We start from the raw sequence: 111,058 nt of genomic DNA on the forward strand, positions 1-111,058 counted from the left end.
CCCATCGACAATGGGCATACGGTCTGGATCGTCCGCCACGCGCTGCGCACGCTGATCAAGCAGGGCGATCCGCGGGCGCTGGCCTTGATCGGGGTGCGGCATGGCGCCGCCGTCGCGGTGCGCCGCTTTGCGGTCGAACCGCAGGCGGTGCGGCTTGGCGATACGCTGTCGATCGGCGCCGAACTGCGCTCGACCGCGCGCGAGGCGCAGCGGCTGGTGGTCGATTACCGCATCCATTATGCTCGCGCCGGCGGGAAGGCCGGCGCGAAGGTCTTCAAGCTCAGAACGTTCGACCTTGCCGCCGGTGCCGACGCGGCGCTGGCGATCCGGCAGGTCATTCGCGATTTCAGCACCCGCCGCCACTATCCGGGCCGGCACGACGTCGAACTGATCGTCAATGGCGAGACGATGGCCCGCGCGGCTTTCGATATCCTGCCGCCGGACTGAGCCCGCCGGTTCGGCCGGGGCGGGTCAGCGCCGTCCGCGCTGCCGGTTCGCGCGCGCGAGCAGCGCCATCGCGGCGAAGCCGCCGAGGCTGGCGAAGCCGAGCGCCTCGACCAGCCCGTAGCCCGAACCGAGGACGGCGCAGGCAAGGACGGCCGCGATCGCCAGCATTGCCCATCCGGCGCGTTTGAGCAGCCGGCTTTGCCCTGCCGGCAACGCGCGCCCGAACAGCGCCGATTGATGCCGCGCGATGCCGGCGCACAGGCAGGCGAGGCTGGCCGCGGTCAAGAGGAGGAGCGCGAGGTGGATCATGCCGGGGCAGCGTCCCGGCGGCGGCGGCGCGGGGTTTGGTCCGCGGCGCGCCGGACGATCCGGCGATGCGCGGTCCAGAAGCCTGCGGCGAGGACGAGCATCGCGAGGTCGAAGCCGGCGAATATCCATTCCCCCGCCGCGACGCTGGCGAACAGGCCGCGGTCGGTGGTCAGCGCGTTGACGACGGGGACGGCAGCGAACAGCGCTGTGGTCGCCGCCGTCGTTTCGGCCCAGGCGCGTTGCGGCGGGCGCACCGCGGCCCAGACGAAAACCGCGAGCCAGGCGAGGAAAAGGCTGTCGATCTCGCGGTCGGCGCGGCCGGCAAGCGCGACGGGAAGCAGGCGGTTGGCAAGGAAATAGACGGCGATGCCGAGCGGCAGTCCGACGATCGCGCCGATGTTGAGTTTCTCGACCAGCCGGAACCCGAAATGCGGCTTGTCGGGATCGGCCAGCCGGGCGCGCCGCTTGACCGTCCACAATATCAGCCCCGACGCGACCATCACGCAGCCGGCAAGGCCCGACAGCAGGTAAAGCCAGCGCAGCACCGGCTGTGCATAGCGGCCGGCATGGAGGCCGATCATCACCCCTTCGGTGGTCGTCGCGGCGCCCGACGGGTCATGCCGGCCGACCACCCGCCCGGTGACGCCGTCGAAAGTCAGCGAACGCGGCCGCGCCGACAGGCTGTTATCGACGCCGCTCGATACGATCACCTGCGCGCTGCGGTCGCCGGGGTTGAGGATGCGCACGCCGCCCGCCGCGGTGCCCCACTGCCGTTCGGCCGCCGCGACCATCGGTCCGACCGGCGCGAGGGGGGCGGGGCCGCTCTTTTCGGGCGGATCGGGATAGGGGAAGGCGGCGGCGTAGAATTTGTCGGTGTCGGCATAATTGGCCGCGATCCCCCACGGCATATAGTGCGTCGCCAGCGACACGAGGCCGGTATAGGTGATCATCAGGATGAAGGGCAGGAACAGCACGCTCGACGCATTATGGACGTCGAGCCAGCTCCGCTGCCCCTTGCCCAGCCGCAGCATGAAATAGTCGGCGATGATCTTCTTGTGCGTGACGATGCCCGAAAGGATCGCCACCAGCATCGCCATCGCGGCGATCCCGACCAGCCACCGTGCCCAAAACCAGTTGATGTAATGCAGGTCGTAATGGAAGCGGTACAGGAAATAGCCGCCGCGCGTATCGCGCGCCGTCACTTCGCGGCCCTGCCGGTCGAGCCGCGCCTCGGTCGGCGCGTCGGCGGGGGCGTCGGGGCCGTTCGCCCAATAGAGTTGCAGGCCCGGCGCGCGCTGGCCGGCGCGATAGATCGACCATTCGGTCGCACCCGGCGCCTTGCGCGCGAGCCAGTCCGCCGCCGCGGCATAGCTTTTGTCGCTGTCGACCGCGATGCTGCCGATCTCGGGCGTCATCCACTGGGTGGTCTCTTCCTGGAAATAGGCCGAGGTGCCGGTGACGAAAATGGCATAGAGCAGCCAGCCGAGGACCAGCCCCGTCCAGGTGTGGAGCCACGCCATCGATTGCCGCAATCCGCCCTTCACAGCCGCCCGCCCCACAGGATGAGCAGCCAGTCGGCGAGTGCGAGTGCGGTGCCCGCACCGACCATGACCAGCCACAGTTTCGCGGTCGAGCGCACCGCAAAGCACAGCATCGCGATCAGCGCGAACGCCGCGAAGGAGATAAGGGTCGCGCCGACCGACGCCTGCGCCGGGCCGCCGGGCAGGATCCGCGCGAGCCAAACCGTGAGCAGCGCGGTCAGCGCATAGTTCAGCGGCACCGCGGCCAATATCCGCAGCGTCACGTCGCGCCGATTTGTCGCCCGCAATTTTTCCGCCGCCTTCGCCATCGCGGCCCCTGTCGCAATCTTGCGACTAATTAGCAATAGCGTAAATCAGGGCGAGGGGGTGAAGGCCTGAATCTCGCCGTCTTTCAGGAAAGCGTCGTGGCATCGCCCGATCGCCGCCCAGTCGGGCTCGACGCCCAGCCCGGGCGTTTCGGCGGGCACGACGCCGCCGCGGCGGACGAGCCAGGGGTCTCCGAGGATCAGGTCGTCGGCGATCGAGTCGATCAGCGCCTGTCCCGGCCGGTCGAGCCCGGGCAGGCTGATCCCGAGATGGACCATCGCCGCCCAGCCGATGCCCGATTCGGCGTGCGAGCGCAGCCACAGGCGGCGGCCGAGCGCGCCGCACACCTCGGCAAGCCGCCGCACCGCCGAAATCCCGCCGCAGGCGTCGAGCGTCGGCACGATCCCGCGGATGCCGGGATAGGCGCGCATGAGGTCGATATCGGCGGCGTGCGTCGACACGTTGAGGCGATATTCGCGGCCGATCCGTTCCATGTCGGCGAGCGAAGCGACGGGTTCCTCCAGATTTTCGAGAAACGACGCTGTTGCAGCGGCGAATTTGCGGGCGTCATCGAAGCTGAGGCCCATATTGGCGTCGACCGCGATCCGTGCGCGTCCCGCAAGCGCGTCGTGGAGCGCACGGACCATCTCGATTTCGAGGTCGATCGGGTGGACGCCGATCTTGACCTCGAAAATCGGCGCGCCGCTTTCGTCGATGGCGCGGCGGGCGCGGTCGACCATCGCGGTGACCGCCCTGGCGGGATCGGGCTCGGCATAGGAATAGGCGACGAAAGGCGCCCGCGGCCGGCACGCACCGCCGAGCAGGCGATAGAGCGGCAGGCCGCTGTGCTTGGCGAGGAGATCCCAGAGCGCGATCTCGAGCCCGCCCCAGACCGCGAGCCGCATCTTCAGCGAGGGCGTGCCGAGGTCGAGGTGGCGCGGCAGGCAGTGGCGGCGCAGCAGTGCGTGGTCGAGCGCGTCGAGCCCGATCAGCGCCGGCGCGAACTCGCGGGCGATGATGTCGGCGGGAAAGGCATAGCTCGCCTCGCCATATCCGGTCTCGCCCGTCGTCGTTTCGACGGCGATGATCGTCCGCGTCGACGCGGCGATCGCGCCGCAGGTCATCACCGGGGTCGAGCGATAGGGGATGTTGACCGGGATCGCCCGGATGTCCCTGATCCGGCAGCTCATCCTAATTTTTGAGGTAGCGGTCGAAATGGCGGACGAGCTTGTCGATGAAATAGCTCTCCTGCTTCGCGCCATAGCCGTGGATTTCGTCGGGCAGCAGGACGAATTCATGATTGATGCGGGCGCGAATCAGCGCGTCGGTCATCTTGTTGGCATTTTGCCACGGGCACATGTCGCTCGACCCCGTGGCGATCATCAGATCGCCCTGCAGCCCGGGTGCGTCGGCGAACAGCGAGGCATCCTCATAGGCGGCGGCGTTGTCGGGACCGGGAGGCCCGCCGAAATAGGGTTCGTAGATGAAATAGTCATAGGGTTCGAACCCCGGCGCCGACGCGACGCCGGCGCGATAGACGTCGGGATGGTCGAGCATGCAGGCGACGGTGTGATAGCCTCCCCATGAATGACCCCAGATGCCGACGCGGCCGATGTCCATCCACGGACGGTCGGCGGCCAAGGCCTTTAGCGCCGCGGCATGATCGTTGCCGACGTGGCGCCGCCATTCGCGGTAAGAGGTTTGCTGGAAGGCCTTCGACCGTTCGGGGGTGCCGCGCGCGTCGAGCACGACGACGACATAGCCGAGCTGGGTCAGCGCCGGGTTGACCGCATAGATGGGCGAGCCGGCGGGGGCGTAGAAATAATGCGGCGTGTTGACGATCTGCGGCCCGCCATAAATCCATTCGATCACCGGATAGCGGACGTCCGGATCGAAGTTCGCGGGTTTGAAGACGACACCCCAGATATCGGTCTCGCCATCGGCCGCCTTGACCGAAAATTGCTCGGGCGGCGTCCAGCCGAGCTTTTCGAGACCCGAAATGTCGGCGGGATCGAAGCGGTGGAGCAGCGTGCCATCGCTGCGGCGGACCTCGCTCTGCGGTGCCATGTCGGGCAGCGAACGCGTCGCGACGAAGCTGCCGAAATCGGGCGCGAGCTGAATTTCGTGCACGCCGGCTTCGGGGGTCAACCGTTGGACCGCGCCGCCGTTCAGCGGCACGCGGCAGAAATGTACGTCATAAGGCCGCGCCGGATCGTGGTGCGCCGTGAAATAGACGTGCCCGCCCTGCGCATCGACGCCGAGGACATCGAGCACCGGCCAGTCGCCGTCGGTCAGCCGCCGCTGCAAGCCGCCGTCCATGTCGTAATGATAGAGATGGTTCCAGCCGTCGGCCTCCGATTCCCAGAGGAAGCCGCCGCGATCGGGGAGCAGGGTGCAACCCGGGCGTCCCCAGACGATCTGGTGCTGGATGCGAATATAGCTGTCGCCGCGCTCTTGGTGGATCAGCCGGGCGGCGCCGGTGACGCCGTCGGCTTCATAAAGCGCGGCTTCGTGCGCATCGCGCGAGAAAAGCATGAAATAGAGGCGGCGCGCATCGGGCGTCCAGCCGAGGAACAGCAGCATCTGGTCCTCGGTCGGCACGTCGATGCGGATCGCCTTGCGCTGGAGGACATCGACCAGATAGGGCTCGATGACCGGGATCGGGTCGCCGGTGCGCGCAACGCGCACCTCTTCGACTTCGTCATAGCGTTTCAGCAGGTGCGTGCGCGTTTGCACCGGAACTTGGCGCTGGTCGAATTTGGTGGCGAACAGCCGCAGGCTGTCGGGCGACCAGGGATTGACGGTGCGGTGGACCAGCGAGCCGCCCGCCGCATGGCCGATGCGCAGCGACTCGATATCCCAGCCATGATAGCGCTCGCCGTCGCCGGTCAGCATCTCGGTGCGGCCGTCGCCGGTGTAATGCAGCGCCAGATCATGATCCTTGAGGCCGATCAGCATCTTGCCGTCGGGCGAGGGCATTTCGGGCACCGCCAGCACCTCGGCATGATAGGAGGGGCGGAAAAATTCGCGCGGGCCGGCGAGTTGCTGCGGCGTGCGGCCGAACAATTGCTCCATCAAATTCGGTGCCGGCTCGGCAGCGATCGCATGATCTTCGCGGTTCAGCCGGTATGTCGTCCCCTCGAACTGGAAAAGGATCGCCTCGCCGGCGTCGGTGAAGCTCGTAAAGGGGAGGCCGGCATAGGGGAGCGGGCGGCCGAGCAGCGCCGACAGCGCGTCGCGGACGCGCGCGACGTCGAACATGTCGTCGACCTTGCCCGACCGGGGATCGAACCGCTTGATCGCCACATTATGCGGCGCATCCACCACATAGCAGAAGCGCCCGTCGGGCAGCCAGTTCACCGCGACGCGGCCGCCCTTGACGAGCGACCCCATGTCGAGAAACGCCTCGAACCGCTTCGTCTGTTCCGCGTCGTTCCGCGATATATCCGGCATCTTGCTTCCTCATTTGCCCGGCATTGCGCCTGCTGCTCCCGCGCCGAAGATCGCCGTCCGGCGCGTCTCCAGCACCGCGAACCATACATCACTGTATTGACCTGTCAACGGACTCGCGACGCCGGGCCGCAAGGCCGGGGATAGCGGACAGGCAAATCCTGCGGCCGCTCCGAAGCAAGGCAAGCGTTCGGCAGCATCGAAAACTGTGGCTGGCAGGAAGGGAAGATGGATGCCCCGTGAGGATTCGAACCTCAATAGACGGAATCAGAATCCGTAGTCTTACCATTAGACGACGGGGCAATGAGGCGGGCGCAATATGATTGCGTGGGCCGCCTGTCAAGGCCGCTGCGCCGGGGCGTGGCCTGTCGGCAAACAGTGCGCTTGCCCTGCCGTATTTCGCCGCTAGCATCGCGCTCGATAACAAGAGACGGGGCCGCGCCCGCGCGGACACCCTCGAAGGAGTGGGCTGATGCGTCATGTCGCGATCGTCGGGTCGGGTCCCGCGGGCTATTACACCGCCGAAACCTTGCAAAAGGCCGACGATATCGCGGTCGATGTGATCGACCGGCTGCCGGTGCCCTATGGCCTGATCCGCACCGGCGTCGCGCCCGATCACCAGTCGATCAAGGCGGTCTCGCGGCGTTACGAAGGCGTTGCGCTCACCGACAATGTCCGTTTCGTCGGCCATGTCGCGGTCGGCAGCGACGTGACGATCGACGAGCTGGTCGGCCTGTACGACGCCGTCGTGCTGGCGACGGGGGCGCCGAACGATCGCTCGCTCGACATCCCCGGCGCCGACCTGCCCGGCGTCATCGGCAGTGCGGCGTTTGTCGGCTGGTACAACGGCCATCCCGACTTCGCCGGCCTGAACCCGCCGCTCGGCGCCGCCGGGGTCGCGGTGATCGGCAACGGCAATGTCGCGCTCGACGTCGCGCGCATCCTCGCCAAGGTGCCGGCCGAATTCGCCGGCAGCGATATCGTCGCGCACGCACGCGCGGCGCTGTCGGAAAGCGCGGTGCGCCATATCCATATCCTCGGCCGCCGCGGGCCGCACCAGATCGCGATGACGCCGAAGGAGCTGGGCGAACTGGGCCACCTCGACCGCGCCAGCCCGCGCGTCGACCCCGCCGACCTGCCGCCCGAGGGCGACGACGCGCTGCTCGAGCCCGGGATGCGCAAGTCGGTTACCCATCTCCGCAGCTTTGCCGCCAATCCGGTCGCGAAGCCGGTGACGATCGATTTCGATTTCTTCGCCATGCCCGTCGCGATCGAGGGAGACGGCAAGGTGCAGCGCGTCATCGTCGAGCGTACGACGCTCGACGGCGAGCTGCGCAGCCACGGCACCGGCGAAACCTATGCGATCGATGCGGGGCTGGTGATCAGCTGCATCGGTTACCAGACGCCGCCGATCCCCGGCGTACCCTATGAGCATGGCCGCGGCCGCTTCGCCAACGACGACGGGCGCATCCTCCCCGGCCTTTATTGCGTCGGCTGGGCACGGCGCGGCCCGTCGGGGACGATCGGCACGAACAAGCCCGACGGGGCGCGGATCGGCGAAATGGTACTGGGTGATATCGGGCGCGGCGCGGCCAAGGCGGGGCGCCCGGGGCTCGATGCGCTGCTCGCCAGCCGCGGCGTGACGCCGGTGACCTTCCGCGACTGGCGGCGGATCGAGGAAGCCGAGATCAAGGCGGCGCTCGACGGCAATCCGCGCGAGAAATTCGTCACCATCGAAGCGATGCTCGAAGCCATCGGGCGGTGACGCCCGGCGAAGGGCGCGCTTTGAACGACCCGATCCGTACCGCGCTCCGCTGGCTGCTTGCGCTGGCCTATGGCGCGGCGGGCTATCTCCATCTCGCCCGTCCGGCGCCTTTCCTCGCGATCACCCCGCCGTGGGTGCCCGAGCCGGGGTTCGTCGTCGCGGCGACCGGCGCGGCCGAAATCGCCGGCGCCATCGGGTTGATGATCCCGCGGGTGCGCAAGGCCGCCGGGTGGGGCCTCGCGCTCTATGCGCTGTGCGTGTGGCCGGCGAATTTCCACCATGCCTTTGCGCAGATCGCGATCGGCGGCGAAACGCTCGGCTGGTGGTATCATGGCCCGCGGCTGGCCGCGCAGCCGCTGATCATCTGGTGGGCGCTGTGGGCCAGCGGCGCGGTGGACTGGCCGTTTGGCAAAGGAAATAAATAACGTCGCCCCCGCGCAGGCGGGGGCCGCCGGCGGTTTACACGGCGATGCAGGAATAGGCCTCCAGCGGCCCCCGCCTGCGCGGGGGCGACGGGCATGTCATTTCGCGACCGGCGTTTCGACCGGCGGCTGGCCCTTCTGGCTGGCCGCATAGGCTTCGACCGCCTTCAGCACGCGCAGCATGTTGCCGCTTGCGATCTTTTCGAGATCGGCCTGGCTGTAGCCGCGCCGCGCGAGTTCGGTGAGCAGCGCGGGGTAGCCCGTCACATCCTCCATGCCCGTCGGGGTGATTTCGATCCCGTCATAGTCGCTGCCGAGCCCGATATGGTCGACCCCGATCGTCTTGCGGATATGGTCGATATGGTCGGCGGCTTTCGCGATCGGCGTCGGGGGCACCGGATTGGCGTCGTCCCACGCCTTCAGCGCCGCTTCGGCGCTCGCGGGATTGCCGAGATATTGCGCGTCGATGCGCGCCTTTTCGGCGGTGCGGGCGAGATCGCGGGCGCGCACGGCCGGGTCGAGGAAGAGCGGATAGAAGACGACCATGATCACGCCGCCGTTCGCCTTGACCGCGGGCAGTACGCTGTCGGGTACGTTGCGCGGATGGTCGTTGACCGCACGCACGCCCGAATGGCTGAACATCACCGGCGCCTTTGCGGTTTCGAGCGCGTCCTTCATCGTCGCTTCGCTGACGTGGCTGAGGTCGACGATCATCCCGATGCGGTTCATCTCGCGCACCACCTGACGCCCGAAATCGGTGAGCCCGTCATGCTTCGGCGCGTCGGTCGCGCTGTCGCCCCACGGCGTCGTCTTGCCATGGGTCAGCGTCATGTAACGCGCGCCGAGGTCGTACATCTGGCGCAGCACGGCGAGTGAGGAGCCGATCGACTGGCCACCCTCCATGCCGAGCATGCCGCCGATCTTGCCCGCCTTCATCGCCTTTTCGAGCCCTGCCGCATCGGGCACGAGCACAAGGTCGTTCGGGTAGCGCGCGACCAGCCGCTTCATCACGTCGATCTGTTCGAGCGTCTGCTGCACCGCTTCGGCTTCGTCGTCGTTCGACGGGACATAGACCGACCAGAATTGCGCGCCGACGCGGCCCTTGCGCAGCCGCGCCAGGTCGGTGTGCATCGCGAGTTCGGGCGGCGTCGCATCGGGGCGTGCGGTGTCTGTCGTGTCCTGGAAATCGAAGTCGTTGATCACATTGCCGACGCGCAGGCGCAGCGCCCACGGCACGTCGTTGTGACCGTCGAAGACCGGCGCGCGCTTGAGCGCCGCCTCGGCGACCGCCTCGGGCGATTGTTGCGCGTTGGCAGGAGAGGACAGGAGGGCGAGAGCGGCGAGGCCGGCGAGCAGGGTGGGCTTGTTCATGGCGCGCAACCTTAGGGGTTCGCGCATGAAAATCGAGCCCGAGATTTGCTCGCGGCGAGCGATAGATGGACGGCGCCCCCTTGACCCCGCGCCGCTCTCCGCTCAGCCTGCGTGTCATGACGGCCTTCGACGACTGGCGCGCCCGCTCGCCCTATTATGACGAAACCCATGAGGCGCTGGCGCAGAGCGTCCGCCGCTTCGTCGCGCGCGAGATCGCACCGCACATCGACCGCTGGGAGGCCGAGGGCGAATTGCCGCGCGACCTGCACCGTAAGGCCGCCGAGGCGGGCATCCTCGGGCTGCGTTATCCCGAAGAATATGGCGGGCATTCGGAAGGCTTCGACAATTTCCACAGCCTTGTGGTTACCGAGGAACTCGCCGCGGTCGGCGCGGGCGGGCTCGGCGCGTCGCTGATGACGCACGGTATCGGGCTGCCGCCGATCCTCGCGCTGGGATCCGAAGAGCTGAAACAGCGCATCGCGCCGCCAGTGCTGGCGGGCGACAAGATCATCGCGCTCGGTATCACCGAAGCGGGCGGCGGCAGCGACGTTGCGAATCTCAAGACGACAGCAGTGCGGGATGGCGACGATTTTGTCGTCAACGGCGGCAAGATGTTCATCACCAGCGGCATGCGCGCCGACTGGTTGACCTGCGCGGTGCGCACCGGCGGGCCGGGCGCCGCGGGCATCTCGCTGCTGCTGATCGACATGGCGAGCCCCGGCATCGAGCGGACGCGGCTCGACAAGATGGGCTGGCGGTGCAGCGACACCGCCGCGATCCATTTCGACGACGTCCGCGTCCCCGCGACCAACCTGATCGGGCCGGAGAATGGCGGCTTTATCGGCATCATGCGCAACTTCAATTCGGAGCGGCTGGGCATGGCGATGGGGTGCTGCGCCTATGCCCGCGTCGCGCTGGCCGAGGCCGCGGCGTGGGCCGGGCAGCGCGAGACCTTCGGCAAGCCGCTGGTCGGCCACCAGTCGATCCGCATCAAGCTTGCCGACATGGAACGCCAGATCGAGGCGACGCAGGCGTGGGTCGACCTTTGCGCCTGGCAGGTCAAAGAGGGCAGGGATCGTCCCGCCGACTTCGCGATGCTGAAGGTGCAGGCGACGCGCATGCTCGAAGCCGTCGCGCGCGAAGCCGCACAGGTGCTGGGCGGTGCGTCGTACATCACCGGCAGCAAGGTCGAACGTATCTACCGCGAGGTCCGCGTCAACGCGATCGGCGGCGGCAGCGAGGAAATCATGCTCGACTTGGCGGGCCGGCAGTTGTTTGGAGGAAAGAGATGAACGAGCTTGTCCGAAGCTGGCCCGCCGAGGCCGAAACCCTGCTCGACGACCTCGTCGATCTCCGCCGCGCCATTCATCGCGAGCCCGAGCTGGGCTTGCAGAACCCGAAGACGCTGGCGAAGATCAAGGCGGCGCTTGCCGGCCTGCCGCTCGAATTTCGTGAGGGGCCGTCGACGACCGGGCTCGTCGCGATCCTGCGCGGCCCCGCGAACGGCCGCACCGTGCTGCTGCGCGGCGACATGGATGCGTTGCCGCTGCTCGAGGACACCGGGCTCGACTTTTCCTCCGAGATCAGCGGCGCGATGCATGCGTGCGGGCACGACACGCATGTCGCGATGCTCGTCGGGGCGGCGAAGCTGCTGTGCGCAGCACGCGACCGGCTGCCCGGCACGGTGATGTTCATGTTCCAGCCGGGCGAGGAAGGCCATCATGGCGCGCGCTTCATGCTGGAGGACGGCATCATCGATCCGCTGCCCGACGCGGCCTTTGCGCTCCACATCATGCCCAATGCGCCGCACGGCATCTTCGCCGGGCGTGCCGGGCCGCTGCTCGCCTCGTCCGATGTCCTGGCGATCACCGTCAAGGGCGCGGGCGGCCATGCTTCGATGCCGCACGATGCGGTCGATCCGATCCCGGTCGCTTGTTCCATTGTCACCGCGATCCAGACGATGGTGACGCGCCGCATTTCGGTCTTCGACCCGGCGGTGATCACCATCGCGAAAATCGCGGCGGGGACGACGAACAATATCATCCCCGAAAGTGCCGAGATGCTCGGCACGATCCGCACCCTGTCGCCCGAGCGCCGGGCGATGGTCGCGCGCGAGCTGAAGCGCCTCGCGCCCGCGATCGCCGAAGCGCATGGCTGCACCGCCGAAGTGCGGATCGACGAAGGCTTCCCCGTCACCGTCTGCGACGCCCGCGCGGTCGCCTTCGGCCAGTCGGTGGTCGAACAGACTTTCGGCGAGGAAGCCTGGCTCACCATGGACAATCCGGTGATGGGCGCCGAGGATTTTTCTTATGTCCTCGAAAAGGTTCCCGGCGCGATGTTCTGGCTCGGGGCGAGCGAGGCGGGGAGCGACTGGCGGCAATGCTGCGGGCTGCACAGCAACCATATGGTGCTCGACGAAAGCGTGATGGCGCGCGGCGCGGCGCTGCACGCGGCGCTGGCCGAGCGGTTTCTGAACGAAGGATTCGGCGCCTAGCTCAATTGCCGGTTGCGACGAGCCAGGCGTTGAGCGTCTGCAACGCTGGATCGGGCGTGCAGCCGCCGGCGCGCCGCAGTACGCACGAAGGCGCATCAGTCTCGCCCGGCGCCGCGCAGGCCTCGAGCCGATAGGCCGGCGGCAGTTCGCGGACATGGGCCGGGCCGGTGACCACGACATCGAAGGCACCGGGATGAGCCGCCGCCTCCGCCTGCGTTGCCACCCGGTACATCGGCGTGTCGCGGCGATAGAGGGCATAGCTGCCCGCGACCGTCGCGCGCGGGCGATAGAGGGCGAGCCCGCACGTCCGCTCGGGACGCCCGGCGCGCTCCAGCGCGTCGGCCAAGCCGGCCTCCATCGACCAGTTGGGGCGGAAATTCCCTATCGCCAGCGCCGCCGATCCGCCAGCCCACAGCGTCAGTGCTCCCGCGGTCGCCAGCGCCAGGCGACGGCGGGAGACGTGGCGCAGCAGGTCGGCGGTGCCGATCGCGGCAAGGATGACCAGCAACGCCGCGCTCGGCAGCACGAAGCGATATTCCTTGTGCCCGATCAGCGAGTGGACGAGCAGATGGACCACCGCCATCCAGAACAACACCGGATAGCGCCGCGCTCCGCGCGCCGCGAGCAGCAGCAGCGGCGCCAGCGCGACATGCCAATACAGGCCGAACAGCCCCAGATAACCGGTGATCGGCGAGGTGCCATAGGCCGCGGCGCGGTTTTCGACGATATTGATCCGTACCGCCTCGACCGCCCAGCGAAAGGGGGTGGCGCCCATGATCAGGTTCGCCGCTGCGTCGATCGCCAGCGCCACCAGCCCGCCGCCGACAAGCGGCAACCACGCTCGGCGCCAGTCGCGTTTGGCGGCAAAGATAGCGAGCACCAGCAGCGCGGGTGCATAATGGATGCGCGCGACGAAGCTCAGCCCCATCAACAGCCCGGCGAACGCAAAGCGGCGCGGCCCCGGCGGCGTCCGCCCCGCGACGAGCAGCCACACCGCTCCCATCATCGGTGCAAGCGCGATCGGCTCCGACAGCGCGCGCGGCGCGAAATAGACCAGCTCGAACCAGATGGCGGTGACCAGCCCGGCGACCAGCCCGTGCAGCCGCGACAGCCTGAGGCCGAGCGCCGTCGCCGCGCCGACCACGACCAGCGAAAGCGCCGCGAGCGTCAGACGTACGATGGTCAGGTGCAATGTCGTGTCCGGCGACAACGCGCGGCCCGCCATCGTCGGCAGTGACAGCAGTTCGGGGATCAGCCAGCTGCGGATGCCGTCGCGATAATCCCAAGTCTGGATCCACGGCCCGGCGGCGAGGTGCCAGGCGGGTTCCAGATACTGCCAGATCTCATCGAACCAATTGACCATGAAGGGCAGCGCCGCGACCGCGCGCAGCACCGCCGCCAACAGAAGCACGCCCCAGAAAATCTGCCGCTCGCCCATGCGGGCGATCAAGGAACGAGCACCGTATCGACCGCTTGCGGCAACAGGTCCGGATAATCGAGCGTATAGTGCAGCCCGCGGCTTTCCTTGCGGTGCAGCGCGCTGCGGACGATCAGTTCGGCGCACTGGAGCAGGTTGCGCAGCTCGATGAGGTCGGTGGTGACGCGGAAATGGCCGTAATAGTCGCCGACCTCGTCGGTCAGCATCTTGATCCGGTGCTGCGCGCGTTCGAGCCTTTTGGTGGTGCGGACGATGCCGACATAGTTCCACATGAAGCGGCGGATCTCGGTCCAGTTCTGCTTGATCACGACTTCTTCGTCCGAATCGGTGACGCGGCTTTCGTCCCACGGGCGGATCGCCGGCGGCGTGTCGAGTTCGTCCCAGCGCGCGACAATGTCCTTCGCCGCCGCTTCGCCGAAGACGAAGCATTCGAGCAGGCTGTTCGATGCGAGGCGGTTCGCGCCATGGAGCCCGCTTTCGGTGCATTCGCCCGCGGCATAGAGCCCGGGAAGATCGGTGCGCCCGTCGAGGTCGATCAAGATGCCGCCGCAGGTATAATGCTGCGCGGGCACCACCGGGATCGGCTGTTTCGTCATGTCGATGCCGAGCGTCAGCAGCTTTTCATAGATGTTCGGGAAATGGCCCGCGACGAAATCGGGGTCCTTGTCGCTGATGTCGAGATGGACATAGTCGAGCCCGAAGCGCTTGATCTGGTCGTCGTTGGCGCGCGCGACGACATCGCGCGGCGCCAGTTCGGCGCGCGCGTCATAGTCGGGCATATAGCGATGGCCGGTCACCGGATGCTTCAAGATGCCGCCTTCGCCGCGCACCGCCTCGGTAATCAGGAAATTCTTGACGTCGAGATTATAGAGGCAGGTCGGGTGGAACTGCATCATTTCCATGTTGCTGACCCGCGCGCCGGCGCGCCACGCCATCGCGATGCCGTCGCCGGTCGCTCCTCTTGGGGCAGTGGAGAATTGATAGACGCGCCCCGCGCCGCCGCTGGCGAGGATGGTCGCGCGGCCGACATGCGCACGCACCTTGCCGGTCTTTTCGTCGAGCGCATAGACGCCCCAGACGCGGCCCGAGCCCGAATAGCGTTCCTCGTGGCGGCCGGTGATCAGGTCGATGCACGCCTGCCCGGGGAGCAGCGTGATGTTCGGATGCGCCTCTGCGGTCTTCAAGAGCGCCGCCTGCACCGCCCAGCCGGTCGCGTCGTCGACATGGACGATGCGGCGGTGCGAATGGCCGCCTTCGCGCGTCAGGTGGAGCGCTTCGGCTTCCTTGTTGAACGGCACGCCCATCTCGATGAGCCGCTCGATCGCGTGCGGGGCATTCTCGACGACGAACTCGACCGTCTGCCGCCGGTTCAATCCGGCGCCGGCGACCATCGTGTCCTCGATATGATTTTCGAACGTGTCGCCCGCGTCGAGCACCGCGGCGATTCCGCCCTGCGCCCAGGCAGTCGATCCGCCGGTGAGTTCGCCCTTGGCGAGGACGAGGACGCGGCAATGATCGGCGAGCCCAATCGCGGCGGTCAGCCCGGCGGCGCCCGAGCCGACGATGATGACGTCGTGAGAGTTATTATCTGACATCAAAATTCCGTTCGCATCGAGCGAAGTCGAGATGCCCCTCGGCTCGGTTCTATCCTGATGGGTGTCTCGACTTCGCTCGACACGAACGGGAAGAGAAGATCACCCATTCGCTGCCCGCGTCAGGTTGAGGAACACATCTTCGAGGTCGGCTTCGCGCGTCGAGACGTCGACGATGCCGTGCCCCATCGCGTTGACCGCGGCGAGCACTTCGCCGGCGTTGGCGCGGTCCTTGTTGTAGCTGATCGCGAGCCCGCGCTCGCCCTCGCGCTCGACCTTGTCGAACGCGGGGTGGCTCGGCAGGTCGGTGACATCGGCATCGAGCGTCACGACGACGATCTTCTCGCGCGCCATGTCGACCAGCTCGCGCGTCGGCTTGTTCGCGATCAGCCGGCCGTGGTTGATGATGGCGATGCGGTCGCAGAGCTCTTCGGCTTCCTCCAGATAGTGCGTCGTCAGCACGACGGTGACGCCGCGGTCGTTGAGCGACTGGACATAGGACCAGAGCTGCTGGCGCAGTTCGATATCGACCCCCGCGGTGGGTTCGTCGAGCACGATGATCGGCGGCGAATGCACCATCGCCTTGGCGACGAGCAGGCGGCGCTTCATGCCGCCCGACAGCGTGCGCGCATAGGCATCGCGCTTGTCCGACAGGTGCACTGCGGCGAGCAGTTCGTCCGAAATACGCTTGTCCTTGGGCACGCCGTACAGCCCGGCCTGGTTCTCGAGCGTCTCGAACGGCGTGAAGAAGGGGTCGAAGACGATTTCCTGCGGAACGATGCCGATCGAATATTTGGCGTTGCGCGGATCGGCGTCGATGTCGAAGCCCCAGATGCTCGCGCTCCCGCTGGTCTTGTTGACGAGCCCGGCGAGGATGTTGATCAGCGTCGACTTGCCCGCGCCGTTCGGCCCGAGCAGCCCGAAGATTTGCCCGCGCGGGACGTCGAAGCTGACGTTGTCGAGCGCCCGCTTGCCGCCGGCATAGGTTTTGGAGACGGCGTCGATGCGGATCGCGGCTTCACTCATGCGCGTTTCCATAGCTGCGCTCTCGCGGCGGGGAAAGGCTTCATCGCGCTCCCGATTTTCTGGTCAGCGCCGCGTTAACGCTAAATTGGAAGGTCGCTGGTAGAAGCCGGGATGTGAGGACCAGACACACCATCCGCCCGCTGCCTGCGCAGCGCGGCCTAGCCGCCTTTGCGCTTTTGCTCGCGCCCGCCGCTTCGCCGGCGCTGGCGCAGAACAATGCGCAGACCGAGGCCGAAGCCATCGTGCTGCGGCCGCTTTCCTTCTTCAAGGTCAACGACCTCGACTTCGGCGATATCATCGCATCGGGGAGCGCCGGAACCGTGCGCCTCTATCCCGACGGATCGCGGACGAAGACCGGCGGCGTGACGCTGGCGGGCAACGGCGGCGAACCCGCGCGCTTCGCCGGGCTGGGCACGCCGCAGCGGCAGGTCAATATTTCGCTGGGATCGAACACGATCTGGATCACCGGCCCGGGCACGCGGATGCGGGTGCGCGATTTCGAGATCGGCAGCACGCCGACGGCGATCCTGTCGACCTCGCCGACGCGCTTCCGGATCGACAGTGTGCTCGGCAATTATAATTTCCCGGTCGGCGCAACGCTGGAGGTCGGCGCCAATCAGGCGCCCGGCGACTATAGCGGCAGTTTCACGATCACCCTGAATTATCTTTGACGTTCAACGTCTGCTTGTGGGGAGGACGGCACCGGGGACCACTTGCGCCTGAAAAGGCGCTCGCCGGTGCCGTCATTTGCAGCGGCGGAACGGGAAGCGGGCCGGGCCTTTACCTTCTTTTCACGGCGGGCCATTATCGCGGGGCTTGAGGGACCACTCGCATCGCTGGAACCTCTATATGCCCCTCGCCCGTGAAATGCAGCGACTGCGCGACGAGCATGCGGCGCTGGTCACGCTGGCGCGCATCCTGACCGGCATGATCCGTGCGCCGCAGCCGCCGCGGATGACCGAACTGGCCGCGGCGCGCGGCCTGCTCCGCGACACGCTGCTCCGCCATCTCAAATGCGAGGACTGGATCCTCTACCCGCGACTCAAGGCCAGCGGCGATCCCGAACTGGTCCGGATCACGCGCGAGTTCGAACTCGAAATGGGCGATCTTGCCGACGACTTTACCGCCTATGACAATGAATGGACGCCCCAGCGGGTCGCTGCGGGCTGGCCGGATTTTTGCCGCGAGACGGCGATCATGCTGGACATATTGGCGATGCGGATCGAGCGTGAGGAGCGCGACCTCTATCCGCTCGCCGAAAACCTCGGTCCGTCGCGCGCGGCGATGGGGATTGCGGCGGTCGGTGCTTGATTTGCGGGGCGGCCTCGCCTAGCCGCCCGGGCAAGCATTGGAGATTTTCAAGATGACCGACACCCCGCCCGATCGCCTGTCGACCAACCCGCGCTCGCCCCATTTCGACATGGAGGTGCTGCAGCGCGGTATCGGCATCCGCTTCAAGGGCAAGGAGCGCACCGACGTCGAGGAATATTCGATTTCCGAAGGCTGGATCCGCGTCGCGGCGGGCAAGTCGAAGGACCGCTTCGGGCAGGCGATGACGATCAAATTGTCGGGCGAGGTCGAGGCGTGGTTCGAGGATACGGCGGCCGAAGACGGCGAAGCCGCGGCCGACTGAGCGGCGCCTGCGGGCGTCAGTCGAACACCGACCAGCCCGCCGCATAGGCGAAATGTTCGAGCGCGAGCGCGCCGACGAGCGACGTTCCCGCCTCGTTGAGTCCCGGCGACCACACCGCGATCGATCCCTGTCCCGGCGCGATGCAGAGGATGCCGCCGCCGACCCCGCTCTTGCCCGGCAGGCCGACGCGAAAGGCAAATTCGCCGCTATTGTCGTAATGGCCGCACAGCATCATGATCGCGTTGATGCGGCGCGCGCGGTGCGGGTCGATCAGTTGCTCGCCGGTCAGCGGGTCGCGCCCTTCCATCGCGAGGAACAGTCCGGCCTTGGCGAGCTGGCGGCAACTCATCGCGATCGCGCACTGGCGGAAATAGACCCCGGTCACCGCCTCGACCGGATGGCGCAGATTGTCGAACGCCTGCATGAAATAGCCGAGGCTGCGGTTGCGGGCGCCGGTTTCGGATTCGGAAGCGGCCACGTCGCGGTCGATATCGACGCCGTCGTCGCCGGCGCGGGCGCGGATGAAATCGAGTATCTCGTCGATCACCGCGTCACCGGCCCGGCCGTCGATCAGCCGGTCGGTCGTCGCGATCGCGCCGGCGTTGATCAGCGGATTGCGCGGAATGCCCTGTTCGCTTTCGAGCTGGACGATCGAGTTGAATGCCGACCCCGACGGCTCACGCCCGACGCTGTCCCATAGCGAACTGCCGACGCGGCGGAGCGCGAGCGCCAGCGTGAAGACCTTCGACACCGACTGGATCGAAAAGGCGATGTCGGCGTCGCCGGCCGCATGCACCGTCCCGTCGGGAAGCGCGAGCGCGAAGCCGAAGCGGTTCGGATCGACCTTGGCCAGCGCCGGGATATAGTCGGCGACCCGGCCCTGGCCGCGGTGCGGCAGGGCGACCTGATAGGCTTCGGCGACGCAGCGGGCGAGATCGGGAGTCATGCGCTTTTCCTAGCAACTTCACACGCAATTGCATGTATTTTCATTTTTTCGGAAATATTATATATATACGAAACTAATTCACCGACTCGGGAGATTTGTCATGGCCGAACATCGCGCAAAGGGGCTGTCGAGCGCCATCTGCTATCGCGACAGCAAGGCGGCGTTCCGCTGGCTCGAGGCGGCGTTCGGGTTCGAACCTTTGTTCGTGCTGCTCGATGCCGACGGCAATCTCGCGCACAGCGAGATGGAATATGGCAATTCGACGATCATGATCGGCAACGAATGGTCCGACGATCACCGCAGCCCCGCGAACCTCGGCGGCAAGAATACGCAGACGGTGCATGTCCAGCTTGCCCGCGGCGAGGATATCGACGCGCATTGCGAAGCGGCGCGCGCGGCGGGCGCTGAGATCATCGCCGAACCCGAAACGCAATTCTATGGCGACCGCAGCTATCGGGCAAAGGATCCCGAGGGGCATATCTGGACCTTCGGCGTGACGGTCGAGGAAAAGAGCGCCGACCAGTGGGACGCCGAGGGCGGCTTCACGACGAAGACGCGGCTCGACGATTGAGCGCCGCGGTCGATCGCACGCTTGCCGCGCTTGCCGACCCCGTGCGGCGCCGCGCGGTCGAACTGCTCGGCCAGCGGCCGCGCAGCGCGGGCGAGCTGGCGAGTGACCTCGGGCTCGCGCCGCCCGCGATGAGCCGGCATTTGCGCGCGCTGAAGCAGGGCGGGCTGGTCGAGGACGGACATCCGCATTTCGACGCACGCGTGCGCATCTACAGTCTCAAGCACGGCGCGACCGACGGGCTCAAGCAATGGCTCGCCGAGACCGAGGCGCTGTGGACGCACCAGCTCGCGGCGTTCAAGGCCCATGTCGAGGGCGGCGAATGAACGGCGCGGCGGTGATCGTTGCGCTGCGCGTCGCGGCGACCCCGCAAGCCGCTTTCGCCGCCTTCACGCGCGACATCGGGTGTTGGTGGAAAAGCCATCCGTTGTTCCAGCTTTCGCGCAAGGGCGACGGCGTGCTGCGCTTCGATCCCGCCGGGCCGGGCGGCCGCCTCGTCACGCGCTTCGCCGATGGCGAGGAGTGGGAGATCGGACCGGTGCGCCACTGGCTGCCGGGCGAAAGGCTCGCTTTCGGCTGGCGCCTGCCGAGCTTCGCCGCCGGTCAAGGAACCGAGGTCGACGTCCGCTTCGAGGCGGTCGGCGCGGAGACGCGCGTGACGGTCGAGCATCGTGGCTGGGACGCGATCCCACAGCAGCATGTCGCGCGCCACGGCTTCGAACTGATGCTGTTCCAGCGGCGGCTGGGCGAGCATTGGCGAGCGTTGCTGAAGGCGATGGACGAGCGACTCTGAGCGAGGGCTGGTTTGGGGTGGGAAGCGGACGTTTCCAACTTTTGCCATCCCCGCGAAAGCGGGGACCCAGAGTAGTGTAAACCCGCCCTGGGTTCCCGCTTTCGCGGGAATGACACAATTGAGGAATTCCAAACGACTTACGTCCGCTACCGGCCGTTAGCGGACGGTTCCTACTCATCTTCGTGGCGACGGCCGCAATCGCTCGATAACCGACGATCAGAGAGGCATTGCGCGCATACCGCACACGCCCCAAGTTGACGGCATGTCTCTCCCCGCCCCCTTTGCCGAATGGTTCGCCGCGCGCGGGTGGCGGCTGCGGCGGCATCAGGCCGACATGCTTGCGGCGGCGGGGCGCGGCGAGCATGCGCTGCTCGTCGCCGCGACCGGCGCGGGCAAGACGCTGTCGGGCTTCCTGCCGACGCTCGTCGACCTTGTGGAAAACCCCTCCGACCGCTTGCACACGCTTTATGTGTCGCCGCTGAAAGCGCTGGCGGCGGACGTCGAGCGCAACTTGCTCGGCCCGATCGCGGAGATGGGGCTCGATATCAGCGTCGAGAGCCGCAGCGGCGATACCTCGTCCGACAAGAAGGCGCGGCAGCGGAGCCGGCCGCCGAACATCCTGCTGACCACCCCCGAATCGCTGTCGCTGCTGCTGTCCTATCCCGACAGTTTCGCGATGTTCGCCGAACTCAAGACGGTGGTGATCGACGAAATCCACGCCTTCGCCCCCGGCAAGCGCGGCGACCTGCTCAGCCTGTCGCTCGCCCGGTTGCAGCAGATCGCGCCCGCGCTGCGCCGTGTCGGCCTGTCGGCGACGATCGCCGACCCGCCGCAATATGCCGCCTGGCTGGCGCCCGACAGCCGCGGCGATGCGGTGACGATCGTCGAGGGCGAAGCGGGGGCCGAGCCCGATATCGCGATCCTGCTGCCCGAAGGGGCGGTGCCCTGGGCGGGGCATTCGGGGCGCTATGCGGTCCATCAGGTGATGGAAGTGATCGCGGCGAACCGCACGACGATCATCTTCTGCAACACCCGCGGGCTCGCCGAGCTGATCTTTCAGGAGCTGTGGAAGGTCAACGACCTCAGCCTGCCGATCGCGATCCACCACGGCAGCCTCGACCGCGAGGCGCGCCAGCGCGCCGAAGCGGCGATGGCCGAAGGGCGGCTGCGCGCGCTCGTCGCGACCGCCAGCCTCGACCTCGGGCTCGACTGGGGCGACGTCGACTGTGTGATCCAGATGGGCGCGCCGAAGGGCTCGTCGCGGCTGCTCCAGCGCATCGGCCGCGCCAACCACCGGCTCGACGAGCCGAGCCGCGCGCTGATCGTGCCGGGCAATCGCTTCGAATATCTCGAAGCGCGTGCGGCGTTGGACGCCGTCGAGGCGGGCGAACGCGACGCCGACCGTTTCCGCCCCGGCGCGCTCGACGTGCTTGCGCAGCATGTGATGGCGCTCGCTTGTGCGGTACCGTTCCGCGAGGACGAACTGCTCGCCGAGGTGCGGAGCGCCGCGCCGTACCATTGGCTCGATGCCGATCTGTTCGCGCGCCTGCTCGGCTTCGTGCGCGACGGCGGCTATGCGCTGAAAAGCTACGACCGCTTCCGCCGCCTCGCGCCCGACGGACAGGGTGGTTGGCGGATCGCGCACCCGCGGCTCGCCGCGCAGCACCGGCTCAATGCGGGGATCATCGTCGAGGCGCCGATGGCCGAGGTGCGCTTCAGGAACGGCCGGCGGCTCGGCAAGGTCGAGGAATATTTCGCCAGCACTTTGTCGCCGGGTGACACCTTTGCCTTTGCCGGGCTCAGCCTCGAGGTCGAGTCGATCCGCGACACCGACCTGATCGTCCGCGCGACAACGCGGCCGGCGCGGATCCCGAGCTATATGGGCGCGCGCATGGCAATCTCGACGCGGCTCGCCGACCGGGTGCGTGGCTTCCTCGCCGATCCGGCGAGCTGGCAGCGCTTTCCCGAGGATGTGCGCTTCTGGCTGGAGATGCAGGCGCTGCGCTCGGTCCTGCCGCGTCCCGGCGAACTGCTCGTCGAGACCTTCCCGCACGAGGGCGCGCATTATATGGTCGCCTATCCGTTCGAGGGGTGGAACGCGCACCAGTCGCTCGGCATGCTGATCACCAAACGGATGGAGCGCGCGGGGTTGCAGCCATTGGGCTTTGTCGCCTCCGACTATGCGCTCGCCATCTGGTCGCTGCGGCCGGTGACCGACCCCGCGACGCTGTTCGACGCGGCGATCCTCGAGGGCGAGTTCGTCGAATGGGTCGAGCGGTCGCACCTGCTGAAGCGGGCGTTTCGCGAGGTCGCGGTGATCGGCGGGCTGATCGAGCGTCAGCATCCGGGCAAACGCAAGACCGGCAAGCAGGTGACCTTTTCGACCGACCTGATCTTCGACGTGCTGCGCAAATATGAGCCCGACCACCTGCTGCTCGAAGCCGCCTGGGCCGACGCGCGCGAGCGGCTGACCGACGTGGCGCGGCTCGGCGACCTGCTCGATCGCGCGGCGGGAACGATGGTGCACCGCGCGCTCGAACGGATCAGCCCGCTCGCCATTCCCGTACTGGTGCTGATCGGGCGCGAAAATGTCGCGGCTGCCGACATCGACGATGCGCTGTTGGGCGAGTTGGCCGATGCGCTGGCGGATGAAGCGATGCGGCCGGATTAGGCTGGTATGGGGTGGATTCCTGACCGTCCTCTATTTCCGTTCGTGTCGAGCGAAGTCGAGACACCCGTCGGCCTTGCGCCCAGCCTGAGGGGCATCTCGACTTCGCTCGATGCGAACGGGTGGGGTTGGTCTAAACAGCATCAACCGGCCGAAACCGAACGCCTTCCCAGCGTTGCCAACCTCAGTCGGCGTTGAGCAGCGCCAGCTTGACGCGCGCGGTGCCGCTGCGGTGCATGCCGATCTGGCGCGCCGCGGCGTGGCTGACGTCGATCACGCGGCCGCGCGAAAAGGGGCCGCGGTCGTTGATGCGGACGATGACGCTGTCGCCGTTTACGGTGTTGGTGACGCGCACCATGCTGCCGAAAGGAAGCGTGCGGTGCGCCGCGGTGAGTCCGTCGGGGTCGAAACGTTCGCCGCTCGCGGTGCGGTTGCCGGCGAGTTCGTCGCCATAATAGCTCGCCATGCCGCCGTCGATTTCGGTATCCTGATCGACAGCGGCGATCGGGTCGTCCAAGACTTCGGCTTCCTGCGCCGCGGCCGAGACCGTCAGCAGAAGCGGGATCAGCACGGCTGAAAAGGCCCGCATGACATCCTCCCCTTTTGGTGGAGAGGCCCAGAGCAGCGGCGGCGTGCGAAGACAAGCCGCCGCGCGTTGGATCGCACCCTATTTGCGGCCGGATGTGCTGTTAGACGTCCAGATTCGCGACCGACAGAGCATTGGTCTGGATGAAATCGCGCCGCGGTTCGACCTCGTCGCCCATCAGCCGCTCGAAGATTTCGTGCGCGACATCGGCCTGTTCGGCCTCGACGCGGAGCAGCGAGCGGTTTGACGGATCGAGCGTGGTTTCCCAGAGCTGTTCGGCATTCATCTCGCCCAGCCCCTTGTAGCGGCTGATCGCGAGGCCCTTGCGGCTGTGCGCGAAAATCGCGTCGAGCAGTTCGGACGGGCGCGTCACCGGATTGGCCTTGGCGTTCGGCGCGGCCGGTGCGTCATCCTCTTCGCCTTCGGTCGTTTCGACCTCGACGACCGCGCCGGTCGCCTTCACCAGTCGGCCGGGGCGGGCATAGCTGTCGGCCTGTTCGGCGGCGAGCTTGTGCATCCGGCGCGCTTCCTGGCTGGCGAGGAAGCCTGCGTCGATCGCGTGATGATCGCTGACCCCGCGCCAGCGGCGTTCGAGCGTGTAGCCGCCGCCTTCGACCGCTTCGACGGTCCACACCGCCTCGGCACCGCCGGTGAGCGCGCGCTCGGCGGCGTTGAGCCAGGTCGCGCTCGTTGCCGCGGCGCTGTGGCGGCCCGCGGTGTCGAGTTCGGGATCGAGCGCGCCGGTGAGCGCGAGCGCCTCGACGAGCCCGTGATTGAGGTTGCGCGGCACATAGCGCATCAGCGCGCGGAGACGCCGGCCATGGTCGATCAGCCCGCGCAGGTCGGCACCCGAGCGCGCCCCGCCCGGCGTTTCGAGCAGCAACGCATCGATCCCCGCATCGACGAGGTAATTTTCGAGTGCGGTATCGTCCTTCAAATAGACTTCGCTGCGCCCCTTCGCGACCTTGTAGAGCGGCGGCTGGGCGATGTAGAGGTGGCCGCCCTCGATAATCTCGGGCATCTGGCGGTAGAAGAAGGTGAGCAGCAAGGTGCGGATATGCGCGCCGTCGACGTCGGCGTCGGTCATGATCACGATCTTGTGATAGCGCAGTTTTTCGAGGTTGAACTCGTCGCGGATGCCGGTGCCGAGCGCCTGGATGAGCGTCCCGACTTCCTTCGACGAGATGATGCGGTCGAAGCGCGCGCGCTCGACGTTCAGAATCTTGCCCTTCAAGGGCAGGATCGCCTGCACATGGCGGTCGCGGCCCTGCTTCGCCGAGCCGCCTGCCGAGTCACCCTCGACGAGGAAGAGTTCGCATTTCGAGGGATCGCGTTCCTGACAGTCGGCGAGCTTGCCGGGCAGGCTTGCGATATCCATCGCGCCCTTGCGCCGCGTCAGCTCGCGCGCCTTTTTCGCGGCCTCGCGCGCCGCGGCGGCGTCGATCACCTTCTGGATCACCGCCTTGGCATAGGCGGGATTTTCCTCGAGCCATTCGGTCATCCGGTCGGCCATCAGGCTTTCGAGCGGCTGGCGGACTTCGCTGCTGACCAGCTTGTCCTTGGTCTGCGAGCTGAACTTCGGATCGGGCAACTTGACCGACACGATCGCGGTCAGGCCTTCGCGCATATCCTCGCCGGTCAGCGACACCTTCTCCTTCTTGAGGATGCCCGACTTGTCGCCATAGCCGTTCAGCGTGCGCGTCAGCGCGGCGCGGAAGGCGGCGAGGTGGGTGCCGCCGTCGCGTTGCGGGATGTTGTTCGTAAAGCAGAGGACATTTTCATAATAGCTGTCGTTCCACTCGAGCGCGACGTCGATGCCGATGCCGTCGCGTTCGCTGCTGATCGCGATCGGGTCAGGCAGCAGCGCATTCTTGTTGCGGTCGAGATATTTGACGAACGCCGCGATGCCGCCTTCGTAGAAGAGGTCGTGGCTCTGATGCTCGGCATGCCGCGCGTCGACGAGCTTGATGCGGACGCCCGAGTTCAGGAAGGCGAGTTCGCGATAGCGATGCTCGAGCTTTTCGAAATCGAATTCGGTGACATTCTTGAACGTGTCGGTCGACGCCATGAAGGTGACGCGCGTGCCCTTCTTGCCGGCGGGGGCGGGGCCGTTGACCTTGAGCGGCGCGACCGAATCGCCATGTTCGAAACGCATCCAATGCTCTTCGCCATCGCGCCAGATGGTGAGTTCGAGCCATTCGCTGAGCGCGTTGACGACGCTGACGCCGACGCCGTGCAGGCCGCCCGACACCTTGTATGCATTGTCGTCGCTGGTATTCTCGAACTTCCCGCCGGCGTGGAGCTGGGTCATGATGACCTCGGCGGCCGAAATGCCTTCCTCGGCGTGGATGCCGGTAGGGATACCGCGGCCGTTATCTTCGACGCTGACCGATCCGTCGCTGTTGAGCGTGATCAGGACAAGGTCGCAGTGGCCCGCGAGCGCTTCGTCGATCGCATTGTCGCTGACCTCGAACACCATGTGATGCAGCCCCGACCCGTCGTCGGTGTCGCCGATATACATGCCCGGGCGTTTGCGCACCGCGTCGAGGCCCTTCAGAACCTTGATCGAATCGGCGCCATAGGCGTTGGTATTGGGCTGGTTGGCGGGCGCGGTCGGGGCGATATTTTCAGGGGTGTCCGTCATATCGATTATATAGGGTCGGAAGCGGTAAAACCCAAGCGAAAATGCCGCTCTCGGCCTGTCCCGATGGGGCGTTGCGCCGCCGCGCCGCGACAGCTAGTTTCGGACCATGAAACATCGTCTTGTCGCCTCGCTCTCCATCCTCGCGCTCGCCGCCTGTTCGCAGCCCGCGCCGCCCGCCGACAATGCCCCTGCCGTCGCGGGCGAGCCGCTGGCCACCCGCGCGGTGATGATCGGCACCGAGGGGCCGAGCCTGCCCGCCTGTTCGAGCATCAGCCGCGTCAAGGACGGCGGCACCGACGTCTATTGGGCGCCGGGCGAAACGCGCGCGGTCAAGGCAAAGCTTGCGGGCGGCGCCAGCGTGTCGCTGTGCGAGGCGGCCGACAACGACGCGTGGTTCGGCGTGGTGTTCGCGGCGCCGGGCACCGACCCGGACATGTGCGGGGTCGGGAAATCGGTGCCGAACGCGCGCGAATATCAGGGCCCGTGCCGCTGGGGCTGGATCAGGGGCGGGACGGTGCGGCTGGGGGGTTAAAGCCACAAAAGCCGGTATGCGGGCGTTCGGTCTGTATCCTTTGTGGTCTCGGAGATTGGGATGACGAATGACTGGAGCCGGCCGGAAGCGGACGTAAGTCGTTTGGAATTCCTCAATTGTGTCATTCCCGCGAAAGCGGGAACCCAGGGCGGGTTTACACTACTCTGGGTCCCCGCTTTCGCGGGGATGACAAAAGTTGGAAACGTCCGCTCACCACCCCAAAGCCGACATCCCGGCTAGCGGCAATCCTCGATCACGCGGCCAATCTCCGATTGTACCGGCAGCGTCAGCCCGCTGCCGCCGGGGGTTTCCAGCGCAAAGCGCCCGCGGCTGAAGGCGATGCGGTCGAGGCGGATATCGCGGTTCGGCACCGTCGCATTGCCGTCCTCGAAGCGGAGCTGGTCGTTGCCGGCGCTGGTGCGCAGGCTGACGTCGCCGGCAAGGCCCGAAGTCAGACGAATCGTGCTGCCGGTGCAGGCCATGGTCAGTAGCGGGGCGGCACCGCCGGTCGGTACGAAAGCGGCGGTGCGGCTGCCCGCGTCATAGCGCCACGCGCCATTGTTGACCGCGCGGCTTTCCCACGACCCGCTCGTCGGCGGGGCGGGGGCCGGCGCGGGGGCCGGGGTCGGCAGCGGCGCGGGGGCGGGCGGCGGGGCTTCGGGGGTCGGGATGGCGGTGCAGCTCGCGACGGCGAGCATCAGCGGCACGGCGGTGCCGTATCGAAACCAGGCGCGCTGCCAGCTCATTCGCCGAATCCTTGCCAATCGATCACGTCTTCCAGCTCTACGCGCGGCACCGGCCACCGGTTCACCGCCGCGCCTTCATCGGCATAGCCGATCGCGAGCCCCGAAAACAGGATCTGGTCGTCGCCGAGCCCCAGCGTGCGGCGCACCGTCGCGCCATACATCGCCCAGCATTCCTGCGGACAGCTCGCGAGGCCATGTTCGACGAGCAGCAGCATCACCGATTGCAGCCACATTCCCATGTCGGACCATTGCGGCGGGCCCATGATCCGCGAGCAATGGAGGAACAGCATCACCGGCGCGCCGAAACCGCGGTAATTGTGACGGAACTGGTCGAGCCGCGCCGGCTTGTCCTCGCGCGGAATGCCGAGCGATGCATAAAGCGCCTCGCCGACGCCGTAACGGCGGCTTTCCCACGGATCGGTCAGCCCCTTGGGATAGATGTCATATTCGGGCTCATAGCCTTCGCGCCCCATCGCGATCCGCGTCGCGACCGCGTCCTGGACCGCCTGCCAGGGCGCGCCGGTCAGCACCGTTGCCTGCCAGGGCTGAAGGTTGCCGCCCGAGGGCGCGCGCTGCGCGGCGGCGAAGATGTCGCGGAGCTGCGCGGGGTCGACCGGCCGGTCGGTGAACGCGCGCACCGAACGGCGGCGATGCAGCGCATCGGTCACCGAAGCGGTGGCGGTGGGCGGGGAAAGCGTATCAGTCACTGGCATATTTATCCTCGCGGCGCTTGCCGAACAGCAGCTTGCGTTCGAGCCGGGCCTTCAACTGGCGATAGTAGTTCAGCAGGAAGACGTCATCCTCTTCGGCGACGGGACGCCCGATTTTAGCGCGGATCGTGTCGGCGACCTCGCGCATCGCGCGCGCGTCGCGGGCGCGCAGCACGCGTTCGAGCTCCTGCAGCTCGAAAATTCCGTAGACGGACAGTTCGGCTTCGGTGAAGGCGATGGCGCCCATCTGGTCGCCGGCGACCCCGATATCGGCGTCGAGCTTGACGCGCTGCGCCATCACCACCCACGTCCCCGCGATCAGATCGCCCATCCGCATCCGGTCGCGGTTGAACAGCAGGAACAGGCTGAGCGTCAGCGACCAGAGCACGCCCGCAAGCACGGTCCAGCCCGATATGGCATCCTCCGAAATGCCGTTGCCGAGCATCATCAGCGGCAGGAAGAGTTCGAGTTCGCGGATCAGATTGCGTGCGACCACCGCATCCGCCGTCAGCCGCCCGCCGTCGCGCGCGACGACGCGAATGCCCATCAGCCGTTTGCCCGGCGTCGCGGCGCGTTGCCCGAGTTCGAAGCCGATGAACCAGAAGGTCCTGAGCGCGAAGAAGCCGAGCATCCAGACGACATAGGCGATGTCGGATTTCGACCCGACGCCGACCCACGCGATGAGGAAGGAAAAGACGAGCAGGGCGACGACGATCAGCGTCAGGTCGACGACCAGCGCGCCGAGGCGCAGCCCCGCACTCGCGATCTTCAGTTCGAGGTCGACGCCCTCGGGCGTGATGAACTGGCGGATTTTCTTCGCCCGCGCCTCGCGCAGTTTGAGGTTGCTCGCGGCGGTCATGTGACATCCTCGCGCCGCGGGACATAATAATAGGCGAGCCAGAACAGCAGCATCAGCGTACCGATGCCATAGCGCAGCAGCGTGTCGGTGATGAGCTGGCGCCCGAAACCTTCGAGCAGCCCGGCGACGAGCAGCATCAATATCACCCCGACCATCACCTTGCCCGCGGTGCGCCCGGCATCGGACGCCGCCTCCAGCCGGCCGCGCGCGCCGGGAAAGACGACCGCGGTCCCGATCCGGAGCCCGGCGGCGCCCGACAGCGCCGCGGCGAACAGTTCGGTCGTGCCGTGAATGAACAGCCAGCCGCCGAAATCGAAACCGAGGCCCTTGTTCGCGAACACCGCGAGCATCGCGCCGAGCCCGATGCCCTGATAATATTCGAGCATCATCGTCGGCACCCCGAAGGCGAAGCCGAGCGCGAAGGAGAGGATCGACACCTGACTGTTGTGGGTGAACAGGAAGGTCGCGAAGACGTGGAGCCCGCTTTCCTGCTCGCCCGCCGCCTTGCCATGGCCGAGGGTCGACTGGAGATATTCGGCCGTCGCACGCGGATCGCGGCCGCCCGCCATCTCTTCGGGGACGAAATTGAAATACCATTCGGGCTGGTGCGCGACGAGCGAGTAGCTGGTCAGCGCGCCGAGGATGATGATCAGCGCGATGACGATCGTTTCCTTCCACACCGATCGCACGGCAGCGGGCCAGTCGTAGAGGAAGAAACGCCGCACCCGGCTCCAGCGCGTTTCGCGCACGCCATAGACGAGGAAATAACCGCGGATCGACAGTGCCTCGAGATGATCGAGCAGCGCCTTGTCGAGGCTGGTCGCGCGCGCGATCGACAGCGAGGAGAGCGTGGCGCGATAGAGCAGGGGAAGCTGCAGCAGCTCGTCGCTGGTCAGCGCCTTGGCGCCCTTCTTTTCAAGCTTGGTGAGCAGCAGGTCGAAGGCGATCCAGTCGGCCTCGCGTTCGGCGCGAAAGCGGCCGGTCGAGAAGGCCGGAGCTGCCACGACGGGGGCGGGCGTGGCGGGCGGGGTCACAGGCTGCCGGCCCGTTTGATGCCGAGATAGGCGTCGACCGCGCTCGCGCCCATCGCGTCGGCCGGAACCTCGATCACGTCGGCGCCGAGCCGCTGGAGCCGCGCGATGACGAGTTGCCGGTCGCGCAGCATCGCCGCCGCGACGTTCGATCGCGTGACGTCGGCGCCGCTTTCGGGGCGCCGCTTTTCCTCGCCCTCGACCTCTTCGTCCTTGATCACGACGAACAGCAGGCGGTGCTTCTGCACCAGCCGGCCGGCGGCGCGGATCATCAGGTCGGCGCTTGTCGCGTCGGTGAATTCGGTGAACAGGATGATCAGCGAGCGGCGGTTGAGCTGGGCGCTGAGCGTCGTGAGCGCGAGGGTGAAATTGCTTTCGACATGGGCATAGTCGATCAGGCTCGCGGCGCGTTGCAGCGCCGGAAAATCCTGCGTGTGCATATAGGCGGGGGTCAGCGTGTGCGGCTTGGCCGCAAAGGAAAAGAGGCTGATCCGGTCGTTGAGTTTGAGCCCGACATAGGCGAGGAGCAGCGCTGCCGACACCGCGCGGTCGACGCGCGGCATGCCGCCGACCGGCTCGGCCATCGTCCGGCCGCCGTCGATGGCGAGGACGACGCGATTGTCGCGTTCGACGCGATATTCCTTGGCGAGCAGTTTGACGTGGCGCGCCGTGGCGTTCCAGTCGATCGCGCGCCGGTCCATCCCCGGCTGATATTCGGCGAGCGCCTCGAACTCGGTGCCTTCGCCGCGGAAGCGCTGCTGGCGAAGGCCGAACCAGCTGTTGCGCTGGAACAGCCGGCTGCCTTCCTCGGTCACCGCGCGCAGGCTGGGGACGACGCTGATCGGCCGGTCGACGGCAAAGCGGCGCTGTTTCCAGACGAGCCCGAGCGGTCCCGCCCAGCGGATCCACAGCGCCTCGACCAGCGCCTGTCCGCGCCGCGTCGCGGCGAGCGACAGCGTCTGGGCGAGCGTTTGCGGTCTGCCGTCGCCGGTTTCGACCGCGCGCAGCGTGCCGGCGAGGCGTCCGCCGGCGGCGAGCCGGTCGTCGAGCGCGAGCGCGAGTTCGGCGCGCCGTGGCACCGCGACCCCGCCGGCGGTGACCGACAGGTCGAACGGGTCGCCGACGCCGACCTGATGCGGAAAGCGGGTGTCGAGCGCGAGGCGGCGCGGGCTGGCCCCGGCAATCGTGTCGAGAAGCAGGCAGGCGAGAATTACCGCGATCCACCCGGGCGCGACCAGCCACAGTTCGGGCCGGACCAGCCCGAGCGCCAGCGCGAGCGGGGCGCCGAGCAGCAGCAAATAGATGGCGCGGCGGGTGGGGTAGATCACCGGGGGACTTCCTCGCGTTCGAGCAGCGCGGCGACGACCTGTTCGACATTGCGGCCCTCGATCTCGGCGGCGGCCGACAGGATCACGCGGTGGCGCAGGACGCCGGCGGCGAGGCGCTGGATATCGTCGGGGATCACATAGTCGCGCCCGTCGAGCGCCGCTGCGGCGCAGGCGGCGCGCGCCAGCAGGGTCGCGGCGCGCGGGCTGGCCCCGCACTCCAGGTCGGCGCTCTCGCGCGTCGCGCGGACGAGGCGGACGATATAATCGACGATCTCGTCGGCGAGGCGGACGGTCGCGATCGTGTCGATCGCGGCGCCGATCGCCTTGGCATCGGCGACCTTGGTCACGCCGAAATCGGCGACCGCGGGGCTTTTGAAGCGTCCGCCATGATCGGCGACGATGCGGCGTTCCTCGGCGGCGTCGGGATAATCGACGACGAGCTTGAACAGGAAACGGTCGAGCTGCGCTTCGGGCAGCGGATAGACGCCTTGCTGTTCGATCGGGTTCTGCGTCGCCAGCACGGTGAAGCGCGGGCTCATCATATGGGGTTCGCCGTTGATCGTGACGCGGCGTTCCTGCATCGCTTCGAGTAGCGCGGCCTGGGTCTTCGGCGGGGTGCGGTTGATTTCGTCGGCGAGCAGCAACTCGGTGAAGATCGGCCCCTTGGTGAGGGTGAAGCTCGACGTCTGGAAGTTGAACAGGTTCGATCCCAATATGTCGCCCGGCATCAGGTCGGGGGTGAACTGGATGCGCCCGAAATCGAGCCCCGTGGCGCGCGCGAAGGCTTGCGCCAGCAGCGTCTTGGCGGTGCCCGGCGGGCCTTCGAGCAGGACATGGCCGCCCGCGAGCAGTGCGATCGTCACCATCCGGGTCAGCGGCGCCTGCCCGAACACGACCTTGGCGACTTCGCCCTCGATCGCGGCGCCGAGCGCCTGCACGCCCGCGATCCCTTCGGCGATATTATTGGCTGTCACGGAGTAAATCCTTCCTGATGTCGTGCAGCGCCTGCGCGTCTGCCAGAAATTCGTGGGTGTTGCGCGCCAGCGGCAGCCGCCGGGCGAGCGCGGAGAAGAGGTCGCTGCCGGCCGGCAGATGCTTGTCGATCCACGCGTCGGTCCCGCCGTCGTCGAGCCCCGACGGCGCGTGGAGCCGGCGCGCGATGGCACCGCGCTGGCTTTTTACAAAAGCGTCGGCCCCGTCGAGTTCGCGCCGTGCCTGCTTGATCAGATCGGCGCTGTTGGCGATCAGCGCCGCTTTCGAGACCGGAATCGCGCGGGCGGGCTTCAGCGCCGGGCCGAAACGCGCCCAGGCCTGCCACAGCGCGAGCAGCCCCGCCGCGATCAGGCACAGGGTGATGCCGATAAACGGCGGGACGAAGGCGAAACGGAGCAGCGAGCGCCCGCCGCCGAGTCCGTTCAGCGTGACGTCGAAGGCGAGCGCGTTCGCATCGGCATCCTCGCCGATCGCGTCGATCAGCATCGCCGCGCCCCGCGCCTTGTCGCGCGAGGCAAAGGCGAGATTGTTGATGAGGTCGGGGTCGGCGAGGATATAGCGGTCGTGCTCGCGCGACCGCGCCAGCACCGCGCCGCCGTCGGGCCCCGCGATCAGCACGTCGAGCTGCTCCCCCTTCACCGTCTGCACATTGGCGGGCAGCGTCACCGAAAATACGCGGTTCGCGAGGTCGGCCGGCACCACCGCGGCCTTGCCCGGCGCCGCGGCGACCGTCACCTTGCCGAACAGCGCTTCGGGGAGCAGCCGCGCGGACGGGGTCACGGGGATGCCTGCGCCGACCCAGCCGGGTTTGGCCGCCTGTCCGGGGACGGTCATCACCTCCCATTTCGGCAGTATGATCAGGACTTTGCCGCCGCTTTGCGCGTCGATCAGCTCGCTAATCTCTTCGGGCCGGCTGCGATGCGTCGGGGTCAGGATGAGCAGCGGGTGATATTCTTCATAGCTTTGGCTTTCGACCGTGCGGCGCAGTTCGACCTCGGCACCGGCGCGTTCGAGCAGGTCGACGATCCCCGCATAGCCCGGCGCGCCCTTCGCCAGCGCATGGCCGCCGCCGTTGTTGCCGCTCGACAATTGCGGGCCGAGCGCGATCAGCGCCCAGAGCGCGATGAAGGCGATGACGCCGATCGCGACGACCCCCGCGATCAGGCGCGGGTTGAACCCATGGTCGCTGGTGGCGGCGCCGCTCATGTCCGCGCCCAGTTACGCGGTACGGTCAGTTCGGCATAGGCGCTGCGGCACTGGTCCCACGCCCCCGCGTCGATCGATCGCCCGCCGAACAGGCTGATCTCGACCGCGCGTGCGATGCGGCTGAACGCGTCGCGGGCGACGCCGGGCAGGTCGTGCGCCTCGGCGAGCTCGCGCGAGGTCATCGCCGGGCGGACAAGCCCCGGGCGGCGCCCCTCGATATCCTCGACGCTGCGATAGAGCAGCAGATGGATCGCTTCGGCGAAGCGGCCCTCGGCGGCGAGTGCGTCGGCCTCGGCGAGCAGCGCGCGGGCGGCGCCGGCTTCGGCCTGTCCGACCTGATTCTCCTCGGCCGCGGCGCGCCGCCGCCCGAAACGCAGCCGGTCGACCCATTCGGCGAAGGCCGGAACGAAATGATAGAGGATGAACAGCAGAAGCAGCGCGGCGCCGACCCACAATATGGGCTTCACTGCCGGCGCGCTCCACTGGAAGAAGTCGCCGATCGCGTTAAATAGCGATTTCAGCCATTCGGGTGTTTCGGGCTGCGGCGGCGGGGGCGGAAAGCCCGTCTGGATTTCGCCGCCCGCGACGGTCTGGCCATAGCCGGGGTCGACGAGTTCGGGATCGATCAGCCATCCCTGACCGTCTACAGGTCCGGCGGACTCGGCGGCGGCCGAAGCCTGGGCGATCCACAAGGATATCATATTGAAAAGCTGGCCCGGCCCCGGTCGTTCATCGGAGGAGTGGTAGCGCGATGCGGCGCGGGAAGGCAAGAGAGGCTTGCGCGGCGAACAGCCCCGTTCTAGCGCGCGAAGATCGACGGGTGGTTGCCGGCGCAACCATGTTGACGCGGTGGGAGACGGGCATTGGACGCGGCGCAGGCAGTGCATGAGAAATTTCTGGCCGCGCTGGCAGGAAGAAATCTCCCGGGACGCCCCGATGCGCCCGATCCCGCCGCCATCGGCCTGTCGCGCAGCGACGCCACCGACATCTTCCTGTCGCAGCTCACCAGCCGCCAGATGGACCGGCTGTCGCGCCATTTGCAGGCGCGCGGCGAGGGTTTCTATACGATTGGATCGTCGGGGCACGAGGGCAATGCCGCGGTGGCCGCGGCGCTGCGCGTCACCGATATGGCATTCCTCCACTATCGTTCGAACGCCTTCCAGCTCCACCGCGCGCGCCAGCTTCCCGGCGGTACGCCGACGTGGGACATGTTGCTGAGCTTTGCGGCGTCGAGCGAAGATCCGATTTCGGGCGGACGGCACAAGGTGATCGGGTCGAAGCCGCTCGCGATCCCGCCGCAAACCTCGACGATCGCCTCGCACCTGCCGAAGGCGGTCGGCGCCGCCTTTTCGATCGGTATCGCGCGGCGGCTCGGCATGAAAGAGTTGCCGCTTCCCGACGACGCTATCGTGCTGACCAGCTTCGGCGATGCCTCGGCCAACCATTCGACCGCGCAGGGTGCGTTCAATACCGCGGGCTGGACGGCGTTCCAGGGCTCGCCGATGCCGCTGATCTTCCTGTGCGAGGATAATGGCATCGGCATCTCGACGCGGACGCCGACGGGATGGATCGAGGCGCAGTTTCGCCATCGCGCCGGGCTGCACTACATCCAGTGCGACGGCACCGATCTGGCGTCGGCCTATGCCGGCGCGAAGGAAGCTGCCGACTATGCGCGTCGCACGCGCAAACCCGTCTTCCTCCACATGGCGACGGTGCGCCTTTATGGCCACGCCGGTTCGGACGTGCAGGGCGCCTATCTGCCCAAGGCGCTCATCGAGTCCGACGAGGCGCGCGATCCGCTGCTCAAGGGCGCGGCGCTGATGGCGGAGCAGGGCTGGATGTCGCCCGCCGAGGTCGCCGACGCCTATGAGGAGATCGGCGCCACGCTGGCCCGGCAGGCCGAAGCCGCGATAAGGCGCCCCAAGATCACCACCCCCGCGCATGTGATGGCCAGCCTCGTGCCGCCGAAACGCGACGTCGTTCGCGCCAACAGCCCTGCGGCCGAGGATCGCAAGGCGATGTTCGGCAGCGACGCCGGGCAGATGGACAAGCCGATGCATATGGCGCGGCTCTTGAGCTGGGCGCTCGCCGACTTGATGCTCGCGCACAAGGAAATCGCGGTGATGGGCGAGGACGTCGGGCCGAAGGGCGGCGTCTATAACGTCACCGCGAAGCTCCACCAGCGCTTCGGTTCGGCGCGCGTCATCAACACCCTGCTCGACGAACAGGCGATCCTCGGGCTGGCGATCGGCATGGCGCACAACGGCTTCGTGCCGATGCCCGAGATCCAGTTCCTCGCCTATGTCCACAATGCCGAGGACCAGATCCGCGGCGAGGCGGCGACCTTGAGCTTCTTCTCGGACGGCCAATATACCAATCCGATGGTCATCCGCATCGCCGGGCTCGGCTACCAGAAGGGCTTCGGCGGCCATTTTCACAACGACAACAGCCTTGCCGTGTTTCGCGACATCCCCGGGGTCATCCTCGCGGTGCCGTCGAACGGCCGCGATGCCGTGGCGATGCTGCGCGAATGCGTAAGGCTGGCGCGCGAGGAACAGCGCGTCGTCGTCTTCGTCGAGCCGATCGCGCTCTATATGACGCGCGACCTGCACGAGGAAGGCGACGGCCTGTGGACCAGCCTCTATGAGGCGCCGGGCGAAGGCGCGCCGATCCGCCTTGGCGACGTCGGGGTGCACGGGCAGGGCACCGACCTTGCCATCGTTACCTATGGCAACGGCTATTATTTGTCGCGGCAGGCCGAGAAATTACTCGCCGCCGACGGCGTCAAGGCGCGCGTCATCGACCTGCGCTGGCTCGGCCCGGTCGACGAGGACAAGCTCGTCGCCGCGGTCGGCGATGCCAAGCGCATCCTGATCGTCGACGAATGCCGCATCACCGGCTCGCAGAGCGAGGCGCTGATGGCGACTTTCGTCGAGCGCACCCCGGACAAGAAGCTGGCGCGGATTGCCGCCGACGACAGCTTCATTCCGCTGGGGCGGGCGGCAACGCTGACGCTGCCGAGCCGTGACAGCATTTACGCTGCTGCCAAGGAGCTGCTAGCATGAGCGCGCGCAGAAGTGCGCTCGTCGTCGCCCCCGGCCGCGGTACCTATGGCAAGGGCGAACTCGGCAGCATCGCGCGGCTGCACGGGCAGCGTTTTGCGGGGTTGATTGCCGGCTTCGATGCGCAGCGCCGCGACCGCGGCCAGCCGACGGTCACCGAACTCGACGGCGCCGACCGTTTCAGCGTCGCGACGCATATGCGCGGCGATGTCGCGGCGCCGCTGATCTATGCTGCGACCGCGCTCGACTGGCTCAGCATCGATCGCGACAAATATGATGTCGTCGCGGTCGCGGGCAATTCGATGGGCTGGTACAGCGCGCTCGCGCTCGGCGGCGCCGTTTCGGTCGAGGACGGCTTCCGCATTTCGAATGCGATGGGGCTCAACAGCCAGACGCACGGCCCCGGCGGGCAGATCCTGCTGCAGGTCGTCGACGAGGATTGGCGCCCCGTTCCCGGCCTGCGCGAGAGGCTTTTCGATCTTGTCGCCGACATCGGCTTGCGCCCCGGCTGTGCGCTCGCGCTGTCGATCAATCTGGCGGGCATGCTGGTCTTCGCGGGAAATGAAGACGGGCTCGCCGCGCTGCTCGCCGAAACGCCGCCGACCCCGGGGCGCGATCCGCTGCGCCTCGCGGGTCACGGTCCCTTCCACACGCCGCTGATGTTCGGCAGTTCGGACAAGGCGAAGGCCGAATTGCCCGCCTCGCTGTTCGGCGCGCCCGCGATCCCGATGGTCGATGGCCGCGGTCATATCTGGCGCCGCTTCGCGAGCGATCCGGACGCGGTCTGGGATTACACCTTCGGCCACCAGATTCTTGCGCCCTATGATTTCGCGCTGTCGGTGCAGGTGGCGGTGAAGGAATATGCGCCCGACGTGATCATCCTGCCCGGCCCCGGCGACACGCTCGGCGGCGCGATCGCGCAGTCGCTGATCGGCATCGAATGGCAGGGCATCCGCAGCAAGGCCGACTTCATGGCGCGGCAGGCGGCCGATCCGATCCTGTTGTCGATGGGGCGCGCCGAACAGCGCGGGCTGGTCGCGGGAAGTTAGGATTTGGAAGCAGGGCCGGCGGTGGTGGGAAGCCGTCGCCAGCCCTGCTCGATTGCGCGTGCCAGGTGGGGTTGGCACGGGCGGGCGAACGGCTGCGCCGATGGGGACCAACTCAAGGGCGGTACGCCGTTCAATCTCCTTATAGGCGCCTTGCGACCGATCCGGCCGGTTCGGCCCCGCCTTATGCGCCGAAACGGATGGGGTTCGGCGGTTCGCCGGCCGATTCGGCGATGAATTGCAATCGCAGCAGTTCGGCGACGCTGCCGACCTGCGCGCGCCGCATGATGTTGGCGCGGTGCACCTCGACCGTCCGCGGGCTGAGGTCTAGGCGGCGGGCGATCGCCTTGTTGCCGAGCCCCGCGGCGATCGCGCCGACGATATCGCGTTCGCGCGGCGTCAGCGCGGCGAGCCGCATTTCGGCGTCGCGATGCCGGGTCAGCGCATCCTGCCGGAGGTGCCAGTCGCCGAGCGAGCGGTCGACGGCGCGGCGGACAAGCCGCGGGTCGAGCGGGGCGGGAAGCAGGTCCTGCGCCCCGCCGCGCAGGATCGCACGCGATTCTGCGATGCTCAGCCGGTCGGCGGCGACGAAAATCGTCGTGTTGGCGCGCCCCGCGATCCGCTCGAGCAGCGCGGCGCCGCTCGTCGGGCCCGGCTGACGCCAGTGGAACAGCAACAGGCCGCCTTCATGCTCGGCTTCGGCCTCGAGCCAGGCGTCGGCATCCGCAAAGCTGCGCACGATCCGGCTGCTGCCCGCCGCGAGCGCGCGAAAACAGGCCGCGCGCTCGGTCGGGTCCGGCAGGACGAGATGGATATGGCCCCCATGATCGCTCACCCCGCCCTGCTGCCGTGCCGGGCGCGGCAAGCCCAGCGCGATCCGGTCGGCTTCGGCGCCAGTTCGGAGCAAGGAGCAGGCGGCATGTCGTCGCCGCGGCGAAAATATCTGGTGACCCCTACGGGAATCGAACCCGTGTTTCAGCCGTGAGAGGGCCGCGTCCTGACCGCTAGACGAAGGGGCCATGGCGTGGCCGGAGAGCGCCTTTATCCCGCTTGCGTCCGGCAAGCAAGGGCGAGGCGTTACCCGGCCGCCGCCTCGTTCCGCGCCGCGACGCTGCGGGCGCGGCCGTAGGCGAGGTAGAAGGCCACGCCGATGACGTTCCACATCGCAAAGCGGGTCAGCGTGTGGGTGGGCAGGCTGGCCAGCAGATAGAGGCAGCCCAGCACCGCGAGCGTGCCGACGAGATAGGGTTTCGGACAGCGGAACACGCGCGGCAGGTCGGGATCGCGGCGGCGCAGCACCATCATGCACACCGCGACCGCGATGAAGGCGACGAGCGTCCCTGCATTGGCCAGTTCGGCGATCTCGTCGAGGCGGAAAAAGCCCGCGACGAGCGCCACGAACACGCCGGTGACGAGGGTGATCGTCGTCGGCGCGCCGCTGCGCGGCGAAATCTTGCTGAGGAAGCGCGGCAGCAGGCCGTCGCGCGCCATGACGAAGAAGATGCGGCTTTGCCCGTACATCATCACAAGAATCACCGACGGCAGCGCGATCAGCGCCGCGAGCCCGATGGCCCAGGCCGCGCCCGGATGCCCGAGCGTGCGGAGGACGAAGGCGAGCGGCTCGCTCGACTTGCCGAGATCGATGTACGACACCGAACCGATCGCGCTGATCGCGACGAGCATATAGATGAGCGTGCAGATCGCCATCGATCCGAGGATGCCGATGGTGAGGTCGCGCCCGGGGTTTTTGGCCTCTTCGGCCGAGGTCGCCACGGCATCGAAGCCGTAGAAGGCGAAGAAGACGATCGCCGCCGCCGCCATCACCCCGCGCGTCGTGCCTCCCTCGACATGGCTGCCGAACCCGTAGGGCATGAATGGCGTCATCTTGTCCGCGTCGAAGAATGGCAGCGCCAGCACGACGAAAGCGGTCAGCGCGGTGAGCTTGATCGCGACGAGGATGATGTTGAAGGTCGCGCTTTCGCGCGTCCCGGCGATCAGCATGCCGGCGATCGCCAGTGCGACGAGCACCGCGGGCAGGTTGATGATGCCGCCGGCATGCGGTCCCGCCAGCAATTGCGCGGGCAGATCGACCCCGAGCGACTGGATCCAGCCGACGAGATAGGCCGACCAGCCGACCGCCACCGTCGAGCAGGCAAGCGAATATTCGAGGATCAGGCTCCACCCCACGATCCACGCCAGCGTCTCGCCGAGCACCGAATAGGTATAGGCATAGGCGCCGCCCGCGGTCGGGATCAGCGTGGCCATTTCGGCATAGGCCAGCGCGGCAAAGGCGCATACCGCGCCGGCGATCGCGAAAGCGACGATCACCGCCGGGCCGGCGCGGTCGGCGCCGACGCCGGTCAGCGTATAAATGCCGGTGCCGACGATCGCCCCGACGCCGAGCGCGACCAGATGCGGCCAGCTCAGCGTCTTGCGCAACCCATGGGCCGCGTCGTGCGCACCGCCGATCGGCTTGCGCGGCCCCAGCCATCCCCCTGCCATATTCATCTTCTCCTGCGGTTTCCGGCTGACCTCGCACCCGGACGGTGCAAAGGTTGCGATCGGAAACTGGCGCAAAACTTAGCTTCCTCCAAACTTGTAAACAGTATACGAAATGGCGCAAGTTCAAAAATGAGGACCGCAAGGATGGAAAACGGCACGGTGACGATGACGCTGGGCGAGGTCGACAGGCTGGCCCGGCGAGTGCTGACGCAGCACGGATTGAGCGGCGACCATGTCGATGCGGTGGCGCGGACGATCGTTGCGGGCGAACGCGATGGCTCTGCCAGTCACGGCGTATACCGGCTGCTCGTCGCGGTGAATACGCTGCGGACGGGAAAGGTCGATCCGGCGATCGAGCCCATCATAACCCGCCCGGCGCCTGCCCTCGTGAAAGCCGACGCCGGCGGCGCCTTCGCGCAGCTTGCGATCGAGCGTGCGTTGCCGGTGCTGGTCGACAGCGCGCGGACGAACGGTATTGCCGCGCTTGCGGTCAACCGCTGCATCCATTTCGCGGCGCTGTGGCCCGAGGTGGAGATGGTGGTTGCCGAGGGGCTGGTCGCGCTGGCGACGACTCCAAGCCACGCCTGGGTCGCCCCCGCCGGAGGTCATCGTCCGCTGCTGGGGACCAATCCGATCGCCTTTGGCTGGCCGCGTCCCGGCGGGTCTCCCTTCGTCTTCGACTTTGCCACCAGCGCGGCGGCGCGCGGCGAGATCGAACTGCATCGCCGCGCGGGCAAGCCGATCCCCGCCGGCTGGGGACTCGACGCCGACGGACAGCCGACCACCGACGCGCAGGCGGCGCTCGACGGCGCGATGCTGACGTGGGGCGGCCACAAGGGGTCGGCGCTGTCGATCATGGTCGAACTGATCGCCGGGCCGCTGATCGGCGACCTGACGAGCGCCGAGTCGATGGCGTGGGATGCCGGCGCCGGCGCGTCGCCCTATGGCGGCGAGTTGATCGTGGCGATCGATCCCGCCGGCTTTCTGGGTCCGGCGGCGGCGGAGCATCTGGCCCGCGCCGAAACATTGTTCGGGGCAATGGCGGCGCAGGGGGCGAGGTTGCCGGGTGCGCGCCGCCACGCCAACCGGGCGGTCAGCATGGAGGAGGGGGTGCGCATCCCGTCCGCCCTGCACCGCGATATTCTGGCGCTGCTCGACACCGGGGGCTGACCCGCCGGCGCCGCGCGGTCAGTCGATCCGGTCGGCGGAAAACTGACGCCGCAGATCGTCGATCGTCGTCTGGATATGCGCGGCCGTCGCCCTGGCGACGGCATCGCCGTCGCGGTCCAGCCAGTGTCCAAGGATCGCCTGATGCTCCTCATTGGCCCGCTGGTCGCGCCCGAGCGGTTCGAGATGCTTGCGGACATAACGCTCGCCGAGCACGTGCAGCCGTTCGAGCATGTGGGTGGTGATCGGCTGGTTCGCCGGCTGGATCAACGCGAGGTGGAAGGCGCGGTTGAACCGCCCGACGCCGTCGCCATGCGCGTCCGTCACCTTGTCGAGTTCGTCGTGGACCGCGATCGCATGCTGCCGTTCGGCATCGCTGGCGCGCGCCGCGGCCAGCGCGACCAGTTCGGGCTCGAGCTTGAGGCGCAGCGCATAGACCTCCTCTGCTTCGGTCGCGCTGAGCGCCCGGACGAAATAGCCGCGGTTGGCCTGGCTGCGCACCAGCCCTTCCTGTTCGAGCCGGGTCAGCGCCTCGCGCAGCGGGATCTTGCTGATCCCCAGTTCGGCGGCGAGCGTATCCTGCCGGATCGCCTGATCGGCCGGAATCGTGCCGTTGAGAATCCGGTCGCGAACGAGGTCGACGAGCTGGTCGGCGAGGTTGCGGACGATAAGATTGGTCATCGATTTAGTTTCACTTGCCCGCAGCATGAGACGGCCTCAGTCTCTGCCTCACAGCGGGCGCGAGCGCAACTCATGTGAAGCGTCCGAGGTCGAAGGGCGCGAGATCGATGGGGGCAGGCTCGCCATCGATAAGCGCGGCAACCGCTTCGCCGGTCACCGCTGCGAGCGTCAGCCCGAGATGCTGATGACCGAAGGCATAAGCGACGGTAGGCTGTTCGGGGAGACGGCCGATCGCCGGAAGATAGTCGGGCAGCGTCGGGCGCGCGCCGATCCATTCGCTTGCCGGTTCGCCGAAATCGAGGCCGAGCGCTGCGACATGCGCGCGCAGCCGGGCCCATTTGCGCGGGTCGGGCGGATCTTCCGCGCGTGCGAATTCGACGAAGCTCGCGGCACGGAGGCCGTGCGCAAAGCGGGTGACGATCATCGAGCGGTCCTCGAACACCACCGGCGGCATGTCGACCGGCCAGCCGGTCGCGGTGCTTTCGATATGATAGCCGCGCTCGGCGATCAGCGGCACCTTATACCCGAGCGGCTTGAGCAGCGGCGCGGACGCGGCGCCGGCGGCGACGAGCGCGAGGCTGGCGGTCAGCGTTGTGCCGTCGTCGAGCGTCACGTTCGCACCCGCCGTGCCGGCAACGCCGACCGCGCGGGCGCGGCGTTCGCGTCCGCCGAGCGCGCGAAAGCGGGCATGGAGCGTCTCGCCGAGCGCCGCCGGATCGGCGATCTGTCCGCTGCCCGCGAACCGGATCGCGCCGGCGAGCGGCACGCGCGTCAGCCGTTGCAGTTCGGCCAGCTCGTTCGGCGGGACGCTATCGAACCGCGCGGTGCCGGTATCGGCCGCTTGCCAGTGGGCGAGCCCGGCGGCGGCGCTCGCGGCGCTTTCCCACACCACGACATGCCCGTCCTCGCGCAGCAGCGCGGGCGTCCCGGCATCGGCGAGCAAGCGCCGCCACGCCGGCAAGGCGTCGGCGAGGATGGCGGAAAGCGCTGCCTTGCCATGCGCGAAACGGGCCGGAGTGCTTGCGCGGGCGAGCCGGAGCGCGAACGGCAGCCATGTTACCATCGCGCGCGGCGGCAGGCCGACCGGACCGCCGCTGAGAAAGAGCCGCCGCGGGAAGCTGCGCAGCGTCGCGGGCGAGGCGAGCGGTTCGACCTGCTCGACCGCGATATGGCCGGCGTTGCCCCACGACGCGCCGCGCCAGGGACCGCCGGGCGCGACGAGCGTCGTCGCGACGCCGCGCCGCTGGAGCGCGATCGCGCTGGCGAGCCCGACGACGCCGTTGCCGATAACGATGGCGCTCGCCGGAATTGGGGCGTGGCGCTGTGTCACACGACGGTGAAGCCGGCCCAGAACGGGTCCTCGCGGTCGATCCAGATCGTGTTGAGGCCGGTCGCGATCGCCGATCCCTCGATCGAGGGAATGATGCCGTCGATGTTGCCGATCTTCGCCGTCGCCTCGACGCGGCCGATGAAGCGGCTGCCGATATAGCTTTCGTGGACGAAGCGGTCGCCGACGTTCAGCCGTCCGGTCGCGACGAGATGCGCGAGCCGCGCCGAGGTGCCGGTACCGCACGGGCTGCGGTCGATCGCGCGCTCGCCATAGAAGACCGCGTTGCGCCCGTCGGCGCCCTCGCCCTTGGGCCGGTCGGCCCACAGCAGGTGGGTGACGCCGCGGATGCTCGGCTCGAGCGGATGAACGGGTTCGTAGATGTCGCGGATCATCGCGCGGATCGTACGGCTGAGTTCGACGATGCGTGCGGCGCCGAGGTCGTCGAGGCCGGTGTAGGCCCCCTGCGGTTCGACGATCGCATAATAATTGCCGCCATAGGCGACATCGATGGTCAGCGGTCCGAAATCCGGGACGTCGATCTCGATCCCGCGCGCCGCGACATAGGCGGGGACGTTGCGGATGCGGACCGACCGGACGCGATCGCCTTCGGCTTCGTAGGTGATGTCGATCGTCCCCGCGGGAACCTCGACGACCAGCCGCCCCGGTTCGCGCGGGGTGATCAGCCCATGCTCGAGCCCGAAGGTGATCATGCCGATCGTGCCATGCCCGCACATCGGCAGGCAGCCGCTCGTTTCGATGAACAGGATCGCGGCGTCGGCGTCGCCGCACGGCGGGTACAGGAAGCCGCCCGACATCATGTCGTGCCCGCGCGGCTCGAAACACAGCCCGGTCCGGATCCAGTCGAACCGGGCGAGGAAATCGAGCCGGCGTTCCGCCATCGACGCGCCGCGGAGCAGCGGCGCGCCGCCCGCGACCAGCCGGACCGGGTTGCCCGCCGTATGCCCGTCGATACAGAAGAAGCTGTGCCGCATCGGCGTCAGTTCAGGGTCCGTACTCAATTGCAGCGCCGTCGAGGCGCCCAAATGGCGAACATATCGGGCCGAAAGACGCGCCACGAGGGCTGGTTGCCCTTGCCAGCGGCTTTCGGGCCGAGGTGGAAGCCATTTGGGCGTCCCGCAGGGATTTGATCAAAATGGCTCATTGCTTCGTCGAGAAGCCTTGAAATATCGACATATGTCTTCGCCTTCTCTTCTCGCACTGAGCCATTTTGCTTCAAACCTCGACGGCGCCGCAATTGAGTACGGACCCTAGGCCGCGACGGACGACTTGGCGACAGGACGCGTGCGGGCCGCTTCCTCGACCATCGCGATCACGTCGGCGCGGCGTTGGCCGGCCAGCGGCAGGCGCGGCAGGCGCACGCGTTCGGAACCGCGCCCCATGATCTCTTCGGCGAGCTTGATCGACTGGACGAGGTCGTGATCGGCATCGAGGTGGAGCAGCGGCATGAACCAGCGGTAGATGCGGCGCGCTTCTTCCCAGTCGCCGCGGTCGACGGCAGCGATCAGCGCGACCGATTCCTGCGGGAAGGCGCTGGTCAACCCCGACACCCAGCCCGAGGCGCCGAGCATCAGCCCTTCGAGTGCGATATCGTCGAGGCCGGCCATCACCGTGTAGCGGTCGCCATAGCGGTTGATCACGTCGGTGAAGCGGCGCGGATCGGGCGCGCTTTCCTTGATCGCGACGATCGTTTCGACGTCGCGAAGACCGTCGAGCGTCGCGAAATCGACGCTGACCCGGTACGCGGGCGGGTTGTTGTAGAGCATGATCGGCAGCCCGGTCGCCCCGGCCACGGTGCGGAAATGGGTCGCGAGTTCCTCGCTCGTCGGGACATAGACCATCGCGGGAAGCAGCATCAGCGCGTCGAGGCCGATCTTCTCGGCCTCTTTCGCATAGAGGGCCGCGCGATGCGTCGTGAATTCCGAAACGCCGGTGATCAGCGGGACGCGCCCGCCGACCGCCTCGACGCCGGCGCGCAGCACCGCGAGCTTCTCGTCGGGGTCGAGCGAATTATTCTCGCCGCACGTGCCGAGCAGGATGAGGCCGTTCACGCCGTCGTCGACCAGCGCGGTCAGCACGCGCTGCGTCGCGTCGATATCGATCGAACCATCGGCGGAAAATTGCGTCGTCGCGGCCGGGTAAACGCCGCGCCACAAATTGTCTTGATTTGTCACTGGACCTCCTGTCATATGAGGATCGTATACGATATAATCTACACCTTGCCAATCCGGTTTCTGCGGCTCGGCGAACGAAATTTTTCCATCGGGAAAGGGCAGACGTCATGAAGCTATCGCATCTGATCGACGGAGAATGGGTGGCCAGCGATGCGTCGGCGGCCAGCATCAACCCGTCGAATACCGAAGAGGTCGTGGCGCATTATCCGCTGGGCGGCGCCGCCGAGGTCGATGCCGCGGTCGCGGCGGCACGGCGCGCCTTTGGCGGCTGGGCGGCTGCGTCGCCCGAAGTGCGCTCCGACCTGCTCGACCGGGTCGGGTCGACGGTGATGGCACGCGCGGCCGAGCTTGGCGAACTCCTCGCGCGCGAGGAAGGCAAGACGCGCGCCGAAGCGACCGGCGAAGTGATGCGCGCCGCGCGCATCTTCAAATATTTCGCGGGCGAGGCGCTCCGCCGCCACGGGCGCACGCTCGAATCGACCCGGCCGGGGCTCGACGTCGAAGTGTGGCGCGAGGCGGTCGGTGTCGTCGGGCTGATCACGCCGTGGAATTTCCCGATCGCGATCCCCGCATGGAAGGCGGCGCCGGCGCTCGCCTTCGGCAATACGGTGGTGCTGAAACCGGCGCAGCACACGCCGGCGGTCGCGCATGCGCTCGCCGCGATCATCGCCGAGTGCGGCGCCCCGGCGGGCGTCTTCAACCTCGTCCTCGGCCAGGGGCAGGTCGGCGCGGCGGTCGCGGCGCATCCGGGTATCGACGCGATATCCTTCACCGGGTCGCAGGCGGTCGGCGGCAAGGTCGCGCAAGCGGCGGTCGCGCGCGGCGCGCGCGTTCAGCTCGAAATGGGCGGCAAGAACCCGCTCGTCGTGCTCGCCGACGCCAATCTCGACCGCGCCGTCGCCATCGCGCTCGACGGCGGCTTTTTCCAGACCGGCCAGCGCTGCACCGCGTCGAGCCGGGTGATCGTCGAGGATGCGGTCCACGACCGCTTCGTCGCGGCGCTCGCCGAACGGGCCTCGGCGCTCCGCGTCGGCGCCGCGCTCGATCCGGCGACCGAGGTCGGGCCGGCATCGAACCAGAGCCAGTATGAACAGAATCTGCGCTACATCGACATCGCCACCGCCGACGGCGGCCGGCTGGTCACCGGCGGCGATGCGCTGCGCCTCGATACCCCCGGCTATTATATGCGTCCGGCGCTGATCGCCGACACCGCGCCCGACATGCGGATCAACCGCGAAGAGGTATTCGGGCCGCTCGTCTCGACGGTTCGGGTCAAGGATTATGACGAGGCCCTCGCGGTCGCCAACCAGGGCGACTTCGGGCTGTCGGCGGGGATCGTCACCACCAGCCTGGCGCGGGCGCGGCATTTCCGCCGCAACGTCCGGGCGGGCATGGTGATGGTCAACCTGCCGACCGCCGGGGTCGATTATCATGTGCCGTTCGGCGGTACGCGGGGGTCGAGTTACGGTCCGCGCGAACAGGGTTTCGCAGCGGTCGACTTCTACACGCAGATGAAGACCGTCTATGTCGGCGATTGACCGGACAGGCAGCAGAATCTGGCTGATATCCGCTAATTACACCGGTTCCCGGCGTTTTCTGCGGTGCCTCTTGAAGGCGTAGCACTTAGTTTTCCTCGCCCTCTGGACCAGCATTATTGCGTTGCTTGGGGCTTCATCGGTCACTCATTTTAGAAAGGCGGACATCCATGCAGAGCCGGGATGACAAATTGAAATCGACGCAAAGCGCCAGCCGGCGTTGCGAGGTGTCACGCGAACGAAAAGAGGGGGCCAGGATGAAGATCGCTGCATTGCTTTCGGGGTTGCTGCTGGGTGCGGCCATGATCGCGCCGTCCGCAATCGCGCAGGACAATGGTCCGGAAGCGCGTCCGATCTACAATCGCGACCAGTGGCTGCCCAAATCGGTGCCGACGTCGGACGACGTGCTGCGCATTCCGGTTCCCGCCGACTATAATGCGCCGAAGGGATCGTTCGTGCTCGTCGGCGGCCGGCTGTTCGACGGCACCGGCAAGGCGGCGCGCCCGGCAACGATCGTCGTGCAGGGCAAGGCGATCACCGCCGTCCTCGGCCCCGACGACAAGAACTGGCCCGCGGATGCCGTCGTTTACGACGTCACCGGCAAGACGGTGATGCCGGGCCTTATCGATCTGCACAGTCATTTGACCTTCATGGAAGGCGCCGACGCGGCGAGCGTCTATTCGTCGGCGAACATGAGCGGCGCCGAATCGGTGATGCGCGGCGTCAAGCGCATGGGCGTCTATCTGCAGGCGGGGGTGACGAGCGTGCGCGACGTCGCTTCGCACGGCGACGCGCCTTTCGTGCTCAAGCGGCTGCAGGCGGAAGGCCAGCTTCCCGGCCCGCGGATCATGGCGGCGGGGCAGCTGATCACCCAGACCGGCGGGCATGGCGCGCTGCATACCTTTCAGCCCGGCTATCCCGAAATTCACGACCAGAACCCCAATTCGATGGTCCGCGTCGCGTCGGGCCCCGACCAGTGGCGCGAAGCGGTGCGCATCCAGTTCGCCAAGGGCGCTGACCTGATCAAGCTGGCCAGCGAATATTCGCAGGCGGAAATCACCGCCGCGGTCGACGAGGCCCATTCGCTCGGCCTGCCGGTCACGGTCGACAGCGAAACACAGTACATCGACATGGCGATCAAGGCCGGCGTCGACTCGATCGAGCATCCGCTGCCGCGCAGCGACGCCGCGGTCGCGCTGATGGCGAAACGCGGCATCGCTTCGGTGCCGACGCTGGTCGCTTATCGCGTCATCATGCGCGGCAGCGGCGGCTATTTCGGTTCGACCTCGCGCCGCTTCGAACTCAACGAGCAGGTCAACGAGAATATGGTCGCCAAGATGCGCCGCGCCGGGGTCAAGATGGGGATCGGGCTCGACGTCGTGGCGCTGGCCGGGACGGACTTCCTGCCCGGTTCCTATATCGACGAACTCGAATCGTTCACGCGTATCGGCTTCACCAAGAGCGAAGCGCTGGTCGCGGCGACCAAGACGGGGGCCGAGATCATGAAGATGGGCGACCGGCTCGGCACGATCGAGCCCGGCAAGCTGGCCGACATCATCGTCGTCGACGGCAATCCCGACGAGGATTTCGCGGCGCTGCGCAAGGTCAAAACCGCTTTCGTCAACGGCCGCCTGATGCTGCAGGATGGCCGCATCTACAAGCCCGCGCACGAAGAAGTGCCGATGCCGGAGCGGAAATGAAATGACCGCGGGGCGCGCAGATCCGGCCGGACCGCGATCAGGGCGCGGCGTCGTGGCTGCCGTGGCCCAGCGCGGCCATGGCGGCGGCGATGATCGTCGCGCGCCATTCGCGTTGCAGCCCCATCGTCACCGCAAGCCGCGCCGAGAAATTGGCACCCGCCAGGGCGGTGAAGGCGCGCGCCAGCCGGTCGAGATCGGGATCGGCCAGATCGACGCCCAGCGATGCCACGACTTCGAGCCCCAGCTCGGTAAAGCGGGGATCGCGCTCCCCTCCTTCGCTTTCCAGCAGCTCGCCTTCGCGCGCCAGTTGCTGGGCAAAGGTCGACATGCCGGGAAATTCGAAGGTGCTGTCGACGACATTCTCGACGAGGGCGCGGTCGCGGTCGATGCCGGGCGCGAAATCGCCGAGTTTGGCGATCCGCTCGCGCGTCATCTTTTCGTAACGGTCGACGACCGCATCGAACAGCGCCTTCTTGCTGGGGTAATGGTGGAGCAGCCCGGCTTTGGAATATTTCAGCGCGTCGGCGATCTGCTGGATCGACGCGCGCGCGAAGCCGTGGCGGCCGAACACGCCCGCGGCACAATCCAGGATTTCGGCGTCGATTTCGGCGCGGGTCGGTCTTCGCATGGTCGCTTCCTAGCATGGCCGCGTTCGCGCCGGTCAATCTTCGATCGCCGTCCGACCCGGTCCCGTTTCACAAAAAACTTGTAACAGTCCAATTTGGTTGGTAACCGACCATATTGGTCGGAGAATTGATAGGCCCGGCGCTATAGCGGCGTCAACCCGTCTTCGAACGTATTTCAGGAGAGAGACCTTGCTGAATCTACAGGGTGTTGAGCATGTATATCCGAACGGCACGCGCGCCCTCGACGGCGTGACGATCTCGATCGGCAAGGGGATGTTCGGGCTGTTGGGGCCGAACGGTGCGGGCAAATCGTCGCTGATGCGGACGATCGCGACCCTGCAGACCCCGACCGCCGGCGCGATCCGCTTCGGCGACATCGACGTGCTCGCCGAGCCGAGTCGGCTGCGCGCGACGCTCGGCTACCTGCCGCAGGATTTCGGCGTCTATCCGCGCGTCTCGGCCTATGACCTGCTCGATCATATGGCGTCGCTGAAGGGCGTCGTGAACGCCGCCGATCGCAAGGCGACGGTCGAAACATTGCTCAACCAGACCAATTTGTGGAATGTCCGGACCAAGGCGGTCGCGGGCTTTTCGGGCGGCATGCGCCAGCGCTTCGGCATCGCGCAGGCGCTGATCGGCAACCCCGAACTGATCATCGTCGACGAACCGACCGCCGGCCTCGATCCCGAGGAGCGCAACCGTTTCTATAACCTGCTTGTCGAGATCGGCGAGAATGTCGTCGTCATCCTGTCGACGCATATCGTCGAGGACGTCGCCGACCTGTGCCCGCGCATGGCGGTGCTCGCCGGCGGCCGCATCCAGGTCGAGGGTGCGCCGCTCGACCTGATCGAACGCAGCCGCGGCACGATCTGGGCCAAGACGATCGAACGCGACCGGCTCGCGGAAGTGCAGGCGACGTATGAGGTGATCTCGACGCGCCTGCTGTCGGGCAGCACCATCGTCCATGTCCTGTCGGACAAGGATCCGGGCAACGGCTTCGTGCCGGTCGAGGGCGCCCTCGAGGATGTCTATCTCTCGACGCTCAACCGCTCGCGCCGCGCCGCCGCCGCCAAAGCCGCTTAAGGGGCCACTCCGATGTTTGCCACGATCGCGCGCTTCGAACTGCGCTACCAGTTTCGCAACCCGGTCTTCTGGGTCGCGACCATCATGTTCTTCCTGCTGACGCTCGGTTGGACCTCGGTCGAGTCGATTCGCCCCGTCGGCGGCAACATCCATACCAACGCGCCAACCGGCATCGCGCAGGTCCTCTTGACCATGTCGATGTTCTTCATGTTCGTCACGACCGCGTTCGTCGGCAATGTGGTGGTGCGCGACGACGAGACCGGTTTCGGCAGCATCATCCGGTCGACCAAGGTCGGCAAGCTGCCCTATCTGTTCGGGCGCTTCACCGGCGCCTTCCTTGGCGCCGCGGTCGCATTCCTCGCGGTGCCACTGGCGCTGTGGCTCGGCACCTATATGCCGTGGGTCAATCCCGACCTGATCGGGCCGAACCGCCTTCAGGATTATGCGTTCGCCTATTTCGTCATCGCGCTGCCCAATGTCCTCATCACCTCGGCGATCTTCTTTGCGGTTGCGAGCTGGACGCGTTCGGTCACCTACAGTTACCTAGCGGTCATCGTCTCGATGTTCGCCTATTTTGCGCTCACCGCGATGATGCGCAAAATGCCCGACGTGTCGCTCGCCGCCTATTTCGAGCCGTTCGGCTCGGTCGCCTATGGTCTCGGCGTGCGGTACCTGACGCCGATCCAGCAAAATACGCAGGCGCTGGAACTGACCGGCATGCTGGCCAGCCATCGCCTGCTGTGGATCGCGATCTCGGTCGCGATCGTCGGCTTTGTCGTCTGGCGCTTCAGCTTCGCCGCGCGCGGGGCGTCGAAGGCCAGCGCGAAGCGCGACGCGGCGCATCAGCAGAAGCTCGCCGCGATCAAGCCGATGCTGGTCGATCGCCTGCCCGAGAACACACCCGAACGCGGCGCCTGGCATCAGCTCGCCACGCGCACGCGGCTCGAGATGAAGCTGGTGTTCAAGAGCCCCGCCTTCTGGGTGCTCGCGCTGATCGGGTCGATCAACCTGATGCTGACGCTGATGCTCGCCGGACGCATGTACGACGTGCCGATCTGGCCGCGGACCTATGCGATCATCGACACGGTGCGCGGCGGCTCGACGCTGATCACGCTCCTCATGGCGATCTATTTCTCGGGCGAAGTGGTGTGGCGCGAACGCGAACGCCGGATCAGCGAGATCGTCGATGCAACGCCGCTGCCCAACTGGGTCTTCCTCGTTTCCAAGCTGGCCGGTGTGGTCGGCGTGTTGATCGCGCTCAGCGTGGTTGCGGTGCTGCTGCAGGCGGTCGCCTATCAGTTCGTCCGCGGCGTCACCGACGTCGAACTCGGCCAGTGGCTGATGTGGTTCGTCATTCCGAGCGCGCTCTATGTCATCCACCTGTCGGTGCTGGCGATCGTCGCGCAGGCGGTCAGCCCGAACAAGTTCGTCGGCTGGGGGCTCATGCTCCTCTACCTCATCTCGACGATCGTCTTCGCCGGGCTGGGCCTCGATCATCCGCTGATCAACTATGGCGATGCGCCGATGCCGTTGTCGGAAATGAACGGCAACGACTATGTGGGCGCTACCGCCTGGTGGCTGAGCGGCTACTGGACGGCGTTTGCCGCGGTCCTCGTCGTGATCGGCCATCTGATGTGGCGCCGCGGCACCGCGGTCACGCTCGGCGGTCAGTGGCGGACGCTGCCGCTGCGCCTGCGCGGTGCCCCGCTCGTCTATCTGTCGGTGGCGCTTGCCGTTACCGTCGGCATCGGCGCGCTGCTCTTCTACAACATGAACATCGTCAACACGCGCTTCGACGAAGACGAGATGGAAGCGCATACGGCGCAGTATGAGAAGGATTACGCCAAATATCTCGACCAGCCCGAGCCCGTCCTGAAGGACGTCAAGCTCAACGTTGACCTGCGGCCGACGAAGCGCTGGGTCCAGTTCGACGGTGAGTATCGCTTTGCCAACGAAACCGACAAGCCAATCGAATTGCTGCATGTCCGCATGGGCGTGCCGGATTCGATGGCGCACGTCGAGGCGATGAACGTCCCGGGTGCGAAGCTGATCAAGGAAGATGTGAACAATCTCCACAAGATCTACCGTTTCGACCGGCCGTTGCAGCCGGGCGCGAGCGGCACGCTGACCTTCCGTACCGTGATGGCGCAGCACGGGCTCAAGTCGTTGCCCAGCAACAAGCAATATTGGGAAATCGACGTCCAGCCGGCGAAGAACGGCGCCTATCTCACCAACCTCGGCTTCGCGCCGGCGCTGGGGATGAGCCGCGGCAATTTCCTGCAGGGCAGCAACCTGCGCAAGAAATACGGGCTGCCGCCCGAAACGCCGACGCCGTCGCTAAACGACAAGCGCGCCGTCATGCGCAGCTATGCCGGGGTCGACCGGATCAATACCGACGTGACGGTCGCGACCGATGCCGACCAGACGCTGATCGTGACGGGTGAGGAAGTGTCGAACAAGGTGGTAGGAAACCGCCGCATCGCGCGCTTCGTCTCGCCGATCCCGACGCTCAACTTCATCACGATCCAGTCGGGCCGCTATGCGGTCAAGTCGATCGACGTCGATGGCGTGAAGCTCAGCGTTTATTATCATCCGAAGCATCCGATGAACGTCGACCGCATGCTCGGCGTGGTGAAGGATGCGCTGCAATATTATCAGAAGAACTGGGGTCCCTATCAGTATAAATATTTCCGGGTCATCGAACGTCCGGATTATCAGGGTACCGCCAACTCGGCACCGGGGACGGTCGGCTATTCGGAGCGCTTCGGCTTCACCGGAGACTTCCGCAATCCGAAGGATGTCGATTATCTCGCCTTCGTCACCGCGCATGAGTTCGGCCATCAATACTGGTTCCACCAGGTGATGCCGGGCGACGTCGAGGGGGCTGAAATCCTCACCGAGACGCCGTCGCAATTCGGCGGGATCATGGTGATGAAGCATCGCTATGGTCACGACGGGATGCGCCGCTTCCTGCAGTTCGAGCAGAACGACTATCTCGCCGGCCGCCGTGCGGAAAAGGCCGAGGAGCGCCCGCTCGCGCTGGTCAAGAAGCAGGGATATATCCACTATTACAAGGGTTCGGTGGTCATGTACCTGCTGCAGGACCGGTTCGGCGAGGAGCGGGTGAATGCGGCGCTGAAGTCGGTGATCGATCGCTATCGCTTCAAGCCTGCGCCCTTTGCCCGGTCGGTCGACTATGTGAACGCGATGATGAGCATGGCGCGCACGCCGGCCGAGCGCGAGCTGATCAACGATCTGTTCTATCGCATCACCCTCTATGACCTCAGGGCCAAGAGCGCGACCGTTCGCAAGCTGCCGAACGGCCAGTATGAAACGACTATCACCGTCTATGGCGGCAAGGTCTATGCCGATGGCAAGGGCAACGAGAAGGCGGCGCCGTTTGCCGAACCGCTCGATATCGGGGTGTTCAGCGCGAACCCGGCCGACCTTGCCTTCGGAAGCGGGAATGTCCTGTCGATGAAGCGCGTGCCGATCCGTTCGGGCGAGCAGAAGGTCCGGTTCGTCACCAAGCAGAAGCCAGCTTTTGCCGGAGTAGATTCCTACCTGACCTACATCGATCGCAACGTGAACGACAATGTCGTCGCCGTGGCGAACGCCGGGAGCTGAGGCGGTGGCCGGGGGAGGGCGGCGGCGGGGCGTGTGGATCGCCACCCCGCTGGCCTTCCTCCTCGCAGCCTTGCCGGCAAGCGGCGCTGCGGGACAGGACCGGCCGGCCGACGCCGGCCGCCCTCCGGCCGAGGTGTCGATCGCCAATACGCGGCAGATCGAGCTCAAATCGAAGATCAACGGCGGGCGCTATACGATCGACATCGCACTGCCTTTCGCGGACCGGCCCGCGAAGGGTTATGCGGTGGTCTATGCCTTCGACGGCTATATCTCCTTCGCGAGCGTCGCCGAGGCGGTGCGCGCGGCTTCCGAGGCGACGCCGGTCGTCGTCGTCAGCATCGGCTATCCGCAGGACGAGAGCTGGACCGACAGCGTCCTCAAGACCAAGCGTCCGCTGCCGCCGACCTATGACGGCGTGCCCGACTGGCGCGTCGCGCCAAGTTACCGGCGCCTCTACGACCTGTCGCTGCCCGTTGCGCCGGGCGCCGATCTCGATGCGCTGAACGCGATGGGGCTGCCGGCGCTAGGCGATGGCGATACCGGCGGGCTCGACGACCTGCTGCAGATCATCGAACGGGAAGTGAAGCCGCTCGTGCGCGATATCGTGCCGGTCGATGCGGACAAGGAGGTGCTGTTCGGGCATTCGCTTGGCGGGATGGCGGTTGTCCATGCCGCCTTCGTCGAACCCGACGCATTCGACATATTCATCGCGTCGAGCCCGTCGATCTGGTGGAACAACCGGCAGGTGCTGCGGGACGAGGCGGCATTTGCCGCCGCGGTGCGCGCGGGCAAGGCGGCGCCGCGCATCCTGATCACCGTCGGCAGCAAGGAAGCCGGTCCCGACCCGTCTTCGCCGGCATGGTCGCCCGAGGCGCAGGCGGCGTGGGACAGCGTCGGCATGGTCCGCAACGCGCACGAACTCGCCGAGCGGCTGCGCGCACTGCCCGGGCGGCCGGGATATGAGGTCGAATATGCGCGCTTCGACAAGGTCGGCCACCGGCTGGCGATCTGGGCGGCGCTTGCGCGCGGCATCGATTTCGCATTCGGACTCGAATGAGAATATTGGGGGGAAGCAAGCGTGAACCGGCGTGAATATCTTCTGTCGGCGGCATCGGCGCTCGTGCTGGCAGCGGCCTCCGGCGCGCGTGCTGCAACGGGCGAGGCGAAGGCCGTCTACAGCCCGCAGATCAATTATCGCATCCGCATCCCGATGCGCGACGGCGTGCATCTGGGCGCGACGCTCTATTTGCCGCGCGGGCTCGACAAGCCGCGCCCGACGATCTTCTCGCACACGCCCTACACGGCCGACCTCTACCATCCCGAGGGCGCCTATTTCTCGACCCGGGGCTATCCTTACCTCGCAGTCGACATGCGCGGCCGGGGCGATTCGGAGGGCGAGTTTGTGCCGTTCGGCAGCGAGGTGAACGACGGCCACGATATCGTCGACTGGATCGCCAGGCAGCCCTTCTGCAACGGCAAGGTCGCCGGAAACGGGCATAGCTGGGTCGGCTATACGCAATGGGCGGCGGTCCACGGCGGCGCAAAGCTCGCCACCATCGTACCGCTGTCGTCGCCGTGGGTCGGGCTGGATTTCCCGATCAACAACAACATCGTCTATGCCTTTGCGGTGCCCTGGCTGACCCATGTCGACGGGCATACCCAGCGCAACACGATGATGAAGGACGGCGCCTTTCAGGTCACCGAGCAGCTTCGTTTCATCGAATCGGGCCTGCCGTTCCGGAAGATGGACGAGTTTTACGGAATCGAGTCGCGTCCGTTCCGCGAATGGGTCAGCCATCCGTCGCAGGACGACTATTGGGACCGCCGCAATCCGACCGACGAACAGCTCGCCGGGCTGACGATGCCGGTGCTGACGATGTGCGGCTATTTCGACGGCGATCAGCCCGGCGCGCTCGAATTCCATCGGCGGCAGCAGCGGCTCTCCGGGGGTAAGGCCGACCATTATCTGGTGCTCGGGCCGTGGGGGCACGATCAGGTGCGCAAGCCCGAGGCCGAGTTCTTCGGGATCAAGGTCGGCGAGAGCAGCGTCATCGACGCACTCGCGCTGCACGCCGACTGGTTCGCCTTCACGATGGAGGACGGCCCGCGGCCCGATTTCCTGCAGAAGAAGGTCGCCTATTATGTCATGGGCGCCGACAAGTGGCGCTATGCCGATACGCTGGGTGCCGTCACGGCGCGCCATGATGTGCTGTATCTCGGCTCCGGCGAAAATCCGGTGAGCGCCTATCGCGCCGGGACGCTGGGGCCGAAGCCCGCGGACAAGGACGAACCCGATCATTATATCTATGATCCGCGCGATCTGGGTGCGCTGTTGCTCGAGCTGTCGCAGACCCAGTCGCACCTCGTCGACCAGACCGCGCTGCTCACCGACACGGCGGACAAGCTGGTGTACCAGAGCGCGCCGTTCGAGAAGGACACCGAGGTCAGCGGCGTGTTCAAATTCGCGGCGTGGATTGCGATCGACCAGCCCGACACCGACTTTCTCGTGTCGATCCACGACATCGCGCCCGACGGCACCAGCATGTTCCTGACCGATACAAGGATGCGCGCGCGCTATCGCGAAGGGCTGCGGACCGAGAAGCTGATCGATACCAAGGCGCCCCTGCGCTATGATTTCGACCGTTTCACCTTTGTCTCGCGCCTCATCAAGGCGGGCAACCGGCTGCGGCTGGTCATCCGCGCGAACCAGAGCGTCGCCTGGCAAAGAAATTACAACAGCGGCAAGCCGGTGGCCGACGAGACGATGGCCGATGCGCGGACGGTGACGGTGCGGCTGTTCCACGATTCGGCGCGCCCCAGCGCGCTCAGCATCCCGGTGGGCCAGCCCGAAAGCTGACCCGCACGCCGGGCGATGTGCGGGCGACGCGGGGCACCACCGGCGTCATTTGCTGATATGGATGGAAACCCGCTTTTCGGCGTGGCGGCGCGCAGAATCGCGCCGGTTTGCCGTGGTGACCCCTACGGGACTCGAACCCGTGTTTTCGCCGTGAAAGGGCGACGTCCTAGACCGCTAGACGAAGGGGCCGTCAACCGGTGAAGCGGCGCATTAGACGGGCATTCCGGCGCGGTCAAGCGCGCTGGTGCCGTTCTTGGCACGAAATATTCTGACGCTGTCATCCGTCCGCCCAGGCGGCATCCTCCAGATGCAGTTCGGCGGCGGGGCGGCTGCCCCAATCGTCGCGCTTCGCGCGCCCTGCGAGCCACAATTTACGCCCGCGTGCATGGAGCAGTGCCTGGCCGAGTTCGGTCTCGGCGCTGCGGAAGGCGATTGCCTTGAACCGCGCGCCGTCCTCGCCCGATACGATCAGGCGGACATGGTCGGTCCCGACGATTCCCGCCTCGACGATGCGCACCGGCCCGGTGGCGACGCGCGGCGCGGGCCAGCCGGCGCCATAGGGACCCGCGCTTTCGATGGCTTCGCACCAGAGCGGCGAGATACCGCGCGGGGCGAGCACGGCGTCGATCAGCAAGGCCTTGTCGCCGCTCGCGCGTTCGACATCGGCGGCAAGCCGGTCGTTGAGGAAGGCACCGAGCGCATCGACCCGGTCGGCGGCGACGGTCAGCCCCGCCGCCATCGCATGGCCGCCGCCCGCGACGAGCAGCCCCGTCTCCTTCGCGGCCAATATGGCGGCGCCAAGGTCGACGCCCGAAATCGAACGGCCCGATCCCTTGCCGACGCCATCCTCGTCGATCGCGATGACGATCGCCGGGCGGTGCAATTTCTCCTTGAGCCGTCCGGCGACGATACCGATCACCCCGGGGTGCCAGCCCTGCCCGGCGACGATCGCCACCGGGGCGTTGCCGCACTGCACGCTCGCGGCGACCGCTTCGTCGAGCACCGCGGCTTCGATCGCGCGACGCTCCTCGTTCAGCCGGCCCAGTTCCTGCGCGATGTCGGCCGCCTCCTGCGGGTCCGATGTCGTAAGCAGGCGGACGCCGAGGTCGGACTTGCCGACGCGGCCGCCGGCATTGATGCGCGGGCCGAGCGCGAAACCCATGTCGCTCGCCGTCGGCGGCTTGGTGAGCCGCGCCGCGTCCATCAGCGCCGCCATGCCGATATTGCCGCGCCGCGCCATCACCTTCAGCCCCTGCGTCACCAGCGCGCGGTTGAAGCCGGTGAGCCGCGCGACGTCGGCGACGGTGCCAAGCGCGACGAGGTCGAGCAGGTCGATAAGCGCCGGCTCGTCGCGGCCGGTGAAATAGCCGCGCGCGCGCAGCGTACGGAGCAGCGCCGCGCCGAGCAGGAAGGCAACGCCGACCGCGGCGAGATTGCCGTGGATCGCGGCGTCGGGCTCCTCGTCCAGCCGGTTCGGGTTGACCAGCGCCAGCGCCTCGGGAAGCGTCGTCGCGCACTGGTGGTGGTCGACGACGATCACCTCGACCCCCGCCGCCTTCGCTTCCGAAATCGCGTCGAACGCCTGCGCGCCGCAATCGACGGTGACGACGAGCTTCGATCCCGTCTCGCCGATCCTGACCAGCGCGGCGCCCGACGGGCCATAGCCTTCCATCAGGCGGTCGGGGATATAGGCGCCGACGGGCAGGCCGAGGCCGCGCAGCAACCGGACGAGCAGCGCCGCCGAGGTCGCGCCGTCGACGTCATAGTCGCCGAAGATCGTCACCGCCTCGCGCGCCTCAACCGCATCGGCAAGCCGCGCCGCCGCCGCGTCCATGTCGCGGAACAGCGACGGGTCGGGCATGAAACCGCGCAGCGTCGGGCTGCGTTGCCGGTCGAGGTCGTCGCGCGGCACGCCGCGGGCGAGGAGGAGCTGGGTGACGAGGTCGTCGGGGGCGAGATTTTCCGACGCCATGTCGGCGCTCGCCCGGCGCCAGTGCCAGGGTTGCCCCGCGATCGATCGCGTGATGCCGAGCGCGGCGTCGCTCATCGCGGGTTCTCCTGCCGGGCGCGCGCCGCGAGGATGCGCAGGCGGAGGTCCTTTGCGGTGTCGAGCGGGATCGCCGGAATCTCGTGGCTCGCGAGCGCGCTGCCGCCGGGGACGCCAAACACCAGGGTCGCAAGGCCGAGCGGGCGCAGGACGAAATCACTCTTGAGGTCGACGCTCTGCACCGATGCATGCGGCAACAGGGTCATCCGGGGCTTCCACCAGCCGCGGCGGATCGCGACCATGTCGCCAAGGTCGGTCCAGCGGTGGAAGCGCGTCCCGAACAGCGCGCCTGCGGCGATCAGCAGCCCCGCCATCGGCCCTAGCCACCCGGCAGGCTGGCCGAGCGACAGTGCGATGACGCCGCCCGTCGTGGCAAAGACGGCGCCGACAAGGCCGCCGAGCGTGATGACGCGGTGGCTGTGCTGCCAGGGTTGGTCCTCGCCGGGGCGTGCGATCGCGACTTCGGCGAGGACGGGGTCGATGTCGTTCCACCTTCCGAAGGGGACGACCTGATGGTCCCTTTCGGTCGCGCCGTCGCTGGCAAGGCTTTGCAGGCGCAGTTCGCGCCAGCCGAAGCGCCGCCGCAGCCAGCCGGTGATGACGATTGCCGCCTGCACCCGCCGCACCGGCACCGCGACGTCGGTGCGCGTCGTCAGGCCCCGCGTGCGGCGCAGCGCACGCGGCTCACGCGTCAGGCGAAAATCCCAGTTGGCGAAAAACATCGTCGCGATCCCGCTGACGAAGCCGATGAAGAGCAGCGACAGCAGCGCGCCGATCCCGGCGATCCAGCGATGCGCGATGACCCACTGGTCGAGGCCATAATCCTCGGCGACGTCGATCCAGTCGCGCGGGTCGAAAAAGTTGAAGTCGAAGGGCAGGAGGTTGTCGAAGAGTTGCATGCCCGCGCCGACGACCGCAAGCGCGGCGAGCGAGAAGTTGAACGTCCCGGCGACCAGCAGCCGGCGCAGGCCCATCGCGAAGAGCAGCCGGTCCTCGGCCGCGACGGACGGGGCGGCGGCGGGGGTGCCCGCGTCGGCGGGAGCGGTGGCGGCGGCGTCGCTGCGGTGGGCGCGGATCGTCGTCCGCAGCGCCTGTGCGGCGTCGATGGCGATGGCGTCGAGATCGGCGTCATTCTCCTTGCCGCCGGCGCCGGTCTCGAACCCCACCTTGGCGATACCCAGCGCGCGGGCAGTGAGGCCCTGTTCGATGCTGACGTCCTGGATGCGGTCGAAGGGGATGGTGCGGTGCTGGCGCGAGAGGACGCCGCTTTCGATCACCACCTCGTCGGGGCCGACGGCGAAACGGAAGCGGAGCCAGTGGAGCCAGGCGGCGACGAGCGACAGCAGGATGAAGGCGAGGATCGCCGGGACGATATAGACCCAGTTGCCCGTGAAGCCGAGCGCGGCGACCGCGGGCAGGAAATTGAGGCTGCGCGGGCCGAGCCGGACGATCGCCAGCGCGAGCGTCGCCGGGTGCAGCCGCTGCCAGTGCGGCTCGCCGTCGGTTGCGGGGAGGGCGGCGGCTTCGCTCATGCGAAATCGGTCTGGATATGGCGGCGGATCGTCTCGCGCATCGCGGCGGCAAGGTCGGCGTGAAGTCCGGGCAGTGTCACGGTGCTGTTGTGGGTGCCCGACGTATGGACGACAAGGTGCGACAGGCCGAACCAGCGCTCGATCGGCCCCTGGCCGACGTCGATATGCTGGACGCGGACGAAGGGGACGATCGTGTCGGTGCGGAACAGCCAGCCGCGCGCGACGCGCAATTGCCCCTCGCCGATCTTGAAGCCCCAGCGGGCAACCCGCCGCGCCGGAAAGGTCGCGACCGCAAGAACCGCCAGCACCCAGGCGAGCGCGGTGACGAGGCCATAGGGGCCGCCGATCGCGGGCATGACGAAATAGTCGAGCACGCTCGCGCCGATCGCCAGCGGCACCATGTTGAGCGCGGTCGCGATGCGAAGGACATGGCCATAGGCGGGGTCGACCGGGTCGAGGCCTTCGGCGGCGTTGAGCGCGTCGGGGGCGAAGGGGTCGGTCGGCGGCGCGGGGTGGTCGGTCATGATCCTCCGTTATCCGGTTAAGCCGCTATGGCACAACCACATTGAAGCGCGGATCGGCGGGCGGGTGGAGCGCGAACCACGACAGGAACGCCATGCGGTCGCCGTCGATGCGGATCGCCCCCGACTGGAGCAGCGCCGGAAATTGCGCTTGCCCCAGCATCACATCGTCGAGCGTCTTGCGGTCGATGGTGATCGTCGCGGTCGGCGCCGCGTCGGTCACGCCGTAGCGCGGGAATTCGACCCCGCCGCCGACGACCACCGAAACCGCTTCCTTGCTGTCGGGCAGGACGAACTGGAACGTCCCCTTCAGCGCCGCGCCCTTCGCGGCATCGAAGCGCGTCGCGAGCGCATCGAAAAAGACCCCGGTCGGAATCGCGCTGACGAAGCTGCGGCTCTGGCCGTTGCCCGACAGATTGTCGAGCGCGGTGCCGCGCAGGCTGGCGGCGGCGGCGAGATAATAATTGCGCCACGCGCCCGATTCGGCCTGATAACCGAGCTGGTCATAGGCTGAGGCGAGCGCGGCGCGCGCCGCCTTGTTGTCGGGTTCGGCAAAGACGAGCTTGTTCAGCAGCTCGGCCGCCCAGCGATATTCGCCCGCCGCGATCGCTGCCTTGCCCGCCGCGAGCAATTTGTCCGCGCCGCCGGCGAGCGCGACATATTTCGCCGCGCTTTGCTGGGGCGGCAGCGGGTTGAAGTTCGCGGGGTTGCCGTCCCACCAGCCGAAATAGCGCTGGTAGGTCGCCTTCATGTCGTGGTTGAGCGTACCATAATAGCCGCGCGTCGAAAAATCGCCCGCCTGCACCGGTGCCTCGGGCGTCTGGTCGGCGAGCTCGTGCAGGGTGGCGCCGCGGTTGGCGAGGAAGAGCGTGCGGTCGTGGACATAGCGATAGGCGTCGCGCTGGTTCGTCAGCAGCGCGCCGACCTCGCCCGTGCCCCACGTCGGCCAGTGATGCGACGCCATCGCGACCTCGGCCTTGCCGCCCCATTTGAGCAGCATCGCATCGATCACTTTCGACCAGTGCAGCGCGTCGCGCACCTGCGCGCCGCGCAGGGTCAGGATATTGTGGAGGTTGTGGGTGACGACCTCGGTCGTATGCAGCGCCTTATAGGCGGGGATGTAGAAGACGAACTCCGACGGTGCCTCGGTGCCGCCGGCGTCGAGAAATTCGAAGGCGAGCCCGTCGATGGTCAGCGTGCCGCCGGTCGCGGCGACGGTCTCGGTCGGCTCCATATAGCCGATCGTGCCCGACGACAGTTTCGGCCCCAGCCCGGTATCAACCTGCCCCGCGGGGCCGGGGGGCAGGATCGATCCGAACATATAGAGCGCGCGCCGCCCCATCGCGCCGCCGGCGAGGACGTTTTCGGAGGTTGCTTCCTCCGAAAAGCCGTGCGGGGCGATGATGCGGATATTGTCCTTCTTCACCTGTTCGGGGGTGACGATTCCGCCGACGCCGCCGAAATGGTCGCTGTGGCTGTGGCTGAAGATGACCGCCTTGACCGGCAGCGTGCCCGATTTCGCCTCGACGGTGTCGGCGAACAGCTTCCAGCCGGCGGCGGCCGCCTCTTCGGACAGCAACGGGTCGACGACGATCCATCCCGTCTTGCCGCGAATGATCGTCATCACCGAAATATCGTAACCGCGCAGCTGCCAGATCTTGCCGGGGACGACCTCGAACAATCCGTGCACGGCGTTGAGCCGCGCCTGCCGCCACAGCGACGGGTTCACCGTGTCGGGCGCCTTCTTATCGCCCAGAAACGCATAGGGCCGCCGGTCCCACACCGGCTTGCCGTCCTTGCCGATGATTACGCCGTCGGCGATTTCGGCGAGCTTGCCGCGTGTCGCATTGGCCTCATCACGCGGGTCGTCGAGGGGCAGGCGTTTGGCGATTTCGGCCTGCGCGGTGCGCGTCGCCTCGCTCGCGGCGTCCTGTGCGGCGGCAGTGAAGGGCAGGCTGCCGGCAAGCAGCAGGGCGGTCAGTCGGCGCATGGCATGTCTCCCCCATATGTGGCGGGCAGCTTGCGCCGCGCCTTCCGGCTTGGCAAGCATCGCGGCATGGCCGACGCATCGCAGCTGCTCATCATCTGGCACAGCCGCACCGGCGGCAGCGAAGCGCTCGCGCGCGCCGCCGCCGAAGGGGCGCGGGCGGCCGAACGCATCGCGGCCGCAGACGTCACGCCCGAGCATCTGCTGGCCGCCGCCGGTTATTTGTTCGTCGGTCCCGAAAATCTCGCGGCGCTGTCGGGGGCGATGAAGGAGATGTTCGACCGCTGCTATTATCCGTGCCTCGGCCGGCTCGAGGGGCGTCCCTATGCGACGATCGTCTGCGCGGGGTCGGACGGCGAAAACGCCCAGCGCCAGCTCGACCGGATCGCCACCGGCTGGCGGCTGAGGCGGGTCGCCGACCCGGTGATCGTCCATACCGCTGCGCAAACGCCCGAGGCGATCATGGCGCCGAAGACCATAGCGGCAGCGCGGATCGCCGAAGCGCGCGACCTCGGTGCTGCGCTGGCGGAAGGGCTGGCGGCGGGGATTTTCTGACAGTCTCCGAATGTAGGGCGGCTTTGGGGTGGAGAGCGGCCGTTGCTTAACTCACCTTCGTCATCCCGGACTTGATCCGGGATCCACCGCGGCGGCGAAGCCATGGACCCCGGATCAAGTCCGGGGTGACGAAGAGGGAAATCTCCGCTTCCGGCTGAAAGCTGCCCCATCCCTCAGGCGGGATTCGCCGGCTGCATTTCGGCGATCAGGCCGTTGTCGATTTCCTTCGCGCGCTTGTACGCCGCGCGTTCGCGCAGCGGCGCGACATAGGCCTCGAACGCCGGGCGCGACGGGATGGTGCCGAATTGCAGCCCCCAGTCGACCTGACTGCCGACATAGACGTCGGCGGCGGTGAAGCGGTTGCCCGCGACGAACGCCTTGCCCGCGACCGCACCCTCGAGCGCGTCGAGCGCCGCGGCGAGCGAGCCGAAGCCCGCCATGCGCTGCTGTTCGGCGTCGGGCTCGATCCCGAAATGCTTGGCGGTGATCGCCTGTTCGACGGGGCCGGCGGTGAAGAACAGCCAGCGATAATAGTCGGCGCGGTCGGAAGGGGCCGGCGCGAGCCCCGCGGCGGGGAAGGCGTCGGCAAGATAGGCGCAGATCGCAGCGCATTCGGTCACCGCGCGGCCGTTGTGGACGATCGCCGGCACCTTGCCCATCGGATTGACCGCGAGATAGGCGGCGTCCTTCATCGTCGTGCCATAATCGAGAATGCGCGGCTCATAGGGGGCGCCGACCTCTTCGAGCATCCAGCGCACGATCTGGCCGCGCGACATCGGGTTGGTGTAGAAAATCAGGTCTTCGGCCATTGCGCTTCTCCCATCACTTTCGAGTCGGATGCGAACATATCAGGAACATTATCCGACTGCCAGCGGGGTTGTTTTGTCACCATAGACAGGTAGAGCATGATGCCATGATATTGACCCACCGTGATTGCCCCCGGAAGTTCGCCGGCAAGAAGCGTCTCGCAGGCCGGGCCGGTGGCCCGGCCCAGAGGCGCGCCGCCGTCCGGCGGGCTTCCGGGGGCAACCCCTGCGGGGCGGGCCGATTTTGGCCGATTGCCGCGTTGCTCGTCGGGTACGATGCCCCGCATCGCACCTCTCCTCGCGCCTCGCACTCGGCCAAAATCGGCTCCGTCACGGTGGATCAATATCATGGCATCATGCTCTAAGGCAAAGCGATGAGCGACGAACGCATCTGGACTGCCGCCGTGCTGGTGATCGGCGACGAAATCCTCTCCGGCCGCACGCAGGACAAGAATGTCGCCCAGATCGCGACCTGGCTCGACGTGCAGGGCATCAGGCTGCGCGAAGTGCGTATCGTTCCCGATGTCGAGGCCGAGATCGTCGATGCCTTGAATGCGATCCGTGCGCGCTACGATTATGTGTTCACGACCGGCGGCATCGGGCCGACGCATGACGACATCACCGTCGATGCGGTGGCGAAGGCGCTCGGCGTCGGCGTGATTGTCCATCCCGATGCCCGGGCGATCCTCGAACGCTATTATAGCGCGCGCGGCGGCGAACTGACCGAGGCGCGGCTGCGCATGGCGCGTACGCCGGACGGCGCCGAACTGATCCCGAACCGCATGTCGGGCGCGCCGGGCATCCGGATCGGCAATCTGTTCGTGATGGCAGGGGTGCCGCACATCACCGCGGGCATGCTCGACGCGCTGACCGGCGAGCTCGAAGGCGGCGCGCCGCTCGTCGCCCAGACGATCGGCGCATGGGCGCCCGAAAGCGAGGTCGCCGACCTGCTGCGCCTTGGCGAAAAGGATCATCCGGGCGTCGCGATCGGCAGCTATCCCTTTTTCCGCGAGGGCAAGGTTGGTGCCAATTTCGTCATTCGATCGACTGACGGCGCTGCGGTCGCCGCCTGCGTGGCGATGCTGACCGCCGGGTTCGAGGCGCTCGGCTATCCGGTGACCGCCGGCGGCATCTGATCGGCGGCCTGCGCCCGCGGCAGGCGACGCAGCATCAGGATCGCCAGCCATCCGAAGAGCGCCGCGACGATAAAGGCCGCGCCCGGAAAATGCACCGGCGCCTTGGCGGCGGTGAAATAAGCCATCGTCCCGGTGAGCAGCAGCGGCGCGACGAGTTGCCCGAGCCCCATCGCCATCGCCGAAATCCCCTGCACCTCGCCCTGCGTCCCGGCGGTTGCGCGGCGCGACATCATTGCCATCAGCGCCGGCTGGACCGGTGCCTGCAGGGCGACGGGGATCAGCAGCAGGAAGGCGCCGACGGTCGAGGTGGTGAAGGCATAGCCGAGATAAACGAGCGTCGCGACAAGGATGCCGAGCGTCGCCGCGTCGCGCTCGCCGAAGCGCGCCACCGCGGGGCCGACGACGAAGACCTGCCCGAGTGCGATCATCACCCCGACCGCGGCGAGGCTGGCGCCGATCATCCCCGGCGTCCAGCCAAGCTGGGCGATGCAATAAAAGCTCCACGTCATCGGATAGACGAGGCTGGCGATCTGCCACAGCACCAGCACGGCGGCGACACCGTTCATTCCGGGCAGCGTGCGCATCGTCCGGAAGGCGCCGAGCGGGTTGGCACGGCGCCAGTCGAAAGCACGCCGGCGCTCGGGAGGCAGCGTTTCGGGAAAGATGAAGAGGCCATAGAGCATGTTGGCGGCAGCGAGGACCGCGGCGGCGACGAACGGCGCGCGCGGGCCGATCTCGCCAAGGAAACCGCCGAGCGCCGGCCCGGCGACGAAGCCGATGCCGAAGGCGGCGCCGACGAAACCGAAATTGCGGGCGCGCTGCTCGGGGACGGTAATGTCGGCGATCGCCGCCTGCGCCGCGGCATAGCTGCCGCCGAAGATGCCCGACAGCGCGCGCGCGATGAACAGCCAGGGCAGCGTCTCGACCACCGTCAGCAGCGCATAGTCGACCGCGAGCCCGCCGAGCGCGAGCAGCAGCACGCGCCGCCGCCCGAAGCGATCCGACAGATTGCCGAGCACCGGCGACGCGACGAAGGTCGCGACCGCCATGACAAGGCCGATCCACGCCCCGACCTCGATCGCGTGCGGCAGGTCGATCCGCCCGACCTCCATCACGAGCTGCGGCAGCACCGGCATGATGATGCCGAAACCGACCGCATCCATGAAGATCGTCGCGACGATGAACGGAATGGTACGCGCAGGGGTCATGGGAATCTTTTCATTCTGGCCGGGGTGGATGCGGCCACCTCGTACTCTCTCGCGTTCCTCTAGCGACATCGGATCGTTTGTGGAGCATTGTTGCGCGATGAAACTCGAAATATCGGCCTCGCTCGCCTATCGCCTCCGCGAACCCGTCGACCTGATGCTGCAGATCGAGGCGGCGGCGTTGCCGGACCAGCGGATAACCGGGGCTGCGCTCGACGTGGGTGCCTGCACCAATTTCGCGCGCATCGCGGCGCAGGACGGGATCGGCGAACGCATCTGGCTGAGCTGTGCAGATCGGCTCGATGCCAGATATTCGGCGACGGTCGAGATCGTGCGCGCGGCGAACAACTGGCGCGGCCTACCGCAGGTGCCGATGCACCGGCTGCCCGCCGAGACGGTGCAATATCTCAACGAATCGCGCTACTGCCCCGCGAACAAGTTTCTGAGCTTTGTCGCCGACGAGTTCGGCGGCGTCGAGGGCGGCGCGAAGATCGGGGCGATGCGCGACTGGATCGAGACGCATTTCACCTATGCCGCGGGATCGAGCGATTCCGATACCGGCGCGCTCGACAGCTTCGTCGAACGGCGCGGCGTATGCCGCGACTATGCCCATGTGATGGTAACGCTGGCGCGCGCCGCCGCCATCCCGGCGCGGGTCGCGAGCGGCTATGCGCCCGACGTCGCGCCGCAGGACTTCCATGCGGTCGCCGAGGTGTATCTGGGCGGCGGCTGGCATCTCGTCGACGCGACCGGCATGGCGGACGCCGGAGATATCGCGGTGATCGGCGTCGGCCGCGACGCGGCCGACATCAGCTTCCTCACCGCCTATGGCGAGATCGAACTGATCGAGCAGCAGGTGACGGTGCGGGCGGTGTAGCGACCGCCCGCACCGTCGTCAGGTCAACCCGTTCAGGTCAGCGGCATTTGAGCTCGCCGCGATCGATCGCGCGGCCGAGCAGGCCGCCGCCGGCGGCGCCGATGATCGTGCCGACCGTCCGGTCGCGCCCGCCGTCGAGCTCGCGGCCGACCAGCGCGCCGACGGCGGCGCCGATAATCAGCCCGGTCGTGCCATTGTCGCGGCGGCAGTGATATTGTCCGTCGCGGCCGCGCCAGACGCGATCGCCGTGCGACAGGCGCCGCGGTTCATAATAGCGGCCGTAACTGTCGTAGAGGCCGCGATCTTTCGCGCGCTTGCCATGGGCCGGAGCCCAAGGCGGCGGATCGGCCAGCGCGGGCGCCGCAGGCAGGGCGACGGCGGCGAGAACCGCCGCGCAAAGAAGCTTTTTCATCGTTCATCCTCCTGATCATGTCCGCAACCGGTTTAGGATCGTCGACCCGAACCTGCGCTGAACCACATTGCTATGCGGGGTTTATCTTTCCGAGCCGCAGATTTGGCCGAGCATCAGAAATCGATCGCGATCCGGATCCGTTCGGGCGCGATGTCGATTGCGGTCGCGATCCATGCGCGCGCCTGGTCGACGATGTCGGCCATATTCGATCCCGGCTTGTTGGTCAGCAGCTCGAACTTCGACACGCCGAGAATATCAGCGAGGATTTCGGTACGATAGGGGCGGGGCCGCGCCTTGCCCTTTTCCCAGTTGCAGACTGCCGCTTCGCTCACGCCTGCGCGTTCGGCGAGTTGCGACTGGGTGAGGCCCTTAAGACTGCGCAGCCGCTGGATGCGCGCGCCCAGCATTTCGTCGCCAATGGTTTGGGCTTGGCGGGGCCTCTCGACCGGCTGCTCGACCGCGCTGCGCAGCGCCGCGGCGCTCAGCGTCGCGCGGCTGACTGGCGCGTCGAACCGGCAGCCGAACAGGCGGCCGCTCGCCCAGACGATTTTGGCGAGGCAGCGGCCGGCGTGCGGCAGCTCGACATCGATGCTTTCATTCGGGGCAAGCGGCAGGCCGCATTCGATCAGCAAGCCCTCGGCCGAGATGTCGTGGATGAGGATGGGACAGGCATCGCCGCTCCCCGAGAGCCCCGACGCCGTAAGCCGCAGCGCTCGCCGCGTGCTTCTGCGCCGTCCTTCGCCGGTCGATGAATTCTCCAAGAATGCGGAAACCGCCATGTCTACCTTTTCCAAAAGGCGCTTGTCCGGCATCGCGGTTAAAACATCGCTAGCGTCGAGGCGATCGCGAGCGGCTGTTGCCGTACGACGCACCATCGAAAAAATGCAGGGCACCGAAAAAATGTGACCTCGCTCGACGGCGCGTTCCGGCTGCCGGTCGGGGCAATCGCTTTTCACAGCAACAATTTGGCCAAAAACGGCGGCTTTGCTGGGCCGATTTTCTAAACGCGGCGTTTACCCTGACGCTGCACCATATCTTGAAAAGGCCCTGCCATTAGGAGCGCTTCCCAATGGAGTAGGGTAAATGATCAAGAAAGTGTTTTTCGGGGTGATCGCGATGACGGCGCTTTCGGCGCCCGCCATGGGATCCATGCCCCACGTCGGTGTCGATTCGGGCCAGTTCGCGATCGGCATCAGCGGTTATGTGCCGGTGATCTGCCGCGCGTCGGTCGAACAGACGATGGTGTCGCCGCACGAGGGCGAGGTCAGCCTCGGCGCGCTGCGCGAATTCTGCAACAGCCCGAACGGCTATGCGATCCACGCCGACTATTCGCCGTCGCTCGCGCACGCCAAGATCCTCGTCGATGGACGCCCGGTGCCGCTCGGCAAGTCGGGGACGGCGGAGATTACCAAGTCGAACCGCGCCGGCATCGCGACGCGCGCGCTCGAACTCGACCTGCCGAAAGGCGTTCAGGGCGGTTCCGTCTCGTTCCGGATCGTCCCGCTATAAGGCGGGGCAATTCTGCTGCGATGGCGCGCCCGACAGGAGCGGCGTGATCGTCACGGTCAGCAGGTCGGAATAGGTTGGCGAGACCAGCTTGCCCTGTCCGCCCTCCTTCAGGGTGGCGACGACTGGTAGTATGTCGGCATCCGAGGCCGGCACGCCAGCGCGCTGGCAGGTGACCGTCGTGAAGCTCGGGCTCGCCGCGTTGCGCGTCTGGCCGAGGAACTTCAGGTCGTAGTTCAGGACATTCGTCGGAGTGGTCAGAACGCCGCCGGGGAACGTCATCTTGTACGTGTTCTGCGAGGCCAGCGCGACCGTGTAGGGCCCTGAACTGCGAACCCGGACATGGTTCGTGGTCGGCGTCGTATAGGTCGCGGGCGCAGCGAGGACATCGCCGGTCGTCTTGTCGCCGACCTCCCCGAAGTCGAGCGCCGTCCCGGCGTAGCTCGCCTGCAGCGCGCTGAGGACCGTGATCGGGAAGGTCAGCGCATTTAGGACAGTGCCCTGAATTTCCTGCTTGTTGGTTCCCTGGCCGCCCGAGGTGCTGCAACCGAAATAGGCATCGAAAGGCAGGTTCTGCGTCGCCTCGACATTAAAATTTTCTGGAAGTATCACGTTGAATACGATCGTCACCGTATTCGTAGCTTCATTGTTGCCGTTGAAACTGAGCTTAAGGAAACGCTGCGTCGGTGACGGCGTCCGCGATGCTGGTGATACAAGCGGTTTGGGCGCACTGAAATTGTGGAAAATATTCTCTCCGGTTCCCGAGCCCGAGACGTTGCCGGGGCTTGATACGGAGATCGGAACAATCTGCGCGCCATCGGCGCTCCCATCGCGTCCCTGGAGATAAAAGTTCGCGACGTCGGTCTTGGCGCCGCCGGCCAGATTGACGCGGGTCAGAGTCAGCGTGACCGTTGTTACCGGCAGTCCGCCAGGCTGGAACGGGTCGAACAATATGGGAGATGCCTGCGCTGAACCGGTGATGCCGCAGGAGAATCCGCCCTGAGCCGTGGCCGCGGCGGCGAATCCCAGCGAGCCCGCCAGTGCAAGCAATATTCGCAGACAGTTGCGCCTCATGTTCATATTCAGTTCCTCACCGGCGTCAGTTCGCCAAGCCGGACGATGTTCTCGCCATTGTCCGGGATATCGATTTCAAAGACGGATTTCTTGGTGTCGAGCATCTCGACGCGCCATTTGCCGGGCGCGAGGCCGGTCGCGCCGAAGCGGCCCTGGCGGTTGGTGAACACGGTCACCGGCGGGCGCTCGGGGTGCGCGAGTTCGAAGGCGTTGCCGGTCACCAGCGCGACGGTCTCGCCATCGATGTCGGTCATCGTGCCGAGTGCGGTCACGCCATATTCCGACCCGACCGTCAGATGATAGCCGCTGCGGTACGACGGGAAGAGCTTGAACGACCCCTGCCCGAGATCGGTCCCGGCCGGCGCGTTGGGCGCATCGACGGTGATCGTGCGATCGGCGTAGGAACTGAGGCTGGAATGCGTCGCGGCGCCGAGCGTGCCGCTGTTCGCGGTAAAGCCGAACGGCGTCGGATCGAGCGTGATGTTCGCGCCCTTCAGCGTCTTGTGCGGCGAGACGATGGCGAAGCTGTCGTAGATCGGCCGCCCGATCGAGAACGCACCGTCGGCAAAGGCCAGCGAGGTGCCGAGGCGGAAGCTCGTCCGCTGGCCGGTGCGATGGCCGAAATCGTCGGTGAAGGACCCGAAATGGGTCAGCCCCAGTTCGGCGCGGTTGGCGATATAATTGCCGTTGAAGTTGAAGCCCGACGCGACGTCGGAGCGGTCGATATCGGCGGTGATGTTGTACGAACCGACTCCCTGGCCCTTCAGCGTCTGGAACGACAGGCGGGTGCGGTTGTCGCGCGTTTCATAATCGGCGCGCGCCGTCGTGTAGCGGCCGAAGCGGATCGTCAGCGACAGGAAGGCGCCGACGCGATCGCCGCGGCTGTCCTTTTCATAACGGACGTCGCCGGTCAGGCTGGCGGTCGGCGAGATGCGGTAGCCCGCGTTGAGGCGATAGCTGTGCAGGTCGGGCTGGGTGCCGCGGCCGTGCGAATAGCGCGCATCGACGCCAGCATAGACCTGGTTGGTGAAGGCGTGCGAATAGCCGCCCCCCAGCTCGAAGTCATAGGGGTTGTCGATGAAGAAGCTGGCGACCGGGCCGAACTTCTTGCTGCGCGTCTCGACGAACAGGTTGAGCGTATCGGCCTGGCCGTCGCTCCGCTGGATCAGCCGCTGGAAGGTCAGCGTGCCGCCGAAGCCGGTGCCCAGCCCGTCGATGTCGGACACGGCAAGATTGGTTGCAAAGGTTCCGACCGCGGTCGCCACCACCGCTTCGGTGCCGAGCAGCCGCGAATCCTTGTCGAACTGCGCATTGACGCCGAGCGTCAGATAGTCGCTCAAGCCGCGGCGATAATAGCCCGAGACGATATAATCGTCGCTGTAGCGCGGGCCGCGCAGCCCGAGCGGTGCCTTGACGCCGGCATAGAGGCCGAATTCGCTGAGCCCCTTGGCGAGCTGCGTCTGGTCGAGGAACAGGTTGAAATTCAACACTTCCGACCGGCCGCTGTCGTCGAGGACCGACAGGCGGATATTGTTTGCGCCCTGCGTGAAGGGGAAATCGCGCAGGTCGTAGACGCCGGGGTTCAATTGCAGGCGGCGGACCACCTGCCCGTTGATTTCGACCTCGACCGATGACGGCCGGTCGAGCCGGAAGCTGCGATCACCGCGCGGGCGGATGATCTGCTGCGGCTGGAGCACGCTGTACGACCGGAAGATCGAGATGCCGGCGATGTCGGGCGCGTTCTGGAAGCCGCGGGCGATCGTCTGGAGGTCGCCGGCGGTCCAGCGGATCAGATTTTCCTGATCGTCATAGACGAGGCGCGAACCGAGACGCTGGAAATCGACGCCGTCGACCCCCGGCTGCCAGATCGCTTCGGATTCGGCGACCACGCCGCCGATGCGCGTCGCGCCGTCGAGCAGGAAGAGCGGCGCGGCGAAGCCCTCGTTGCCGCCGGCATGAACATAATCGAAGGTCCCGCGGATATTCAGATAGCCGCTGACGTCGGCCGCGCGCACCACCTCGCCGAGCCGTTCGCGATCGAGCGGGCTGACGATCACCGAACGGGCCAGCCGCCGTTCCGCCGGGATCTGGAAATTCAGCTCGAGCGTCTGCGGATCATAGCTCAACGTGATGCCCGACGGCAGTAGATCGGCCGGCGTGATCGTCGCGCGGGTGCCGAGGCTGTCCTCGAGCGTCGAAAAGAAATTGGGATCGAGGACGAGACCGAGCAGTTGCAGCGTCCGGCGCGTTGGCAGTTCGAGCGTGTCGTCGGCCTGGATGGTCAGCGGGACGTCGCCGAGATAATTGGCACCGTCCTTTGCCGGGACGGTCAGCGTGATCGCCCGGCCGGTGCTGTTATAGCGCACGCCCGGCCGTGCGGGGGCCGCATAGGGCTGGACGACGGTCGTCGCATCCTGTCCGGTCGCCGCGGTGTCAGCCGCGAGAGCCCCTCCCGGCAGGCCGACCGATCCGGCCGCCCCCAGCATCAATATCGTGCGGATCCCCCCCCGAGACATGATCTTAGCTTTCTGCCGCGTAGGACGCCTCGACGGTCCCGCCGTCGAGCGGCAATATGATGGGAACCGTGATGCGCCGCGTCTGATTGGCGCCGACGAGCCCGAAGCCGATGGTCTGCTGAACTTCGGGTCCCGACAGCGACTGGCGAAACACTTCCTTGCCGGACGCGTCCTTCTGGACGATGCGCAGGCGTCCGTTCGAAAGATAACCGTGCGCCGCCGAGCTGTTGTTCAGCATCAGCACTGGCACCGGCTTGCCCTCGGCATTGTGGCCAACCTCGGCCGACTGGACCGACAGGTCGGGCTTCACGCCGGTCGGCGCGACGCTGACCAGCACCTGGAAATTATAGAGGATCTGGATTGCCGACTGCCCCTCGGGCAATTTCACCGGCAGCTGCGCGACGGTGATGTAATAATGCTTGCTCGCGGCCAGCGCCGGGTCGCCGACATATTGCACGCGGAACGACTGCGTCTGGCCGGGTTCGATCAGCGCCTGCGGCGGAAAGACGAGCAGGTCGCCCGGGTCGACGCCGGTCAGTTCGACGCCATCCTGCGTCACCTTGAGTTCCTGGATGCGCAGTTCGACCGGCAGGGTCGTCGCGAAGGTGTTCTCGACCGTGATCACCTGCGTCATGCCGCGGCCGCTGGTGTTGAGGTTGATCACCACCGGCTGCACCGTCATCGCGAGCGCGGGCGCCGGATTCATGGTTAACGCCAGCAGGGCGAGGAACAGAAACTTGATCGACTTGAACATGGACAACCTCACAAGATCCCGCTGACCGTCAATTGGCCACCAGGAATTCGACAATGATCGCGTCCGAATAGCGGCCGGCGACGAGCGGGCCGCCACCCCCCGGCAGCGAGACGTTCAGCACCGCGTCGCCCGCCGCGCCGCGGAAGGCGTCGATGCTCAGGTTGCGCGCTTCCTCGCTGGTCACGTCGCGTTGCTGCCCCGCCCAGGCCAGCCCGACGCGATAGGTCACGAATTCGCCGAAGCCGCTACCACTCTGCCGGTTGCGGGCGTTGCCCTGGTCACGGAGCAGGCCGCCGTTCTGCGATCGGAGTTCGATGCGGTGCGACGCATTGCACACCACCGGCAGCGCCAGCGTGATCGACGTCGGCAGCGGTTCGGCGGTGGTCGGATTGACCATCTGGATGATCCGCAGCTCGCCGCTCGTCGGACCCGTCGGGTCGAAGCTGGCGTTGACGCCGGCGGTCGCGGACGGCGCCCGCAGCACGCAGGCCGCGGGCGCCTCCCCCACCATCTCGAGTTCCTGGTCGGACTCGGAGAAATTCTGTGCTTGGGCGATCGCGCTCGTCCCTGCGAACGCGGCGGCGAATGCGGCGATCCGGATCATGGCCTTCATCAGCGTGGCTCCAGGAAGATCCGCAGTGTGTCGCGGTAAAAGCCCGCAAGCACCGGGGCATTGCTGCGCGTGTTCGATGCGCCGGCCTCGATCAGGATGCGCAGCTCGACTTCGCCCGCGGTTGCCTGATCGACATTGAACCGGCGTTCGGCGATGCGCCGGACATTGGCATTGGCATCGAGCGCGCCATTGACCTCGCCCCACGTCAGTTCGGCGCGATAGGGCAGCGCATAGGCGAAGCCGTCGGCCGGCTGGTTCATGCTGCCGTCGGTCTGCCACAGCCCGTTGTTCTGCGATTCGAGGCGGATGCGATGCGGAAAGTTGCAGACCGCGGCGAACTCGACCGAAGCCGACGCCGCGTTGGTCGCCAGTGTCGCGGGGTCGACCAGCGTGTCGATCTGCAGCAGATTGCCGGTCAGCGCGCGGAAGTTCACCTGACTGCCTTGCGCCAGCCTGGCGTTCTGCAGCGCGCAGACCTGCGGGGTATTGCCCGTCACCGGCATCGCGCGGCTGACAACGGTCGTCTGCGCGAAGGCGGGCACCGCCGACGCGCTCGCCGCCGTCATCGCCGCCGCGGTTGCAAGAAGGACGAGGCGCCGCACGATCCTACTCCGCCGCTGCCAGCGTGACGGTCACGGTGCCGAGATAATTGGGGTCGGCGACAAGCCGGAGCGCATTGCCGCCCGCGGTCGAGAAATTGTCGAGCGCGACCGTGATGTCGCCGGTAAAGGCGGTGTCGCGGCTTTGCGTTGCGTCGCTGTTGACCGCCTGCGCGGTGTCGAAGCTGGCGGGCGTTTCGGTCCAGCCCGACGCCGTCGCGACATAATTGACGGTGCGCGAGAAACCCGTCGGCGGTGTCGCGGTGAAGGTCTGCGCGGTCATGGCGTCGGCATCGACGTTGATCGTGCTGCGTGCGCTGCAGAAAGAGCCGGTGATGACCTTGCTCGGCGCCGACAGGTCGGTGCGTAAAAGGCCGGTCGAGGTGTCGACGAGCACGCCGAGGTCGAACGTCGCGTTCGCTCCCGAAATCGTCCCGCCCGAACAGAGCGCGGGGACGCTGCCGATCACCGCGAATTCGCTGGTGTCGGTGGTCAATTGCGCCATGACGGGGGTCGCGGCGAGCGCGGCGGCGCTGGCGAGCAGATAGGCGTGCTTGATCATTCCTCAATTCCTCCCGTGGCGGCCGGGCCGAGCGTCACGACGACGGCGCCCTGATAATTGCCTGCGACCAGCAGCAGGTCCGAAGGTACGGTGAAGCTCGACAGCGTCACCGACAGGTCGGCGATCTTCGGCAGCGGCTGGGTCGCCCCGGTGCTGCTTTCGGTCGGATTGCTGCCGTCGGTCGTCGCGGCGCTCGTCGCGCTCGCCGCCGTGGCGGCCCAATTGTCGACGCTGGCCGTATAATTCACGGCCCGCGCAAAACCCGGTTGCAGCGTCGAACTGTCATTGGCGACCAGTGCGGTCACCGCGACGTCGATCGCCGACCCGGCGAAATTGCAGAAGGAACCCGGGAGACTGACCGTCTGGTTGGACAGCGGCGCGATCCGCCCGATCCGGCTGCCCGACGTCGCGACCATCTGACCAAGGTCGACGGTCGCCGGCGACGGCGGGCCGAGGATGCACAGCGGCGCGACATTGCCGTTCACCGCGACATTCGCCGTGTCGGTGTCGTCCTGCGCCCGGGCGGGCGCTGCGCCGAGTGCGGCTGCGGCCGCGAGTACCAAACCCAATTGACGCATGGTCAATCTCCCAAAGTTCTTCGTTGCCGCGCCTTACGGCAGCGGCTGTTCCGAGCCGCCGCCGAAGCTGATGTTCGGCGTCAGCGTCACGACCACCTGGCCGACATAGCCGCCCGCGACGAGCAGCCCGCTCGTCGGGGTCGACGAAGCCGACAGGGTGACGTCGATATTGCCCGTGAACAGTCCGACCCCGGCCGCCGCACCCTTGCCCGCGTCGAGCGAGGTGTCGGTGGCGGTGGCTTCATTGGCATCGGCGGTCGCGGTAAAGTCGATCCGCGTGTCGAACCCCGTCGGCGCACTGCCGGTGAAATCGGTGTTCTCGAGCGCGAAGGCCTCGACCTCCATCGTCGCCGCGGTGCCGTTGCACCAGCCGATCAGCGTGCGCGTCTGGCCGTCGAGCTTGCTCGTGTCGAGCTTGCCCGCGGTCGACCCCGACCCGGCGAGCGCCAGCTCACCGACCGAGATCACGGCGTTGTCGGTTGTGAACAGGCAGCGGTCGGCGACCGAGCCGTCGATGTCGACCGTACCGGTGACCTGCGCCATGGCGGGCGTCGCCATGGCAAGGGTCGCAAGCGCGGTCAGCGTCATCAGATTACGCATCACGTAAAATCCCCCAATAGCCGATGCCGTCAGATCGGCGAGACGGTGACCACGATTTTGCCCGTGTACGAACCCGCCACCATCAGGGCGTTGGCGCCCGCGGCGTCGGTGTTGAAGAGGCTCGTCGTGATGGTGACGTTGTCGCCCGAGGCGGCCAGACGGCTTGCGAGCGTGGCCGACGTGTCGGTTGCAGAGGTCGTCACATTCGCGACCGGGGTCGAGCCGCCGCCGGTCAGCGCGAAGGTCGCCGTCGCGGTGTAATTGACCGTGTTCGAATAGCCGGTGTCGGCAGCGGCCGCGTTGACCAGCGGATCCGCATTGACGCTGACCACGGGGGCGGCCGTCGTGCAAACCACGCGGAAGGTCGGAGCGCCGCTGCCGGAAGTGCCGAAGCGGCTTTCAAGCACACCCGAGCTTTCGAGAGTGCCGTTGGCCTGGGCAAGTTCGCCAAGGTCACGCGAATCGGTGAAGGTCGAACTTGCGGCGCCGCCGCTCGACACGACCATGCACTTGTTGGCGACCGATCCGGTAATGTTGATTGTGCCGGTCGCGGTCGTCTGCGCCGCGGCAGGCGAGGCCAGCGCGATGGCCGAAGCCGCCGCAACCGAGAGATAAGCCAGTTTTTTCATCGTCTTCGTCCTTCATTTTGCCAGTTGGCTGGCGATCATTTCCACATCGGCGAAACAACCGCCGTCCCCCCGGCAATGGATTTGTTCCAGTCTGCCCCGAGGGTGCGGCAGCCCGGATTTGCCCTGCGCATCAGGGCGAAGTGCTCACCGTCACGGTCAGGGTGTCGGCATAATTGCCCGCTACCAGCTGCGATGCGCCGGCGTAGGGCGGGGCCGAAACCCTGAGATACGTTCCGTTCTGTTCGATGGAATTGGCGTTGAGCCGCAGGCCTTGCGTCGTCGATGCCGGCCCGAGGAAGGTGCAGGTCGACCCTGCGACGAGCGTTGCGACCTGGCACGTCTGGTTCGCGGTCGCGCTCGATCCGACGAGGTTGAGCGTCACGTCATAAGGCGCGAGCGTCGTATAGCCGGCAGGCACGGCGCCCGCGGTCTTGAGCCCGCCGTTTGTCGATACGACCGCGACCCGCGAGGGCCCGGTGCATTCGAGTTCGAAGATGAAATCATGGTTGAGGCCGAGCACATCGAAGTTCGGCTGGTCATAGGTACCCGAAGGTGCGCTGCCTGCCGCGAAGCCGCAGCGACCGCCGACCGAGGCCGTGACGGGGATCGACAAGGCGATCTGGTTCGGGCTGCCCTGACCGACGGCATAGGCGGTCGTCTGCGCAAAGGCCGGGATCGCCGGCGTGCAGGCTAGTGCCAAGGCAGCACAGATTATTTTGGGAAGCACTTGCATCCCAACCCCTCCCCACGATTCTGGTCAAAGACCAGTCGATATCCCCGGCGGTAGCGGCTGCAGCACGGAAACCGTGCGCGGCCGGCTTTCGCCAACTGCAAACCTTGCGACCCGGTTTTTCAGTATGTTCGCAAAGCGAGTTGTTCCCCCCACGGGAACTATCGACTTTGGTCCAGCCAGCCCTCCAACCGACTGAAACAAGTTTCCGACTTTTCCTAACTTGAATCAACTTATTTTAATTTTTGTCCCGAAACGGCAACGTTGGCCCAAATCTCGGGAACGGTCACTTTCGGTAAAAAATGATATTATTTCGGGACTTCGGTTCACCGCTGGAATGAGTCGTCCTGCCGCAGAGCGCTTAAGCGAAATAGTTAATTTTTGAGCCAGAGAATGCAGTCGTTCCAGAATCATAGGGGCGACTCGGCCGCGACTCGGCGTGTCTCCTGCGGCGAGTCGAAACGCGCCGTTCCGATGCCCTGGAACGGCCGGACATGGCGTCGGCACGGCGGCTGCGCTAACCAACGCTCCGATGCACAGCGCGGACGCTTTCGAATATGACCTTGCGATTATCGGCGGCGGGCTGGTGGGCAGTCTGCTGACGCTGGCGCTCCGCCAATATCGGCCCGACATCGTCTTTACCGTCGTGGAAAGCGGTCCCCATTTCGGCGGCGAGTTCCTCGAAGCCGGCGTTACGGCCGAACTCCCGCCTGCCCTTCACGAACTGATCGATCCGCTGATCGTCAAGGCGTGGCCGGGCTGTTTCGTCAACTATCCGGGGCGGTCGCAGCATTTCGCCGACGAGATCCTGCTCCTCGATCCGCGCCAGATCCATCTCGAAATCGTCGATCATCCCGGGGCGCTGCATTGCCACGCCGGCAGCCGCGTGCAGGCCGTCGCTGGCAAGCAGATCATCCATGCCCGCGGCGAGCTTGCTGCCCGGCTGATCGTCGACGCGAACGATGCGCGTATCCAGTCCGATCTCGAGATCGAACGCGTCACCCGTTATCGCGATTTCAGGCTTCACCACGACCTTGACCTGCCCGTCCTGGCCGACATGAGCGAAACGGCGGGCGACTGGGCCTTTCTTCAGCTCTTTCCGGTCGATGCCGAACGCATCGTCGTCGAGCATTTCAGGCATCGCGCCGCGTCGAGCAGCCGGCCCGCGCCGTCCGGCGGGAGTGTTGCGATCGCGCCCGACGCGGCGGAGGGCGTGGCGGACGGCGAGGCTCCGGATCTCGCCGCCGCGCATTTCCTCTCGCTGCTCCAGGTCGCCGCCGAGCTGGCGGCGGGCTTCGTCGAGCTGGAACTGCGCGACGAGGCTGAATTGCGCGCCTTTTTCGCCAGGCAAATGCGCGAGGGGCGCGATCGCGCGCGGAGCATGTTCGAATTTGCGCGCCATTGCCGCGGGAGTGAAGGCGCGGGGTGACGATAGCGGCCCTGTCGGAAGGCCGTCGTGGCAAAGCCACGCCGTCAGTCCCGCTGCGCGGGCTGGCCGGGCTTTCGCTTGTCGCGATTTAGCCTTGCTAAATCGCTGCGAAAGCCTTGGAGCGGGTGAAGGGAATCGAACCCTCGTCGTAAGCTTGGGAAGCTTCTGCTCTACCATTGAGCTACACCCGCATCGCCGCCGCCTTTGCCGTTTTCGCGCGCCGCGGTCAATGGCTTGCTGTGCGCCCGCCCCCTGCCCGCCCGCACCGGTTCCGCTTGCATGGCGCGGCGGGGGTGATAGGCAGGCGGCGGGTCGATGGAGGAAGCATGTTCCGATTGACCCTGACGTCCGGCGCCGCGATCGCCGCGTCGTTTTTCCTTTGCCAGCCCCTGATCGCCCAGACCGGTGGCACACCTGCGACGGTCGAGGGGCTGCCCGCGACCGAGTGGGAGGCCGCCTATGCCAGGCCGCTCGACGATGCCGCGGTCGCCTCGCCCGAAATATTTCGGCTGCTGACCGAATGGGCGCCGGTGAAGGACCCGAAGAACCCCGGCCTCTATCGCAAATATGTCGGCGAGGACGAGGCGAAGCTGGTGATCCGCCACCTCCGCCGCGACGGCAAACTCGACGCAGGCGAGATCGACCTGCTCGAGGAATTCGCCTTTCCCAAGGACCGCGTGATCCAGCTCACCCGCCTCGGCGCCGACGGCAAGCCCGACAAGGCGAGCAAGACCGCGGTCACGACCCCGCCGGGGATGATGCAGAGCTTTGCCCGCGAGCTCGTCGCGATGTGGCAGAGTGAATGGGAAAAGCCGGACGCCGCCGGCTGGCCGACGCTCGCCGGCATTTACGCGCGCGACCCGAAGAAGGCCGAGCTGCTGCACAAGCGCGTGCGCGCGGCGGGGCAGGCGATGCTGACCGCGAAGTGGCAGTCGTCGAACGCCGGCAATCGCTGGGTACCGTTCCGCGATACGATCCGCCTGTACAGCGACGCGACGCTGAAACTGCCGCAGCCGCAATGGCCGCGCGGCAAGCAGTTGCTGTACGACGCTGCGGCGGACACCGACCGCCATTATGGCGACGCGATCCAGGACTTTCTCTACAACTGGCTGAAGCCCGCACCTTGACGCCGGCCGCCCGCCGGGGGATGCCGGGGCAAAGGGGGAGGGCATGATGATCGACGATGTGCCGGACAGGTTGCTGCGGCATCGCCGCGCGGTTGGGGCGGCGGCGATCCTGCTGGCGGTTTTGACGTGGACGGTCGACCTGACCGACCTCGTCTATCACTGCCCCTATTGCCGCGTGCAGCGGACGATGATCGGCGCGCTGGGCGTGCTGCTGATGCTGCCCAACCCCGCGCACTGGCTGGTGCGCTATCTGTCGGCGATCTTCGGTCTGTTCGGCCTCGCGGTCGCCGCTGCGCAGCATTTTCGCGGCTGGGCGAAGATCATGGGCGGCGAGTTCAGTTGGGGCGAGCAATGGTATGTCAACGCGTGGATGCTGTCGGGCTTTGCGATCTTCATCCTGACCGCGCTGCTGCTGCTGATCTGGCGGTGGCGGCCGGCGGACGGTCGCGGCGGACCCTAGGCCGGACCGCGGGCGTTTTCGTTTGACCGCGCGGCGCCATCGTGGTGCGATGTCCGCCCGGGTCGGCGAGGGAGATTTATGATCGGCACGCGATCGGGGTTCGCGGCGCGGCATCGCGGCGACCGGCTGTTCTTTCCGGCCTTTATCGCCATGTCGTGGCTCGGCGTCGCGATGGGCTTTGCGCCGCAGATCGCGAAACGCTTCGGCGGCACCGCCGACTATCCGGCGCCCGCGATGCTCGAAATCCATGTCTGGGCCTTTTTCGCCTGGATGACGATTCTGACCGTACAGGCGCTGTTGATCGGCGCGCGGCGGCACGACCTGCACCGGTGGCTCGGGCTGAGCCTGCTGGTGCTGGTGCCGGTGATGACGGTGTCGGCGATCGCCGCCGAAATCCACAGCCAGCGCTTCTATGCCCCGCGCGACCCGGACAATGCGCGCTTCTTTGCCCTGCCGCTGACGTCGATGATCCTGTTCGCGGCCACCGCGACGCTGGCGTTCGTGCGGCGCGGCGATGCGGTGGCGCACAAGCGGCTGGTACTGCTCGCGACCGCGGTGATCCTGTCGGCGGCGTTCGGGCGCTGGTGGGGCGAGGCGATCGGCATGACGCTGGGCGACGGCTTCTGGGGTCTCTTGCTCGGCAACTGGGCGGGGACGATCGCGCTGATCGCGGCCGCGGCGTTCTATGATCTCGCGACGCGCGGGCGGGTGCATCGGGTGCTGATCCGGGGCGCCGCCGTCTATGCGCTGGCGTTCGCGGGGGCGAGCGCCGCCTATCTCAGCGACTGGTGGCCGGCGTGGGTGCGCGCCGCGCTGGGTCTGGCGGCGGGCTGAGCAAGGGCGCCGGGGCCCGCGAAACGGGAGCGCGCGCCGCGGTCATTCGCGGTCGTCGGACGGGTCGAGCCGCACCGTCCACACCGGATGCCCCGCTTCGCTGCGTTCGATATCGGGCGAGGGCACCATGTCGCCGCCGGTCTCGATCCACCCGCGCCCGTCGCATTTGGGGCAGGCGTGGCGGATTGAGCGGTGGCTGACGAGGTCGATCTGGGTGTTCCACTGGCCGTAACCGCTGCACAGCGGGCACAGCTTGTCGAGATCGCCGCTGCGGTGGCGCCGCGAAATGCCGTCGAGCGCGTGCGGGTCGGTTGGGCCGGTGCAATGGACGATCTTCGAGGGGTGCGACATGGGGAAATCCTTTCGCGCGTCAGCCCTTCCCCGGGCGGAGCATCGGGGTCAGCACCGGCGAGGTGATGGTGCGGATCTCGCCGATGCTGTCGAAGCCGAAGCGCCGGTAGAGCGGGATGTTGCGCGGGTTCGAGCTTTCGAGATAGGCGGGGCGGCCGTCGGCGTCGATGACCGTGATCGCCGCTTCCATCAGCGCGGTGCCGAGCCCGCGGCCCTGATGCGCGGGATCGGCGGCGATCAGCGGCAGGTACCAGACCGGCTCGGTGGGGTGAAAGCGGTCCATCTGTCCGACGAGCTCGTCCATTTCGGCCTTGCGATGCGCCGGCGTCTGTTCGTCCATGATCGTCCCCATGACCTCGCCGTCGGGCGCGACCCCGGGCGGCAGCCAGGTCGCGACCGCGGCGCCGTCGTCGGCGACGAACGCCGTGCCATGATCGAACGCTGCGCCGCCGAAGGCGCCGAAAAATTCGTGGCGGCGGCTCATATAGGTCGCGGCGTCGGGCGAGGCCCAGCGCGCCACCGGGTCGGCGGCAAAGCCGAGCACCAGAGTGTGGAGCAGCCGCGCCTTGTCCGCGGGTTTGCCGATCGTGATCGTCGCCATGGCTGCTCTCCTCTCTCGTGCCGCTCGTTGTCGTGCCCGCGCCGCGCTCAGTGGCTCGGCAGCGTCAGCGCCCAGCGGCCGTGCTCGACATGCGTCGTCTTGCCGACAACGCTTTCCATCAACAATATTTCCCTCACCGTCCATTCGATCGGGGGCAGTTTCAGCGCGCCGAAGGTCTGCGAACCCAGCCGGTCGCCGCGATAGTTGATCGTGATGTGCGGTTCGGGGGTGGTGCCGTCCATGATCGGCGCCTTTTCGCGTAGCAGATGGTCGACCAGCGCCTTCTGGAACGCCCGCGCCCCGGCCAGCGGATCGCGCGTGCGCAAAGTCACCGCCTTGCGGTTCTCGAACCGGTCGAAGCGGAGCGCGAAAGGCGCCGCGGCGAAGCCGTCCAGCGCGGCGATGGTCGCGGGCAGCCACCCGGGCGGCGCATAATGGAGGTCATAGAGCGAGATGAGCGTGACATGGAGCAGGTCGGGCCCGCGCCCGGGGTCGTTGCGTGGCAGCGCGGCGATCGCCGCCTGCACCTCCGGCGGCGGCTTGGCCATGACATAGAGGGGGTTCCGGGCGCGCATGGGTGGGAGTGTAGCATGGTGTTGGTGCGACGCCATCGGCGCCGCACCCCCGTTTATTTACAGCCGCTTGCAGTGGTCACAGAGCGGATGACCACCCGTGCCACTGCGGCGATTGTAGCTTTCGATATTGTTGCCCTCGGTGCACTTGTTGTCGTTGTGATGGACACGCGTGCCGGGCTTTATCGAGTGATATGCACTAACCTTAGACATCTTATTTTACCTTCCGAGCATTCATCGTTGTGATCGATGAAGCCCGAACGAAGTCAGGTTGGGTGCGGGTGAATAAGCGTATCGCCGCGTATGGTTTTCCACAGCTTACCCACCGGTCCTTCCCCCGAAATCGTCGGACTTCAGGTTGACCCAAGTGGCGATGCATGCGAGCAGGCAGGTCTCAGGTGAGCCCGAGTGCATCGTCACTCAGCTTGCTGGGGGGTCATCCTAAGGGGTGGCCCCCTTTTGATTCACCCTTCGCTTTGCTCTGCCGGCTGCGAGACTCGCAGATACGGCTTCGCGAATCCTGCATATGCACTCTTAATCTTGAGTGCAACCCCATTTTAGTTCTCCGTGCAGCGTTTGTGTGTTATTCCGTGCCAAATCGCGGACTCGGAGGCAGGAATGGCGGATGAATCGATCCGGGAGCTTTTATCTAAACTACTGAAAAGACGTGATGAGTTGCGTTTGGAGTCCGAGGCACTCGAAAAATTGATTGAGACTTATCGGCAGCTTTCCATGCTCGACAAGGAGCAGGACTTGCCGCAGCTCGATTTGTGGAAGGGGAGCCGCTCGCGGCGTGGTCGTTCTGCCTATGTCGCAGAAATGATGGCCGCGGCGAGGCGCCAAATTTTGTCTGAAGGGCGGCCGCTGACCCGAAGCGAGCTTCTTCAGCGCTTGGAAGCGGAAGGCTACGTCATAGACGGGAGCGATAAGTCAAAAGTTCTGGGCACAAACCTATGGCGATCAAGGCAATTCCAGCACATTGATAAGAGAGGTTATTGGCCCGTAGACACGCCAATTCCTAGGAAATTGGGTCGCACTTAATGGCCGGGCGCGAAAGATTGCTATGATAAACGGATCAGTCCTACACCCAGTCAGGAATCGAGACTGTTATGGAAAAAATCTTACTGTCCGCGATTAGCGCGCTGCTAGGATTTGCGCTCTCGCAGTCTTTTAATTTTATAAGTTATCTCAGAAGGCCAAAGTTTAGGGTAAGGCATTGGAACGATGGGGTGCTGTCATCATACAATGGAGACCCTCCGGAGACGCCATGGGAAATTGAATTGGGATTCTATCTCGAAAATTACGGAAATAACCCTGCTAAGAATATCAGGGTATTTGTTTCAGATATAAGGGGCAGTGAAAAATCCGATGGAGATTTGGAGCTTACCTCCATAGAATTTTTAGAATTAAAGCGCCCGATCGACCTCTTGCCATCAAAGGAATGCATTGAGGTCAGATTAGGGACGATAAGTTCCGACAAATGCTCTCTTGCTCTAAATCTGCATAGCGCTCCGGACGAGAACGCAACAGATTTTATAGACGCCGACACGCGTGGGAAAATTCGATTCTCTGCTAAGTTCTATGTCATCTGCGAAGAGAAAAACTCCTCTAAATCTTTCGTTCTAGAATTTCGACCCGATAAAAACGATTGGGCATCATCCCTCCTAGAGGATTACACCGAAGCCTACCTTAGGGTTAAAACCCAATCAGCCTCTTGAAATTGCTTGTATGTATTGATTCAAAGGGCCTTCACCGCAGCGGGAGGCCCTTCACGATGTCGCGTTCTTTATTCTGGTTGTCGGACGAAGCTTGGCTGGCGATCGAGCCGTACTTGCCCCGGAACCAGCCTGGTGCGCGACGGGTCGATGACCGGCGGGTGATTTCGGGCATCCTTCATGTACTGAAATCCGGCTGCCGGTGGTGCGACTGTCCGGCAGACTATGGACCATCGACGACGGTCTACAACCGCTTCAACCGCTGGTCGCGGCGGGGGTTCTGGACGAAGTTGCTCGATGCCTTGGCAGGGGCGGGTGCGGTGACGAAGAGCACGGCGATCGATAGCACCTACATCAAAGCCCAGCGCTCGGCCTTTGGTGGAAAAGGGGGCGCCAGACGCAGGCGATCGGTCGTTCTCGCGGCGGCTGGACAACCAAGATCCATGCCCTGACCGACGTTCTCGGCCGCCCCTATGCCCTTATGCTGACGGCGGGCAATGTCAGCGATGTGAAGGCTGCACCGGCACTGCTCGAACGCGCCGGACCGATGCGCTACCTGCTCGGCGACAAGGGCTACGACGCAAACCGGCTGCGGACGTCCTTGCGCGAGAATGGCACCAGCCCCGTCATTCCGGGTCGCCGCAACCGCAAGCGAGCCATCCGATACGATCAGCACCGCTACCGTAGCCGGCACCTCATCGAAAATGCCTTCTGCCGGATCAAAGACTTCCGTCGGATCGCCACACGCTACGACAAGCTCGCCGCCAACTTCCTGTCAGCCGTCGCGCTGGTCACTACCTTGGCCTTCTGGCTCTGAATGAGTCTCAGCCCTAGTAGTATCACAAGGCCAAAATTCTAAAGTCTCGGCGACATAGCCGCGACCATCAGTCATGCTCCCGTCCACCCGCGCCCATATACAGCTCGCGCCCGGTTTCCTCATAAACCTCGCTCATTTTCGCCATCCCCTTTTCGGCCTCTTCGGCGGCGATGAAGGCGGCGCTGTCCTGATTTTGCAGCTTCGCGAACTCCCGGACTTCCTGGCTGATCTTCATCGAGCAGAATTTCGGGCCGCACATGCTGCAGAAATGCGCCGATTTGGCGCCCTCGGCGGGAAGCGTCTGGTCGTGATATTGCTCGGCGGTGTCGGGGTCGAGCGACAGGTTGAACTGGTCGCGCCAGCGGAATTCGAAGCGCGCCTTCGACAGCGCGTCGTCGCGGACTTTCGCCGCGGGGTGGCCCTTGGCGAGGTCGGCGGCGTGGGCGGCGAGCTTGTAGGTGACGACGCCGACCTTCACATCGTCGCGGTCGGGCAGGCCCAAATGCTCCTTGGGCGTGACGTAGCAGAGCATCGCGGTGCCGTACCAGCCGATCATCGCGGCGCCGATGCCGCTGGTGATATGGTCGTAGCCCGGCGCGATGTCGGTGGTGAGCGGCCCCAATGTGTAGAAGGGTGCCTCGCCGCACGCTTCCAATTGCTTGTCCATATTCTCCTTGATCTTGTGCATGGGCACGTGGCCCGGGCCCTCGATCATCACCTGCACATCCTGTTCCCACGCGCGCTTGGTGAGCTCGCCGAGCGTGTAGAGCTCGGCAAACTGCGCCTCGTCGTTCGCGTCGGCGATGCTGCCGGGGCGGAGGCCGTCGCCGAGGCTGTAGGCGATGTCATAGGCCTTCATGATCTCGGTAATCTCGTCGAAACGTTCGTAGAGGAAGCTTTCCTTGTGGTGCGCGAGGCACCATTTCGCCATGATGCTGCCGCCGCGGCTGACGATGCCGGTGACGCGCTTTGCTGCCAAGGGAACGTAGGGCAGGCGCACGCCGGCGTGGATGGTGAAATAGTCGACGCCCTGCTCGGCCTGTTCGATCAGCGTGTCGCGGAAGATTTCCCAGCTGAGCTCCTCGGCGATGCCCCCCACTTTCTCTAGCGCCTGATAGATGGGGACGGTGCCGATCGGGACGGGCGAGTTGCGGAGGATCCATTCGCGCGTGTCGTGGATGTTGCGCCCCGTCGACAGGTCCATGACGGTGTCGGCGCCCCAGCGGATCGACCAGACCATCTTGTCGACTTCGGATGCGACGTCGGATGCGACCGCGCTGTTGCCGATATTGGCGTTGATCTTGACGAGGAAGTTGCGGCCGATCGCCATCGGCTCGCTTTCGGGGTGGTTGATGTTGTTCGGGATGATCGCGCGGCCGCGCGCGATTTCCTCGCGGACGAATTCGGGGGTGACATAGTCGGGGATGCTCGCGCCCCAGTCCTGCCCGTCGCGGACATATTCGGCGAGGCGTTCGCGGCCGAGATTTTCGCGGGTCGCGACATATTCCATCTCGGGCGTGATGATGCCGCGGCGGGCATAGTGCATCTGGCTGACATTGGCGCCCGGCTTGGCGCGGAGCACCTGCTTCTTGACGTTGGGGAAGGCGGGGACGCCGCCGCTGCGGTCGGGGCCGAGCTGGCCGTTGTCCTCGGGGCGGACCTCGCGCTGGGTTACCTCCTCGACGTCGCCGCGGGCGCGGATCCAGCTGGCGCGGAGTTCGGGAAGGCCGGCCGCGATGTCGATCTTGGCGTTGGGGTCGGTGTAGGCCCCCGAGGTGTCATAGACGCGGACGCTGGGTTCGCCCGAATGCGGGTCGAGGTCGATCTCGCGCATCGCGACGCGGATACCGCTGCCGGTGGGACTGGCGATGTGCACCTTGCGGCTGCCGCGAATGGGCCCAGTGGTGACGCCGATCGGTTCGGCTTGCGCTTTGTCGACGCGGGAATCGATGTCGGCCATGTGCAGTCGCTCCAGTTGTTCGGAGCGAGAATGGGAGTCCGGTTTCGCGGAACGCCGACCCTCCCTCCGCCGGTATTACCCGGATCAGGTTCAACGGGTCGCGGTCTATTCCGCTCTCAACCTGCTCTTGCACGACAGGCTCCCCGGGGATGGGGCGTTATAGGCGGCGGGGGGCGGGCTGTCGAGCGCGGAAGCGAGGCGGCGGACGAAGTATCAGTTTCGCCAAGCCTCTGGTTGCGGACCATTTAATAGTTGACGACGACTTCGACTTTGCCGAATTCCCAAGCAGCGGCGAATCATAGCTGCTTGTTTCGGGGGCATTTTTCTTATGAAGCTGACTATTCGCGCCGCGCTTCGCGGCTCGCTTTGTGCTGCCGCTTTGGTGGCGGGTTTTTCGGGATCGGCGGGGGCGGCCGAATGCCTGCTCGATAAGAATGACAATGGTGTTGCGGATGCCGCCGACACCGATCTATCGGCGGAATCGGTTTCTACCACGTCGCTCGCTTGCGGCATTTTGACCATCGCTGATGACAATGGCACGGCCATCGGACCCTATGCGGTGGCTCATAAGGATCCCACTACCTCCTTGGGCAATTCTGCTCCGGGCACCGGCCCTGTCGCCGTTGGGGTGAACAGCCGGGCGCTTGGCGAAAAGAGTGTTGCCGTCGGTGGGAACGCCATTTCTTCCAGTGCCTTGGACGGCGCCGTCGCGGTTGGCGATTCATCGAGAGCTACCAGCAACGGCACCACAGCGGTGGGAACGAGCGCAACGGCGACCGCGGATTATGCCAGCGCTTTTGGCTTTAACGCTACAGCAAGCGGGATTGGATCGCTCGCAGTCGGCGGGGAAGCGCATGGCGACGGTTCCGTATCCCTTGGCGGCAGAGCATCGGGTCTGAGGTCCGTTGCGCTGGGCGATTCGGCTGCGGCGTCCGGCGCCGGCTCGATTGCAATCGGTGGCGACGGTCTGGGGTTCGCGAACGAAACCGTCGCTTCGGGCATCGGCAGCGTAGCGATTGGTAGCAGAGCTCAAACGAACTTCGGCGATCTCGCAGTTGCCATTGGTCAAGAGGCGCGTGCTTCCGGAGACAAAGCCGTGGCAATGGGCGCCGGTGCATCGGCAGAGGCCGATTCGCTCGCCTTGGGTGCTGACAGCATCACATTCGCCAATGAAACCACTGCGGTAGGAACAAGCACGTTCGCGTCCGGGGCCGGGGGAACCGCACTCGGCTATTCGGCCAACGTCACGGGAAGCGGCGCGACAGCAATTGGTGCGGGGGCGCAAGCATCCGGAGCAGGATCGGTCGCTTTGGGCCAAGGCTCGATTGCCGACCAAGACAATGTCATTTCGGTTGGAGCGAGTGGGTCCGAGCGGCAGATCATTAACGTCGCGGCCGGTACATCGGGCACCGACGCGGTCAACTTCGACCAACTCGATGCCGTCGGGTCGACCGCGAATTCGGCGTTTGCCAACGCTGCGGCGGCGCAGGCGACGGCGGATGCCGCGCTTGCGGCAGTCAGCTCGGCGCAGGGTGATGCTGGCGCGGCGCTGGCCGCCGCCACCGGTGCGCAGTCGACCGCGGACACGGCCCTCGCCAATGCCGCGGATGCGCAGGCGACCGCAGACACCGCGCTCGCCGACGCGGCGACGGCGATCTCGACCGCCAATCAGGCCAGCACCACCGCCAATCAGGCGCTGGCGCGGGTCGACGAGGTGATTGCACAGGCGGGCAATGTCGTCGGCAACAACGATGGCGGCGCGGCACCGACTGCCACCGGCAATGGCGCGATTGCCGGCGGGTCGGGCACGGTTGCCGAGGGCGAGGGCGCGGTGTCGTTCGGGCTCGACAACCGGGCGACCGGCAATGGTGCGGTGGCGATCGGCGATCCGAATATCGCGACCGGTACCGGCGCGGTGGCGATCGGGGCGAACAACACGGCGACCGGCAATGGTGCAGTGGCGCTGGGCAATGCCAGCACCGCGAGCGGCGCTTCGGCGATTGCGCTGGGCGACGGCGCGACGGCGGCGGGCGCGGGCAATGTCGCGATCGGCGGCGGCGCCTCGGCGAGCGGCGCGAACAGCGTCGCGCTCGGCAACGGTTCGGTGGCGGCGGAGGCGAACACCGTCTCGGTCGGCGCGGCGGGGGGCGAACGGCGGATCGTCAATGTCGCTGCGGGGACCGCGGCGACCGATGCGGTGAACAAGGGCCAGCTCGATACCGAAGTCGCGGCGCGGCAGACGATGGGGGTTGAACTCGGCGCCGCGATCAGTGCCGAAACCGCGGCGCGCCAGCAGGCCAATCTGCAGATCTCGCAGCGGCTTGCGGTGCAGGAGGCATCGGTCACCGCACTGACCACCGGGCTGTCGAACGAGATGTCGGCGCGCATCGCCGCCGACAATGCGCTGTCGCAGCGGATCGACGCGGTGTCGACGCGGCTCGACCAGATCGACACACAGATCGCGATCCTCGACGACCGCATCTCGAGCTCGACCGCGGTTGCGTCGGCGCTGTCGGGTAACGCCTTCCTGCCCGACATGAAGTTCAACCTCACCGCGAACGTCGCCACTTACGACGGCGCGCAGGCGGGGTCGATCCAGATGGGCGTCTTGCTGAGCCCGCATGTCGCCTTGAACGCCGGCGTCGCGTCGGGCTTCAACCGCCGCGGCAAGACCGCCGCGCGCGCCGGGGTGACGATCGGCTTCTGATGCCGGAGACGAGAAAGGGGGTGGGCCATGTGGTCCGCCCCCTTTTTGTTGTGGAAAGCCCGTCGGGGATGGCCGCTTTGGGATCACAACGGCAACAACCGGCCGCACGCGGTCGCTGACCGCCTTGCTTGGCCGCGCCGGGATTTTGTGCGAGACTGCGGCATGGCCACGCCCGACCTCAGCGACCGGGAGCAATATATCGCCTATCGCCGCGAATTGCGCGGCGTGGCGCGCTGGTCGCGGCTCGCGGGCTTTGTCCTTGTCGTGATCGCTTTCGCGCTGTTCGTCTGGCCGCAGAGCGGGGGGCCGTGGATGCTCGGGCCGCTGCGCACCGAAACATGGGGCTGGATCGCGCTGGTCGGCGGCTGGCTTATCTGGATCGCGGTTATCGTCCGGCGGACGCGCTATCACAAGGCGCGACTGGCCGAGGCGGACGAGGCGGGGCGATGAGGCGGCGGTGGTTGACGGCGGCTCTCGCGACGCTGCTGCTCGCCGCGACGCCGCCGAGCGCCGGCGTCGCCGATCTGGCCTGGCTGGCGGGCGAGTGGGTGAGCGACGTCGACGGACGCTGGACCGAGGAAAGCTGGACGGCCCCGCGCGGCGGGACGATGATCGGCCACAGCCGGTCGGGGCGCGGCGATGAGCTCCGCGAGTTCGAATTTCTGCGGATTGCGGTCGATGGCGGCGCCCCCGCCTATATCGCGCAGCCGGGCGGCGGCGCGCCGGTCGTGTTCCGGCTCGCGGCGCATGACGCGGCGAGCGCGACCTTCGAAAATGCCGCGCATGATTATCCGCAGCGCATCCGCTATGTGCTGAGCGGCGACACGCTGACCGCGACCATCTCGGCGATCGACGGGTCGAAGGCGCGGAGCTGGAGCTACAGCCGCCGCTAACCCGTCCGCCGCGCGAGCCAGACGCCGGCGACCATCAGCGCGATCCCGGCGATCCGCTTGCTATCGATCGGAAATTGCGCTGCCCCGAACAGACCGAAATGATCGATCACCGCCGCGCTCGCGATCTGGCCGACGAGGACGAAGAAGATCGCGTTGCCGACCCCGAAGCGCGGCGCGATGAAGGTTACCGAAATGACGTAGAAGGCGACGAACAGCCCGCCGAAATAGAATATCCACGGGATGTCGCCGGAAAAGCGGATGTCGCCGAGCGATCCGGTGACGAGCGCGCCGGTGCCCGCGATCAGCAGCGCGAGACCGAAAAGGATTACCGACGCCGCCATCGGACTGCCGAGGCGGCCGCCGAGCCCGCCGTTGAGTGCCGCGAGGATCGGAATGCCGACCCCGGTGAGCAGCATGATCGTCGCGAAGGCGGGGGCGTTGCTGCTGGTCATGGCTTGGCTTTCCCCGTCGCCTGGGCGCGGTAGTCGAGGACGGGCAGGCCGCCGATGCCCCAGTTTTCGAGCTCGACCTCGTCGATCGTGACGACCGTCGTCGCCGGATTCTTGCCGAGCGTGCGCTGAAGGAGGTCGGTGACCCCCGCGATCAGCTCACGCTTCTGTTCGGCGGTCGCCCCCTCGCGGGTGATCCTGATATTCACATATGGCATCATATAGCTCCTTTGGCGGGCCACCCCGGCATTTCCGGAAAGTCCGGCAGCGCGGCAATCCGGCGCGTCCAGTCGCCGATCGCTGGCCAGGCCGCAATATCGATCCCCGCGTCGCCCATAAGCGCCAGATAGGGGCTTGCCGCAAGGTCGGCGATCGTCAGCCGCCCGCCGGCGAGCCAGTCGCGGCGTTCGAGATGTGCCTCGACCACCGGCAGGATGCGCGCCGTGACCGCTGCGGCATAGTCCTCGGCGATCGCGGCGCCGAACTTGCGCTGGAGCCGAAGGGTCGCGGGGCCGTTCGCGATCTCGTTGGCAGCGTGCGACAGCCAGACATGGATTTCGCCGCGTTCCTCGGGGCTTTCGCCGTCCCAGTCGCCCGACCGGTGACGCGCGGCGAGGCAGGCGAGGATGGCCTGGCTGTCGCGGAGGATGAGTTCGCCGTCGACGAACAGCGGTATCTGCCGCATCGGGGTGAGCGCGGCGAAGGCATCGGACTGGCGTGCCGCGGCGTCGGTCGCGATTTCGTCCCACGGCAGGCCGAGGAAGGCGAGCGCCATGCGGACCTTGTGCGTGTTCCCCGACAAGGGCGAGCCGTAAAGGCGGATCATCGTCATTCTCCCGATAGCTGGGCGCGCAGCGCCGTGACTTCGGCGCGCAACTGGTTGAGTTCAGCCGCCATCGGGCGCACCGCGGCGGAAATCTGGTCTTCGGTGAAGCGCGGGGTGATATGCTGCGAGCAATTCCATTCCCAGCCGATCACTTCGATCAGGAAGGCGCGCTCGGGCGTCGCCTGATAGCCCGCCGGCATCAGCGAGGTGACGAGCGCGGGATCGTCGGCGAGTTCGACGGTGCGTGCATGGCCGAGCAGCTTCAGCCGCTCGCGGCTCGGATAGTCCATCAGGAACAGCGACACGCGGTCGTCGCCCGCCAGATTGGCGGCGCTGATATATTGGCGGTTGCCGCGATAATCGGCGAAGCCGATGCGGTTGCCCTCGATATGGCGGAGGAAACCGGCGGGGCCGCCGCGATGCTGCATATAGGGCCAGCCGTCGGCGGTGACGCTGGCCATATAGAAGCTGTCGCGCGCTGCGATGAAGTCCGCCTCGCGCGGCCCGATCGGATCGGGGGTGCCGTCGGCGCCGAGCTCCATCCGCGCATAAGCGGCGCGTGACCCCTGCCGTTCCTGCATCGCGCGCGCCGCGTCGGTGAAGATGGTGTGGAGATAGTTGCGGGCCATCGCGGGATTTCCTTCCTTCACGATGGACATAGGTCGTTGCATCCAGAGCGATAATCTGTGAAAAATGAACAACTCTATTTCATAAAATGGAACAATCGGTGGACCGGCTGCTCACGCTCGAGATGTTCGTCGCGGTCGCGGGCGAAGGAGGCTTCGCTGCGGCGGCGCGCAAGCTCGGCAGTTCGCCGCCGGCGGTAACGCGCGGGATCGCGGCGCTCGAAGCGCGGTTGGGGACCAGCCTGTTCCATCGCTCGACACGCGCGGTGGCGCTCACCGATGCCGGCGCGTCGTTCCTTGGCGAGGCGCGGCGTATCCTTGCCGACCTCGCGGGCGCCGAACGCGAGGTGCGCGGGGCGCAGGCCGACCCGCGCGGGCAGCTCTATCTGACCGCGCCGGCGACCTTCGGGCGGCTGCATGTCCTCCCGGTGGTGCGCGCGCTGCTCGAACAGCACCGCGACCTCGGCGTGCGGATGATGCTGATCGACCGCAACGTCCGCATCGTCGAAGAAGGCATCGACGTCGCGGTGCGGATCGGACCGCTCGCCGATTCGAGCCTGAAGGCGGTGCGGATCGGCGCGGTACGCCAGATGCTCGCCGCGAGCCCGGCCTATCTCGCGCGGCGCGGTGCCCCCGCGCGGCTCGCCGAGCTTGCCGGGCACGACCTCATCGGCACGATGGGGCCGCGCGCGGTGAACGAATGGCAGTTCACCAGCGGCCGCTGGCGGCTCGAACCGCGGCCGCGGCTGGTGCTGAACACCGTCGATGCGGCGCTCGCGGCGGCCGAGGCGGGGCTGGGGATCGCCAATCTGCTGAGCTACCAGCTTGCCGACGCGCTCGCTGCCGGGCGGCTGATTTCGCTGCTGCCCGGCGAGCAGCCGCCGGCGCTGCCGGTCCACCTGCTGTTCGAACCGTCGCGTGCGGCCCTGCCCGCGGTGCGGCTGTTCGTCGCGGCGATGAAGGCGCGGGCGCGGATGGCCGGGCTGGTTTGAGTGGCGCCGCGTCGCGGGCGCGCACCCGTAAACATGATCCATGTTAGCGCGCCGCCGCGAAACTTGGTATAGGCAGGGTCGACGACTGCGGTTCCACCCAGATCGGCTTTTCGTGGTTCCGGCTTAATGCCGCAGTCCCCCGTTGCATACGGCCAGCCGATCGTCCCAAGCCGAGAGCCAGGTAGCGCTTGCTCCCGACCGGAAGGAGCATCGCCATGCGTGCTTTCCATCTTTTGTTCGACGAAGCCGAGCCCCGGCGCATAGACTTCCACGCCGAAGGCCCTGACCATGCATTCCAGATCGCGCGCAACGAAAATCAGGGCGTGAACGTTACGCTCTGGGAAGGCGAGAGATTGCTTGCCCGGATGACCAAGACCGAAGCGAATGTCTGGAAGCTGCACCCGCTCGGTTGAATGTCGTCTTTCGCTGTATGTAGGGCCATCGCGAGGATGATATGTCGAGTGATGTTACGCGTCTGTCCCAGTGGATGGACCATCATCGCACCCGGATGGAGCTCGGTCCGCTCAGCATCCTGATCAGGAAATTGCTCAGCCACAGTCCGCTTTCGACCGCCGACCAGCAGGCGATTGCCGCGCTGCCGCACAAGGTCAGGCGCCTGCAGCCGGGCGAATCGATCCTGCGCGAGGGCGATCAGGCCGAGATTTGCCCGGTTCTGCTCAGCGGTTTCGCCTATCGCCAGAAAGTCGCCTCCGACGGCGGGCGGCAGATCGTCGCGCTCAAACTGCCGGGCGATGCGCTCGACCTGCAGTCGCTCTATCTGCACAAGGCCGATCACGACATCCGCATGCTGACCAACGTCGAAATGGCGCTGTTGCCGCTGGCGGCGATAGAGCAACTGACGATCGCACGTCCGGCGGTGGCGCGCGCGATATTGATCGATATCCTCGTCGAAGCGTCGATCGGCCGCGAATGGCTGCTCAACATCGGCCGCCGCAACGCGCTGGCGCGGCTCGCGCACCTGCTGTGCGAGTTACACGACCGGGTAAGCGACATCGCGAGCGAGACGAGCGAATATTTCGAAATACCGCTGACGCAGGAACAGCTCGCCGACTTGCTCGGGCTCACCCCGGTGCATATCAACCGCATGGTCCGCCAGCTCGAAAAAATGGGCGCCATCGGCCGTCCGTCACGCTCGCTGACGATCCTCAACCTGTCGGAACTGGCAAAAATATCCAATTTCTCGTCGGCTTACCTGCATCGAAACAATCTTTCGGGGGTTTGACCGGATAGTCCGAACAAAGGGCCGGGAGTTTTCCGATGCCGCAATATTTCTTCAACACCTCGAACGGAATATTTCTTCAACACCTCGAACGGATCGCCGCATATCGACGACGCCGGCATGGACCTTCCCGACATCGCAGCGGCGCGGCGCGAGGCGATCCGCTATGGCGGCAGCCTGCTCAGCGACGATCCCGACATGGTGATGCAGGACAATGGTTTGCGCATCGATGTGGTCGACGAAGCCGGTAGCCGCTGTTTCGCGGTGCGGGTGACAATCGAAGACTAGGCCCGCCGGCGTGCGTAGCTGCCCCATCGAGCGGTCATCGATGATCGAGGGCGCGGCGTTCGATGCTGATGCTGCGATTTTGTGCATCCGTTTTCGGGACAATGGCACCTATTTCTATTTCGACGTTCCCGAGCACCTGTTCGACGGGCTGTGCAAGGCTGCCTCGGCCGGGACGTTTTTCAACGAGCGGATCAGGGACCGGTTTCGCTGCGAGCGCGACCCCGAACGGCGGCGCTTCCGTCCGGAAGCATAGAAGCCTGCCCTCGTCGGCGCACGCATCTTTGGAATCTAGGCAATCTGGGTTAAGTTTCCCGCAAATACCGGCGTCGGCCGGGCGGCTGCGGGGAGCCAACGCATGCGCCATTCGTTCGTTCGACATGCCTGACCCAAAGACCGACAATCCGTCCGCTTGCTTTGCGGAATTCATTGCCGACCGCGATTTCCCCTGTCTCGGCGCCAAATCGGCGCTCGCGAATGGCGGAATCCGGGTGATCGCGGCACGCGACCTGACGAGTGGCTGGAACGACCTTGCGATCCACCGCGCCCTGATCGACTGGGCGCATTCCTATCGTGACGACCCAAGCGGTTTTCGCAGCCTTGTCGTCATTTTCGACGGGCCGGGCGATCTCGACGAGAAACAGTTCGAGGCGGCGCTGTGGGACCGGCTCCAGTCGCTTGCCGACAAGGATGCGTGGAAGGGGATGGACTATGATCCGCGCGTCTGCGCAGATCCCCGCAATCCCCATTTCTCGCTGAGCTTCGCCGGCGAGGCCTATTTCGTCGTCGGGCTCCACCCGCGCGCCTCGCGCCCGGCCCGGCGCTTTGCCCGGCCGGCACTCGTCTTCAATCTGCATGACCAGTTCGAACGGTTGCGCACCTCCGGGCGCTACGAGCGGATGCGCGAGCGCATTCTGGCGCGCGACGCCGAACTGGCGGGGAGCGTCAATCCGATGCTCGCGCGCCACGGCGAGGTGAGCGAGGCGGCGCAATATAGCGGCCGTGCGGTCGGTCCCGGCTGGACGCCGCCCTTTCGCGATCCGCGATCGGCATGACAGTCGCGGTGATTCCGCCGCGCAGCGGCGTCGCATTTCCCCTGCGCACCGGCGAGGTGCTGCGCGTGATCGACCCCGAAGGCGGGCAGGTCAGCGATATGCTTGCCTTCATGGCGGCCGATGTCGGCGAGGCGCTCTCGAACGGGCGCACCTTCGACTATGAGGAGACGATCCGGCTCACGGCGGGAAACCGGCTGTGGTCGAACCGCTCGCAGCCGATGCTGGAGATCGTCGAGGATCGCGCCGGTACGCATGATTTCCTGCTGACGCCATGCAGCGAGGCGACCTTTCGCCACTTCTACCCCGACAAGCCGGTTCACCGCGGCTGCTTCGGCAATCTCGCCGAAGCGCTGGCGCCGTTCGGGATCGGCCCCGACGCGATCCCGGTCGCGTTCAACATCTTCATGAACGTGCCGGTCGATGGCGACGGGAAGCTTCGCGTGATCGCCCCTGCGACGCGGGCGGGCGATTTCATCCGCCTGCGTGCGCTCGCCGATCTGGTCGTCGGGCTGACCGCCTGCTCGGCCTATGATAGCTGCGGCGGCGCCTTCAAGCCGATCCACTATGCGATCGAGCGCCAAGCGCCGGGCGTCGAATCATGATCCAGATCATATATCGGCAAAAAAGCTCGCGCCGACGCGGTTTGCCGTGTTGACGCCGGTCCGGGTGCCGATAACATCCCATGCACTACCTGACCTTCCGTCACCAATCGCGGAAGGACACTGTTGGGCTCGCCTCCCGATCGCGTAGCCATATGCATCAGAGGCCGGAAAGGCTCCGCCGCAAGGCGGGGCCTTTTTGCCAGTCGGGAACGCGTCGCGCCGGCGCGGGTCAGACGCCGCGCATCAGCCCCGGCACGAGCGGCAGCAGTTCGCGGGCGAGATAGCCGATCGGCCCGACGGTTTCGGCCAGCCGCCGCCCCGCTTCGCCATGCAGCCATATCCCCCACGCGCTGGCGTGCAGCGGCGAGAGCCCTTGCGCGCCGAGCCCGGCGATCAGCCCCGCGAGCACGTCGCCCGACCCGCTGACCGCAAGGCCGAGGCCGCCGCCGGCATAGGAGAGGCACGTTCCTTCGGCCATCAGGTGGCTCGTCGCGCCCTTCACCATGACGGCGGTGCGATAGGTTTCGGCGGCGCGGGCGAGCGCCGCCAGCGGGTCGCGCGCGACCTCGTCCCGTTCGGTGTCGAGCAGCGCCGCGAGTTCGCCCTCGTGCGGGGTGAGCACCGTATGCCGGCCGCGTGCGGCCAAGGCATCGGCATGGTCGGTCGCGGCGCGAAGCGCGAAGGCGTCGAGCAGCAGGAACATGTCGTCGGGCAGCGCGGGCAGCAGCGCGGCGAGCAGCGCCCGGACGCCATCCTCGTCGATCATCGCCGGCCCGAAGACGATCGCATCGTGGTTGGCGATTTCGGCGAGCAGCAGCTCGGCGCTGTCGGGCGCGATCTCGCCGCCCGGGGTTTCGGGCAGCGCGACGACTGCACACGCCGGAAAGGCGACGCCGATGGCCAGTGCGGCGGAGGCGATGGTGGCGATCGTCACCTTGCCGGCGCCGGCGCGGAACGCCGCCTCGGCGGTGAGCAGCATGCCCCCCGGCACGCGGCGGCAGCCGCCGATGACGAGCACCCGCCCGCGGCCGTTCTTGTCGACATTGTCGTGGTGATCGGGAAGCGGGTTCGCCTTGAGCCAGGCGGTGTCGAGCGGGACGGGCTCAGCCACGCGCGGCGACCATCGCATCGGGTTCGCGGGTGACAGGAACCTCGCCCGCCATCGGCGCCGTCACATTGTAGCGCGACAGGACGAGGTTGCCGTCGCGACCGATCTTCGGATCGAAGCGATATTCGGTGATCGCGCAATTGGCGACGTCGCCCTTTTTATCGATGCCGAGGATTTCACGCTCGCCGAGATTTTCGATGATCGTGCGCAGGCACAGAACGACGACCTGGTGCGCGACGATCATCACGCGGCGGCCGCCATAATGCAGCGACACGGTGTCGAGCAGCGAGCGCAGCCGCAGGATGACGTCGCACCAGCTCTCGCCGCCCGGCGGGCGATGATAGAATTTGCCGAGCGTTGCGCGAAATTCGGCCTGTTCGGGATGCGTCGCCTCGATGCCGAGCCGGGTGAGGCCGTCGAGAATGCCGAATTCCTTTTCGCGCAGGCGTTCGTCGATGCAGATTTTCTCGTCGGCCTCGCAGCCGCCCGCGGCGCGGAAAATCTCGGCGGTCTGGATCGCGCGGACATAGGGCGAGGCGAGCATGATTTCGGGGCGCCCGTCTTCCTCGCCCGCCGCGAACCATTCGCCGAGTGCGCGCGATTGCTCCTCGCCGAGCGCCGACAGCGGGACATCGACGTCGCGGTGATCGAGCGCGATACGCAGGTCGCCGGCGGCGTCGGCGGCGTCGCGCGCGACATTGCCGGCGCTCTGGCCGTGGCGAACGACCCACAGCACCGAGGGCCAGCGGGGTGTCATCGCGATGTTCGGGTCCTTGCCATGGAAAAGGAACGCAGCGACGGCGTCGCGGTTGCGGATCGATGGTCCGATCGGCGGCGGTCGGCTTCCAGCAAAAAGATTCGCCTCCGCCGCAAACTTAACCTGTGTGAATGTGAGTCTGTCACATACCGCACATCACGCGCCTATGACGGGGGCGTACAGCGTGACATTCGGCCGCATTCTCAATCGACTGCTCAGCCCCGCCGAACGGATGGTGTGGGAAGCCAGCCTCGCGCGCAACGCGCGCGACTATGCCAAGGGCATCGACATCGCCCGCGAGGGCGAGCGTCCCGCCGCGCTGCGCATCGTGCTGTCGGGCTGGGTGCAGAAATACAAGCAACTGCCCGACGGCCGCCGCCAGATCCTCGCGCTCGTCCTGCCCGGCCAGGCTTGCGATCTCGACCTGTTCACGGTGGCGCGCACCGACCATTCGCTGGCGGCGGTGCGGCGGCTGACGGTCGCCGAAATCGGCCGTCAGGAGGCGGCGGCGCTGCTCCGCCAATGCCCGAACCTCGCGCAACTGCTGTGCTGGGGCGAGATCGTCACCGCGGCGATCCAGCGCGAATGGACGATCAATATCGGCCAGCGCAACGCGATCGAGCGCGTTGCGCAACTGATGTGCGAAATCTTCGCGCGGCAGCAGGGCATCCCGGCGGCGGGCGGCGGCGAATGCGATTTCCTGCTCACCCAGTGGCAGCTCGCCGAGGCGACGGGGCTGACCCAGGTGCACGTCAACCGCACGGTGCAGGAATTGCGGCGGCGCTGTTCGGTCGAATTGCGCAACCTCCGGCTGTTCATTCCCGACTTTGCCGAACTTGCCGATATCGCGGCGTTCAACGCCAATTATCTCCATCTCGACGAAACCGAGCTGGCGGTCGACCGGGCCGCGGGCTTGTTCGGCGGCATCGGGCGCGACTGAGCGGGCGGCTGCCGTTCGTCATAATCCTGCAAGATTTCTTGCCCGGTCAGATGTCCCCCGGTCGCTGTCGTGCGTCCTTCCCTTTCGATAGCCCGGCAAAGCGGGCGCCAAGGGGGACGATATTTCATGCGACTGTTCAGACTAGCCCTTCATGCTTCGATCGCGACGAGTGCATTGGCCGCGGCGGCGCTCGCCGCGCCCGCGCAGGCGCAGGCAGAAGATCGGACCTATCGCTTCGCCATCCCGGCGCAGGATATGAAGGCCAGCCTCCGCGCGCTGGCGCGGACCTCGGGGCAGCAGATCGGCTTCGACAGCGCGGCGCTGCAGGGCAAGCGGGCGCCGGCGCTTAACGGCACCTTCTCGGTCCGCGACGGCGTGGCGCGGCTGCTCGCGGGCTCGGGGCTCGAACCGAGCTGGGGGCGTTCGGGCGTGCTCGTCATCCGCCCCGCGCCGCGCAAGCCGGGCGGCGCTGCCTATCAGGCGCCGAACCGGGGCGCGGACGCGGCCATGGCCGGCGCCGACGACGGCGAAATCGTCGTCACCGCACGCAAGTCCGACGAACGCATCCAGGACGTGCCGGTGTCGCTGACCGCGGTGACCGCCGACGCGCTGCGCGATCGCGGCGCGGCGGACATCAAGGATGTGCTGCGCAGCGTGCCGGGGCTCGCCAATTACGGCACCGAACGCGGGCTCTCGCGCTACAGCATTCGCGGCCTGTCGACCTATGCCTCGTCGCCGACGGTCGGCATCTATCTCGACGATATCTCGCTGGTGACGGTGTCGACCACCTTCAGCGGCGCCTATGACCCGATGTTCTTCGACATGGAGCGCGTTGAGGTGCTGAAGGGGCCGCAGGGTACGCTCTATGGCGGCAGCGCGATGGGCGGCGCGATCAAATATGTCAGCGCACGTCCCGATCCGACGCGGTTCAGCGTCGATACCGCGATCGGTGCGGCGATCACCGACGGCGGCGGACCGTCGTATAATGGCGAAGTCGTGGTCAATGCGCCGATCGTCGAGGACAAGCTCGCGGTGCGCGCGGGCTTTTATTACCGCCACGACGGCGGCTTCGTCGACAACCGGCCGGGCGATATCCGCGTCCTGTTGCGGTCGAGCACGCCTTTCCCCGATTATACGCCGGTGGTGCAGGACAGCCTGTCGACGCGGACCAAGAAGAACCGCAACTATGGCGACACCTATGTCGGGCGGCTGTCGTTCGAATGGCGCCCCGACGAGAGCTGGACGATCCGGCCGCAGCTTTTCTACCAGGATTACAAGCAGGGCGACACCGGCGACATGTTCATCGGCCGCCCCGACCGGTCGGGCTCCTATCGCATCGCCCAGCCCAATTACGACCGCGCCGGCATCTACAGCCTCAGCGTCGAGAAGGAGCTGGGCGGGGTGAAGGCGACGTCGCTGACCGCCTATTTCGACCGCACGTTCCGCTACGTCCGCGATTACAGCTTTTACATCGGCGGGTTGATCCCGGTGCTGTATCCGTTCACCAGCACCAACACTTCGGACAGCTTCACCAAGACGTTCAGCCAGGAAGTGCGGCTGGCGTCGGACAATGATTCGCCGTTCAAATGGGTGATCGGCGGCTATTATTCGAGCCAGGACGACCGGCTGATCCAGGCAGTCAACACCCCGGGGATGAGCGCCTTCTTCGGTACCGATCTTGCCTATTACGGAAATATCTTCACCAACACGAAGCAATATGCCGGCTTCGGCGAGGCAAGCTATGCGCTGTTCGACGGCTTCGACGTCACCGCGGGCGTCCGCGTGTTCAAGGTCGAGCAGCTCGTCAACGCGCGCACCGACGGGGTGTTCGCGGGCGGCCCGAATGCGATCCCCGACCGCCGCAACAAGGAAGACGGGATCAATCCCAAATTCGGCCTGTCGTACAAGGTGACGCGCGACAATCTCCTCTATGCCTCGGCCGCCAAGGGTTTCCGCCCCGGCGGGATCAATCGCGACCGGATCGACCCCGATCTCTGCCGTACCGATCTCGACCAGCTCGGCATCGAAAACGCGCCTGACAGCTTCGGATCGGACAATCTGTGGACCTATGAAGCCGGGACCAAGAATATGTTCGGCGGCGGCAAGGTGATGCTCAACGCATCGGCCTATTATACCGAATGGAAGGAGATTCAGCAGGCGATCGGGCTGCCGAGCTGCGGCTTCGGCTTTACCGACAATGTCGGCAGCGCGGAAGTGAAGGGCTTCGAACTCGAGGCGCGCGTCGAACCGCTCCGCGGCTTCCAGATCGGCGGGACCGCTGCCTATACCAGCAGCAAGATCACCGAAGCGGTTCCGGGCACCTCGGCAAAGAAGGGCGACGCGTTGCCCGACGTGCCGAAGTGGATGGCGACCGCCTATGCCGGGTACCGGACCGAATTGTCGGGGCTGTGGGAACTCGATGTCCGCGGCGAATATCAGTATCAGGGCAAGGCGCCCTATACGTTCGATACCGAGGTGCCGATCACCTTCCCGGGCGGCGAGGTCGACTTTATCCCGAACCCGATCCTCGAGCGGAAAAGCTATCAGGTCGTCAACGCCTTCGCGTCATTGAGCCGCGACAATACGACCGTCCGGCTCTACGCCAACAACCTGTTCAACGTCCATCCGCAGCTCGACACCGACCTGTCGATCGGCGCCGACCGTTTCTCGACGATCCGCCCGCGGAACTTCGGTGTCGAATTGCGGCAGGGCTTCTGAGGGCAGCTTTTCGGCCGGAACCAGACGTATTGATATACGGATTTGTTACCCGCGGATCACATCAGCGCGCGGTAGAGACCGAAGGCACTTGTGGCGGTCAGCACGACCCCCACAAGGGTCAGCATCAGCTTGACCGAGAAGCGCTTGGCCATGAAGGCGCCGAGCGGTGCGGCGAGGACGCCGCCGATCAGCAGGCCAAGCGTCGCGCCGGCGATATCGGCGATGCCGAGGTTCCAGATGAAGGTCGCCGAGACCGCGAGGGTCAGGAAGAATTCGACGCTGTTGACCGTGCCGACGACCTTGCGCGGCTCGGCGCCCTGGACAAGCAGGTTCGAAGTGACGACCGGTCCCCAGCCGCCGCCGCCGGCAGCGTCGAGGAAGCCGCCGACGAGGCCGAGCGGCGCGATGACGGTCGGTTTCTGGATCTTGGGCGGATAGAGCAGGCCGCGGACGAGCAGCCAGATACCGATCGCGACCAGATAGGCGAGCACGAAGGGCTTGACGATATCGGCATGCAGGGAGGTCAGTACGTAAGCGCCGAGCACCCCGCCGATGACCCCGGGAATGAGCAGTTTCCAGAACAGCGACCATTCGATGTTGCGATGAAGCAGATGGCTGATCCCCGACACGCCGGTGGTGAACACCTCGACGACGTGGATGCGCGCCGAAGCGACCGCCGGCGGCACGCCAAGTACCGCGACGAGCAGGGTGTTGCAGATGACGCCGAAGGCCATGCCGAGCGCGCCGTCGACGAGCTGGGCAGCGAAGCCGATGAGGATGAAGGGCAGCAGCGCGGAAACGTCGATGGCCGCAAAATCTAGCATGATGTCATCCCAACCCGTTTAGTTGACAACTCGCTGCCGCCTTTTTGGAGGATTCGCCAGCGCAATTTTTCTGCGGGCGGCAAAGGGATTTGTTTCCACGTCGGAACGAGGCGGCCTGCCGGACTATCCGGTAACGTCATCGGGCAGGTAATCGCGCACATAATCGATGAAGGCGCGCAGCTTCGGCATCACCTGTTTGCGGCTGGGATAATAGAGGAACAGGCCCGAGGTCGAGCAGGCATGGTCGCCGAGCACGAGTTCGAGTTCGCCCGCGGCGATCATCGCCTTGACCACCGGCTCGGCAGTCATGCCCATCGCGACCCCGGCGCGCACCGCGACCATCATCGCGGTGAAGTCGTTGACGATCACCGGCCCGGTCACCCCGACCTCGATCTCGCGATTCCCCTTCTCGAACGTCCATGGCATTAACGCGCCGCTTCCCATGCGCATGCGCACGCAGCGGTGACCCCGCAGTTCGTCGGGGCTCGCCGGGCGGCCATATTTTTCGAGATAACCCGGGGTTGCGACCGCGACGAAGCGGAATGGCCCGGTCAGGCGAACCGCGATCACGTCGGCGTCGAGCGATTCGCCCATGCGAACGCCGGCATCGAAACCGCCGGCGCTAAGATCGGCGAGCGCGTCCTCGGCATAGATTTCGAGCTCGATCTCCGGATAGGTTTCGCAGAAGCCCGCGATGATCGGCTCGAACAAGGGCTGGACCGCACCGCGCATCAGGTTGATGCGCAGCCGGCCGGCAGGGCGGTTGCCGAGGTTGCGCGCCGCTTCATAGGCGTCGGCGAGGCCCGAATAGGCGGGGGCGGCGCGTTCGTGGAACATCTCGCCCGCCTGCGTCAGGCCGACGCTGCGCGTCGTGCGCATGAATAAAGGCGCGCCGACGCGCGCTTCGAGCGCCTTGATCGTCTGGCTGATTGCCGAGGGGGAAACGCCGAGATCGGCGGCCGCGGCGGAAAAGCTCCGCCTTTCCGCAACACGCAGGAAAGCTTCGATCCCGTCGAGCGCCCCATGGGGGATTGTTAAATCCTGCTTCAAGGCACTTGCAGATTATAGAGGATTATCTATTTGCGCAACCGCAGCTAAAAAGGTTGCACAACGAAACGAAAGGAACCTCTCCCATGGCCTATCAGCTCTCCTCTTTCCGCCGCTTCCCCTCCGCTTTCGCCATCGTCGCCGGTTCGGCGCTTGCTTTCGGCGGCCTGATCGCTTCGACTTCGCCGGCTTATGCGCAGTCGGGTGACTATCGCTGCACCGGCCTCGCCGAGCAGGCTTCGACCGCCGCCGAAGGCGCGAACGCCGGCCAGAAGGCCAGCGCCAAGCGCTTCGTCTCGACCGGCAAGAAGCTTTGCGAAGCGGGCAACGAACGCGCCGCCGCCAAGCAGTTCCGCGCCGCGCTGAAGATTGCCGGCGTTGCCGAACTCGAAGGCGACAGCCAGGTCGCGTCGCGCTGAACGATATAAGCCAGACGTACCAATCTCCGGCCCGTCCTCTCCCTCTCCCCGACGGGCTCCCAAACTGGGGCGGCACTCATAACGAGGCCGCCCCATTTGTTTGTGCGATGTGTCGATCGAGCGGGCGCGGGAGCGGCGGTTAGGGAACTTCCGCTTCCTACCCCGAAGCGGACCTTCACCTGGACGGCAGGCCGCCTATTCGGTTGCCTCGTCCACGCGCCCTTTGAACCCCTGTGCGATGACGTAAAGCTCAGGCGAGCCCTTGCGGCTGGCGGGGGGCTTGGCGTGCTTGACCGTCGTGAAATGGCGCTTGAGCAGAGTCAGAAGGTCGCGGTCGGCGCCGCCGGCGAAGACCTTCGCGACGAAGGCGCCGCCGGGGACGAGATTCTGCACCGCAAAGTCGGCGGCGGTCTCGGCGAGGCCGATGGTCCGCAAATGGTCGGTCTGGGGATGGCCGACGGTGTTTGCGGCCATGTCCGAAATGACGAGGTCGGGGGCGCTGCCGAGCGCCTCGATCAGTGCATCGGGGGCGGCGTTGTCCATGAAGTCCATCTCGAGGATCGCGACCCCCTCGATCGGTTCGCAGGCGAGCAGGTCGATGCCCGCGACGCGCGCGCGCGGGTTGGTCTTGCGCGTCACCTGCGACCAGCCGCCGGGCGTGATGCCCAGGTCGACGACGGCGCGCGCCTTTTTGAGGAAACCGAATTTCTCGTCGAGCTCGATCAGCTTGTACGCGGCGCGCGAGCGATACCCTTCGGCCTGCGCGCGGCGGACATAGGGGTCGTTGAGCTGGCGTTGCAGCCAGCGCGTCGACGACACGCTACGCTTGCGCGCGGTCTTGACGCGCACATGCAGACCGCCCCGGCCACTTCCAACGCCTTTCCCGCTGCCGCCGCTCATTTGCGAAACTCGCGGCGGGTGACGGGAACGTCGCGGCCCTGCCGCGCCAGCGTGCGGAGGATGCCCTCGCGGATGCCGCGGTCGGCGACCCCGACGCGCGCCGCAGGCCACAGGTCGATGATGCTTTCGAGGATTGCGCAGCCCGCGACGACCAGGTCGGCGCGCTCGCGGCCGATGCAGGCGATTTCGGATCGGTCGGCGATGCTCGCGTCGGCGAGGCGGCGGCTGATCTCGCGCATCGCGTCCGAGGGCACGACCAGCCCGTCGACCGCGCGCCGGTCGTAACGCGGCAGGTCGAGGAAGACGCTGGCGAGCGTCGTTACCGTGCCGCTGGTGCCGAGCAGGCGGAGGGGCTGTCCGGCGAAGCGTTCGGCGCGGCCGGCGAAGGCGGCGAACGCCTCGCGCGTCACTTCGCGCATCTGCGCGTAGCAGGCTTGCCGCGCGGCGAGGCTGTCTTCGGCGGCGGAGGCATGTTCGGTCAGCGACACGACGCCCCACGGGACGCTGATCCAGTCGCGGATCATGACGTCGTCGTCCGACGCGTCGATGTGCATCAGCTCGGTCGAGCCGCCGCCGATGTCGAAGATCAGCGCCGGGCCGTCGCCCGCCTCCATCAGATTGTGGCAGCCGAGCACGGCGAGCTTCGCCTCTTCGGCGGCCGAGATGATGTCGAGTGCGATGCCGGTCTCGCGCTTCACCCGTTCGGCGAGTTCTTCGCCGTTGCTCGCGCGGCGGCACGCTTCGGTGGCGACGGCGCGCGACAGGGTGACGTGGCGGCGGCGCAGCTTGTCGGCGCAGACCGACAGCGCGGCGACGGTGCGGTCCATCGCCGCCTGGCTGATCTTGCCGGTGCCGTGCAGCCCCTCGCCAAGGCGGACGATGCGCGAGAAGGCATCGATGACCACCAGTTCGCCGCCCTGCGGGCGCGCGATCAGCAGCCGGCAGTTGTTAGTACCGAGATCGATGGCGGCATAGGTGCGCGGCCGATGGATCGGCACGGGCCGCGATTCGGCGCCTGCCTTGTTTTGCCCTTTCGCCGCCGGCACGGGCCGCGGCGATCGCCCCGAAGGCGCTGCCATTTGCCGCATGGCTAGTATGACCTGTCTAATCTCACGCGCCTGCAACACCGCAGACGTGCACTTGGGCGCGAGATTAGGCTTGCGGCCGCCTATTGGCAAGTCCGGCCCCCTTTCGGGCGGGCGCAAGCAAAACCCCGCCCGGCGCAGGCCGGACGGGGCAAAGGAGGGTATAAGGTTATTGGAGCTCGGGTCAGGCCTTAACGGCAGCCGTCATTGCCCTTGTCGATGGCGCGGCCGGCGAGAGCGCCGACGGCACCGCCGATGATCGTTCCGACCGTACGGTCGCCGCGGCCCGCGATTTCGTGGCCGGCAAGGCCGCCCGCAACCGCACCGATGATCGTGCCGCCGGTGCCGTTGTCGCACTGGCGATAGCGACGGTTGTCGTAGCGGTTGTTGTAATAGCGACGATCGTTGCGATAGTCGCGGCGGTCGGCGCGGCGATCGTAACGACGGTCATAGCGGCGGTCGTTCCGGTCATAGCGCACGTCATAGCTCGAATAGCCGTCGCGGTTGTAATAGCCGTTCTGCGCCGCGGCGGGCGTGGCGAGGCCCAGCGTCACGGTGGACATCAGGGCGGCGATCGAGAGAGTCACCATCTTTTTCATTTGTCTTCTCCTTCTTTCGTCGTTCGGCCCTTCAGGGCTGTGGTCGATGAAGGGGTTATGGGTGATTCGCATTGAGCGAAGCCTGAACGCGGCTGTTGGCTGGCGTTCAGCTTTGCGGGGCTCGGCGCTTCCCTTTCGCGGGCAAGCATTCTACGCCCCCGGCGATGCGCCGCCTGCTTCCCGCCGCCCTGATCTTCCTTGCGCTCGGGCCGGTTCCCGGCACGCATCTGCGTTTCCCCGAAACCGACCTTACCGAGCGCGTCGCAGTGCGTCCGCTGCGCTTTGCGGCAGGCGGGGATGGATCGCTGCGGTTCGTGCGCGGCTGGCACCTGACCAGCCCGCACAGCTATTTCGGCGGCTTCTCCGCGGTCGCGCGAATCGGTCCCGACCGCTTTCAGCTCGTCGGCGACAATGGCTATTGGACGCGGCTGACGCTGACCCCCGACGGGCAGCCGAGCCGGTTTCGTATCGCCGCCCTGCCGACCCCCGACGGGCGGCCGCGCCGCAAGTCGATGATCGATGCCGAGGCGATGATATTCGATCCGGCAAGCGGGAAGAGCTGGATCGCGCTCGAGGGGATCAACCAGATCTGGCGCCTCGACGCAGACCTTACCGCGATCGAATCGCGCCGCAAGCTGCCGGGACCGCCCTGGTGGCCGATCAATCGCGGACCCGAGGCGATGGCGCGGCTCGCCGACGGGCGGACGGTCGTCTTTTCCGAGGACGCCGACGACGACCCGCGCGGGCGCGAGGCGTTGCTCTATACCGGCGACCCGGCTGCCCCCGGACCGGCACCGGTTCGCTTCTTCTATAGCTCAGGCGGCAGGGGGCTGGTCAGCGATGCCGCGGCGCTGCCCGACGGGCGGATCCTGCTCGTCCACCGCCGGCTCGGCTTCGACCCGGTCTTCACGACGATCCTCGCGGTTCTCGATCCCGCCGATATCGGCAAGGATGCCGTGGTCGGCGCGCGCACGATCGGCCGGGTGCCGCGGTCGCTGGCCGAAAATTATGAAGGCGCCGCGGTGTCGGTCGAAGGCGGGCGCACCTTCCTCTGGCTGGTATCCGACGACAATTTCAACCTGTGGCAGCGCAGCCTGCTGCTGCAGTTCGAATTGGTCGGCCTGCCGCCGAAAAAGACGCCGGGCAGCAAAAAGGCGGCGCCGGAGTAACCGGGCCGCCCTTTGCGATTCGAATCGGGAAGAAAGCTCAGGCGGCCTTTTCGGCCAGCTTCTTCGCAACTTCCTTTTTCAGCTTGCGCGCCGAAGCCGAAAGCTGGTCGTCGCCGGCCTTGAGCAGCCAGTTGTCGAGACCGCCATTATGCTCGACCGTGCGCAGGCCGTGGGTCGACACGCGCAGCTTCACGCCCTTGCCGAGCGCGTCCGAGAGCAAAGTCACATTCTGCAGGTTGGGCAGGAAGGTGCGCTTGGTCTTGTTGTTGGCGTGGCTGACATTGTGGCCAACCTGGCGGCCCTTGCCGGTCAGTTCGCAGATGCGCGACATGATGCTCTTCCTCGTACAAAAAATTTCGGGTCGGCGTCCGGGCGCTTCCCGCAAAACGGGGAAGGACAGGTCCGGATGGGCCGGGAAAGGCGCGCGCTTATCGGCTTGCCGGGGATTCGTCAAGGGATTAGCGGGGAAGCATGTCCCGTTTCCCGCTGCCCGAACCCATGCGCCGCGCGCTCGATCTCGCCCGGATTGCCGCCGATTGGGGCGAAGTGCCCGTCGGTGCGGTGATCGTCAAGGACGGCGCGATCATCGCCGAAGGGCATAACCGCCCGCGCGAATCGCACGATCCGACCGCGCATGCCGAAATCGTCGCGATTCGCGCCGCGGCGGCGAAGCTCGGCAACGAACGGCTCGATGGTTGCGACCTGTATGTCACGCTCGAACCCTGCGCCATGTGCGCCGGGGCGATCGCCCACGCGCGCATCGCGCGGCTCTATTATGGCGCCGACGATCCGAAGGGCGGCGCTGTCGTCCACGGCCCGCGTATTTTCGCGCAGCCGACGGTGCATCATCGGCCGGAGATTTATGAGGGGCTCGGTGCGGGGGAGGCAGCAACGTTGCTGCGGGATTTTTTTGCAGCGCGGCGGTGATGCGGGAAGGGCCGCTTTGGGGTAGAAAGCGGACGTTCCAAAGCCTTGTCATTCCCGCGAAAGCGGGAACCCAGTGTGGGGTAAGCCCACGCACGCCCTGGGTCCCCGCTTTCGCGGGGATGACGAACCAGGAATGAATGAGCCGTCCGCTACCGGCCGAAAGCAGCCGCGCGGCGTTAGCCCAGCATCTCCTCGACCCATCCCGGCACCAGCGCGGTCGCCGGTCCGTGGCGGGCTTCGTCGAACCAGTGGCTGCCCTGGCTCGGTTCCATATTGAGTTCGAGCGTCCGGGCGCCCGCCGCACGCGCTTCGCGGACGAAACCCGCCGCGGGATAGACGGCGCCCGAGGTGCCGATCGAGACAAACAGGTCGGCGCGATTGAGGGCGCGGTAGATATCCTCCATATGATAGGGCATCTCGCCGAACCACACGACGTCGGGGCGGAGGTCTCCGGCGGTGCCGCACGCCGGGCAGGCGGGGCCGTCGCCGAGCGGACCGAGCCAGTCGCTGCGCGCGTCGCACGCGGTGCACCACGCCTTCAGATGCTCGCCGTGCATATGGAGCAGCCGCTTCGCCCCCGCGCGCTCGTGGAGATCGTCGACATTCTGCGTCACGACGAGCAATTCGCCCCGCCATCCGGCATCGAGCCGCGCGATCGCCGCGTGCGCGGCATTGGGCTCCTTCGTCTGGATCGCCGCGCGCCGCATGTCGTAGAAGCGCTGGACCAGCGCCGGGTCGCGCGCGAACGCCTCGGGCGTCGCGACATCCTCGACGCGGTGCTGCTCCCATAGGCCGCCGCCGTCGCGGAAGGTGTCGATGCCGCTTTCGGCCGACACGCCGGCGCCGGTCAGGATGACGATATTGTGGATGTCCTTCATCGCGTCACCCTATCCGCCCGCCCTGCGCGAAGTCGAGAGTGGTTTGGCGCGGCGCAACGTGGCTCGACTTCGCAGCGCAGCAACGGCTAAGGGGA

General features: G+C 66.6%; 112 protein-coding genes, 4 tRNA genes and 1 riboswitch (1 of these 117 only partly in view). Of the genes, 49 read left to right on the forward strand and 67 right to left on the reverse strand.

From position 1 onward, the window contains the following. A protein-coding gene (locus LH19_RS24255; RefSeq protein WP_054732382.1) for a DNA alkylation repair protein crosses the window boundary here: on the forward strand, positions 1-447 show its 3' end. 660 nt of this gene lie to the left of the window's left edge; only the last 447 of its 1,107 coding nucleotides appear in the window; its start codon lies beyond the left edge, outside the window; the stop codon is at positions 445-447. A 24-nt stretch (positions 448-471) separates the two neighbouring features. On the opposite strand, the gene LH19_RS24260 is transcribed toward LH19_RS24255, so the two are convergent. The 6 genes from LH19_RS24260 to LH19_RS24285 form a co-directional block, all read right to left on the reverse strand. Beyond that, the gene (locus LH19_RS24260; RefSeq protein WP_054732384.1) at positions 472-756 is read right to left on the reverse strand and encodes a DUF3325 domain-containing protein; all 285 of its coding nucleotides are present in this window, start codon (positions 754-756) and stop codon (positions 472-474) included. Continuing rightward, entirely contained in the window at positions 753-2,300 is a 1,548-nt protein-coding gene (locus tag LH19_RS24265; protein WP_054732387.1) for a PepSY-associated TM helix domain-containing protein, read from the reverse strand. The genes LH19_RS24260 and LH19_RS24265 overlap by 4 nt, the downstream gene beginning before the upstream one ends. After that, the gene (locus LH19_RS24270) at positions 2,297-2,605 is read right to left on the reverse strand and encodes a hypothetical protein (protein WP_054732392.1); all 309 of its coding nucleotides are present in this window, start codon (positions 2,603-2,605) and stop codon (positions 2,297-2,299) included. The genes LH19_RS24265 and LH19_RS24270 overlap by 4 nt, the downstream gene beginning before the upstream one ends. Before the next feature lie 45 nt (positions 2,606-2,650). Next, positions 2,651-3,793 carry a mandelate racemase/muconate lactonizing enzyme family protein gene (locus tag LH19_RS24275; RefSeq protein ID WP_054732394.1) on the reverse strand — a complete coding sequence of 381 codons (1,143 nt, stop codon included), beginning with the start codon at positions 3,791-3,793 and terminating at the stop codon, positions 2,651-2,653. A gap of 1 nt (position 3,794) precedes the next feature. Beyond that, a complete protein-coding gene (locus LH19_RS24280) occupies positions 3,795-6,056 on the reverse strand; it encodes a S9 family peptidase (protein WP_054732397.1) in 2,262 nt (753 codons plus the stop codon). A gap of 226 nt (positions 6,057-6,282) precedes the next feature. Further along, a tRNA-Gln gene (locus LH19_RS24285) sits at positions 6,283-6,356 on the reverse strand. 169 nt (positions 6,357-6,525) lie between these two features. On the opposite strand from LH19_RS24285, the gene LH19_RS24290 reads away from it, so the two are divergent. Then, positions 6,526-7,818, forward strand: a complete 1,293-nt coding sequence (locus LH19_RS24290; protein WP_054732406.1) for an FAD-dependent oxidoreductase — start codon at positions 6,526-6,528, stop codon at positions 7,816-7,818. 20 nt (positions 7,819-7,838) lie between these two features. Next, positions 7,839-8,243 (forward strand): DoxX family protein, encoded by a 405-nt coding sequence (locus LH19_RS24295; RefSeq protein WP_054734267.1) that lies wholly within the window; start codon positions 7,839-7,841, stop codon positions 8,241-8,243. A gap of 96 nt (positions 8,244-8,339) precedes the next feature. On the opposite strand, the gene LH19_RS24300 is transcribed toward LH19_RS24295, so the two are convergent. Next, positions 8,340-9,611 carry a dipeptidase gene (locus tag LH19_RS24300; RefSeq protein WP_054732408.1) on the reverse strand — a complete coding sequence of 424 codons (1,272 nt, stop codon included), beginning with the start codon at positions 9,609-9,611 and terminating at the stop codon, positions 8,340-8,342. Positions 9,612-9,727: 116 nt separating this feature from the next. Between LH19_RS24300 and LH19_RS24305 the strand changes: the two genes are divergently transcribed. Continuing rightward, complete coding sequence (locus LH19_RS24305; RefSeq protein ID WP_054734272.1) at positions 9,728-10,903, forward strand: acyl-CoA dehydrogenase family protein; 1,176 nt, start codon at positions 9,728-9,730, stop codon at positions 10,901-10,903. Further along, positions 10,900-12,105, forward strand: a complete 1,206-nt coding sequence (locus LH19_RS24310; protein ID WP_054732411.1) for a M20 metallopeptidase family protein — start codon at positions 10,900-10,902, stop codon at positions 12,103-12,105. Before LH19_RS24305 ends, LH19_RS24310 begins: the two co-directional genes overlap by 4 nt. Position 12,106: 1 nt before the next feature. Here the strand turns inward: LH19_RS24310 and LH19_RS24315 are convergent, their stop codons facing one another. The 3 genes from LH19_RS24315 to LH19_RS24325 form a co-directional block, all read right to left on the reverse strand. Next, the gene (locus LH19_RS24315) at positions 12,107-13,555 is read right to left on the reverse strand and encodes a glycosyltransferase family protein (RefSeq protein ID WP_145923589.1); all 1,449 of its coding nucleotides are present in this window, start codon (positions 13,553-13,555) and stop codon (positions 12,107-12,109) included. After that, positions 13,552-15,138 (reverse strand): L-aspartate oxidase, encoded by a 1,587-nt coding sequence (gene nadB / locus LH19_RS24320; protein WP_054732417.1) that lies wholly within the window; start codon positions 15,136-15,138, stop codon positions 13,552-13,554. Before nadB ends, LH19_RS24315 begins: the two co-directional genes overlap by 4 nt. A 99-nt stretch (positions 15,139-15,237) precedes the next feature. Beyond that, entirely contained in the window at positions 15,238-16,161 is a 924-nt protein-coding gene (locus tag LH19_RS24325) for an ABC transporter ATP-binding protein (RefSeq protein WP_054734277.1), read from the reverse strand. 113 nt (positions 16,162-16,274) lie between these two features. On the opposite strand from LH19_RS24325, the gene LH19_RS24330 reads away from it, so the two are divergent. From LH19_RS24330 to LH19_RS24340, 3 genes are all read left to right on the forward strand, one after another. Further along, entirely contained in the window at positions 16,275-16,832 is a 558-nt protein-coding gene (locus LH19_RS24330) for a DUF4402 domain-containing protein (RefSeq protein WP_054732420.1), read from the forward strand. Between the two features lie 178 nt (positions 16,833-17,010). Then, entirely contained in the window at positions 17,011-17,472 is a 462-nt protein-coding gene (locus tag LH19_RS24335; RefSeq protein ID WP_082396128.1) for a hemerythrin domain-containing protein, read from the forward strand. A 52-nt stretch (positions 17,473-17,524) separates the two neighbouring features. Beyond that, positions 17,525-17,794, forward strand: coding sequence for a DUF3297 family protein (locus tag LH19_RS24340; RefSeq protein ID WP_054590480.1), 270 nt, complete (start codon positions 17,525-17,527; stop codon positions 17,792-17,794). Positions 17,795-17,810: 16 nt separating this feature from the next. Here the strand turns inward: LH19_RS24340 and LH19_RS24345 are convergent, their stop codons facing one another. Continuing rightward, positions 17,811-18,740 (reverse strand): glutaminase, encoded by a 930-nt coding sequence (locus LH19_RS24345; protein WP_054732426.1) that lies wholly within the window; start codon positions 18,738-18,740, stop codon positions 17,811-17,813. Between the two features lie 100 nt (positions 18,741-18,840). Between LH19_RS24345 and LH19_RS24350 the strand changes: the two genes are divergently transcribed. The 4 genes from LH19_RS24350 (at position 18,841) to LH19_RS24365 (ending at position 22,772) form a co-directional block, all read left to right on the forward strand. Continuing rightward, positions 18,841-19,311: a VOC family protein gene (locus LH19_RS24350; RefSeq protein WP_054732430.1), complete on the forward strand. Its 471-nt coding sequence runs from the start codon at positions 18,841-18,843 to the stop codon at positions 19,309-19,311. Then, positions 19,308-19,634 carry an ArsR/SmtB family transcription factor gene (locus LH19_RS24355; protein ID WP_054732434.1) on the forward strand — a complete coding sequence of 109 codons (327 nt, stop codon included), beginning with the start codon at positions 19,308-19,310 and terminating at the stop codon, positions 19,632-19,634. The genes LH19_RS24350 and LH19_RS24355 overlap by 4 nt, the downstream gene beginning before the upstream one ends. Then, positions 19,631-20,101, forward strand: a complete 471-nt coding sequence (locus tag LH19_RS24360) for an SRPBCC domain-containing protein (RefSeq protein WP_054732436.1) — start codon at positions 19,631-19,633, stop codon at positions 20,099-20,101. Before LH19_RS24355 ends, LH19_RS24360 begins: the two co-directional genes overlap by 4 nt. Positions 20,102-20,363: 262 nt before the next feature. After that, positions 20,364-22,772 carry a ligase-associated DNA damage response DEXH box helicase gene (locus tag LH19_RS24365; RefSeq protein WP_054732439.1) on the forward strand — a complete coding sequence of 803 codons (2,409 nt, stop codon included), beginning with the start codon at positions 20,364-20,366 and terminating at the stop codon, positions 22,770-22,772. 181 nt (positions 22,773-22,953) lie between these two features. Here the strand turns inward: LH19_RS24365 and LH19_RS24370 are convergent, their stop codons facing one another. Next, positions 22,954-23,358 (reverse strand): septal ring lytic transglycosylase RlpA family protein, encoded by a 405-nt coding sequence (locus LH19_RS24370; RefSeq protein WP_054732442.1) that lies wholly within the window; start codon positions 23,356-23,358, stop codon positions 22,954-22,956. Positions 23,359-23,458: 100 nt separating this feature from the next. Continuing rightward, entirely contained in the window at positions 23,459-25,999 is a 2,541-nt protein-coding gene (gyrB, locus tag LH19_RS24375) for a DNA topoisomerase (ATP-hydrolyzing) subunit B (protein ID WP_054732446.1), read from the reverse strand. 106 nt (positions 26,000-26,105) lie between these two features. Here gyrB and LH19_RS24380 point away from each other — a divergent pair, with 106 nt between their 5' ends. Next, a complete protein-coding gene (locus LH19_RS24380) occupies positions 26,106-26,531 on the forward strand; it encodes a hypothetical protein (RefSeq protein ID WP_054732448.1) in 426 nt (141 codons plus the stop codon). A gap of 236 nt (positions 26,532-26,767) precedes the next feature. Here LH19_RS24380 and LH19_RS24385 read toward each other — a convergent pair whose 3' ends face one another. The 8 genes from LH19_RS24385 to LH19_RS24420 are packed head-to-tail and all read right to left on the reverse strand — an operon-like array spanning position 26,768 to position 34,105. After that, the gene (locus LH19_RS24385) at positions 26,768-27,277 is read right to left on the reverse strand and encodes a hypothetical protein (protein ID WP_054732451.1); all 510 of its coding nucleotides are present in this window, start codon (positions 27,275-27,277) and stop codon (positions 26,768-26,770) included. Continuing rightward, the gene (locus LH19_RS24390; RefSeq protein ID WP_054732454.1) at positions 27,274-27,990 is read right to left on the reverse strand and encodes a nitroreductase; all 717 of its coding nucleotides are present in this window, start codon (positions 27,988-27,990) and stop codon (positions 27,274-27,276) included. Before LH19_RS24390 ends, LH19_RS24385 begins: the two co-directional genes overlap by 4 nt. After that, the gene (locus LH19_RS24395) at positions 27,977-28,846 is read right to left on the reverse strand and encodes an RDD family protein (RefSeq protein ID WP_054732458.1); all 870 of its coding nucleotides are present in this window, start codon (positions 28,844-28,846) and stop codon (positions 27,977-27,979) included. The genes LH19_RS24390 and LH19_RS24395 overlap by 14 nt, the downstream gene beginning before the upstream one ends. After that, positions 28,843-29,880: a stage II sporulation protein M gene (locus tag LH19_RS24400; RefSeq protein ID WP_145923591.1), complete on the reverse strand. Its 1,038-nt coding sequence runs from the start codon at positions 29,878-29,880 to the stop codon at positions 28,843-28,845. The genes LH19_RS24395 and LH19_RS24400 overlap by 4 nt, the downstream gene beginning before the upstream one ends. After that, complete coding sequence (locus LH19_RS24405) at positions 29,877-31,205, reverse strand: DUF58 domain-containing protein (RefSeq protein WP_054732461.1); 1,329 nt, start codon at positions 31,203-31,205, stop codon at positions 29,877-29,879. Before LH19_RS24405 ends, LH19_RS24400 begins: the two co-directional genes overlap by 4 nt. Beyond that, a complete protein-coding gene (locus LH19_RS24410; RefSeq protein WP_167346305.1) occupies positions 31,202-32,164 on the reverse strand; it encodes an AAA family ATPase in 963 nt (320 codons plus the stop codon). The genes LH19_RS24405 and LH19_RS24410 overlap by 4 nt, the downstream gene beginning before the upstream one ends. 1 nt (position 32,165) lies before the next feature. Beyond that, on the reverse strand, positions 32,166-33,404 hold the full coding sequence (locus LH19_RS24415; RefSeq protein ID WP_054732464.1) for a DUF4350 domain-containing protein: 1,239 nt from the start codon (positions 33,402-33,404) through the stop codon (positions 32,166-32,168). Further along, entirely contained in the window at positions 33,401-34,105 is a 705-nt protein-coding gene (locus tag LH19_RS24420; protein WP_054732467.1) for a DUF4129 domain-containing protein, read from the reverse strand. The genes LH19_RS24415 and LH19_RS24420 overlap by 4 nt, the downstream gene beginning before the upstream one ends. A gap of 162 nt (positions 34,106-34,267) precedes the next feature. On the opposite strand from LH19_RS24420, the gene LH19_RS24425 reads away from it, so the two are divergent. Continuing rightward, positions 34,268-36,469, forward strand: coding sequence for a dehydrogenase E1 component subunit alpha/beta (locus LH19_RS24425; RefSeq protein WP_054732472.1), 2,202 nt, complete (start codon positions 34,268-34,270; stop codon positions 36,467-36,469). After that, positions 36,466-37,515 carry an ACP S-malonyltransferase gene (locus LH19_RS24430; protein ID WP_054732475.1) on the forward strand — a complete coding sequence of 350 codons (1,050 nt, stop codon included), beginning with the start codon at positions 36,466-36,468 and terminating at the stop codon, positions 37,513-37,515. Before LH19_RS24425 ends, LH19_RS24430 begins: the two co-directional genes overlap by 4 nt. A 181-nt stretch (positions 37,516-37,696) precedes the next feature. Here the strand turns inward: LH19_RS24430 and LH19_RS24435 are convergent, their stop codons facing one another. The 3 genes from LH19_RS24435 to LH19_RS24445 form a co-directional block, all read right to left on the reverse strand. Then, positions 37,697-38,419: a response regulator transcription factor gene (locus LH19_RS24435; protein ID WP_082396133.1), complete on the reverse strand. Its 723-nt coding sequence runs from the start codon at positions 38,417-38,419 to the stop codon at positions 37,697-37,699. 37 nt (positions 38,420-38,456) lie between these two features. Then, positions 38,457-38,531: transfer RNA gene (locus tag LH19_RS24440), tRNA-Glu, on the reverse strand. Between the two features lie 58 nt (positions 38,532-38,589). Continuing rightward, a complete protein-coding gene (locus LH19_RS24445) occupies positions 38,590-40,014 on the reverse strand; it encodes an amino acid permease (protein ID WP_054734291.1) in 1,425 nt (474 codons plus the stop codon). Positions 40,015-40,158: 144 nt separating this feature from the next. Here LH19_RS24445 and LH19_RS24450 point away from each other — a divergent pair, with 144 nt between their 5' ends. Continuing rightward, a complete protein-coding gene (locus LH19_RS24450; RefSeq protein ID WP_145923592.1) occupies positions 40,159-41,184 on the forward strand; it encodes an Ldh family oxidoreductase in 1,026 nt (341 codons plus the stop codon). 18 nt (positions 41,185-41,202) lie between these two features. Here LH19_RS24450 and LH19_RS24455 read toward each other — a convergent pair whose 3' ends face one another. The 4 genes from LH19_RS24455 to LH19_RS24470 all read right to left on the reverse strand — a co-directional run bounded on the left by LH19_RS24455 (position 41,203) and on the right by LH19_RS24470 (position 45,384). Further along, a complete protein-coding gene (locus LH19_RS24455; protein WP_054732481.1) occupies positions 41,203-41,862 on the reverse strand; it encodes a GntR family transcriptional regulator in 660 nt (219 codons plus the stop codon). Between the two features lie 70 nt (positions 41,863-41,932). After that, positions 41,933-43,192: an NAD(P)/FAD-dependent oxidoreductase gene (locus LH19_RS24460; RefSeq protein WP_234716027.1), complete on the reverse strand. Its 1,260-nt coding sequence runs from the start codon at positions 43,190-43,192 to the stop codon at positions 41,933-41,935. Next, positions 43,189-44,184, reverse strand: coding sequence for a 4-hydroxyproline epimerase (locus LH19_RS24465; RefSeq protein WP_054734299.1), 996 nt, complete (start codon positions 44,182-44,184; stop codon positions 43,189-43,191). The genes LH19_RS24460 and LH19_RS24465 overlap by 4 nt, the downstream gene beginning before the upstream one ends. Before the next feature lie 276 nt (positions 44,185-44,460). Further along, a complete protein-coding gene (locus tag LH19_RS24470) occupies positions 44,461-45,384 on the reverse strand; it encodes a dihydrodipicolinate synthase family protein (protein WP_234716028.1) in 924 nt (307 codons plus the stop codon). A gap of 107 nt (positions 45,385-45,491) precedes the next feature. Between LH19_RS24470 and LH19_RS24475 the strand changes: the two genes are divergently transcribed. Then, the gene (locus tag LH19_RS24475; RefSeq protein WP_054732486.1) at positions 45,492-46,922 is read left to right on the forward strand and encodes an aldehyde dehydrogenase family protein; all 1,431 of its coding nucleotides are present in this window, start codon (positions 45,492-45,494) and stop codon (positions 46,920-46,922) included. A 254-nt stretch (positions 46,923-47,176) separates the two neighbouring features. Then, positions 47,177-48,619: an amidohydrolase family protein gene (locus LH19_RS24480; RefSeq protein ID WP_054732489.1), complete on the forward strand. Its 1,443-nt coding sequence runs from the start codon at positions 47,177-47,179 to the stop codon at positions 48,617-48,619. 37 nt (positions 48,620-48,656) lie between these two features. Here LH19_RS24480 and LH19_RS24485 read toward each other — a convergent pair whose 3' ends face one another. Beyond that, positions 48,657-49,247 carry a TetR/AcrR family transcriptional regulator gene (locus tag LH19_RS24485; RefSeq protein ID WP_054732492.1) on the reverse strand — a complete coding sequence of 197 codons (591 nt, stop codon included), beginning with the start codon at positions 49,245-49,247 and terminating at the stop codon, positions 48,657-48,659. Between the two features lie 187 nt (positions 49,248-49,434). Between LH19_RS24485 and LH19_RS24490 the strand changes: the two genes are divergently transcribed. From LH19_RS24490 to LH19_RS24505, 4 genes are read left to right on the forward strand one after another with little or no spacing between them, the layout of a single operon-like run. Next, on the forward strand, positions 49,435-50,328 hold the full coding sequence (locus LH19_RS24490; RefSeq protein WP_054732495.1) for an ABC transporter ATP-binding protein: 894 nt from the start codon (positions 49,435-49,437) through the stop codon (positions 50,326-50,328). 12 nt (positions 50,329-50,340) lie between these two features. Further along, the gene (locus LH19_RS24495; protein WP_054732497.1) at positions 50,341-53,955 is read left to right on the forward strand and encodes an ABC transporter permease/M1 family aminopeptidase; all 3,615 of its coding nucleotides are present in this window, start codon (positions 50,341-50,343) and stop codon (positions 53,953-53,955) included. 31 nt (positions 53,956-53,986) lie between these two features. Further along, positions 53,987-55,012, forward strand: a complete 1,026-nt coding sequence (locus tag LH19_RS24500) for an alpha/beta hydrolase (RefSeq protein ID WP_158514479.1) — start codon at positions 53,987-53,989, stop codon at positions 55,010-55,012. A 21-nt stretch (positions 55,013-55,033) separates the two neighbouring features. Beyond that, the gene (locus LH19_RS24505; protein WP_054732503.1) at positions 55,034-56,812 is read left to right on the forward strand and encodes a CocE/NonD family hydrolase; all 1,779 of its coding nucleotides are present in this window, start codon (positions 55,034-55,036) and stop codon (positions 56,810-56,812) included. Between the two features lie 113 nt (positions 56,813-56,925). Here LH19_RS24505 and LH19_RS24510 read toward each other — a convergent pair. From LH19_RS24510 to LH19_RS24525, 5 genes are all read right to left on the reverse strand, one after another. Beyond that, positions 56,926-57,001 (reverse strand) — tRNA-Glu (locus LH19_RS24510). An 88-nt stretch (positions 57,002-57,089) separates the two neighbouring features. Then, on the reverse strand, positions 57,090-58,859 hold the full coding sequence (gene recJ / locus LH19_RS24515; RefSeq protein WP_054732507.1) for a single-stranded-DNA-specific exonuclease RecJ: 1,770 nt from the start codon (positions 58,857-58,859) through the stop codon (positions 57,090-57,092). Beyond that, positions 58,856-60,391 (reverse strand): PH domain-containing protein, encoded by a 1,536-nt coding sequence (locus tag LH19_RS24520; protein WP_234716029.1) that lies wholly within the window; start codon positions 60,389-60,391, stop codon positions 58,856-58,858. The genes recJ and LH19_RS24520 overlap by 4 nt, the downstream gene beginning before the upstream one ends. Next, a complete protein-coding gene (locus LH19_RS29555) occupies positions 60,388-60,915 on the reverse strand; it encodes a PH domain-containing protein (protein WP_234716030.1) in 528 nt (175 codons plus the stop codon). Before LH19_RS29555 ends, LH19_RS24520 begins: the two co-directional genes overlap by 4 nt. Before the next feature lie 25 nt (positions 60,916-60,940). Continuing rightward, on the reverse strand, positions 60,941-62,902 hold the full coding sequence (locus tag LH19_RS24525; RefSeq protein WP_054732515.1) for an alkyl/aryl-sulfatase: 1,962 nt from the start codon (positions 62,900-62,902) through the stop codon (positions 60,941-60,943). 66 nt (positions 62,903-62,968) lie between these two features. On the opposite strand from LH19_RS24525, the gene LH19_RS24530 reads away from it, so the two are divergent. Continuing rightward, positions 62,969-63,454: an NAD(P)H-dependent oxidoreductase gene (locus tag LH19_RS24530; RefSeq protein WP_054734302.1), complete on the forward strand. Its 486-nt coding sequence runs from the start codon at positions 62,969-62,971 to the stop codon at positions 63,452-63,454. Positions 63,455-63,627: 173 nt separating this feature from the next. Here LH19_RS24530 and LH19_RS24535 read toward each other — a convergent pair whose 3' ends face one another. Then, a complete protein-coding gene (locus LH19_RS24535; protein WP_054732518.1) occupies positions 63,628-64,263 on the reverse strand; it encodes a glutathione S-transferase family protein in 636 nt (211 codons plus the stop codon). A gap of 104 nt (positions 64,264-64,367) precedes the next feature. Between LH19_RS24535 and LH19_RS29765 the strand changes: the two genes are divergently transcribed. Beyond that, complete coding sequence (locus tag LH19_RS29765) at positions 64,368-64,625, forward strand: hypothetical protein (RefSeq protein WP_054732521.1); 258 nt, start codon at positions 64,368-64,370, stop codon at positions 64,623-64,625. A 9-nt stretch (positions 64,626-64,634) separates the two neighbouring features. Beyond that, the gene (locus LH19_RS24545) at positions 64,635-65,396 is read left to right on the forward strand and encodes a competence/damage-inducible protein A (RefSeq protein ID WP_054732524.1); all 762 of its coding nucleotides are present in this window, start codon (positions 64,635-64,637) and stop codon (positions 65,394-65,396) included. On the opposite strand, the gene LH19_RS24550 is transcribed toward LH19_RS24545, so the two are convergent. Then, positions 65,369-66,604 (reverse strand): MFS transporter, encoded by a 1,236-nt coding sequence (locus LH19_RS24550; RefSeq protein ID WP_054732526.1) that lies wholly within the window; start codon positions 66,602-66,604, stop codon positions 65,369-65,371. The two genes, LH19_RS24545 and LH19_RS24550, sit on opposite strands and share 28 nt — an antisense overlap. 97 nt (positions 66,605-66,701) lie before the next feature. On the opposite strand from LH19_RS24550, the gene LH19_RS24555 reads away from it, so the two are divergent. Next, positions 66,702-67,478, forward strand: coding sequence for a transglutaminase-like domain-containing protein (locus tag LH19_RS24555; RefSeq protein WP_054732529.1), 777 nt, complete (start codon positions 66,702-66,704; stop codon positions 67,476-67,478). Positions 67,479-67,515: 37 nt separating this feature from the next. Here the strand turns inward: LH19_RS24555 and LH19_RS24560 are convergent, their stop codons facing one another. After that, on the reverse strand, positions 67,516-67,890 hold the full coding sequence (locus tag LH19_RS24560) for a glycine zipper 2TM domain-containing protein (RefSeq protein WP_054732532.1): 375 nt from the start codon (positions 67,888-67,890) through the stop codon (positions 67,516-67,518). Positions 67,891-68,003: 113 nt separating this feature from the next. Continuing rightward, positions 68,004-68,765, reverse strand: a complete 762-nt coding sequence (locus LH19_RS24565; RefSeq protein ID WP_082396140.1) for a helix-turn-helix domain-containing protein — start codon at positions 68,763-68,765, stop codon at positions 68,004-68,006. A 208-nt stretch (positions 68,766-68,973) separates the two neighbouring features. Between LH19_RS24565 and LH19_RS24570 the strand changes: the two genes are divergently transcribed. Next, on the forward strand, positions 68,974-69,399 hold the full coding sequence (locus LH19_RS24570) for a hypothetical protein (protein ID WP_054732538.1): 426 nt from the start codon (positions 68,974-68,976) through the stop codon (positions 69,397-69,399). On the opposite strand, the gene LH19_RS24575 is transcribed toward LH19_RS24570, so the two are convergent. From LH19_RS24575 to LH19_RS24620, 10 genes are all read right to left on the reverse strand, one after another. Continuing rightward, the gene (locus tag LH19_RS24575; protein WP_054732540.1) at positions 69,394-70,446 is read right to left on the reverse strand and encodes a hypothetical protein; all 1,053 of its coding nucleotides are present in this window, start codon (positions 70,444-70,446) and stop codon (positions 69,394-69,396) included. The two genes, LH19_RS24570 and LH19_RS24575, sit on opposite strands and share 6 nt — an antisense overlap. Positions 70,447-70,478: 32 nt before the next feature. Beyond that, positions 70,479-72,986, reverse strand: coding sequence for a fimbria/pilus outer membrane usher protein (locus LH19_RS24580; RefSeq protein WP_145923593.1), 2,508 nt, complete (start codon positions 72,984-72,986; stop codon positions 70,479-70,481). Positions 72,987-72,990: 4 nt separating this feature from the next. Continuing rightward, the gene (locus tag LH19_RS24585) at positions 72,991-73,740 is read right to left on the reverse strand and encodes a fimbria/pilus periplasmic chaperone (protein ID WP_054732544.1); all 750 of its coding nucleotides are present in this window, start codon (positions 73,738-73,740) and stop codon (positions 72,991-72,993) included. A 28-nt stretch (positions 73,741-73,768) separates the two neighbouring features. Further along, positions 73,769-74,353: a hypothetical protein gene (locus LH19_RS24590; RefSeq protein ID WP_054732546.1), complete on the reverse strand. Its 585-nt coding sequence runs from the start codon at positions 74,351-74,353 to the stop codon at positions 73,769-73,771. Beyond that, positions 74,353-74,955 (reverse strand): hypothetical protein, encoded by a 603-nt coding sequence (locus LH19_RS24595; protein WP_054732548.1) that lies wholly within the window; start codon positions 74,953-74,955, stop codon positions 74,353-74,355. Before LH19_RS24595 ends, LH19_RS24590 begins: the two co-directional genes overlap by 1 nt. A 4-nt stretch (positions 74,956-74,959) precedes the next feature. After that, positions 74,960-75,514: a hypothetical protein gene (locus LH19_RS24600; RefSeq protein WP_054732553.1), complete on the reverse strand. Its 555-nt coding sequence runs from the start codon at positions 75,512-75,514 to the stop codon at positions 74,960-74,962. After that, positions 75,511-76,092 (reverse strand): hypothetical protein, encoded by a 582-nt coding sequence (locus tag LH19_RS24605; RefSeq protein ID WP_145923594.1) that lies wholly within the window; start codon positions 76,090-76,092, stop codon positions 75,511-75,513. Before LH19_RS24605 ends, LH19_RS24600 begins: the two co-directional genes overlap by 4 nt. Before the next feature lie 33 nt (positions 76,093-76,125). Further along, complete coding sequence (locus LH19_RS24610) at positions 76,126-76,692, reverse strand: hypothetical protein (RefSeq protein WP_054732560.1); 567 nt, start codon at positions 76,690-76,692, stop codon at positions 76,126-76,128. A gap of 29 nt (positions 76,693-76,721) precedes the next feature. Continuing rightward, positions 76,722-77,321 carry a hypothetical protein gene (locus tag LH19_RS24615; protein WP_054732563.1) on the reverse strand — a complete coding sequence of 200 codons (600 nt, stop codon included), beginning with the start codon at positions 77,319-77,321 and terminating at the stop codon, positions 76,722-76,724. Positions 77,322-77,451: 130 nt separating this feature from the next. Then, on the reverse strand, positions 77,452-78,054 hold the full coding sequence (locus tag LH19_RS24620) for a hypothetical protein (protein ID WP_145923595.1): 603 nt from the start codon (positions 78,052-78,054) through the stop codon (positions 77,452-77,454). Positions 78,055-78,583: 529 nt separating this feature from the next. On the opposite strand from LH19_RS24620, the gene LH19_RS24625 reads away from it, so the two are divergent. Further along, entirely contained in the window at positions 78,584-79,480 is an 897-nt protein-coding gene (locus LH19_RS24625) for a Rossmann-fold NAD(P)-binding domain-containing protein (RefSeq protein ID WP_054732569.1), read from the forward strand. Positions 79,481-79,597: 117 nt separating this feature from the next. Here LH19_RS24625 and LH19_RS24630 read toward each other — a convergent pair. Beyond that, positions 79,598-79,671 (reverse strand) — tRNA-Gly (locus LH19_RS24630). A gap of 135 nt (positions 79,672-79,806) precedes the next feature. Between LH19_RS24630 and LH19_RS28200 the strand changes: the two genes are divergently transcribed. The 3 genes from LH19_RS28200 to LH19_RS24640 all read left to right on the forward strand — a co-directional run bounded on the left by LH19_RS28200 (position 79,807) and on the right by LH19_RS24640 (position 81,901). Continuing rightward, positions 79,807-80,607, forward strand: coding sequence for a hypothetical protein (locus tag LH19_RS28200; RefSeq protein WP_062913016.1), 801 nt, complete (start codon positions 79,807-79,809; stop codon positions 80,605-80,607). Positions 80,608-80,650: 43 nt separating this feature from the next. After that, a complete protein-coding gene (locus LH19_RS24635) occupies positions 80,651-81,067 on the forward strand; it encodes a hypothetical protein (protein WP_201258397.1) in 417 nt (138 codons plus the stop codon). A 78-nt stretch (positions 81,068-81,145) separates the two neighbouring features. Next, on the forward strand, positions 81,146-81,901 hold the full coding sequence (locus LH19_RS24640; protein WP_054732572.1) for a hypothetical protein: 756 nt from the start codon (positions 81,146-81,148) through the stop codon (positions 81,899-81,901). Between the two features lie 42 nt (positions 81,902-81,943). Here the strand turns inward: LH19_RS24640 and LH19_RS24645 are convergent, their stop codons facing one another. Genes LH19_RS24645 through LH19_RS24655 form a run of 3 tightly spaced genes read right to left on the reverse strand, consistent with a single transcriptional unit; the run spans position 81,944 to position 83,428 of the window. Continuing rightward, positions 81,944-82,252 carry a hypothetical protein gene (locus LH19_RS24645; RefSeq protein WP_054732575.1) on the reverse strand — a complete coding sequence of 103 codons (309 nt, stop codon included), beginning with the start codon at positions 82,250-82,252 and terminating at the stop codon, positions 81,944-81,946. A gap of 19 nt (positions 82,253-82,271) precedes the next feature. Next, positions 82,272-82,853 (reverse strand): GNAT family N-acetyltransferase, encoded by a 582-nt coding sequence (locus tag LH19_RS24650; RefSeq protein WP_054732578.1) that lies wholly within the window; start codon positions 82,851-82,853, stop codon positions 82,272-82,274. A 47-nt stretch (positions 82,854-82,900) separates the two neighbouring features. After that, on the reverse strand, positions 82,901-83,428 hold the full coding sequence (locus LH19_RS24655) for a 2'-5' RNA ligase family protein (protein WP_054732580.1): 528 nt from the start codon (positions 83,426-83,428) through the stop codon (positions 82,901-82,903). Positions 83,429-84,043: 615 nt separating this feature from the next. Between LH19_RS24655 and LH19_RS24660 the strand changes: the two genes are divergently transcribed. Beyond that, positions 84,044-84,466, forward strand: coding sequence for a hypothetical protein (locus LH19_RS24660; RefSeq protein ID WP_054732584.1), 423 nt, complete (start codon positions 84,044-84,046; stop codon positions 84,464-84,466). Between the two features lie 188 nt (positions 84,467-84,654). Next, positions 84,655-85,143 (forward strand): hypothetical protein, encoded by a 489-nt coding sequence (locus LH19_RS28895; RefSeq protein WP_145923596.1) that lies wholly within the window; start codon positions 84,655-84,657, stop codon positions 85,141-85,143. Between the two features lie 31 nt (positions 85,144-85,174). On the opposite strand, the gene LH19_RS29560 is transcribed toward LH19_RS28895, so the two are convergent. Then, positions 85,175-85,315, reverse strand: a complete 141-nt coding sequence (locus LH19_RS29560) for a hypothetical protein (protein WP_234716212.1) — start codon at positions 85,313-85,315, stop codon at positions 85,175-85,177. Here LH19_RS29560 and LH19_RS28205 point away from each other — a divergent pair. Further along, a protein-coding gene (locus LH19_RS28205) for an IS5 family transposase (RefSeq protein WP_234716168.1) occupies positions 85,257-85,957 on the forward strand; the annotation gives its coding sequence in 2 pieces (ribosomal slippage) (positions 85,257-85,533 and positions 85,533-85,957; 702 coding nt in all). The two genes, LH19_RS29560 and LH19_RS28205, sit on opposite strands and share 59 nt — an antisense overlap. 67 nt (positions 85,958-86,024) lie before the next feature. On the opposite strand, the gene thiC is transcribed toward LH19_RS28205, so the two are convergent. Further along, on the reverse strand, positions 86,025-87,917 hold the full coding sequence (gene thiC / locus LH19_RS24670) for a phosphomethylpyrimidine synthase ThiC (RefSeq protein WP_054732586.1): 1,893 nt from the start codon (positions 87,915-87,917) through the stop codon (positions 86,025-86,027). A 44-nt stretch (positions 87,918-87,961) separates the two neighbouring features. Next, positions 87,962-88,073, reverse strand: a riboswitch (TPP riboswitch). Positions 88,074-88,245: 172 nt separating this feature from the next. Between thiC and LH19_RS28210 the strand changes: the two genes are divergently transcribed. The 3 genes from LH19_RS28210 (at position 88,246) to LH19_RS24685 (ending at position 91,517) form a co-directional block, all read left to right on the forward strand. Then, a complete protein-coding gene (locus LH19_RS28210) occupies positions 88,246-90,624 on the forward strand; it encodes a YadA family autotransporter adhesin (RefSeq protein ID WP_082396146.1) in 2,379 nt (792 codons plus the stop codon). A gap of 162 nt (positions 90,625-90,786) precedes the next feature. Beyond that, positions 90,787-91,074: a hypothetical protein gene (locus LH19_RS24680; RefSeq protein WP_054732592.1), complete on the forward strand. Its 288-nt coding sequence runs from the start codon at positions 90,787-90,789 to the stop codon at positions 91,072-91,074. Between the two features lie 11 nt (positions 91,075-91,085). Further along, positions 91,086-91,517, forward strand: coding sequence for a DUF6265 family protein (locus tag LH19_RS24685; protein ID WP_054732595.1), 432 nt, complete (start codon positions 91,086-91,088; stop codon positions 91,515-91,517). Here the strand turns inward: LH19_RS24685 and LH19_RS24690 are convergent. The 4 genes from LH19_RS24690 to LH19_RS24705 are packed head-to-tail and all read right to left on the reverse strand — an operon-like array spanning position 91,514 to position 93,421. Continuing rightward, positions 91,514-91,969, reverse strand: coding sequence for a DMT family transporter (locus tag LH19_RS24690; protein WP_054732599.1), 456 nt, complete (start codon positions 91,967-91,969; stop codon positions 91,514-91,516). The two genes, LH19_RS24685 and LH19_RS24690, sit on opposite strands and share 4 nt — an antisense overlap. Beyond that, positions 91,966-92,187: a tautomerase family protein gene (locus LH19_RS24695; RefSeq protein ID WP_082396149.1), complete on the reverse strand. Its 222-nt coding sequence runs from the start codon at positions 92,185-92,187 to the stop codon at positions 91,966-91,968. The genes LH19_RS24690 and LH19_RS24695 overlap by 4 nt, the downstream gene beginning before the upstream one ends. Further along, positions 92,184-92,792: a glutathione S-transferase family protein gene (locus LH19_RS24700; RefSeq protein WP_158514483.1), complete on the reverse strand. Its 609-nt coding sequence runs from the start codon at positions 92,790-92,792 to the stop codon at positions 92,184-92,186. The genes LH19_RS24695 and LH19_RS24700 overlap by 4 nt, the downstream gene beginning before the upstream one ends. A gap of 2 nt (positions 92,793-92,794) precedes the next feature. Next, entirely contained in the window at positions 92,795-93,421 is a 627-nt protein-coding gene (locus LH19_RS24705; RefSeq protein ID WP_054734314.1) for a pyridoxamine 5'-phosphate oxidase family protein, read from the reverse strand. Between the two features lie 98 nt (positions 93,422-93,519). On the opposite strand from LH19_RS24705, the gene LH19_RS24710 reads away from it, so the two are divergent. From LH19_RS24710 to LH19_RS24735, 7 genes are all read left to right on the forward strand, one after another. Then, complete coding sequence (locus tag LH19_RS24710) at positions 93,520-94,410, forward strand: LysR substrate-binding domain-containing protein (protein WP_054734319.1); 891 nt, start codon at positions 93,520-93,522, stop codon at positions 94,408-94,410. Between the two features lie 215 nt (positions 94,411-94,625). Then, the gene (locus tag LH19_RS24715) at positions 94,626-94,823 is read left to right on the forward strand and encodes a hypothetical protein (RefSeq protein ID WP_054732606.1); all 198 of its coding nucleotides are present in this window, start codon (positions 94,626-94,628) and stop codon (positions 94,821-94,823) included. A 41-nt stretch (positions 94,824-94,864) separates the two neighbouring features. Beyond that, a complete protein-coding gene (locus tag LH19_RS24720) occupies positions 94,865-95,653 on the forward strand; it encodes a Crp/Fnr family transcriptional regulator (RefSeq protein WP_082396151.1) in 789 nt (262 codons plus the stop codon). A gap of 45 nt (positions 95,654-95,698) precedes the next feature. Next, positions 95,699-95,938: a DUF6894 family protein gene (locus LH19_RS28900; RefSeq protein ID WP_407696747.1), complete on the forward strand. Its 240-nt coding sequence runs from the start codon at positions 95,699-95,701 to the stop codon at positions 95,936-95,938. Between the two features lie 10 nt (positions 95,939-95,948). Further along, positions 95,949-96,191, forward strand: coding sequence for a KTSC domain-containing protein (locus tag LH19_RS24725; RefSeq protein WP_234716031.1), 243 nt, complete (start codon positions 95,949-95,951; stop codon positions 96,189-96,191). A gap of 124 nt (positions 96,192-96,315) precedes the next feature. Then, positions 96,316-96,990, forward strand: a complete 675-nt coding sequence (gntA, locus tag LH19_RS24730; RefSeq protein WP_054732616.1) for a guanitoxin biosynthesis heme-dependent pre-guanitoxin N-hydroxylase GntA — start codon at positions 96,316-96,318, stop codon at positions 96,988-96,990. Continuing rightward, a complete protein-coding gene (locus LH19_RS24735; protein ID WP_054732619.1) occupies positions 96,987-97,592 on the forward strand; it encodes a DUF1989 domain-containing protein in 606 nt (201 codons plus the stop codon). The genes gntA and LH19_RS24735 overlap by 4 nt, the downstream gene beginning before the upstream one ends. Before the next feature lie 229 nt (positions 97,593-97,821). Here LH19_RS24735 and LH19_RS24740 read toward each other — a convergent pair whose 3' ends face one another. Both LH19_RS24740 and LH19_RS24745 read right to left on the reverse strand, forming a co-directional pair. Beyond that, on the reverse strand, positions 97,822-98,703 hold the full coding sequence (locus LH19_RS24740) for an NAD(P)H-hydrate dehydratase (protein ID WP_234716032.1): 882 nt from the start codon (positions 98,701-98,703) through the stop codon (positions 97,822-97,824). Beyond that, on the reverse strand, positions 98,696-99,457 hold the full coding sequence (locus LH19_RS24745; RefSeq protein ID WP_054732625.1) for a histidine phosphatase family protein: 762 nt from the start codon (positions 99,455-99,457) through the stop codon (positions 98,696-98,698). The genes LH19_RS24740 and LH19_RS24745 overlap by 8 nt, the downstream gene beginning before the upstream one ends. Before the next feature lie 184 nt (positions 99,458-99,641). Here LH19_RS24745 and LH19_RS24750 point away from each other — a divergent pair, with 184 nt between their 5' ends. Next, a complete protein-coding gene (locus tag LH19_RS24750; protein ID WP_158514484.1) occupies positions 99,642-100,397 on the forward strand; it encodes a Crp/Fnr family transcriptional regulator in 756 nt (251 codons plus the stop codon). Positions 100,398-100,523: 126 nt separating this feature from the next. Continuing rightward, a complete protein-coding gene (locus LH19_RS24755) occupies positions 100,524-103,115 on the forward strand; it encodes a TonB-dependent receptor domain-containing protein (RefSeq protein ID WP_082396157.1) in 2,592 nt (863 codons plus the stop codon). A gap of 56 nt (positions 103,116-103,171) precedes the next feature. Here LH19_RS24755 and LH19_RS24760 read toward each other — a convergent pair whose 3' ends face one another. Next, positions 103,172-103,939 carry a sulfite exporter TauE/SafE family protein gene (locus tag LH19_RS24760; protein ID WP_054589653.1) on the reverse strand — a complete coding sequence of 256 codons (768 nt, stop codon included), beginning with the start codon at positions 103,937-103,939 and terminating at the stop codon, positions 103,172-103,174. Between the two features lie 123 nt (positions 103,940-104,062). Beyond that, positions 104,063-104,989 carry a LysR family transcriptional regulator gene (locus LH19_RS24765; protein WP_054732635.1) on the reverse strand — a complete coding sequence of 309 codons (927 nt, stop codon included), beginning with the start codon at positions 104,987-104,989 and terminating at the stop codon, positions 104,063-104,065. Positions 104,990-105,072: 83 nt separating this feature from the next. On the opposite strand from LH19_RS24765, the gene LH19_RS24770 reads away from it, so the two are divergent. Beyond that, positions 105,073-105,405 carry a hypothetical protein gene (locus LH19_RS24770; RefSeq protein ID WP_054589651.1) on the forward strand — a complete coding sequence of 111 codons (333 nt, stop codon included), beginning with the start codon at positions 105,073-105,075 and terminating at the stop codon, positions 105,403-105,405. Positions 105,406-105,600: 195 nt separating this feature from the next. Here the strand turns inward: LH19_RS24770 and LH19_RS24775 are convergent, their stop codons facing one another. From LH19_RS24775 to LH19_RS24785, 3 genes are all read right to left on the reverse strand, one after another. After that, complete coding sequence (locus tag LH19_RS24775; protein WP_054732638.1) at positions 105,601-106,305, reverse strand: RlmE family RNA methyltransferase; 705 nt, start codon at positions 106,303-106,305, stop codon at positions 105,601-105,603. Further along, positions 106,302-107,393: a Ppx/GppA phosphatase family protein gene (locus LH19_RS24780; RefSeq protein ID WP_054732641.1), complete on the reverse strand. Its 1,092-nt coding sequence runs from the start codon at positions 107,391-107,393 to the stop codon at positions 106,302-106,304. The genes LH19_RS24775 and LH19_RS24780 overlap by 4 nt, the downstream gene beginning before the upstream one ends. Positions 107,394-107,581: 188 nt before the next feature. Continuing rightward, on the reverse strand, positions 107,582-107,989 hold the full coding sequence (locus tag LH19_RS24785; protein WP_054732645.1) for a glycine zipper 2TM domain-containing protein: 408 nt from the start codon (positions 107,987-107,989) through the stop codon (positions 107,582-107,584). Positions 107,990-108,153: 164 nt separating this feature from the next. Between LH19_RS24785 and LH19_RS24790 the strand changes: the two genes are divergently transcribed. Continuing rightward, complete coding sequence (locus tag LH19_RS24790) at positions 108,154-109,158, forward strand: esterase-like activity of phytase family protein (protein WP_054732648.1); 1,005 nt, start codon at positions 108,154-108,156, stop codon at positions 109,156-109,158. A 37-nt stretch (positions 109,159-109,195) separates the two neighbouring features. On the opposite strand, the gene rpmB is transcribed toward LH19_RS24790, so the two are convergent. Continuing rightward, entirely contained in the window at positions 109,196-109,489 is a 294-nt protein-coding gene (rpmB, locus tag LH19_RS24795) for a 50S ribosomal protein L28 (protein WP_054589960.1), read from the reverse strand. 140 nt (positions 109,490-109,629) lie between these two features. Here rpmB and tadA point away from each other — a divergent pair, with 140 nt between their 5' ends. Then, entirely contained in the window at positions 109,630-110,085 is a 456-nt protein-coding gene (gene tadA, locus LH19_RS24800) for a tRNA adenosine(34) deaminase TadA (RefSeq protein WP_054732650.1), read from the forward strand. A 176-nt stretch (positions 110,086-110,261) separates the two neighbouring features. On the opposite strand, the gene LH19_RS24805 is transcribed toward tadA, so the two are convergent. Then, positions 110,262-110,963, reverse strand: a complete 702-nt coding sequence (locus tag LH19_RS24805) for an NAD-dependent deacylase (RefSeq protein WP_054732654.1) — start codon at positions 110,961-110,963, stop codon at positions 110,262-110,264. Between the last annotated feature and the right edge of the window lie 95 nt (positions 110,964-111,058).

The sequence above is a fragment of the Sphingopyxis macrogoltabida genome (genome assembly GCF_001314325.1).
Taxonomy (GTDB): Bacteria; Pseudomonadota; Alphaproteobacteria; order Sphingomonadales; family Sphingomonadaceae; genus Sphingopyxis; species Sphingopyxis macrogoltabida.

Excerpts from the sequence above, each read along its gene's own strand:
- recJ (WP_054732507.1), bottom strand. The coding sequence starts at position 58,859 with ATGAGCGACGCCGCGCTCGGCATCACGCGATCGATCGCGGGGCAACCC.
- LH19_RS24695 (WP_082396149.1), bottom strand. The coding sequence starts at position 92,187 with ATGATGCCATATGTGAATATCAGGATCACCCGCGAGGGGGCGACCGCC.
- LH19_RS24570 (WP_054732538.1), top strand. The coding sequence starts at position 68,974 with ATGATCAAGAAAGTGTTTTTCGGGGTGATCGCGATGACGGCGCTTTCG.
- LH19_RS24340 (WP_054590480.1), top strand. The coding sequence starts at position 17,525 with ATGACCGACACCCCGCCCGATCGCCTGTCGACCAACCCGCGCTCGCCC.
- LH19_RS24545 (WP_054732524.1), top strand. The coding sequence starts at position 64,635 with ATGAGCGACGAACGCATCTGGACTGCCGCCGTGCTGGTGATCGGCGAC.
- LH19_RS24610 (WP_054732560.1), bottom strand. The coding sequence starts at position 76,692 with ATGCGTAATCTGATGACGCTGACCGCGCTTGCGACCCTTGCCATGGCG.
- LH19_RS24520 (WP_234716029.1), bottom strand. The coding sequence starts at position 60,391 with ATGAGCGAAGCCGCCGCCCTCCCCGCAACCGACGGCGAGCCGCACTGG.
- LH19_RS24550 (WP_054732526.1), bottom strand. The coding sequence starts at position 66,604 with ATGACCCCTGCGCGTACCATTCCGTTCATCGTCGCGACGATCTTCATG.
- LH19_RS24645 (WP_054732575.1), bottom strand. The coding sequence starts at position 82,252 with ATGTCGCACCCCTCGAAGATCGTCCATTGCACCGGCCCAACCGACCCG.
- nadB (WP_054732417.1), bottom strand. The coding sequence starts at position 15,138 with ATGTCAGATAATAACTCTCACGACGTCATCATCGTCGGCTCGGGCGCC.
- LH19_RS24560 (WP_054732532.1), bottom strand. The coding sequence starts at position 67,890 with ATGAAAAAGCTTCTTTGCGCGGCGGTTCTCGCCGCCGTCGCCCTGCCT.
- rpmB (WP_054589960.1), bottom strand. The coding sequence starts at position 109,489 with ATGTCGCGCATCTGCGAACTGACCGGCAAGGGCCGCCAGGTTGGCCAC.
- LH19_RS24360 (WP_054732436.1), top strand. The coding sequence starts at position 19,631 with ATGAACGGCGCGGCGGTGATCGTTGCGCTGCGCGTCGCGGCGACCCCG.
- LH19_RS24770 (WP_054589651.1), top strand. The coding sequence starts at position 105,073 with ATGGCCTATCAGCTCTCCTCTTTCCGCCGCTTCCCCTCCGCTTTCGCC.
- LH19_RS24760 (WP_054589653.1), bottom strand. The coding sequence starts at position 103,939 with ATGCTAGATTTTGCGGCCATCGACGTTTCCGCGCTGCTGCCCTTCATC.
- thiC (WP_054732586.1), bottom strand. The coding sequence starts at position 87,917 with ATGGCCGACATCGATTCCCGCGTCGACAAAGCGCAAGCCGAACCGATC.
- LH19_RS24700 (WP_158514483.1), bottom strand. The coding sequence starts at position 92,792 with ATGATCCGCCTTTACGGCTCGCCCTTGTCGGGGAACACGCACAAGGTC.
- LH19_RS24705 (WP_054734314.1), bottom strand. The coding sequence starts at position 93,421 with ATGGCCCGCAACTATCTCCACACCATCTTCACCGACGCGGCGCGCGCG.
- LH19_RS24690 (WP_054732599.1), bottom strand. The coding sequence starts at position 91,969 with ATGACCAGCAGCAACGCCCCCGCCTTCGCGACGATCATGCTGCTCACC.
- LH19_RS24525 (WP_054732515.1), bottom strand. The coding sequence starts at position 62,902 with ATGCGCCGACTGACCGCCCTGCTGCTTGCCGGCAGCCTGCCCTTCACT.
- LH19_RS24350 (WP_054732430.1), top strand. The coding sequence starts at position 18,841 with ATGGCCGAACATCGCGCAAAGGGGCTGTCGAGCGCCATCTGCTATCGC.
- LH19_RS24585 (WP_054732544.1), bottom strand. The coding sequence starts at position 73,740 with ATGTTCAAGTCGATCAAGTTTCTGTTCCTCGCCCTGCTGGCGTTAACC.
- LH19_RS24600 (WP_054732553.1), bottom strand. The coding sequence starts at position 75,514 with ATGATCAAGCACGCCTATCTGCTCGCCAGCGCCGCCGCGCTCGCCGCG.
- LH19_RS24390 (WP_054732454.1), bottom strand. The coding sequence starts at position 27,990 with ATGCCAGTGACTGATACGCTTTCCCCGCCCACCGCCACCGCTTCGGTG.
- LH19_RS24325 (WP_054734277.1), bottom strand. The coding sequence starts at position 16,161 with ATGAGTGAAGCCGCGATCCGCATCGACGCCGTCTCCAAAACCTATGCC.
- LH19_RS24310 (WP_054732411.1), top strand. The coding sequence starts at position 10,900 with ATGAACGAGCTTGTCCGAAGCTGGCCCGCCGAGGCCGAAACCCTGCTC.
- LH19_RS29555 (WP_234716030.1), bottom strand. The coding sequence starts at position 60,915 with ATGACCGACCACCCCGCGCCGCCGACCGACCCCTTCGCCCCCGACGCG.
- LH19_RS24385 (WP_054732451.1), bottom strand. The coding sequence starts at position 27,277 with ATGAGCTGGCAGCGCGCCTGGTTTCGATACGGCACCGCCGTGCCGCTG.
- LH19_RS24290 (WP_054732406.1), top strand. The coding sequence starts at position 6,526 with ATGCGTCATGTCGCGATCGTCGGGTCGGGTCCCGCGGGCTATTACACC.
- LH19_RS24445 (WP_054734291.1), bottom strand. The coding sequence starts at position 40,014 with ATGGCAGGGGGATGGCTGGGGCCGCGCAAGCCGATCGGCGGTGCGCAC.
- LH19_RS24270 (WP_054732392.1), bottom strand. The coding sequence starts at position 2,605 with ATGGCGAAGGCGGCGGAAAAATTGCGGGCGACAAATCGGCGCGACGTG.
- LH19_RS24275 (WP_054732394.1), bottom strand. The coding sequence starts at position 3,793 with ATGAGCTGCCGGATCAGGGACATCCGGGCGATCCCGGTCAACATCCCC.
- LH19_RS24380 (WP_054732448.1), top strand. The coding sequence starts at position 26,106 with ATGAAACATCGTCTTGTCGCCTCGCTCTCCATCCTCGCGCTCGCCGCC.
- LH19_RS24745 (WP_054732625.1), bottom strand. The coding sequence starts at position 99,457 with ATGACACCCCGCTGGCCCTCGGTGCTGTGGGTCGTTCGCCACGGCCAG.
- LH19_RS29765 (WP_054732521.1), top strand. The coding sequence starts at position 64,368 with ATGATATTGACCCACCGTGATTGCCCCCGGAAGTTCGCCGGCAAGAAG.
- LH19_RS24640 (WP_054732572.1), top strand. The coding sequence starts at position 81,146 with ATGATCGGCACGCGATCGGGGTTCGCGGCGCGGCATCGCGGCGACCGG.
- LH19_RS28210 (WP_082396146.1), top strand. The coding sequence starts at position 88,246 with ATGAAGCTGACTATTCGCGCCGCGCTTCGCGGCTCGCTTTGTGCTGCC.
- gyrB (WP_054732446.1), bottom strand. The coding sequence starts at position 25,999 with ATGACGGACACCCCTGAAAATATCGCCCCGACCGCGCCCGCCAACCAG.
- LH19_RS24650 (WP_054732578.1), bottom strand. The coding sequence starts at position 82,853 with ATGGCGACGATCACGATCGGCAAACCCGCGGACAAGGCGCGGCTGCTC.
- LH19_RS24555 (WP_054732529.1), top strand. The coding sequence starts at position 66,702 with ATGAAACTCGAAATATCGGCCTCGCTCGCCTATCGCCTCCGCGAACCC.
- LH19_RS24535 (WP_054732518.1), bottom strand. The coding sequence starts at position 64,263 with ATGGCCGAAGACCTGATTTTCTACACCAACCCGATGTCGCGCGGCCAG.
- LH19_RS24415 (WP_054732464.1), bottom strand. The coding sequence starts at position 33,404 with ATGAGCGGCGCCGCCACCAGCGACCATGGGTTCAACCCGCGCCTGATC.
- LH19_RS24530 (WP_054734302.1), top strand. The coding sequence starts at position 62,969 with ATGGCCGACGCATCGCAGCTGCTCATCATCTGGCACAGCCGCACCGGC.
- LH19_RS24580 (WP_145923593.1), bottom strand. The coding sequence starts at position 72,986 with ATGTCTCGGGGGGGGATCCGCACGATATTGATGCTGGGGGCGGCCGGA.
- LH19_RS24775 (WP_054732638.1), bottom strand. The coding sequence starts at position 106,305 with ATGAGCGGCGGCAGCGGGAAAGGCGTTGGAAGTGGCCGGGGCGGTCTG.
- LH19_RS29560 (WP_234716212.1), bottom strand. The coding sequence starts at position 85,315 with ATGCCCGAAATCACCCGCCGGTCATCGACCCGTCGCGCACCAGGCTGG.
- LH19_RS24660 (WP_054732584.1), top strand. The coding sequence starts at position 84,044 with ATGGCGGATGAATCGATCCGGGAGCTTTTATCTAAACTACTGAAAAGA.
- LH19_RS24335 (WP_082396128.1), top strand. The coding sequence starts at position 17,011 with ATGCCCCTCGCCCGTGAAATGCAGCGACTGCGCGACGAGCATGCGGCG.
- LH19_RS24720 (WP_082396151.1), top strand. The coding sequence starts at position 94,865 with ATGTCGAGTGATGTTACGCGTCTGTCCCAGTGGATGGACCATCATCGC.
- LH19_RS24430 (WP_054732475.1), top strand. The coding sequence starts at position 36,466 with ATGAGCGCGCGCAGAAGTGCGCTCGTCGTCGCCCCCGGCCGCGGTACC.
- LH19_RS24715 (WP_054732606.1), top strand. The coding sequence starts at position 94,626 with ATGCGTGCTTTCCATCTTTTGTTCGACGAAGCCGAGCCCCGGCGCATA.
- LH19_RS24635 (WP_201258397.1), top strand. The coding sequence starts at position 80,651 with ATGATGATCGACGATGTGCCGGACAGGTTGCTGCGGCATCGCCGCGCG.
- LH19_RS24785 (WP_054732645.1), bottom strand. The coding sequence starts at position 107,989 with ATGAAAAAGATGGTGACTCTCTCGATCGCCGCCCTGATGTCCACCGTG.
- tadA (WP_054732650.1), top strand. The coding sequence starts at position 109,630 with ATGTCCCGTTTCCCGCTGCCCGAACCCATGCGCCGCGCGCTCGATCTC.
- LH19_RS28200 (WP_062913016.1), top strand. The coding sequence starts at position 79,807 with ATGTTCCGATTGACCCTGACGTCCGGCGCCGCGATCGCCGCGTCGTTT.
- LH19_RS24735 (WP_054732619.1), top strand. The coding sequence starts at position 96,987 with ATGACAGTCGCGGTGATTCCGCCGCGCAGCGGCGTCGCATTTCCCCTG.
- LH19_RS24300 (WP_054732408.1), bottom strand. The coding sequence starts at position 9,611 with ATGAACAAGCCCACCCTGCTCGCCGGCCTCGCCGCTCTCGCCCTCCTG.
- LH19_RS24805 (WP_054732654.1), bottom strand. The coding sequence starts at position 110,963 with ATGAAGGACATCCACAATATCGTCATCCTGACCGGCGCCGGCGTGTCG.
- LH19_RS24590 (WP_054732546.1), bottom strand. The coding sequence starts at position 74,353 with ATGAAGGCCATGATCCGGATCGCCGCATTCGCCGCCGCGTTCGCAGGG.
- LH19_RS24465 (WP_054734299.1), bottom strand. The coding sequence starts at position 44,184 with ATGCGGCACAGCTTCTTCTGTATCGACGGGCATACGGCGGGCAACCCG.
- LH19_RS24455 (WP_054732481.1), bottom strand. The coding sequence starts at position 41,862 with ATGACCAATCTTATCGTCCGCAACCTCGCCGACCAGCTCGTCGACCTC.
- LH19_RS24420 (WP_054732467.1), bottom strand. The coding sequence starts at position 34,105 with ATGATATCCTTGTGGATCGCCCAGGCTTCGGCCGCCGCCGAGTCCGCC.
- LH19_RS24370 (WP_054732442.1), bottom strand. The coding sequence starts at position 23,358 with ATGCGGGCCTTTTCAGCCGTGCTGATCCCGCTTCTGCTGACGGTCTCG.
- LH19_RS24620 (WP_145923595.1), bottom strand. The coding sequence starts at position 78,054 with ATGCAAGTGCTTCCCAAAATAATCTGTGCTGCCTTGGCACTAGCCTGC.
- LH19_RS24280 (WP_054732397.1), bottom strand. The coding sequence starts at position 6,056 with ATGCCGGATATATCGCGGAACGACGCGGAACAGACGAAGCGGTTCGAG.
- LH19_RS24395 (WP_054732458.1), bottom strand. The coding sequence starts at position 28,846 with ATGACCGCCGCGAGCAACCTCAAACTGCGCGAGGCGCGGGCGAAGAAA.
- LH19_RS24625 (WP_054732569.1), top strand. The coding sequence starts at position 78,584 with ATGCACAGCGCGGACGCTTTCGAATATGACCTTGCGATTATCGGCGGC.
- LH19_RS24755 (WP_082396157.1), top strand. The coding sequence starts at position 100,524 with ATGCGACTGTTCAGACTAGCCCTTCATGCTTCGATCGCGACGAGTGCA.
- LH19_RS24780 (WP_054732641.1), bottom strand. The coding sequence starts at position 107,393 with ATGCGGCAAATGGCAGCGCCTTCGGGGCGATCGCCGCGGCCCGTGCCG.
- LH19_RS24565 (WP_082396140.1), bottom strand. The coding sequence starts at position 68,765 with ATGGTGCGTCGTACGGCAACAGCCGCTCGCGATCGCCTCGACGCTAGC.
- LH19_RS24655 (WP_054732580.1), bottom strand. The coding sequence starts at position 83,428 with ATGCGCGCCCGGAACCCCCTCTATGTCATGGCCAAGCCGCCGCCGGAG.
- LH19_RS24790 (WP_054732648.1), top strand. The coding sequence starts at position 108,154 with ATGCGCCGCCTGCTTCCCGCCGCCCTGATCTTCCTTGCGCTCGGGCCG.
- LH19_RS24260 (WP_054732384.1), bottom strand. The coding sequence starts at position 756 with ATGATCCACCTCGCGCTCCTCCTCTTGACCGCGGCCAGCCTCGCCTGC.
- LH19_RS24495 (WP_054732497.1), top strand. The coding sequence starts at position 50,341 with ATGTTTGCCACGATCGCGCGCTTCGAACTGCGCTACCAGTTTCGCAAC.
- LH19_RS24305 (WP_054734272.1), top strand. The coding sequence starts at position 9,728 with ATGACGGCCTTCGACGACTGGCGCGCCCGCTCGCCCTATTATGACGAA.
- gntA (WP_054732616.1), top strand. The coding sequence starts at position 96,316 with ATGCCTGACCCAAAGACCGACAATCCGTCCGCTTGCTTTGCGGAATTC.
- LH19_RS24615 (WP_054732563.1), bottom strand. The coding sequence starts at position 77,321 with ATGAAAAAACTGGCTTATCTCTCGGTTGCGGCGGCTTCGGCCATCGCG.
- LH19_RS24450 (WP_145923592.1), top strand. The coding sequence starts at position 40,159 with ATGGAAAACGGCACGGTGACGATGACGCTGGGCGAGGTCGACAGGCTG.
- LH19_RS24475 (WP_054732486.1), top strand. The coding sequence starts at position 45,492 with ATGAAGCTATCGCATCTGATCGACGGAGAATGGGTGGCCAGCGATGCG.
- LH19_RS24345 (WP_054732426.1), bottom strand. The coding sequence starts at position 18,740 with ATGACTCCCGATCTCGCCCGCTGCGTCGCCGAAGCCTATCAGGTCGCC.
- LH19_RS24365 (WP_054732439.1), top strand. The coding sequence starts at position 20,364 with ATGTCTCTCCCCGCCCCCTTTGCCGAATGGTTCGCCGCGCGCGGGTGG.
- LH19_RS24605 (WP_145923594.1), bottom strand. The coding sequence starts at position 76,092 with ATGCGTCAATTGGGTTTGGTACTCGCGGCCGCAGCCGCACTCGGCGCA.
- LH19_RS24680 (WP_054732592.1), top strand. The coding sequence starts at position 90,787 with ATGGCCACGCCCGACCTCAGCGACCGGGAGCAATATATCGCCTATCGC.
- LH19_RS24485 (WP_054732492.1), bottom strand. The coding sequence starts at position 49,247 with ATGCGAAGACCGACCCGCGCCGAAATCGACGCCGAAATCCTGGATTGT.
- LH19_RS24480 (WP_054732489.1), top strand. The coding sequence starts at position 47,177 with ATGAAGATCGCTGCATTGCTTTCGGGGTTGCTGCTGGGTGCGGCCATG.